The following is a 112,064-nucleotide window of genomic DNA, read 5'->3' as shown; positions in this document are numbered from 1 at the left end:
CCCAGTCGTTCGGACAGGCGCTGCGCCAACAGGCGGCCCAACGAATCGGTTGCGCCGCCCGGCGGCCAAGGCACGACGAGTTTGATGGGGCGGTCGGGGTAGGCTTGCGCCTGTACGGCCGGGGCAACGCCCGCGGCAAAGGCGGCCAGAATAAGCGCGCGGCTGGCGCGGCGCAGGAACGTGTAGGACATCAAGTCTCCAGAAGTGCCGGCCCTGTCCTTCGCGTCGGGTGATCGATGCGGGGCGGGCCATGTCGGTGTGCAATACGCGGCGGGGTGCCGCTTTTCTTGTGCGGGGACTCTACGCAATCCTGCTTTTCGATAAAAGAGATAAATATGCAACGATCTTCATTCTAAAAAGGAATGAAATGCACCGGCTTGTTGATGTGGATCCGGTTCAAAGCGCGTCGCTTGGTGTAGCCTTTGCGGTCTCTCTGCCCATCGCGCAACATCATCAATCAGGTCGTCTCGCAGCATCATGAACTACCGTCTCTTTCCCGGCCTGAACAACTTCCGAGGCATCACTCGAGACTCGGCGCGGCGCGATGTCATGGCTGGGCTGAGCGTGGCGGCCGTGGCCTTGCCGGTGGGCCTGGCCTATGCCGCGATGATGGGCGTGCCCCCCGTCGCCGGCCTGTGGGCCGCCATCGCCGGCATGCTGGGCTATGCGCTGTTTGGTTCGTCGCGCACCTTGGTCGTGGGGCCGGACACCGCCACCTGCACGCTGATCGCCGCCACCCTCACTGGCATGGCGCTGACCTCCCCCGAAGACCGGCTGGTGGCGGCCACCGGCATTGCGCTGACCGTGGGCGTGGGCTGCCTGATCGCCCGCGTGTTGCGGCTGGGCGTGCTGGCCAATCTGCTGTCGCGCCCCGTCTTGATCGGCTATATGGCCGGCGTGGCAATTACGTTGGCCGTGTCGCAAATGAGCGGGCTGACAGGCGTGGGGCTGCGTAACACCGGGCTGGTGCATCCGTTTCTGGAACTGTCCCGGCGCGTGCAGGAAATCCAGATTCCGACCCTGATCCTGGGGCTGGCCTCGTGTGCGTTGCTGTTGGGTGTCAAACACTGGCGGCCAACCTGGCCCGGCCCGATCCTGCTGGTGGTGGGGGGCTGTCTGTTGTCGTGGCTGTTTGATTTTCCCAGCCTGGGCATTGCGGTGGTGGGTGAGGTACCGGCCGGCTTGCCGGGCATCAGCCTGCCCGTGCGGCTGGAAGGCGTGGACAGCATGCTCCTGGGCGCGGCGGGGGTGTTGGTGGTCAGTTTTTCCAGCGGCATCGTTACGGCGCGCAGCTTTGCCGCCCGCACCGGCGAACATGTGGACCCCAACCGCGAACTGGTGGGCTTCGGCGCGGCCAATGTGGCGGCGGGCCTGTTCCAAGGCTTTGTCGTGACAGGCGCGGATTCGCGCACGGCGGTGGGGCTGGTGGCCGGCGGTTCGTCGCCGCTGGTCAGTGTCAGCGCGGCCGTCGCCTTGGCGATTGTCGTGGGCTTGTTGAGCGCGCCGTTGTACTGGCTGCCGCAAGCTGTGCTGTCTGCGATCTTGCTGTTGGCCGCGGCCAGCCTGTTCGACGTCAAGGCATTCATGCGCCTGGCGCGCATTTCGCGCATCGAACTGGCGTTCGGTGTGTTGGCGGCAGTGGGCGTGGTGGGCTTTGGCGTGTTGCAGGGCGTGGCGGTGTCGGTGGGCGCGACCTTGCTGTATGCCATGTATGTGTCGGGCAACCCGCGCGACGCGCTCTTGGGCCGGCTGCCGGGTGAATATGTATTGGGCAAGTTGCACCTGAACCCCGACGCGCAGCCCGTGCCGGGCGTGGTGATCTGGCTGTTCGAATCGTCGGTCTGGTTCTTCAATGCCGACGCTTTCCGTCGGCGCGCGCGCGAAGTCATGGAACAGGCGGGCGATGCCACCTGGTTCGTGTTGGACGCCGAAGCCATGACGCAGGCTGATGCCGATGCGGTGGAAGCCTTGTATGAACTGAAGCGCGAATTGGACGACCGCCATATCACCATGCTGGTGGCGGGCGGCCACGGCCAGTTCCGCATGGCGCTTGAGCGCTCGGGTCTGGTCAAGAAGATTGGCCGCGACAATATCTTCGGCAGCCCCGAGCAGGCGGTGGAAGCGATTGAGCGGCGCCGCCAGGGGCCGCCGGACACGCTGGCCTGAGCCTAATCGATGATGTGATAACCGCCGTCGATGTACAGCGTTTGTCCGGTCATGCGCCGCGCGGCGTCGGTGGCCAGCCACGCGGTGGCTTCGCCCACATCGTCGATGGACACCAGGCTGCGCGCGGGCGCCTTGGCTTGCGCGCGGTCCAGCAGCGCGTCGAATTCCGCAATGCCAGAGGCGGCGCGCGTTTTCAGCGGCCCGGGTGAAATCGCATGCACGCGGATGCCTTGCGGGCCGAGTTCAGCGGCCAGATAGCGCGTGGCGGATTCCAGCGCCGCCTTTACCGGGCCCATCATGTTGTAGTGCTCCACCACCATCTGCGAGCCGTAATAGCTCATGCAGAAGAGAGCGCCGCCCTTGGCCATCAGCGGTTCGGCCAGTTTCGCCATGCGGATGAACGACCAGCACGATACGTCCATGGCTTGCAGAAAGCCCTCGCGCGAGCAGTCCGTCACGCGGCCATGCAGGTCGTCGCGCGGGGCGAAGGCAATGGAGTGCAGCACGAAGTCCAGGTGGCCCCATTCGGCCGTGATGCGGTCGAACACGGCTTCCAGTTCGCCGTCGTTCAATAGGTTTAGCGGCATCAGCAGCGGCGCATCCACCTGCCTGGCCAGCGGCTCGACGTGGGGCAGGGCCTTGTCGTTCAGATAGGTCACCGCCAGTTCTGCACCCATCGCACGAAACGCCTTGGCGCAGCCCCAGGCGATGGAATCGGCGTTGGCGATGCCGGTCACCAGGCCGCGCTTGCCAGCCAGCGGCAACGCCGGGTTCGGGATGGGGGCGTTCATGGTTGGCGTACTCATCGTTGGCGTACCAGGGCCAGCGTGTGCTGGGCGATGATCAGTTCTTCGTTGGTGCGGACCACATACACGCCGATGCGGCTGTCGTCGCTGGAAATGCGGGGGCCTTGATGGGCATTGCGTTCGGGGTCCAGCTTGATGCCCAGCCAGCCCCAATGGTCAGCGATCATCTGGCGGATCTGGGGTGAGTTCTCGCCCACGCCGGCCGTGAACACAATGCCGTCGATGCCGTTCATGGCGCAGCCCAGGCCGATCATGCCTTCGGCCACGCGCCACGCGAAATACTTCAGCGCCAATTGCGCGGCGGGCGCATCGCTGGCCAGCAGTTCGCGCATGTCGTTGCTGATGCCCGACAGACCCTTCATGCCGCAGTCGTGATAGAGCAGATGCTCGATCTGGTCATGGTCCATGCCGCGTTCCATCATCCACAGCACCACGCCCGCGTCCAGCCGGCCGGGGCGCGTGCCCATGGGCAGGCCTTCCAGCGCGGTGAAGCCCATCGTGCTGTCCACGCTCTTGCCTTCATGGATGGCGCAGGCGGACACGCCCGACCCCAGGTGCGCGGTGATGATCTTGCCCATTGCCAGCTCGGGCAGCGCCTGCTTCAAGCGCTGCGCGATGTATTCATAGGACAGCCCATGAAAGCCGTAGCGGCGCACGCCTTCCTGGTACAGCGATTCGGGCAGCGCGTAGCGATCGGCCACGTCGGAATGGCTGCGGTGAAATGCCGTGTCGAAGCAGGCTACCTGTGGAATCCACGGGCGGCGTTCACGGATCACGCGGATGGGCGCCAGGTTGTTGGGCTGATGCAGCGGCGCAAGCGGCGTGAAGGTGTCCAGCTTGGCCAGCACGCTATCGTCGATGAGCACCGGTTCGGAAAGGTCCGGCCCGCCGTGCACCACGCGGTGTCCCACCGCCAGCGGCGCGCCGCCCAGGTGGCCGCTCAACCAGGTGCCGACCACTTCCTGGGCGTTGGGCACGTCGGGGGCGTGGCTCGGGGCAACGTCGCGTTCCAGCAAGGTCCGGCCCGCCGCATCGCGTACCCGCAGCTTCGGGTGCGAGGTGCCGATGCCTTCCAACTGGCCGCCCAGGCGTGGCGCCAGTTCCTGCTGGCCGTCGATGTCGTACAGGTAGAACTTGATGCTGGAACTGCCGGCGTTGATGACGAGGATGGTGTCGCTGGTATCACTCATGGCTCTGGAGTCCGGTAGCGGTGATGCGGATGGATCAGGCCAGGGGGCGGGCCGCCAACTGGCTGAGATGGTGCGCGTAGATGGCCGCCACCGCGCACGATGCCAGTCGCGAACGCGGGCTGTCGGCGCGGCTGGTCAAGATGATGGGCACGCGCGCGCCCAGCACAATGCCGGCCGCTTCGGCATTGGCCAGGAACGTCAGGTTCTTGGCCAGCATATTGCCCGCTTCCAGGTCGGGCACCACCAGCACCTGCGCCACACCCGCCACGGGCGAGCGTATGCCCTTGATGCGCGCGGCGTCCGGGCTGATGGCGTTGTCCAGCGCCAGCGGGCCGTCCAGCAGGCCGCCCGTGATCTGGCCACGGTCGGCCATCTTGCACAAGGCGGCCGCTTCGATGGTGCTGGGAATGTTGGGCGTGACCTGCTCCACCGCCGACAGGATCGCCACGCGCGGCTCACCCAGCCCCAGCCCTTGATGCAGGTCGATCACGTTGCGGATGATGTCGGCCTTGGTTTCCAGGTCAGGGAAGATGTTGATGGCCGCGTCCGTGATGAACAGCGGGCCGGCATAGGTGGGCACTTCCATGATGAAAACATGGCTGATGCGGCGGCTGGTGCGCAAGCCCGTCGTGCGCGCAACGACCTCGTGCATCAGTTCATCGGTGTGCAGGCTGCCTTTCATCAGCAGCGTGGCCTCGCCATTGCGCACCAGCGCCACGGCGGTTTCGGCGGCGGCGTGGCTATGCGGCGCGTCAACAATGCGTGCATCGCCCAGGTTCAGATTGAACTGGGCCGCCGTGTCGCGGATCTTCTTTTCCGGCCCCACCAGGATGGGGTGCAAGAGGCCCAGGTCGCGGGCTTCCAGCGCGGCGGACAGCGAGGGTTCGTCGCAGGGGTGGGCGATGGCGCAGAAGGCCGGTTCCAGCGTCTGCGCGCGGGCGATCAGCGTGTCGTAATGCGTGGACGTGGTCAGTGTCATGCGCGTTTGGCCTTGGCGGGTTGTTTAGCGGGTTGCGCGGCGGCTTTTGTGCTGCGCTTTGCGGCGGGCTTGGCTGCTTTCGTTGCTGCCTTGGGTGCCGCCTCCGTTGCGGTCTTCGGTACTGCCTTCGTAGTCGCCTTCGATGCCGTCCGGGTTACTGCCTTGGTTGCGGCCTTCGTCGCCACCTTCGTCGCTGACTTTGCCGCCGCCGGATGCGGCTGGGCGGTCTTGGACGGCACCTGTGCGGCCGCGTCGATCAGATTCAACGCGGGGGCGGTGGGGGCGGGCTCGGCTTCCAGTTGGGCGGGCGCATCCGCCTGGGCGCGCTTCTGGGCACGACGTTCGGCAGCTTCGAAGATGCGCTCCATTTCCGTCAGGCTGTCACGTGCCGCCGGGCTAAGCGGTTCAGCGGCTTCCAGCACGTGCTTCATCGTTTTCAGCGCGTCGCGGATCGCGGCGGCGGACGACTTCTCCAACAGGCGCGGCATGGCCTGGATGGCGGCGTCGGAATCCAGCGTCAGGATCAATGCCTGGTCGCGGATGGTGTCCTTGAATTCCTGCAAGGTCATGGCGTTGTCGGATTCGGCGCGCACTTTGCGGATCAGCGCAAAGCTGCGTTCGTCCAGGCCGCCCTCGGCCCCCGACACATACAGCAGCATGCGGATGGCCGCCACGCGCAAGCCGCCTTCTTGCAGCAACGAACGCAGATCGGCGGTGCGCTCTTCCATGAAGCGGCGGTGTTCGGGCGACACGCCGGGGTGCTTGCGCGGCGGGCCGGAACGCGCACCCAGCCCGGCCAGGTCCTGCACCAGCGGCGAACCGTATACGCCCATGAAGGTGCGTTCGTCCGCCGAATCGCGCATTTCCTGCCAGATGTTCAGGCTGGTCTCGACCCAGTTGGAAAACATTTCCTGCGCCATCAGGAACGGGTTGGACTCGGACACCGGCTGGCGGTGCGCGCGCACCTGTTCGGCAACCTTCGCGATGGGGGCGATGGCCGGGTTGCGGTCCGAGATCAACTCATACGGCAAGCGCAACGGATGCAGGCGCTGCGACCATTCCGCCGATTGCGGCGTGACCAGCGCGCGCAGCCAGGGCTGCATGAAGCTGCGGTACATGCCCAGGTTGATGTCCGAGATGCGTGCCACGGCGGCAAAGCGCTTATCGTCTTCTTCCTTGCGGTCGACAATGGTGCGCACATCGTCCAGCGTGCGCTGCTCGAACGACAGCACGTAGTTGCCAAACGCCAGGTCGGCATTGGGCGTGTCGGGCGTTTTGTCGGCGATTTCCGCCTGGTAGATGCCGGGCGGGAGCACGTCGATCATGTCGATGTTCGACGTGAATTCCTGGTGTTCCTTGCGGGCCACGCTGCCCGACACGAAGATGCCCAGGTGGCCAATGCTCTCATGCACGGCATAGACGATGGTCTGCCCGTGGGCCAGCACTTCGGCTTCGTTCTGATAAAGGTCGGGGATCCAGCCCAGCGCCTGCGGCGGGGGCGTGATGTTGTCGCCCTTGGAGCAGAACACCACGATGGGCGAACGGATATTGCGCAGGTCGATACGGATGCCGTCGGAGGTGACCAGGCCCGCGGTCGCCAGGCGGTTGCCCACGAACAGGTTGTCGACGATGTACTGGATTTCGGGGCCGTTCAGGAAAACGTGGCCGCCCCACCATTTTTCAAAGCTCAGGTAGCGGTCGGCTTCGGTGTCCACCTTGGAATACAGGTTGTACTGCTTGGACCACAAGGTGTTGGCCGGATTCAGGTTTTCGAAGTTCTGCACCAGCCAGGCGCCGTCGAATTTGCCGTTGCCCAGGTCGCTGGTCATCGCCGTCAACCAGCTGCCGCCCAACAGGCCGCCGGAATAGCGCATGGGATTCATGCCGCGCCAGCCCGCCCAGTACGACAGCGGGGCACCAGCCACGATGATGGGGCCGAACAGTTCGGGGCGCACGGCGGCGGTCATCATGATCTGCCAGCCGGCCTGGCAATTGGCCACCACCACGGGCTTGCCTTCTGCGTCGGGGTGCAGCGCGATGATCTCTTCCAGGAAGCGGGCTTCGGCCATCATCACGTCTTCGACGGTCTGTTCCGGCATGGGCTGCGGCAGGAAGGTGGCGAAGTAGCAGGGGTGTCCGGCTCGCACCGCCACGCCAATTTCGCTTTCCGGCTTGAAGCCGCCGATGCCCGGGCCGTGCCCGGCGCGCGGATCCACCACCAGGAAGGGGCGCTTGATCGGGTCGGTTTCCACGCCTTCGGGCGGCTGGATGCGCAACAGCCCGTAGTTGACGGGGCGGGGCAGCTCGCGGCCATCCATCACCAGTTCGAACTCCATGCTCAGCACGTTGGGGGCGCGCTTGGCCATGTGTTCGTGGTACTGGTTGCCGCGCTGGCGCAGCACGTCGGCGTAGAGCACGCCACGTTGCCAGGCATCCACGGCATATTCGTAGGCGGCCGTCCAGGGATTGAAGGACGGGGTGGGGACGCGATCGTTGCCGGAATCGGCCATGGCGATCTCCTGTAAGTGGCGCCCGACGGCGAAAGACCGTCGGACCGGCCCCAAGTGGAGCCGGCTAAGTTGACCTCACCATTACACCGCAACGAATGCTGCGCCGCAACATTTCAGCGATTAAAACTCGGTAATCCGGAGCGAATCAAGCCGTCCCTTTTTATTGTTTTCGACGGCCTTGCATCGGTTCGTTGTCAGTCGCGGGCGGCGGCGTTGTGTTCCAGCCATTTTTGAACTGATGGGCGCTGCCATTGGGCGTCGACATAAGCGCGCAAGGGGTCGGGCAGGTCGTCCTGGGCCAGGCGCTTCAGCATGACCGCCAAATCCAGGTCGGCGATACACCATTGTTCAAACAGATTGGCCTGGCCCGCCGGGAGCAGATGGCTGGCTACCCGGAGCAGCTTGGCCGAGGCCGCGTGCGCCGCGTCGGACAAGGGCTGGCCCGTCGCGCCGTAGAACACGGTTTCGGTGGGGCGTTCCTGGCGCAAGGCGGTCAGGTCACTGCGCAACCAGGCCTGCAATTGGCGGGCGCGGGCGCGGAAGCGGACGGCTTGCGGATACAGGGCAGCATGTCGGGGGGGCGGGAAGACCTCGTCCAGGTACTCCGTGATCACGCTGGATTCAGTCAGATTGAAGTCGTCATGCGTCAGCGCCGGCACGCGCGCGGTCAGCGCGCGGCATTGATAGGGTTGCATCCACTGTTCGCCAGCGCTCAGGTCGATGGGGCGTATTTCGAAAGGCAATTGCTTTTCGCTCAGCGCCACATACACCGACATGGCGTAGGGGCTGAGGAACTGGGAATCGACATATAGCGTAATCGGGGCGCCCACTTTAATCTCCGGTCAGGCGGGGGTCTGGCAATGCGGCAATGAATCGACATGCGGCGCCGGGCCGCATGAAGGGCAAAGCGTAACGCAACGGCAATTTTTCGTGTCGCGTGGGCGCATCAGTCAATAATGAAGAGCTTCGCGCCCGTGGCGGTGGACGAGCGGTGCGGTTCGGCCTGGTCGGCCACCTGGTAGCTCATGCCGGGAGTCAGCACGAATTGGCGGCCGTCTTCAAGCTCGGTGTGCAGCTCGCCTTCCAGACAGAAAAGGATGTGGCCCTTGGTGCACCAGTGGTCGGCCAGGTAGCCCGCCGTGTATTCCACCATGCGCACGCGCAGGTCGCCGAATTGGCGGGTGCGCCAGTACGCCATGCCGGTGTCGCCGGCGTGTTCGGTGCGTTCGACTTCGGACCAGTCCGTGGTGCCGAAGGGGATGTTGCTCATCTTCATTGTGGATCCTGCGTGGAGTGGGGCAGCGGCTATCGCTTGGCTGCCGGTAAAAAGCAGATACTACGCCACTCGGGTGACATGCCGCATCTACGGCTTGGTCTGATATTGCGCATTGATAAATCGGTTCGCAGCCCCTATCTTGTTGATATTCCAGGCCTGTGGCGGCACGACGCCACAGCGGCCGAAACCTTTAAGGTGAGCTGCATATGGAGTTCAAGGACTACTACAGCATTCTGGGGGTGGAGCGCAGCGCGTCGGAAGACGAGATCCGGCGCGCCTACCGCAAGCTCGCCCGTAAATACCACCCCGACGTCAGCAAGGAAAGCGACGCCGAAGTCCGCATGCGCGACGTCAACGAAGCCTATGACGTGCTGCGCGACCAGGAAAAACGCCTGGCCTATGACAACCTGGCGGCGGGCGTGTCGCCCGATGGCGGCTTCCAGCCGCCTCCCGGCTGGGACGAAGGCTTTGAATTCCACCGGGGCGCGGCGCCCGGCGATGAAGCGCAGTTCAGTGAATTTTTCTCGTCGCTGTTTGGCGGGCGTGGCCAACGCGGCCACCGCGCCGGCCCAGGCGGCGCCAGCCAGCAGGAATTCCGCGCGCGCGGCGACGACCATCACGCCGCCATCGAGGTTGATCTGGAAGACGCCATCCATGGCGCCACGCGCGACATCAGCCTGCGCGCCATGGAGATGGACGCGCAAGGCCGACCGCATCTGCAGACGCGCACTCTCAGCGTGCGCATTCCGGCGGGCGTGCGCGAAGGCCAGTTCATCCGGCTGTCCGGGCAGGGCATGCCCGGCTATGGCGGCGGCGAAAACGGCGACCTTTACCTTGAGGTGCGCTTCAAGCCGCATCCGCGCTATCGCGTCGAAGGGCGCGACCTGTACATGACGCTGCCGGTGGCCCCCTGGGAAGCGGCGCTGGGTTCAAAGGTGAATGCGCCCACGCCGGGCGGCACGGTTGAAGTCTCCATTCCCGCGGGATCGGGCAACGGCCGCAAGCTGCGGCTGCGCGGACGCGGCATACCGGGAGATCCGCCGGGCGACCTGTACCTGGTACTGGACCTGGTGCTGCCGCCCGCTGATAGCGATGCGGCCAAGGCGGCCTACCGCAAGCTGCAGCAGGAGGCGCCGTTCAACCCGCGACGCCACATGGGGGTCTGATCATGAGCAAACTTGTCATCACCAGCGCCACTGTCGTGGGCAAATCGCAGCCGCTCAGCGCCGACGACCTGGCGCGCGCCTGCCATGCGGAAGTGGAGTGGGTGGCCCAACTGGTTGAAGTCGGCATCGTCACTGCCAGGGGGCGTCAACCGTCGGAATGGTGCTTCTACAGCATGGACCTGCAGCGCGCCTTGCACGCGCGCCGGCTGGAGCACGACTTTGGCGCCAGCCTGGACGCGGTGGCGCTGATTCTGGACCTGAGCCAAGAGGTACGGCGCCTGAAAGCGCAGTTGCGCGCCCTGGGCGAGGCGGATCAGTAGTCATTTCGGCGGCTTTCGTCCGCGCGCGGCGCAAGGCAAAATGGTCGATGTCCAACGCAGAGGAGGCCGACCATGCTTACGCTTTACCATGCGCCGCGCTCGCGGTCGTTCAGGGTGTTGTGGCTGCTTGAGGAATTGGGCGTGCCCTACGACACCGAAATGGTGTCCATCCGCGGCACCGACAGCGCGGGGCACATGCCCGCCGATTACATCGACATCCATCCCCACCGCAAGGTGCCCGCCCTGGTGCACGACGGCGTGCCCATCTTCGAAACCCCGGCCATCGCGCTGTACCTGACCGATCTGTTCCCTGAAAAAGGGCTGGGGCCCTTGGTGGGCGATGCCCAGCGCGGCCCCTACCTGACGTGGTTGGCGTATTCCACTGGCGTGTTCGAGCCGGCCATGGTGGAGCGCGCATTCAAGCGCCCGCACCAGGACGGCGGGCCGGGTTGGGGGTCGGCCGACGAGGTCGAACAGGTGCTGACCCGGGTGCTGCAGGCCCGGCCGTATTTTCTGGGTGATAGGTTTTCGGCCGTCGACATCGTGCTGGGCGGGTCACTGCAATACATGGTGCAGGTGAAGGTGATACCCGAATCGCCCGTGTTCAACGCCTATCTGGAACGGCTGGCCGCGCGCCCGGCCATGCACCGGGCCTTGCAACGCGACGGCGACATCGAAGAGTCCTGACCAATCAGCCGCCGGCCTGAATGCGGCTGCGCAGGTCTGCCTGCCATTGCTCCGGGCGGCCCAGGTAGCGGCCGGGTTCCAACAGGGTACGGATGCCGCGCTGTTCAAGCACCAGCGTGGGGAAACCGCTGCCGCCCACCTGCGCCAGCAGTTGGCGGCTGGCCGCGATGTGCGCCGCCGTGTCCGCGCCCTGGGTGGCGTCATACGCGGCATCAAACGTGGCGCCGTCCAGACCGATCTCGCGGGCCAGCGTCTTGAGCACGGCGGAGTCGGCGATGCGGCGGCCTTCCACATAGTGCGCGTGCTGCACGCGCTTGAGCAGGTCCAGCCCGCGGCCGGCGAGTTCTTCGGCAGCCAGGATGGCGGTGGTGGGGGGCTCGGAATCAAACACCGCGTCGGTGTCGCGCAGCAGACCGTCGAAGTAGTCCTTGCCGAAGGCTTGTCCGCTCATGCTGGCGATGCGTTCGTCGTGCGCCATGACGTAGCGGCGCAGCGCATCGGTAACGGGCTGGCGGTTGCCGCCCGTCATCATGCCGCCGCCGTGGGGCGCTACGTGCAGGCCGGCAACGCCGCGGGCGGCGTCCACCAGCGGGGCGGCGCCATAGCACCAGCCGCAAAGCGGGTCGAAAATGTAATGCAGGGTCGGGATGGGGGAGGGAGTCTGGGTAGCCATGGCGCCATGGTAGACGCGGACCGCGTGCCAAGAAAAGCCCGACGCGGTCGCCACTGTGTTGCAGCGGCCGCGCGGATTGCCCCGCGGCCGTTTGTGGCCTTATCCCGAGATCTGAACGCCAAGCCAGAACAGCGCGGCCGCCAACGCCATGGACGCAGGCAGGGTCAGCACCCAGGCCAGCAGGATGTTGCGCACCGTATTGCCTTGCAGGCCGGTCTTGTTGGCGATCATCGTGCCCGCCACGCCCGAGGACAGCACGTGGGTGGTGGACACGGGCAGGCTGAACACGTTGGCCAGCCCGATGGCGGCAACCGCCGTCACCTGCGCCGACATGCCCTGCGCGTAGGTCATGCCTTGCTTGCCGATCTTTTCGCCCACCGTCAGCACCACGCGGCGCCAGCCCACCATGGTGCCCGCGCCCAGCGCCAGGGCCACGGCCACGATGACCCAGAAGGGCGCGTATTCGGTGGTGGCGGTAAGGTCGGCGCGCAGGCGTTGCAGGTCGGCGCGTTCGCGGGCGGGCAGCCCTTCAATGCTGGATACCTTCTTGGCCGTGTCGTCCAGACAGAGCAGATAGCGGCGCACGTCGATGCGCTTCTCGGGCGACAGGTCGGCATAGTTGCTGACGCCGGCCAGATCGGTTTGCAGCGCCGCAATGGTCGGCACGGTCAGCTTGGGGTCGCAGCGGAAGGTGGGCGGCAGTTCCGTCGTGGCGTCCGGGCGCTTGAGCGCCAGGAAGTCGCCCAGCATCGCTTCGTTGCGGTGGTAGAACACGTTCAGGTGATTGGCCGCGTCGCGCGTGCGTTCAATCTGGTAGGTGGTGCTGGTGGTGTCCAGCACGAAGTTGGCGGGCACGATGCCGATCAGCACCAGCATGATCAGGCCGATGCCTTTCTGGCCGTCATTCGAGCCGTGCACGAAGCTCACGCCCATGGCCGACAGCACCAGCACCAGGCGGTTCCAGAACGGCGGATGCTTTTTATTGTCGATGGCGCGGCGCTGCTCCGGCGTCTTGTGCATTTTCGACAGCGGCAGCCAGCGCTTGAGCAGCAGCAGCAGGCCGCCCGCCACCAGGAAGCCGGCGATGGGCGAGGCCACCAGCGACATGCCGATGTCGATGGCCTTGCCCCAGTTCACGCCGTCCGCCAGCGGCAGGTCGGTGATCAGGGCGTTGGCCAGGCCCACGCCCAGGATCGAGCCGATCAGCGTGTGCGAGCTGGATGCCGGAATGCCGAAGTACCAGGTGCCCAGGTTCCAGGCGATGGCGGCCGCCAGCATGGCGAACACCATGGCCAGGCCGCGGCCGGTATCCACGTTGATCAGCAGCTCCACCGGCAGCAGGTGGACGATGGCGTAGGCCACCCCCACGCCGCCCAGCAGCACGCCCAGGAAGTTGAAGATGCCGGACAGCACCACCGCAAGATGCGGCGGCATGGCCTTGGTATAGATCACCGTGGCCACGGCATTGGCCGTGTCGTGGAAACCATTGATGAATTCGAAGGCCAGGACGAATGTCAGGGCCAGCACAAGGCTGAGGCCGACCCAGAGGTCTAGGCCGTGGAAGAGGTCGAACATGGAGGCGGGGGGCGAGGTTCCGGCGTGAGGAGCCGATTATTGCAGATTTGTGACCGTGGCCTGGTTGCGTCGGAAAACCAAATTCCGCCCCTCCGACGGGCCAGGCCGTCAGAATTTCGAGTACTGAAACTCGATCTCCATCGGTTTACCCAGGTTGGCGGCGGTGTCCGCCTGGATCAGCAGCACGGCGAGCACGCCCAGATACAGCAGGCACAGCCAAAGCGTTCTTTTCATGAGGGCGTCAATTCAATGGAGGGCAGCGAAACCTGCCTTGGTGGGCCGGGGCGGGCGTCATGGGCGGAACACCTCGGCAATCTTCCGGTTCACGCGCAGCCAGCCCAGTTCACCCAGGTGCTGCACGTCGCGCAGCATGCCCACTTCGTAGGGCGCGTCATACATGTCCAGGCAGGTCATCGCGTAGCGCTGGCATAGCGCGGCGACTTCCTTTTGCACAGGGTCAAACCGATGCAGGTCCTTGAATACCATCGGGTGCAGGGGCTGCATCACAAACAGCGCATTCACGCCACGCTGATGCAGCAACGCCATCAACGCATTGAGCTCGCGCAATTCTGCGCGGCCCGTCAGGGGCTGCGGCTGAAAGGCGGTCTTGCCGCCTTCCGGGATGGTGCTCAGGTATTTGTTGAAGAAATCGTCGCGCACCGCGTAGCGGTTGCCCGCCATCAGGTCCTGCTCTGCGCGTTGGGCTTCTTCCGCCAGCGCGTCCCAGTCCACCACGCGGGCGGCGGGCGCGGGGCCTTCGCGTTCGCGCTCCGGGGGCGGCGCGGCATGCGCGGGCGCCCACAGGTCGACCAGGCGCTGGCGGAACACATAGGCCTGCTCGGCCAGCATCGACCATGCCACGCCCGCGTCGCCCTTGTCGCGTAGCCAGCGCGCCAGCTCGGCACGGGCTTCGGGCTGCTTCACCAGACGGGGCAGCAGCGGGTTGGCGTGTTCCTTGAATTCGTCGGCGCCCAGCCCGCCGTCGCCGTCGAACCAGCCGGGCGACAGCATCACCACCACGCGCGAGTCTGGCGACAAATCGTCGGCCAGCGCGGCCAGCACCAATTGCATGCCCAGGGACTGAAAGCCCGAATGGCCGTAGGCCAGCACGGGCATCTGGAGTTCTTCGGCCAGATAGCGGTAGGGGACGAAGCGCAGATCGTTGCTGGTCAGTTCGGACGAACCCAGAATCACGAGCCGGTCCCCGGTGCGCAGCGCCTGGCTCAGCCGCGACAGGTTGCGCGTCTGCTCATGCAGCGTGTTGCCCAGGTTGGGGATGTAGATGCCGGGTGCCGCGGCGGGCACGGGTTCCGTCTTCAAGGCTAAGGCGTGCCAGGCAAGCGCGGCCACGGCAGCGGCGCTCGACAAGGCCAGCGCGGCGGCCAGCGCGTGCTGGCGTAACGGTCGTTTGAACATGGAAGCCAAGAGGGGGGAAGGGGCGCGCCAGCCGGGAATATTTTTGTTAGCGAATGTTATCCAGCGCCTGTGGCGCGAACAAGCGCGGTAAATGGGGCCGCGGACCGATTTGCTTTTTTGCCACAGGGCGGAACGAGCCAGGTGGACGGGACCGGCCACCGTTCGCCTGGGAAAGAATGCGATAGCATCGACACCGCGGCTGTCTTCTGGATTTCCATGATTGACCGCGTCGCGTGCCATGCCTGGCCGCCCGGACTGCCCTTTTCCTCTCTTACGCCTACGCCATGACCACCACAACCCGAATCGCCCGCCGCCATCCCGACGACCTGATCATCGGCCTGGTGTCCGTTTCTGACCGCGCTTCAAGCGGCGCCTATCAGGATCAGGGCCTGCCCGCCTTGCGTGAATGGCTGGGCTCGGCGCTGGTATCGCCCTGGCAGGCGGTGGACCGCCTGATTCCTGACGAACCCGCGCGCATTTCCGACACCCTGATCGAGCTTGTCGACCTCTGTGGCTGCGACCTGGTGCTGACGACAGGCGGCACGGGCCCGGCCCGCCGCGACGTTACCCCCGAGGCCACCTTGGCCGTGGGGACGAAAGAAATGCCGGGTTTCGGGGAACAGATGCGCCAGATCAGCCTGCGCTTTGTGCCCACGGCCATTCTGTCCAGGCAGGTCGCCGTCATCCGCGAAACGCCTTCGCATGCCGCGCTGATCGTGAATCTGCCGGGGCAGCCGAAGTCCATCCGCGAGACCCTGGAAGGGTTGAAGGATGAAGATGGCGCCGTCATCGCACCGGGAATCTTTGCCGCCGTCCCGTATTGCATCGATCTGATCGGCGGGCCTTACGCCGAGACGCGCCCCGAGGTCATCGATGCCTTCCGCCCCAAGTCGGCCCGCCGCGCGCCCCGTTCCTGAGGCGCTGCTGCGTGATAGCGCTGCGTTATAGTTTTGGCCGCCCATCCACTTTTTGCTTGAGAGTTCGCCCGTCATGAAGGTTCGTATTGCCCTGTCCCTTACCGTCCTGGCTACCCTGTCGGCCTGCGCCAACGTCAAAGACGTGCGTGATCGCGAGCCCGTTTTTTACGGATCCACCCAGCGCACAGCCGAGGCCTACACGACCTGCGTGGCCAACGCCTGGAAGAACATGGGCGTCAACTTCGAGCAGAAGGCGGTGCGTAATGGATTTGAATTGATCCAGGCAGACAGCTTGGGCGTCGAAGCCGTGCTGACCACCACCACCTGGCAGGGCAAGACCGAAACGCGCCTGTCGACGCGCATCGCCCGCCGCGACCAAAGCATCATCGAGCCTGCGAACCTGTGTCTGTGAACGCCTTGACCTCGCGCCGCGCCGTACTGCGGCTGGGCGTTGCGACCGCGGCCGTGTTGATGGGGCTGCCCGCGCGGGCGGCTGTCCAGCAAGGCTACATTTCACGCAAGCTGAATGCCCCGGTGCCGGGCGGCGTGGCCGTCTTGGCGCTGGGCGATGCCGACATTGCGCCCGAAGTCACGTTCCAGGACCGGCGCGTGATGGTCCTGCGTGAAGAAGGCAAACAATGGATCGCCGTGGTGGGCATCCCGCTTACCGTAAAGCCGGGCGAGCAGCACGCCGTGGTGCGCGACGCCAACGGCGAACGCAAGCTGGCGTTCAAGGTGGGCGCCAAGGACTACGTGGCGCAGCACATCACCCTGAAGAATCGGCGCCAGGTGGATCCCAATCCAGACGACATGAAGCGCATCGAACGCGAGCTGGCCGAGCAGGTTGCGGCCTATCGGACGTATCGCGCCGGGGTCACGCCCAGCAATGTGCTGCTGGACCGCCCCGTGAACGGTGGCCGCCTGTCCAGCCCGTTCGGGCTGCGCCGGTTTTTCAACGGCCAGGAACGCAATCCGCATTCAGGGCTGGACTTCGCCGTGCCCGCGGGCACGCCGATCAAGGCGCCGGCGGCGGGCGTGGTGGTGCTGGTGGGGGATTATTTCTTCAACGGCAAGACCGTGTTCGTCGACCACGGCCAGGGCTTCATCAGCATGTTCTGCCATATGTCGGCCGTAGACGTGAAGGTGGGCGACGAGGTGCCGCGAGGTGGCTTGGTGGGCAAGGTGGGCGCCACGGGGCGCGCGACCGGCCCGCATTTGCACTGGAACATCAGCCTGAACGATGCGCGGGTGGACCCGGCCATTTTCATCGGGGCCTTCAAGCCCTGATTCCGCTGGTTCAATGCCGGGCCGGCGTGCCCGGCGCGCGCATCAGGCGGTGGCCGTCTGCTGCGCGATCTTGTTCAGCACGTACTGGTGCATGCGCTCGGCATAGTCCATCTGCTGGCGCACGTCGTGCTGCGCGGCCTCTTGCTCGTCCAGGCAGTTGTCGTACTTGACCTTGGCTTCGGAGTACGTCAGGCCGGTATTGCGCAGGCTGTTGATGAACGCCTCGCGCGACTGATGCAAAAGGCGCAGGCCTTCCTCCCCTTTCGCGAACTTTCTTCGCGCCAGGGAAAGCTGGTCAGCAGCGGCTTGCAATTCTTCTTTGAAATCCATCTTGCTTCATGCGTTTCCTGCCAGACATTGCGCCTGAGCAGCTTGCCATTTTTTCACGAACGGACGTTCCACGCATTACGGCATGTCGCGCCGTGGCCTTAAGGGCGGTGCGCCCAGTGGCCGGGCGACGAAAAGCCAGGGGGAGCCGGCCAACAGGCCGGCCCTGAGGCCCTGGCTTAACGGCGGTATTGCTGGGGACGGTGCGGCGCGGGAGCGCGTTCGTCCTTGTGGCGGAAATTGATGCGGCCCTTGGTCAGGTCATAAGGCGACATTTCCAGGGTGACACGGTCACCCGCCAGGATGCGGATGCGGTGCTTGCGGATACGGCCGGAGGCGTAAGCGCCGACTTCGATGCCGTTGTCCAGTTTGACGCGGTAGCGGCTATCGGGCAGCACTTCGTCAACAATGCCATCCAATTCGATGAGTTCTTCTTTAGCCATTCTCTACTCCTTGATCAATACGCGCAGCCAGGCCGGCGGCATGACGCGCCGCACGAAGCGGCATGCGCGTTGGACACAGATAACCAGGTCCAGCGGTTGAACGTAAAACGTTCGGGCAAGCGCGGGTAAAGGCCACGGCATCCGAAGCGGATGTCTGAAATGGCGGATACTCGCGCAGCGTGGGCAATGTGCGCGCGGGGCGCGGCTTGGTCGCGATGCCGTGCAATTGCACAGCTCCGGAAGAAGCGGGTTGGAGCGTTGCTGCGATACCTTGCGGCGCAGGGGTTGCGGCGCGTGGGCTGGGGTGAGATCGCTCAGTGAGGTCACTCGGTGAGGTTGCTCGGCAAGATTCCCCAGTGACGTCCAACCGGGCCATCCCGTGGTGGGTAATCCATTGGACTATCCAGTGGCTTATCTCAACCAAACCGGGAGCAGCCTGGGTATCTAGGGGCGTTGCCCGAAGGAGTACAGGTTGGCACGCAGAGTGACCGAAGCCCGGTTTTTGCGGAAAAATCACGGACTGATGTTACTGCAAAGCGCTGCGCTTAGCCAGTATTTATCCGTGGCAGCACCGTGATAGTTGCTGCTGAACGACTCTGCGCCGCGGGGGCGCAAGCCGCAGAGCCCCAGCGGGCGCGCCGCCGGGCGGCAGCGCTTCCGCTTGCTGGTTTATGTAACGGTTTGCTGGTGCGATTCGATCTCGGCGGGAAAGTTGTCGGGATACTGGGGTAAATCGTCGGTGATGTCGAACCACGGCGCCTTGCTGGCCACGTGGCAGTGCGCGGCGGGCTTGACGCCGGGGTCGTCGTCCAGGGCGCCCAGCGGCAGGCCATAGGCGTCGGGTGCGTGGTCGAAGCGGCTGAGCAGGGGCGTGCCGCAGGCTTCGCAGAAACCCCGGTAATTGCCCGGCGACGAGGCATACCACGTGATGTGGTTTTCGCCCTTGGTCCATTTGAAATCAACCGCTTGCACCGAGGCACGGCTTCGAAAAGCCGCGCCGTGCGACTTGCGGCACATGACGCAGTGGCAGTTCAGGGCATCGGTGAGGGGGCCGTCGATCTCGTAAGCCACGCGGCCGCACAGGCAGGAACCTTTGATCATGATAAGCGCCAGGCATGGGGATAACACCTCGAATATACCTGCGCCGCCGCCTGCCGCAAGCTGTCCGCAAAGCGGTTTGTGACGGCAATCTTTCAGTCGCTTACCGGCCCTGATTTTTCTCTTGCCGGTTCCGCTTGCCGGGTCATCGCACTGTCATGCCGCCAAAACAGAATGCCGCAATGACCACATCCAAGGGGATCAGGCGATGACATACGCCATCGAAGTACAGGCCTTGAGCAAAACGTTCCATGCCGGGACCAAGGCGCTGGATAACGTCAGCCTGCAAGTGGCCGACGGCGAAATGGTGGCGCTGCTGGGGGCCTCGGGCTCGGGCAAGTCCACCTTGTTGCGCCATCTGGCGGGTTTCGTGGCGGGCGATGCGGGTGAGTCGGGCACGGGCAGCGTAACGGTCAACGGCCAGCTCATCCAGCGCAATGGCCGCCTTAGCCGTGACGTGCGCGCGGCGCGCGCCGGCATCGGCTTCGTGTTCCAGCAGTTCAACCTGGTGGGCCGCCTGCCGGTCATCACCAACGTCTTGACCGGCATGTTGCCGCGCGTGCCGCTCTGGCGCAGCCTGACGCGCTGGTTCCTGCGCGATGAAGTGCGCCAGGGGCTGGAAGCGCTTGCCCAAGTTGGTATAGACGACTATGCATTTCAACGCGCGTCGACGCTGTCCGGCGGCCAGCAGCAGCGCGCCGCGATCGCACGCACGCTGGTGCAGAACGCGCGCGTGATCCTGGCCGACGAACCCATTGCATCGCTGGACCCCGAGTCGTCGCGCCGTGTGATGGACACGCTGGCCCAGATCAACCGCAGCCGCAAGGTGGCGGTGGTGGTGTCGCTGCACCAGGTGGATGTGGCCCTGCGCTACTGCCCACGCGTGGTGGCGCTGCGCCACGGCAAGGTCGTGTACGACGGCCGCGCCACTGACCTGACCCCCGAAATGCTGCGCGACCTGTATGGCTCGGAACTCAGCGAACTGCTGCCCGAGTACACGCAGCCGTCGCCGGCCCTGGCGGCGCTGCCCACGCTGGCGCAGGCCGCCTGATTGCTTTTTTTGATGCCGCCCTTGCGGCATCTTTGCCCCTTCCTACCTCGGAGCCACCCATGCTACGCAGAACCTTCGTTACCCTGATCGCCGCCGCGGCCTTGTCCACGCAAGCCCACGCGGAAGAGGCCAAGACGCTGAACTTCGGCATCATCTCGACCGAATCATCGACCAACCTGAAGTCCGTCTGGCAGCCCGTCATTGACGACATGAGCCGCGCCATCGGCGTGCCGGTCAAACCCTTCTTCGCGTCGGACTACGCCGGCATCATCGAAGGCATGCGCTTCAACAAGGTGCAGGTGGCCTGGTTCGGCAACAAGTCGGCCATCGAAGCCGTGGACCGCGCCAAGGGCGAAGTGTTCGCCTCGGTCATCGACAAGGACGGCAACCCCGGCTATTGGTCGCTCTTGATCGTCAACAAGGACAGCAACCTGAAGACGCTGGATGACGTGTTGAAGAGTCCGGGCAAACTGAGCTACGGCGCGGGCGATCCCAACTCCACGTCCGGCACCGCCGTGCCCGGCTACTACCTGTGGGCCGCCAACAAGATCGAACCCAAGACCTTCTTCAAGACCATGCGTTCCAGCAACCATGAAACCAACCTGCTGTCGGTCATCAACAAGCAGGTGGATGTGGCCGTCAACAACACCGAAGCGCTGGAACGCTATCGCCTGAACACGGGCAAGGACGCCCACGACAGCGTGCGCGTGCTGTGGAAGTCGCCGCTGATTCCGGCCGACCCGCTGGTCATGCGTTCCGACCTGCCCGCCGACCTGAAGGGCCGCATCCGCGACTTCTTCGTCAACTACGGCAAGGGCAAGGACGCCCAGCGTGAGATGGCCAACCTGAAGGCGCTGACCTATCAGGGCTTCCGCGCGTCCGACAACCAGCAACTGGTGCCGATTCGCCAGATCGAGCTGGCGCGTGAAAAAGCCAAGGTCGAATCCGACACCACGCTGAGCCAGACCGAAAAGCAACAGCAACTGGCTGACCTGGACAAGAAGCTGGCCAGCCTGGGTCAGCCGGCCGTCGCCAAGCAATAAGCGCGGCGTATCGCCGCTGCATTACCGGCGCATCGCAAGGTGCGCCGGCCCTGCCTTTTTTGAACGTCTTCAAGCGAACCGCCCACCCCATGAACCTTGCCACTCATTCCCCCCGCCTGCCCACCGCGCCGCGCTCGTCGCTGCCGGTGCTGCTTGTGTGGGCCGTCGTTCTAGCGCTGCTGGTCATGTCATGGCAGGGCGCGGACATGCGGCCCATGGACCTCTTGCGCGACTCGGGCAACATGGCCCAGTTTGCCGCGGACTTCTTTCCGCCCAATTTCCGCGACTGGCGCATGTATCTGGACGAGATGATCGTCACGGTGCAGATCGCCGTGTGGGGCACGTTCCTGGCCATCGTGTTGGCCGTGCCGCTGGGGCTGCTGTGCTCGTCGAACATGGTGCCGGCCTGGGTCTACCAGCCGATGCGGCGCCTGATGGACGCGTGCCGCGCCATCAATGAAATGGTGTTCGCCATGCTGTTCATCGTGGCCGTGGGGCTGGGGCCGTTCGCCGGCGTGCTGGCCCTGTGGGTGCACACGACGGGTGTGTTGGCGAAGCTGTTTTCGGAAGCCGTCGAAGCCATCGACCCGCGCCCCGTCGAAGGCGTGCGCGCCACCGGCGCCAACGCGTTGGAAGAAATCGTCTACGGCGTTATTCCACAAGTGCTGCCGCTGTGGATTTCGTATTCGCTGTACCGCTTTGAATCCAACGTGCGGTCGGCGTCGGTGGTGGGCATTGTGGGTGCCGGCGGCATCGGCACCGTGCTGTGGGAAATCATCCGCAGCTTCCGCTACGCCGAAACCTGCGCGGTGATGATCATCATCGTGGCCTTCGTGGTGATCATCGACATGCTGTCCTCGCGGATCCGGCGGGCGTTGATCTAGTGATCTAGCTGGCCTGCTGTCCCGCCAACAGCGCCGGCAACGCCAGCAAGCCCGCCAGGCGGGCGTTGTCGACGTCGGCGTCCGACACCTTGGGGCGCGGCATCAGGAAATTCACCGTGCCCAGGCACACGTCGTTGTATACGACGGGCACGTTGATGACCGATTGCAGGCCCAGCTTGCGAATGGCGTCGTGGTCGTTGAAGAATTCGCGGATGGCGGCTTCCCCTTCGCCCACGAACACGCGCTGTTCCAGCAAGACGTGCCGGCCCCAGGGCGTGTCGCGCTTGTCCTTGCTGCCGCCCGGTGGATAGGCCTGCGGGTTGGAGCTGTACAGGCGCACCACGCGCATGCTGGCGGCGTCAAAGCGGTTGACGGTGCACAGGGTGTGTTCCAGCGAGGCGTGGGCGTAGGCGTCGATGGCCTGCAAGGCCGCCGCCGAGTCGGCGGCGGCATAGGCCAGGGCAATCGCCTGTACGCCGGCCAACGCCGGCGTCACGGAAGTCGGCTTGCCGTTCATTCAGCGGTGATTCCCAGTTCCTTGATCAGCTTGCCGTACTTGTCGGCATCGCGCGCCAGGATCTGGCCGAACTGTTCCGGCGTGGTTTCCGTCAGCAGCACGCCCATGTCGCCCATCTTCTTGATGACCTCGGGACGCTTCAGGATCAGGTTGATCTCGCGGTTCAGGCGGGCGGTAAGTTCGGGCGGCATGCCGGCGGGGCCGAAGGCGCCGTACCAGACCGACAATTCATAGCCCGGCAGCGTTTCGCCCACCGTGGGCACCTCGGGCAGCAGCGGCGAACGCTGCTCTTCGGTGACGCCCAGCAGCGTCAGCTTGCCGGTGCGCACGTGCGGCAGGGTCTGCGTGCCGGCGCTGAACAGCACCTGCGTGCGGCCGGCCACCGTGTCCAGCACCGCGGGCGCGCCGCCACGGTAGGGGATGTGCATCATCTTCACGCCAGCGGCCTTTTCAAACAGCGCGGCGCTCAGGTGGTTGGTCGAGCCTTGTCCCGCCGACGCGTAGGCCACGGTGTCCGGGCGCTCTTTCACGTAGGCAATGAATTCCTTCACGTTCTTGGCGGGCACAGAGGGGTGCACCACCATCGTGTTCGTCACCAGGGCCAGTTCGGCGATGGGGGTGAAGTCCTTGACGCCGTCGAAGGGCATATTCGAATACAGCGCCTGGTTCATCGTGTGCGTGCTCATCGAACCCACCAGCAGCGTGTAGCCGTCGGGTTTGGCGCGCGCCACGAAGGTGGTGCCGATATTGCCGGACGCGCCCGAGCGGTTTTCCACGATGACCGGTTGGCCGAGCGATTGGGTCAGCCCTTCGGACAGCACGCGCGCCAGGATGTCGGTGGACCCGCCGGCAGCCCACGGCACGATCAAGGTGATGGGTTTTTCAGGCCAGGCCGCCTGGGACAAGGCGGGCGTGGCCAGGGCCAGGCCCAGCGCGCACACGCGCAGCAATCGTTGGAAATTCAGCTTCATGGTGTTTACCCCTGTGAAAGTGCCGGTCTGGACGCCGGCTGGATGGAAATGGTTGATAAGCAACTAGCGCCCCACGGCGTAGCCCTGCATGCCGCGCGGATTGGCGCCCGCGCGCAGCAGCAGGCCGCCGCCCGCGGCGCGTTCGCGCGTGCAGGCGCTGATGCGGCCTTCTGACCAGGCGGGTCCCACCTTGACGTCGTGACCCGCGGCGCGCAGCGCCTCTATGGTGGCCTCGGGCAAGCGCGATTCCACCGTCAGCCGGTTCAGCGTTTGCGTGCGTGGCCAGAACGAGCCCGGGAAATGATCGATGTGCCACGACGGCGCGTCGATGGCTTCTTGCAAATTCATGCCCATGGCGTGCCGCAGGAAGAACGCCACGGTCCATTGGTCTTGCTGGTCGCCGCCCGGCGTGCCGAACGCCATATAGGGTTGCCCGTCGCGCAGCACCAGGCCAGGCGACAGCGTGGTGCAGGGGCGCTTGCCGGCTTGCAGTTGGCCGGGTACGCCATCGTCCAGCCAGGTCATTTGCAGGCGCGTCGTCAGCGGGAAGCCCAGGCCGGGCACGACGGGGCTGGACGACAGCCAGCCGCCCGAGGGTGTGGCGGCCACCATGTTGCCGTCGCGGTCGATCACGTCGATCTGGCAGGTATCGCCCACGAAGATTTCGCGCGCGGCCCATTCGGCCACGGGCGGCAAGGCCGCGAACGTGGGTTCGCCCACGCCGAAGCGCGTGTCGGAGGCGGCCAGCGTGCGGTCGGCGGCGGCCAGGTCGGGCAGGCGGGGGGCAAGGCCGTCGGGGCTGCCGGGCCGAAGCACGGTGGACGCCGTGGCTTTGATGAGGGCAGCGCGTTCGCGCGCATAGGCGTCGCTCAACAGCGCGGTCAAGGGCACGGGCGTGAAGTCGGGGTCGCCATACCAGGCGGCGCGGTCCGCGAACGCCAGCTTGGCCGCTTCGGCAATGCGGTGCACGAACTCCGGCGACGTGGGGTCCAGGCCGTCCATGCCCAGATGCCGCAGCATCGCCAACTGCTGCAAATGCACCGGCCCTTGCGACCACACGCCGCACTTGGCCACGGTGTAGCGGCCGTACTGCATGGTGACGGGGGCGTCGTAGGTGGCGCGCCAGTCGGCCATGTCCGCCTTGCGCAGCAGTCCGCGATTGCGCTGGCCGGTGGTGTCACGCACCTCGGCTTCGGTGTAGTAGGTGTCGATGGCGTCGGCGACGAAACCGCGATACCAGCAGTCCAGGGCCGCGTCGATGCGGCCTAGCCGGTCGCTGCTGGCGGCATGCGCTTCATTCAGGATGCGCGTATACGTGTCGGCGATGGCGGGCGTGCGAAACAGGGAATCCGGCGCGGGCACGCGTCCATCGGGCATCCAGACATCGCGCGACGTGGTCCATTCATCACGAAACAGCGACTGCACGGCCAGCACCGCTTGAGACACACGCGGCACCAGCGGGAAACCGTGGCGGGCGTAATCGATGGCGGGGCGCAGCACGTCGGCCAGTTCCCACGTGCCGTAGTCGCGCAGCAGGGTCAGCCATGCACCGAACGCGCCGGGCACCGTGGCGGGCAAGAGGCCGATGCCGGGCACCATTTCCACGCCCAGTGCGCGGAACGCGGCTGGCGTGGCCAGCGCGGGCGCAGGGCCTTGGCCGCACAGCGCGCGCATGCGTTGTTCGTTTTCGCTCCAGAACAGTATGGGTACTTCACCGCCCGGGCCGTTCAGGTGCGGTTCCACGATCTGCAGCGTGAAGCCGCCAGCCACGGCCGCGTCATAGGCGTTGCCACCGCGTTCCAACACCCCCATGGCCACTTGCGACGCCAGCCAATGCGTAGACGACACAACACCGAAGGTGCCGCGTATTTCAGGACGGGTGGTGAAGGATGCGCTCATGGTGGCGGGGCGGCTGTGGCTAAGGGACGAGAAGAAGTATAGGGTTGTGAAATAACTGGATTCATCTTTGTTGGCATAATCCAATAACTATTTGGTTATAGAGAAAGCCATGAGCTGGGATGCCGCCCGTCTGTCCAACCGCCTGAAACACCGCCATCTGGTCTTGCTGACCAACATTGCCAAGCACGGTTCGTTGACGCGCGTGGCCGCGGCCACCGGCATCAGCCAGCCCGCCGTGACCAAGGCGCTGGCCGAGCTTGAGGATATTTTCGGCGGACCCCTGTTCCTGCGCAGCGGGCGTGGGCTGCTGCCTACGGCGCTGGGCAATCTGGCGCTGGTCCGCGCGCGGCACATGCAGAGCGACCTGGACCTGTGGGCGCGCGAAGTCGAAGCCCTGCATGCGGGCCATTCTGCGCATCTGAACGTGGGGGTTGTGCCCTATGTGTCCAGCGCCTTGCTCACCACCGCCATCAGCCGCCTGCACCAGCGTTTTGGGGTCACGCTGACGCTGCACCGCGCTACCACGGACCACCTGGTGCCCATGCTGCGCCGCCATGAACTGGACTGCATCATCAGCCGCGCCACGTCCACGGTGGCGCTGGACGACCTGATCCACAACGTGCTGTACCGTCAGCGCCCGCGCCTGATCGCGCATAGCCGACTGGCGCAACGCCTGGCGCGGCGCCGGCCCGATTGGGCCGCCGTGGCCGCCATGGACTGGGTGCTGCCGGCCGCCAACACGCCCACGCGGCAATTGATTGTCGAGCACTTCATCCGCGCCGGACTGCGTGCGCCATCGCCCGTGCTGGAAGCCTATTCCACGGATGTCATCGAAGGCATGCTGACTATGAATGAGGCGCTGATTTCAGTGGTGCCGGAAGACATCGCGCGCGAGCTTTGCCAGCGCGGCAAGCTGGGCATGCTGCCTTGGGATTTCGGTTGGGAACTGCCGCCCATCAACCTGATCCGCCGCAAGCGCGAACAGGTACTGGCGGCGGAAGAGCGCTTTTCGGAAATTCTGCTGGCGCTTTGTGTTGACGCCGGGCTGCCCGAAGGCGCGGGTTTCGGGGCGCCGGCAGCGGCCTGACCCCTGTAAACGGCTTCTTCGGGTCAGCCGCTTCAACCCGCCAACGCCCGGCGCGCAATGCCCAGCAAGGCCGCCGCCGCGACGTCGTGCGCGGCATCGTTGCTGATCCGCGTGTAGGCGCATTGCGGCGGAATGGCAAAGGCCTGCGTCGCGCGCGCCAGCCGCTCTTCGATCTGCTCCGCGCTTTCGCGGCCCCGGCCCGCCAGCCGCCGTGCCAGCACGGTCGGGTCCACGGTGATCTCCACGGCGGTCAATGCCGGGTAGCGCTGATGCGCCGCTTGCAGATGCTCTCGCGAACCGTTCACGATCACCGCCGCGCCGCAGGCCAGCCAGGTATCGATCTCGATGCCGATGCCGTATTGCAAGCCGTGGCTGGACCAACGCAGGGCGAAGCAACCCAGCGCCGCGCGTCGCGCAAACTCGTCCGGCGTCAAGGCCAGCGCGTCTTCCGTGCCGCCGCTATCGCGCGTGATGTAGCGGTGCGCCACCAACACCGGTTCTTCTGCGCGCAGGTGCGCGCGCAGCCAGCGCAGCAAGGTGTCTTTGCCGCTGCCTGATGCGCCCATCAGATAGATCAAGCGCGAGCCGTCGGCGGGCGGCAGGGGCGGCGCGGGCGTGGTCATGGCGCGGCGGGGCCTTGCAGGGCAGAAGCGCCGATGGCGTCTGACTGCGTGCCGTCGAAATGGTAGTGGCGCGCCGCGACAAAATCGGCGCCGGGTTCAGGCTGCACGAAGAGGCTGACGCCGGACACGGGCATCGCCTGGCCACGCAGCGGGTCGGCAAAGGCGGCGATGCGGCGTTGCGCCTGCTCCAGGGCGTGGCCCTCAAGCTTGCCGGTCAGGGTGATGTGAAAAGTGTAGGTATCGAACACGTAGGGGTAGCCCCAGCGCGCCAGCATCGCCTGTTGTTCGGGCGTCAGTGCATGGGGCTGGCGCCGCGCAATTTCCTCGGGCGTGGGCGGGGCGCGAAAGGCGTCCAGCGCCTGCACGGCGGCGTCCGCCAGTGCCTGGATGCGGGCCTGGCCTGAAGTGTCCGCATCCGCGATGCGCCAGGCCAGAAAGCCGCGCAGCGTTTCGCATTCCAGCGTCAAGTCAAAAGGGCTGATGCCGGCAACCAGCTTTTTTACTTCCGCGTCCAGCGCCTGCGGCGTGGCGCCGGAGGCCAGCCGGAAGGGCGGCTTCAGGGTGGCATGCAGCCCGTAATGGCGCGGCGCGTCGGTCCAGCCCCGTGAGGCATCGGGCTGGCCGGGCAAGGGCGGCAGCAGCGCGCCCGTGTCGGCGCAGCGGCCCAGCCAGCGGCTGCCGCATTCGCGCCATGGTCCACTGGGCGACAGATACAAGGCGTAGCGATGGGCAAGCGGCATGGTCAAGCGGCCATGCGTTGGCTGTGGCCGTCGCCGAACACGCGCGTGGCGTAGCGCAGTTCGCCGCCGACGATGGCCGCCACCACACGCGGCAGGCCCGCCACGTTGTCGTCCACCACGATGGTGTCGGCGATCAGGCCCGGCGCCAGCGCGCCACGGTCTTTCAGGCCAGCGGCGCGCGCGGGGTTCATCGACACCAGGTTCCAGGCCTGCGCCAGCGGCAGCACGCCGTCTTGCACCAGCCGCATCACGGCGGCCAGCGGGGCGGGGTAGTAGTAGTCGGACGTCAGGATGTCGCACAGGCCGGCCTGCACCATCTCGGTGGCGCTGGGCGCGCCGGTGTGGCTGCCGCCGCGCACCACGTTGGGCGCGCCGAAGACCACGGAATTGCCCAGGTCGCGCGCCACGCTGGCGGCTTCGCGGGTCAGCGGGAATTCGGCCACGCCGCAGCCCAGTTGGTGGTAGTAGCGGCGCGTGGCGGCGTCGGGGTCATCGTGCGAGGCCACTTTCAAGCCGGCCGCCTGCGCGCATACGGTCAGTTCGCGCATGGCGTCCGCCACGGAGTCCGCCGCCGACATCGCCGAGCGGATGCGTTGCTGGAAGGTGTCCAGGTCGCATTCCGCGCGGCTGGCGTACTGCATCAGCTTGCGGTCATCGCCCAGGCGGCGGGCCATGCCGGGCAAGTGGTCGTTGAGCGCCAGGAAGCGCACGCGGCCGTCGCGGATCCATTGCTGGGCCAGCTCCACACCGCCCACATGATGCGTTTCAAAGCGCAGGTGCACGTAGTGGCGCGCGCCCATCATCGGCTGCATGCGTTCCAGCGCGTCGAACATGCGTTCGGCATAGGCCTCGCCGCGCAGCCCGCCTTCCCAGGAGAGCGTGACACCGTGAAATTCGGTGGTGATGCCGTTGGCCAGCAGTTGGCGGTCTACGTCGAACAAGGCGCTGTCATACGGAAAGGTGACACTGGGCCGGGGCATGATCGCGCGTTCAAAGGCGTCGCCGTGCAGGTCGACGATACCGGGCAGCACCAGCAGTTGGCCGGCGTCGAACCAGGGCGCGCCGCGCGCGGGCGAGCCGCCACCGTCGTCGATAATCCCGCCATGAAAGCGCAGGCTGGCTTGTTCGACGCCGCGCGGCGTCAGGATGCGTTGGCCTGTAACACCGGCCAGGGGCGAGGGGGCGTGTGAGTTCATGGTGTGACGTTATCGATCTTGCATGACAACCAGATGTCTAGATGAGTTATGTTGCTTGTCGGCGCTGCTGTTTTTTTTACCCGGCACGTTTCCGTTCCGCGTGTTTCATCGCCGCCGCGCGATCAACGGCGGCGATGGCCGCGCGGCTTAACTGTCGTCCGCCACCATCAATTGCACCAGATCGCCCACGAAGCGGGTGATGCTGTATTGCAGCGGGGCGCCGTCCTGATCCACGTTCAAGGCTTCAATCTGCAAAATGGGCCGAGTCTTGGGCTGGCCCAGCAGGCGCGCGACTTCCGGCGTGGGCAGCACGGCGGTAATGCGCGACCACTTGCGCGTGTAGTCGCCAATGCCGTAATGCGCATACACCTTGGACACCGAGCGCAACGCGGTCAGGCGCTCGGCAAAATCCGGAAACCGCTTTTCGTCTAGGAAGTGCTCAGAGGCGCTGATGGGGCGGTTTTCCGCCTTGCCCACGATTTGCACGCGCAACAGCGGGGCTGTGCGGGCCAGCCCCAGGTGCTTGGCGATATCGGCCGCGCGCAAGCTCTGGCTGCCCAAGACTTCCTGGTGGCCCAGCATGCCCTGGCTGCGCAGGTTTTCGGAAAAGCGCGTGCGCTTGCCGATGGCGTAGTCAATGGCGTGCTCTTGCACGAACGTGCCACGGCCCTGTTCGATGCGGACCAAGCCACTTTGCTCCAGCTCGCCCATGGCGCGCCGGATGGTGTGGCGGTTGACCGAAAACTTGGCGGCCAGCTCGGGTTCGGAGGGCAACTGCTCGCCCGCCAGATAGAGCTTGTTGCGGATGTCGTCCGCCAGGGACTCACCAATTTGCCGCCAGACGGCGATGCCGGAACCTCTTTCAACCATGGGGTCTGCTCGTGCTGTCATATCAGCTTCATGAAGAATGGCTGTGATTGTGCCCGATGCGGCGCGCGCCGGATAGGCAGTGCACACGCACCGCAACTGTCATCAAAAATTCACGCCAGCCTGTTGAACTTCGATTTCCAAGCGATCATACTTCATCCAGTCGTCTAGACGTGTAGAGGAAATTATGGATCAGTCACAAACCGGGCAGCAAGCGCCCGATGCCCGGCGCGCCGCCTGGATGCGCGTGTTGTCGCTGGCCGACCCGGCCGCGCTGGAAGGGGCGTTCAGCGGCTTGGGCAGCGTGCCATCGCACCAGATGTTGCGGCCCGCCCAGACCGGCATGGCCATGGTGCGGGCGCGCAGCGGGGGCACCGGGGCGCGTTTCAACCTGGGCGAAATGACCGTGACGCGCTGCGCGGTGACGCTGGACGCAGCCGGGGCGGGCGTGGTGGGCGTGGCCTACGTGCAGGGGCGTTCACTGCGCCATGCCGAGCAGGCCGCGGTGGCGGATGCGCTGCTGCAACTGCCGGAATGGCACGACACCGTGCAGGCGCAATTGATCCAGCCGCTGGCGCGCCAGCATGCCGAAAAGGTCGATAACCAGGCGCGTGTCGCGGCGCAAACCAAGGTTGAATTCTTCACGATGGTGCGAGGCGAGGACTGATATGCAAGCACAGACAACACCCCCGGCGCCCGCCGCGCGCGGTGGTCTCATCGCCGGGTTTGCCGACCCGGTCAACGATGCGCAAACCACCTTTCGCGCCGCGCTGAAGGCCTTGGCGCACCCAGGGCGCGTACAAGACATCCTCGCCCACTGCGGCGTGCCCGCCGGCTTGTCGCCGGCCATGACGGCGCTGCTGCTGACGCTGGTGGACGGCGATACGCCGTTGTGGCTGCCCCCTGAAGTGAGTGCCGACGCGCTCGCCTTCCTGCGTTTTCATTGCGGCTGCCCCATCGTGCCATCGCCGTCGCTGGCGCGTTTTGCCGCCGTGCCGATAGGCTGCGATGCGCCCGCGCTGTCCGCCTGCCATCCGGGTGACCCGGCCTATCCCGACCTGTCCACTACCTTGCTGCTTGAGGTGGATTCCCTGGCCGACGGCCAAGCCGTCAGCCTGACCGGCCCGGGCATCCAGACGCGGCAAGCGCTGTCGGTCACGGGCTTGCCCGACGGCTTCTGGCGCGACTGGCGCTTGAATCATCAACAGTTTCCGCTGGGCGTCGACGTGTTCCTGACGCAAGACCGGTGGATGTGTGGACTGCCGCGCACGACGCGGGTGGAGAACTGACATGTACGTAGCCGTCAAAGGGGGCGAACGCGCCATCCTGAATTCCTACCGCATGCTGGACGCCTACCGGCGCGGCGACCGCGCGGTGCCCGAGCTGAGCCTGGACCAGATTCGCGAACAGATGCCGCTGGCCGTGTCACGCGTGATGGCCGAGGGCTCGCTCTACGATCCACAACTGGCCTCGCTGGCGCTCAAGCAGGCCGCGGGCGATGTGATCGAAGCGGTGTTCCTGCTGCGCGCCTATCGCACCACCTTGTCGCGTTATGGCTACACGCAGCCGATCGACACGGGCGCCATGCGCTTGCAGCGCCGTATTTCGTCCACCTTCAAGGACGTGCCGGGCGGCCAGATTCTGGGCCCCACCTACGACTACACCCAACGCCTGCTGGACTTCTCGCTGGAAGCGCAGCGCGAGGCCGATGCACTGCCCGCGGGCGGCGATGCGCTGGACAGCGCCATGCCGCGCGTGACGGATCTGCTGGCGCACGATGAATTGATCGACGCCGAACCCGTGCCCGAAGGCGACCCCGAGCCCTTCGACCTGACGCGTCAGCCGCTGGACTTTCCGGCCTCGCGCGCGGCGCGGCTACAGAACCTGGCGCGTGCCGACGAAGGATTCCTGTTGTCCATGGGCTATTCCACGCAGCGCGGCTACGGCAACACGCACCCCTTCGCAGCCGAAATCCGCTACGGCACGCTGGAAGTGGACATGTACATCGAAGAGCTGGGCTTTGCCGTCACCGTGGGCGAAATCGAAATCACCGAATGCCAGATGGTGAGCCAGTTCGCGGGCAATGCCGATGACGGCCCGAAGTTCACGCGCGGCTACGGCCTGACCTTCGGCTACGGCGAACGCAAAGCCATGTCGATGGCGCTGGTGGACCGCGCACTGAAAGCCCAGGACCTGGGCGAACGCGCCGACTCTCCCGCCAACGACCACGAATTCGTGCTGTACCACAGTGACAACGTCGAGGCGTCCGGCTTCGTCCAGCACTTGAAGCTGCCGCACTACGTGGACTTCCAGGCGAACCTGGAATTGCTGCGCCGCCTGCGCGCGGATGGGGCTGCGCAACACGCGTCAGCGCAAACCGCAGCGCAAGCCACATCGCAAACCGCGCCGCAACAGACGCCCCAAGCCGTCCCCAACGATCTCATCGACGAGGCTGTTTCCCAATGAGCGCCCAACACGCCACGGTCGAGCGCGACGACCACTACAACTTTGCGTATCTCGACGAATCCACCAAGCGCATGCTGCGCCGCGCGCTGCTCAAGGCAGTGGCCATTCCCGGCTACCAGGTGCCGTTCGGCAGCCGCGAGATGCCGCTGCCTTACGGCTGGGGCACGGGCGGCATCCAGGTCACGGCGGCCATCATCGGCCAGGACGATGTGCTGAAAGTGATCGACCAGGGCTCGGACGACACCACCAACGCCATCAACATCCGCCGTTTCTTCGGCCGTGTCACGGGCGTGGCCACGACGGAATCCACGCCGGACGCCACCATTGTGCAGACCCGCCACCGCATCCCCGAAACGCCGCTGCGCGAAGGGCAGGTGATGGTCTATCAGGTGCCGATTCCGGAACCGCTGCGCTGGCTTGAACCCAGCGAAACCGAAACGCGCACGATGCACGCGCTGGCCGAATACGGCGGCATGCACGTCAAGCTGTACGAAGACATCGCGCAGCACGGCCACATCGCCACCACCTATGACTACCCCGTCATCGTGAACGACCGCTACATGATGCGCCCGTCGCCCATCCCGAAGTTCGACAACCCCAAGCTGGACGGCAACCCCGCGCTGATGCTGTTCGGCGCGGGCCGCGAAAAGCGCGTCTATGCCGTGCCGCCGTACACCCGCGTCAAAAGCCTGGACTTCGACGACCACCCCTTCACCGTGGAAACCTGGACCGAATGCTGCGACCTGTGCGGATCGCGCGACAGCTATCTGGATGAAATCATCCTGGACGACGCGGGCACGCGCCGTTTCGTGTGCTCGGACACGGAATACTGCAACCACCGCCAAGCCGAACAACGCAACGACGAGGCCACGGCATGAGCCCGCAATCCAATACACAACCCAACACACAACCCCTGCTGTCCGTGCGCAACATGACGCGCACCTGGGATGGCGTGCATGGCTGTCGCGACGTCAGCTTTGACCTTTTTCCCGGCGAAGTGCTGTGCGTGGTCGGCGAGTCCGGCTCGGGCAAAAGCACCTTGCTGTCTGCCGTGTCGTACCAAACCCAGCCGGACGCCGGCAGCGTCTGGTACGACACGCGGGACCAGGGCTTCATCGACCTGGCCGCGCTGCCCGGCGCGCGGCTGCGCTTGTTGTCGCGCACCGATTGGGGCTTTGTGCGGCAGAACGCGCGCGACGGCTTGCGCATGCAGGTCAGCGCGGGCGCCAATATCGCCGAACGCCTGATGGCGGTGGGCGACCGGCATTACGGTGACCTGCGCGCCGTGGCGGGCAACTGGCTGCAAAAAATGGAGATCGACGCGGGCCGTCTGGACGACACGCCCGTGTCGTTTTCCGGCGGCATGCAGCAGCGCCTGCAGATTGCGCGCAACCTGGTCACGCACCCGCGCCTGGTGTTCATGGACGAGCCGACCGCATCGCTGGACGTGTCGGTGCAGGCGCGCCTGCTGGACCTGCTGCGCCAGTTGGTCACCGACCTGGGCCTGGCCGCCATCGTGGTCACGCACGACCTGGCGGTGGCGCGCCTGCTGGCGCACCGCACGCTGGTGATGCGCGGCGGCGTGGTGGTGGAAAGCGGGCTGACCGACCAGATTCTTGACGACCCCCAACACCCCTACACCCAGTTGCTGGTGTCTTCCATTCTGCAGAGCTGAACATGAACATGCGCGCAACCACTCCCATGATCGAGGTGCGAGGCCTCGGAAAAATGTTCACTTTGCATAACCAGGGCGGCATTCGCCTGCCCGTGCTGGACGCGGTGGATTTCGATGCGGCAGCCGGCGATTGCCTGGTGTTGGCCGGCCCGTCGGGCACCGGTAAAAGCACCTTGCTGCGCTGCCTGTACGGCAACTATCTGGCCACCGAAGGCAGCATCCGCGTGCGCGCCAACAACGAATGGGTTGAACTGGTGGGCGCGCCCGAGCAACGCATACTGGCGTTGCGCCGCGATGTCATCGGCTATGTCAGCCAGTTCCTGCGGGTGATTCCGCGCGTGTCGGCGCTGGACGTGGTGGCCGAGCCGCTGCGCATGGCGGGCGTGGACGCAGACGCCGCGCGCGAGCAGGCCGGCGCCTTGTTGCAACGCCTGAACGTGCCGCCGCGCCTGTGGGGCCTGGCGCCCGCCACGTTTTCGGGCGGCGAGCAGCAGCGCGTGAACATCGCGCGCGGCTTCATCGCGCGCCATCCCATCTTGCTGCTGGACGAACCCACGGCATCGCTGGACGCCGACAACCGCCGCGTGGTGATCGCCTTGATTCACGAAGCCCTGGCGGCCGGCCGCTGCCTGCTGGGCATTTTTCACGATGCCGAAGTGCGCGACGCCGTCGCCACGAAAACGCTGGCGCTGCGACCCGCGCTGGCCGAAACGGCTCCGCTGGAGTAATCATGCAAAGCACCTATCTGACCCACGCCCGCGTGGTGCTGCCCGACCGCGTGCTGGACAACAGCGCGGTGCTGATCGATGACGGCCGCATCGTCGCCATTGAACCGGATGGCGCGCGCGCGGATCGCGTGGTCGATCTGCAAGGCCAGACCTTGCTGCCTGGCCTGATCGATCTGCACTGCGACGCCATCGAAAAGGAAGCCGAGCCCCGTTCGCGCGTGCTGTTTCCTTTGGACTTCGCCGTGGCGCAGGTCGACCGCCGCAATGCCGCGGCCGGCATCACCACGCCCTACCATGCGCTGTCGTTCGCGAACAAGGATTTGGGGGTGCGCAATAACCAGACGGCGGCCGAAGTGGTGCGCACGCTGCGCGCATTCCGCCCACACAGCCTGGTGGATAACCGCGTGCACTGCCGCTACGAAGTCACGGACGAGACCTCGGTGCCGGTGCTGCGCGCGCTGATGGATGAGGGCGCGGTGGATCTGTTGTCGGTCATGGACCATTCGCCGGGGCAAGGCCAGTTCAAGACGCTGGAGTCCTACCTGCAATACATGATGGGCAATCATGCAATGAGCCGCGAGCAGGCCGAAGAGGCCGCCAACGCCAAGACGCGCGCCAAGGATGGCGCGGTGGAGCGGGTGGAAACGCTGTTGGCGCACGCAAAGTCCCTGGGCATTCCCAGCGCCAGCCACGACGACGATTCCGTTCAACGCATTGCCACGATGCGCAACCTGGGCGTGGCGATGAGCGAATTCCCGATCACGCTGGATACCGCCCGCGCGGCGGTGTCTTGCGGCCTGCCCACGATTCTGGGGGCGCCCAACGTGTTGCGCGGGCAAAGCCAAAGCGGGTCGATGCGCGCCATCGACGCCATCCGCGCGGGCGTGGCCAGTTGCCTGTGTTCCGACTACCAGCCATCCACGTTGATCGCCGCGGCGTTCGCGGTGGCGGCGCAAACCGACCTGAGCTGGCCACAGGCCATTGCCCTGGTCACGGCGAACCCGGCGGACGCCTGCGGCCTGTCGGACCGGGGCCGCATCGCCGTGGGGCAGCGGGCCGATCTGGTGGCGGTGGCGCAGGTGGGCGCCTTGCCATTGATCAGTCACACCTGGTCCGCCGGCCGACTGGTATTCTCCACGCACTATCTGCCGTCGCGCGCGCATGCGGCAGCGACTTGCGAGCCGCAATGGGTGGCGGCCTGAACCGCCGACGATGTCTTCCAGGAGAACCGCGATGAATCCGATCGTGATTGCCGTGGCGCTCAGCGCCACGCACACGTTCAGCAAGCCGGTGGTGCCGTCGATCATGTTGTTGCGTGGGCTGGGCGTTGATGGCGACGCGCATCAGGGGGTGACCGTCAAGCATCGCTCGCGCGTTCGCGCCGACCCCACGCAGCCGAACCTGCGCCAGGTGCATTTGATTCAGGCCGAGCTGCATGACGAGCTTCAACTGGCCGGTTTCAATGTGGCCGAAGGCACGATGGGCGAAAACATCACCACCCGGGGCATCGATCTGCTGGCCTTGCCGCGCGGCGCGCGCCTGCGCATCGGTGATGACGCGGTGGTCGAGATCACCGGGCTGCGCAATCCCTGCGTGCAGTTGGACCAGTATCAGAAAGGCTTGACGGCCGCCGTGCTGGGCCGCAACCCCGACGGCAGCCTGCAACGCCGCGCCGGCGTCATGGGGGTTGTGGTGGAGGGCGGGGCGGTCAGCGCCGGCGATGGCATCCGGATCGAGCTTCCCGCGCTGCCGCATTTGCCGCTGGAAAGGGTCTAGGGTCAAAAACATCGTCGCCGGTCAAAGACGGGTTGCCCGGCATCTGGTTAAATGGCGAAGGGCGTAACGGCCTAAGGCGCAGCCGGCCCTTCTCCGGCGCGCCATTCAATTTTCCGGAGCGCGCGATGGCACGATTCAATTTCAACCAAGACCCCGAAGAACCCGATCTGTGGGCGGCCGAAAACGTGCCCGTCGGCAAAGACCGACCCCCCATCCACGTCATGATTCAAACGGATGGCGAAGAGCCCGACAGCGGCGCATCCAAGGTGGTCAAGGCCATCATCGACAATCTGGACGATCACATCCTGGCGGCGGCCGAGTTCCTGCTGGATAACTATTCCTACGAGCACTGCAAGAAGCTGGGTCTGGAAGACGACCAACTGCTGCAGGAAGAAACCGCCGAAGCCATGGCCGAAAAAGCCGTGCTGCGTGCCCTGTGGCTGTTCGACGAAGACGGCGACGGCTACGAACTGTGGTTCACGCTGCCCTGGGATCCGGTCCACACCTACGACGTTGAGTTCGAAGACGGCGCGCCGGTGTCCTGCTCGGTGAACGACTGAATACTGTCGACTGAATCGGGTCGACCCGATTCAATCGACCCAACCCGTTCGACTACGCCTGGTTTTCGCTTGCGGTTGCCGACCCTGCCAGCGCGTGAGGGTCGTCCGGCTTGCCCTCCCGGTCATCTTCCAGTTTGGCGATGACCGCGGTGGCCAGGCTGTTTCCGACCACGTTGGTGGCCGTGCGGCCCATGTCGAAGAATTGGTCGATGCCCATGATCAGCAGCAGCCCGGCCTCGGGCAAATGGAACATCGGCAAGGTGGCGGCCACCACGACCAGCGACGCGCGGGCCACGCCCGCCATGCCCTTGCTGGTCACCATCAGCACCAGCAACAACGTCAACTGCTGGGCAAAGCTCATCTCGATGTTATAGGCCTGCGCGATGAACAGCACCGCGAAAGACTGGTACATCATCGAGCCATCCAGGTTGAACGAATAGCCCAGCGGCAACACGAAACCCGAGATGCGCTTGGACACGCCAAAGCGTTCCAGCGCTTCGATGGTCTTCGGGTAGGCCGATTCGCTGCTGGCGGTGGAAAACGCCAGCAAGGTCGGCTCCTTGATCAGCCCGCCCAGGCGGCGCGTGGACTTGCCCAAAAACAGAGCGCCAACGCCAAACAGAATGGCCCACAGCAGCGCCAGGCCCAGGTAGAACTCACCAATCAACTTGCCGTAGCTGACCAGCACGCCCAGGCCTTCGGTGGTGATGGCGGCGGCCATGGCGGCGAACACGCCCAGCGGCGCAAAGCGCATCACGTAATCGGTGACGCGGAACATGATCTTGGCCAGCTCGTCGATCAAGGTATAGATCGTGTTGTGACCCTTGCCACGGATGAACGACAGCGCAGCCCCGAAAAACAGCGAGAACACCAGGATCTGCAGGATCTCGTTGTTGGCCATGGCCTCGGCGATGCTCTTGGGGAACACGTGTGCAATGAAGGCCTTGAGCGTGAAGTCGCCCGTCTTCAGGCCCGAGGTGATGCCCGCGTCGGGTATCGCCAGATTCATGTGCGCGCCAGGCTGGAAGAGATTGACCAGCAGCAGGCCCAGCAGCAGCGATACGGCGGACGCGGCAATGAACCAGACCATGGCGCGCAGGCCGATGCGGCCCACGGCGTTGCCGTCGCTTATGCTGGCCAGGCCCGACACCAGGGTGGCGAACACCAGCGGGGCGATGATCATCTTGATCATGCGCAGGAAAATATCCGTGACCAGGCTGAAATACGAGGCAATGTGCGCGGCCGCTTGGGCGTCCGGCGCGGTCTTGTTGCAGAGATAGCCCACCAGGACGCCCAGCACCATGGCGATGCCGATCATGCGCGTCAGCTTTTTTGTATTCATGATCAAAATGGAAAACGTTTGCCCGCCGCGAAACAGCCGTGGGTAGGGGGCTGAGTCCGTCGGCACGGGGCGGGAAACGGGATCCGGTGACGGGTATGCCAGGGCAAAGCGCAATATGCGGGTTTTCCCTTGGGGCGCGATGTTAACGCTGCCCGCCTGACACGTAGTTGTCATGTTGGGGACGTATCCGTAACACCTTCGAGCATGCCAGAATGGGCCCGCCCGCCTTGCGGAGCACCCATAAGAACCGGCACCGACCGGAAACATAAAAGGAGATCAAGCAATGCCGAAACGCGAACTGTCCGTGCTGGCTTCCGGGTACACATATCTGGAAGGCCTGCGGTGGCACGACGACCGCTTGTGGGCGTCCGACTTCTATACCGAGCAGGTCATTGCCGTGGACCTGGCCGGCAACATCGAACAGATCTGCCGTGTGCCGCAGCAGCCGTCGGGCCTGGGCTGGCTGCCCGATGGCCGCTTGCTGATCTCATCCATGAAAGACCGCAAGGTGCTGCGCCGCGAGGCCGACGGCACGCTGGCCGTGCATGCCGACCTGTCGGCGCTTACGGGCGGCCCCATCAACGACATGGTGGTGGATGACCAGGGCCGCGCCTACGTGGGCAATTTCGGGTTTGACCTGATGGCCGGCGAGCCGGTCGCGACGACGACGCTGGTGCGCGTGGACACGGACGGCGTGGCGCAGGCGGTAGCCGAAGGGCTGTGCTTTCCCAACGGTTCGTTCATCACGCCGGACGGCAAGACGCTGATCGTCAACGAAACCTTCGGCAACCGGATCTCGGAATTCGACATCCTGCCCACCGGCGCGCTGGGCCCGCGCCGCGACTGGGCCAACTTCGGGCCATTGCCGGATAGCGACGACCTGTCGGTGTTGATTGCCGCATCGGCCATCGGCCCGGACGGCGGGGCGCTGGACGCGGAAGGCGCGCTATGGGTGGCTGACGCCATCGGCAAGCGGATTGTGCGGCTGGCGCGCGGCGGCCAGATTCTTGAGCAGATCGACACCGGCGAATTCGGCATTTTTGCAGCGGCGCTGGGCGGGCCGGATGGCCGCACGCTGTTCATGGCTGCGGCGCCGGATTTCATCGAAGCCAACCGCCGCGCCAAGCCCGAAGGCTGCATCCTGATGACCCGGGTGGACGTGCCGCACGCGGGCCGGCCTTGAGGGGAAGGCCCTGATGGGCCGGCCTTGATGCGGCTGCCCCTGATGGGCATGCCCCGATGCGGCTGCCCCAGGGGTTTGACGCCCAGGAGCCTGTCTGCGACGCCTACTGCGGCGACAGCCAGGCGTCGGCGTAACTCCCCACGGCGCCCAGCCCGGTCGTGATGGCGCCGTGCACCCGCTTGTCCAGATAGGTGGAGTAATTGGTGTCGTCTATCCAGGCCAAGGGCACGTCTTCCGCCAGAATCTTCTGGACCTCGGTGTACAGGCGTTGGCGTTCCGCGTCCGTGGGCGCGGTAGCGGCCTGGTCAAAGAGCGCGTCTACCTTGGGGTTGCGGTATTGCGAGGTATTGGTGAAGGCCAGGCCTTTCTTGATGTTGCTGCTGACGTAGGTGCGCGACACGCCGATCGCCGGGTCGCCATACTGGAACACGCCGTTGTAGGCCATGTCGAAATCCCAGTTGCCCATGCGGGTGGTCCAACCGCCCACGTCGGTGCTTTCGATGTCGATCACGATGCCGACCTTGCCCAGGCTTTGCTTGGTGTATTCGGCAATGCGGCGCTGCATTTCGCCGTAGGGGTTGGGGATCAGCCCCAGCTTTACGCGCACACCGTTGGCGTCCGGCTTCAGGCCCATTTCATCCAGCAGGGCGATGGCCTTTTTGGGGTCATACGGATACTGCTTGATGTTGGGGTCGTAAAAGCGCGTGTTGCGGTGGAACGGACCCGTGGATACGGTGCCCATGCCGAACATGATGCGCTTGGCGATGAAATCGCGGTCGATGGCGTACATGACCGCCTGCCGAAAGCGCTTGTCGTCCATGGGCTTGCGCGCGCCGTTCATTTCGATCCAGTGCAGCGTGGACCAATATTCATAGCCTTTTTGCGTCACATTGATATGCGGCAGCTTGGCCACGCGCGGCATGTCGAAGGGCTCGATGTCTTGCAGCCAGGCTTGCTGCACGGTGCGCTGTTCCAGCGCCAGGCGGCGCGAGGCCGCGTCCGGAATCACGCGGTAAATGATGCCGTCCAGATAGGGCCGGCCTTCCTTCCAGTAATGTTCGTTCTTGACCAGTTCAATATAAGAGCCGCGCTCCCAACGCTTGAACTTGAACGGGCCGGTGCCGACCGGGGCATTGTTGTGCGGGTTCTGCGCCATGGGCGTGTCGACATCGAACAGGTGCTTGGGCAGGATCACGCCGCCGCCGATGTCGAAGGCATACAGGAAAGCCGAATAACGTTCCTTCAGCTTGAACACCACGGTGTGGTCGTCCGGTGCGGTGATGTCCTGGATGTAGCGCATCAGCGCGCGCGTGCGCGGCGTGTTGGCCAGCACCTGCTTGTAGGAAAACAGTACGTCCGCCGAGGTGAAGGGCTTGCCGTCGTGCCATTGCGCGTTGGGCTGCAGGTGGAACGTATAGGTCAATTGATCGTCGGACACCTCCCAGGACTTGGCCAGGCTGGGCTGCGGCTTCAGGTCGAACGAATAGGTCAACAGGCTTTCGTAGACCTTGCCCGCCACCATCTGCGTGGTGCCCACCTGCTGCATGGCCACGTTCAGATTGGGCGGCTCGGGGTTCAGGATGGCGGTCAGCACACCGCCGTATTGCGGCTGAAGATCGGCCGAGGGCGGGGCGGCGATGGCGGTCGCGGGAGTGGCTAGTGTGGCGGTGAAGGCCGTGGCGGCCAATGCCGTGGCGGCCAGTGCCGTGTTGACAACGGCGGAGGCCAGCAGGCCTCGCGTCAGGGCGCGGCGGACGATATTGCACTTCAAGGCAAGTCTCCTTGGTTTTTAAGTATCACATATTGATACTGAGGAATCCAAGAGACTTATGGTGCAGCACTGGCCCAGGCCGCGCAAGGCGGCCAGGACTAGGGATATCCCGCGAAAGTAATAAGGCGAACGGCGCGTTCAGTTGCGGTTTGGACGACCGCTGAGCGCGCGCGCGGCCGATATAGCCAGTGAGCTGAAGCGCTGCGTGAAGGAATCCAGTGTCCATTCGGCCAGCAGGCCAGAGATATGGATGGCCGCGATGGGCCGGCCGCTGTGGTCGACGACCGCGCTGCCCAGCACGATCTCGCCCACCATGCTTTCTTCCAGGCAAATGGCGTAGCCCTGCACGCGCGCCTCGCGCACGCGCTGGCGGATCAGGTCGGGGTCGGTGATGGTCTTGGCCGTCAGCGGGCGCAAGTCGCTGCGCGCCAGGATGTCGTCGACCTCGTCATCGGCCAGATGCGACATGATGGCGCGGCCGCCCGACGACGAGAACGTCGGCATGCGGCGCCCCACCAGCGTGGCGTAGAAAGTCTGTCGCTTGCTTTGGCGGCGCAGCGCGTAAACGATGGTCAGGTCGTCGAACAGGCTCAGATCCACGCGCTCGCCGCATTCCTGCTGCAGTTGTTCCAGGATGGGGGTGGCGCGCTCCAGCAGCGGATGGCCGCGCAGGAAGTCGAAGGTTCGGTCCAGGATCTTCTTGCCCAGCACGTAGCCGCGCTGGTTGCTGCCGCGCTCCAGATAGCCCAGGGCCACCAGCGTGTGCAGCATGCGCTGGGTTGAGCTGCGGTCCAGCCCTGACAACTCTGTCAGCTCATTCAGGCTGAGCGGGCCGGGATGGTTCGAAAAAGCCTCCAGGATGCCGAAGCCTTTCGCCAAGGATTGGTTGAACCGGGTTTCGGTTGTGGCCATGTTGATCTACTCCAGTCTCTTTTCTTGTTTTCGCCGCGCGGCATCGGGCGGGCTATTCGCACGCGGATACGCACTGTAGTGGCAAATCGATTTCTGTCAGGGCTAGGGAAATTACCCATGGTTTGCGGCTTGTCCCGCAATTGTGCGAACTCTATCATGCCAAATATAGATATCTAGATATCAAATATTGATACCTACGAAATTCGCCGATTTCACATCCGACAAGGGGAAAGCAATGAGCAGCGTCGCAGCAGCCAGCCTGGACCAGGCCCGTATCGCCGAATCCGTCAGCCAGCTTCGCCAGTACATGACCGACACGCTGACCGGCTTCGTCCAGTGCCGCAGCCTGCCCGGGCAGGAAATGTCCGCCGCCGAGTTCCTGGAAGATGCCCTGGCGGATTTGGGCCTGGCGTCCGAGCGCATTGCGCTGCGTACCGAAGAACTGAAAAACCTGCCGCTGTATTCCCCGGCATGCTGCCCGGACGGTGGCCGCTACAACGTGCTGGCCCGGCACGAGCCGCGCAGCGCGGGCGGCCGGGCCGTCTTGTTCAACGGCCACCTGGATGTGGTGCCCACGGGCCCGCATGAGCTCTGGGATCCGGCGCCGTTTGACGGCGAACTACGCGATGGCTGGTTGTATGGCCGCGGCGCGGGCGACATGAAGGCCGGCATCATCTGCGCGCTGGCGGCGTTCAAGGCGCTGCGCGAGCTGGGCGTGCAACCTGCGGGTGCGGTGGGATTCAACGGCGTGCTTGAAGAAGAAAACACGGGCAACGGCACCCTGGCCACGGTGTCGGCGTTGCAAAGCGCCATCGCGGCGGCCAAGCTCAGTGCGTTCGACGCGGTGGTCATCCCCGAACCCACGCATGAACGCATGATGAGCGCGCAACTGGGCGTGTACTGGATGTACGTGGACATCGTGGGCCGCCCCGCGCACGCCGCCTACATGACCACTGGCGTCAATCCGGTCGAGACCGGCCTTCGCATCGTTGATGCCATGAAGCAGTTGGAACACGAATGGAACCTGCCGGAAAACCGGCACCCCGCCTATCGCGACCATGCACACCCCATCAACTTCAACCTGGGGCAGATCCACGCGGGCGACTGGAATTCATCGGTGCCCAGCGTATGCACGTTGGGCATGCGCATCGCCTGCTATCCGGACATGAGCATTGAAGCGGCCAAGCAATTGGTCGAGTCGCGCATCCGCGCAGTGGAAGCGGAATTGACCGACAGCGATGTACGCATCGACATACGCTACGAAGGCTTCCACGCGCCGGGCTGCGAGTACGACCTGGACGTGCCGGCCATGCAGTTGCTGGCCGACGCCCATCACCGTGTGGCCGGCGAAGCGCCGCAACCCACAGCGCTGACGGCCACCACCGACGGCCGTCACTTCCGACTGTTGATGGACGTGCCCGTGACCTGCTACGGCCCCAAGGTGCAGAACGTGCATGGCTTCAATGAATGCGTGTCGGTGGACAGCATGGTGCGCGTCGCCACTACCTTGGCGCTGTTTATCCACGATTGGTGCGGTGTGGAACCGCTGCAAGCCTGAGCCCCGGCGCGGCACGTGCCGCGGCGCCTTTCTCCGTTGTCTCTCGCGGCTGTTCACTCGCCGTTGTTCTTTCAATACGGAATCCCTGCCATGACATCCATCATCGCTCGGCGCGCCTTGGCGCGCTGCACCCTGGCCGTGGCCAGCCTCGTGCCCCTGTCCGTTCCGGTGGCGCAAGCCGCCGAAACGCCCCAGTACGGAGGCGTGCTGACCGCCATCCTGAGCCCAGAGCCACCTGCCTTGAACGTGGCGGTACAGCAAGTGGCCAGCACACAGCTGGTGGCCGGAAAGATCTACGAAAGCTTGCTGACCTACTCCTTCGACCTCAAGCCGCAGCCCGGCCTGGCCAAGTCCTGGGAGGTCTCGCCCGACCGCCTGACCTACACCTTCCATCTGCAACCCAAGGTGCAGTGGCACGACGGCAAGCCGTTCTCGTCCGACGACGTGGTGTTCACCTACACCAAGATTCTGGCCAATACGCCGCGCACTCGCACGTTGATGGCCAATGTGCAGGAGGTGTCGGCGCCGGATGCACAGACCGTCGTCTTCAAATTGAAGCAGCCGTATTCGGCGTTCCTGTATGCGTTCGACATCGGTGGCGGCGCCATCCTGCCCAAGCACCTGTATGACGTCGACACGCCCATCGGCCAGAACCCCAACAACAACGCGCCTATCGGCACAGGCCCGTTCAAGTTCAAACACTGGGAGCGCGGCTCTTACATTGAACTTGTCAAGAACGAGCATTACTGGAAAGAAGGCCGGCCCTACCTGGACGGCATCACTTATCGCGTGATTCCCGATTCCGCCTCGCGCCGCGTGGCGCTGGAACAAGGCACGGTGTTGCAAGCCTGGCTGCAGGACATCGAGCCGGTGGACGTGGCGCGCGTGGCCAAGCTGCCCACCATCACCCAGACCCACAAGGGATATGAGTACTGGTCGACCATGCAATGGATTGAACTGAACGGCGGCCGCCAGCCGTTTTCGGACAAGCGCTTCCGCCAGGCGCTGATGTACGGCATCAATCGCCAGTTCATCGTCGACAAAATCATGTTCGGTGCGGGCACCGTGGCCACCGGCCCCATCCATCACAACACGCGCTTCTATGACGCCAACGTCAAGAAGTACCCCTACGATCCCAAGAAGGCGATTGCGCTGCTGGACGAAATGGGCCTGAAGCCGGACGCCAAGGGCGTGCGCGCCACGCTTGGCCTGATCCCGCTGCCTTATGGCGAAATGCCGCGCCGCACGGCTGAATACATCAAGCAGAACCTGGCCAAGATCGGCGTGGCCGTCAGCATCGAAAACACCGATGTGGGCGGATGGGTCAGCCGCGTGGGCAATTGGGATTTCGACATGGGCGCCAACGGCGTGTTCCAGTACGGCGACCCGGCGATCGGCGTGTCGCGCACCTACGTCAGCAGCAACATCAAGAAGGGGATGATGTTCAGCAATACCTCGCAGTACAGCAACCCCAAGGTTGATGAGCTGTTCAATGCCGCCGCCACGGCGGCAACGGATGAAGAACGCCAGAAGCTGTACAGCGAAGTGCAGCGCATTCTTGTCGAGGACGTGCCAGTGCTGTGGGTGGCCGACACGAACTATTCGACGCTGCTGAACAAGCGCGTGCACAACGCGGTGACGACGGCGCTGGGCGTGGTGGATACGCAAAGCGATACCTGGCTGTCCAAAGAATGAAGAAGGTCGGCAAATTTCTGGCGAACCGGGTGGTCAAGAGCGTCCTGGTTCTGCTGATGATCGCGCTCTTCAACTTCTTCCTGGTGCGGGCGGCGCCGGGCGACCCCGCCGAAATCCTGGCGGGCCAGTCCGGCGCGGTGGATGCCGAGTTCATCGCCAAGTTGCGCCAGGAATTCGGGCTGGACAAACCCATTGCGGTGCAACTGGGGCAGTATCTGAAGAACGTGGCCACGTTCGACCTGGGCTACTCCTACCGCCAGCAAGCGCCGGTTTCCAGCTTGATCCTGCAACATCTGCCCGCCACGTTGCTGCTGACCTTGTCGGCCTTCGCGTTTGCGCTGCTGGCAGGCGTCAGCCTGGGCACGCAGGCGGCGCTGCGGGTGGGAAAGTGGGGCGACACCGTTATCACCACGCTGTCCATGCTGGCCTACGCCACGCCGTTGTTCTGGGTGGGGTTGATGCTGGTGCTGTTGTTCTCGGTCAACCTGGAATGGCTGCCTGCCTTCGGTTATGAAAGCGTGGGCGCGAACCTGACGGGGTTCGCCCGCCTGGCCGACGTGGCCAAGCATCTGCTGCTGCCGGCGCTGACCTTGGGCATGTTCTACATGGCGGTCTATGCCCGGCTGACGCGCGCGTCCATCCTGGAAATCAGCCAGCTTGATTTCGTCAAGACGGCGCGCGCCAAGGGCCTGTCCGAACGCACCGTCATCGTGCGCCACGTGCTGCGCAACGCGCTGCTGCCCGTCATCACGTACGCGGGTATCCAGGCGGGCGGCCTGATCGGCGGTTCGCTGCTGGTGGAAACCGTCTTCGCGTGGCCGGGTATCGGCCGGCTGGCGTTCGACGCCTTGATCCAGCGCGACTACAGCGTGCTGCTGGGCGTGTTCTTCGTGGCCTCGCTGATCGTGGTGGTGGTCAACCTAGTCACCGACATTTTGTACACGGTGGCGGATCCCAGGATCGAACTGAAATGAAAGCGTTCATGCAATCGTTCTGCCGCAACAAGGGCGGCATCATGGGCCTGATCGTGATCGCGCTGGTTACGCTGATGGCCATCACCGCCAGCTGGATCTTTCCGGACAGCCCCTGGGACATCATCAACGGCCCCTTCATGCCGCCGTTGTCGGACGGCGCCTTGCTGGGCACCGACACCCTGGGCCGCGACATCGCCACCGGCATCGCCTATGGGTCCCGCGTGACGCTGGTGCTGGCCGCCGTGTCCACGGCGGTGTCCATCCTGGTGGGCATCACGGTGGGCGCGCTGGCGGGCTTTTATGGCGGGCGGGTCGACCAGGCCATCGTGGGCTTCATCGAACTCTTCCAGACCATTCCCAGTTTCTTCCTGGCGGTGGTGCTGGTGGCCATCCTGACGCCCAACATGGCAACCGTGATCTTCGCGATTGCGGTGGTGTCCTGGCCGCCCCTGGCACGTCTGGTGCGGGCCGAATTCATGAGTCTTAAGAACCGCGAATTCGTGCAGGCGGCCATGCTGGCCGGCCAGTCCAACCTGCGCATCATCCTTACGCAGATCCTGCCCAACAGCCTGTCACCGGTGATCGTGTCGGGCTCGCTCATGATCGCCAGTTCGATCCTGCTGGAATCGGCGCTCAGCTTCCTGGGCCTTGGCGACCCCAACGCCATGACGTGGGGCTACATCATCGGCGCTTCACGCAGTGTGTTGCGCGACGCCTGGTGGATGAGCGTATTCCCCGGCGTGGCGATTCTGGTGACGGTGTTGTCGCTGAACCTGATCGGCGAAGCGCTGAACGACGCGCTTAATCCCAAGCTGGCGCGCAGGAGGACGACGTAATGGGTACCGACTACACGAAGGCCGCCGGGACGACTTCCAGCGCCGCCAGCGCGCTGCTGGACATCCGCGGGCTTAGCGTAACGGCTGCGCACGGCGGACCGACCGTGGTGCAGGACGTGTCTTACACCGTCAACCGCAACGAGATCCTGTGCGTGGTGGGGGAATCCGGTTCGGGCAAATCCGTGACGGCGCACGCCATCATGGGCCTGCTGCCAGCCGGCCAACTCAGCGTCACGCAGGGGCAGATCCTGTACGGCGGGCGCGACCTGGTCGGCTTGTCAGCCACCGACTGGTACGGCTTGCGCGGCAAGTCGTTCGGCATGGTGTTCCAGGAACCCATGACCGCGCTGAATCCCATCATGCGTGTGGGCCGGCAGGTGGACGAAGTGCTTGAACGTCACACCACGCTCAGCGTCGCGGCGCGCAAGCAACGCGTGCTGGAATTGTTCGAGCAGGTGTTGCTGCCGGATCCCGCCGCCATGATCGACGCCTTTCCGTTCCAGTTGTCAGGCGGGCAGCGGCAACGCGTGGTGATCGCAATGGCGCTGGCGCTGGAGCCCGACGTGCTGATCGCCGATGAACCCACGACCGCGCTGGATGTCACGACGCAGGCGCAGATTCTGGGTCTGATCAAGGACATCCAACGGCGCATGGGCATCGGCGTCATCTTCATCACTCACGATTTTGGCGTGGTGGCCGACATTGCCGACCGCATCGTCGTCATGCGCAAGGGCGCGGTGGTGGAGGCGGGCGCTGCCCAAGATATCCTGAACCGCCCACAGCATCCCTATACGCGCCAGTTGATAGCCGCCGTGCCGCACAAGCCCCAGGGCAAGGAAGAGGCCGGCGCGGCGCCCGCGCTGATGGTGGTGGACAAGCTGTGCAAGACCTTTGCCACGGGCGGGCGCCGGGTCGATGCATTGCGCGATATCTCGCTGGAGATCCGGCAGGGCGAAACGCTAGGCCTGGTGGGGGAGTCTGGTTCGGGCAAGTCCACCTTGGGCCGTACGTTGATCGGCTTGATTTCACCCGACAGCGGCAGCGTACGCATGGAGGGCCAGGAACTTGTCGGCATGAAGCCACGCGACTTCCGCCCGTATCGCCGCCAGATCCAGATGGTGTTCCAAGACCCTTACGCATCGTTGAACCCGCGCCACCGCGTGATCGAGGCGGTGGCGCAAGGCCCCATCGCCTTTGGCGCAAGCCGCAAGACCGCACTGCGCGACGCGCGTGAATTGTTGGAACTGGTGGGTTTGGGTGGAGACGCCGGCGACCGCTATCCGCATCAATTCTCTGGTGGGCAGCGTCAGCGCGTGGGCATCGCCCGCGCCCTGGCCTTGAAGCCCCGGCTGCTGGTGGCGGACGAAGCGGTGTCGGCGCTGGATGTGTCCATTCAGGCCCAGGTGCTGGACCTGCTCAAGACCGTGAGCGGGCAGTTCGACCTGTCCGTGCTGTTCATCACCCACGACCTGCGCGTGGCGGCTCAAATCTGCGACCGCATCGCCGTGATGCGCCAAGGGCAACTGGTGGAGTTGGAACGCGCGGCCACCATTTTCTATCACCCGCAACATGAATACACGCGCCGCCTGATCGAATCGGTGCCGGGCAAGGCCTGGAACAAACCCGATCTGGAAGCGCTGTCAGACCCCTCAAGGAGCAAGCAGTATGCGTGACACCGAGTATCAGGCGCTGGACGGGCTGGCGCTGGCCGACTTGTTGGCAAGGAGCGAAGTCAGCCCCGAAGACCTGATGGCCTGCGCCATCAAGCTGGCGCAAGAACGAGCGCCAGCCATGAATGCGCTCTGTTACGAGCGCTATGAAGAATCGCTGGACGTGGCGCGCGCCTGGCAAGCCCGGGGTGTGTTTGGCGCGATCCCGTTCCTGCTGAAGGATTCCGGGCTGGCGCACACGCGCTTTCCGTCCAGCCTGGGCTCCCGCCTGCTGAACGACACGCGCTATGCCCGTAACGCCACCCTGGCCGACCGCTTTGAAGCCGCCGGCCTGATTCCGTTCGCGCGCACCACCGTGCCCGAATTCTGCATGGCGCCCACCACCGAGGCCGCGCGCAACGGCGGCCCCACCCGCAACCCCTGGGACCCGACGCGCTCGACCGGCGGCTCCAGCGGCGGCGCGGCGGCGGCGGTGGCGGCGGGTATCGTGCCCTTGGCCCACGGCAGCGACGGCGGGGGTTCCATCCGGATTCCCGCCGCGGCTTGCGGCGTGTATGGGCTGAAGGTGTCGCGGGGCCGCGTGCCCATGGGGCCGCTGCGTGGCGAAGGCTGGGGCGGCCTGGCGACCGATGGCGTGCTGTCGCGTTCGGTGCGCGACACGGCGGCCGCGCTGGATGCCATCAGCGCGCCGGAGCCGGGCGCGCCCTACGCAGCGCCCGCCGCCCCGGGGTCATATCTGGACTTGCTGGCCAAGCCGCCGCGCAAGATGCGCATCGTGGTGTGGCGCAGCGCCTTCAATGGCGTGGCCGTGGCGCCCGAGTGCGTTGCCGCTGTCGAGCGGGCGGCGGCGCTGTGCCGGGAGCTGGGCCACGAGGTCGTGGACGGCACGCCACCGGACATCGAGTACGACGCCTTCGTGCAGGCCCACGCCAATGTGCTGGCCGGCAACATCGTGCTGTCGGTGGACACGCGGCTGGGCCTGACCGGCCAGTCCTTGAACGACGATGATCTGGAACCCGTGCTGCGCCAGGGCTACGAATATGGCAAATCACTGCCGGCCGCGCAGTACATCGGCAGCGTGAATCGTTTCCACGCCATCGGCCGCATCCTTGACAGCTATATGCAGGGCTACGACGCCATCCTGTCGCCCTCGCTGACGCAACTGCCGTTAAAGCTGGGCGAGTTGTCCACGGCCCACGGTTCGTTCCTGGACTTCCGCCGCAAGGTCGCCACCTATGGCACGTTCTCGGCGGCGTTCAATGCGTCGGGCCAGCCGGCCGCCAGCTTGCCGCTGGTCTGGACTGATGCGGGTCTGCCGGTGGGCGTACAGGTGGTGGGGCGCTATGGCGACGAAGCCGTGGTGCTGGCCTTGTCGGCCCAACTGGAAACGGCCCAGCCCTGGGCGGGACGCATCGCCGTGCCGGATGCTGTCTAACGGACGGCCCGGGGGATCAGCCCCCTAGGCAGGAGTTTCGCGCGTCGGGGCGGCTTTGGCCGCCCCTTGTCCATCATGCTTCCGGTCGACCCGCGCGGGGCTCGAAGCGGCCTGCCATCGGCTGAATGGACCGGATACCGCCGGTTGCAAGACCTTTCAGCGATTCCCCCGTAAAATCACCCCATTCAGCAAGGCTTCAACCATTTCAATAGACAGTACATAGGAGGACCACTCATGGCCCTAGTCTCCATGCGCCAGTTGCTCGACCACGCCGCCGAGAACGGCTACGGCATTCCGGCTTTCAACGTCAATAACCTGGAACAGGTTCAGGCCATCATGGAAGCCGCTGCGGAGACCGATAGCCCGGTGATCATGCAAGCTTCGGCCGGCGCGCGCAAATATGCGGGCGAAGGCTTCCTGAAGCACCTGATCCAGGCCGCCGTGGAATCCTATCCGCACATTCCCGTCGTCATGCACCAGGATCACGGCCAGTCGCCCAAGGTCTGCCAAGGTGCCATCGACCTCGGTTTCTCCAGCGTGATGATGGACGGTTCGCTGAAAGAAGACGGCAAGACCATTGCCGACTACGACTACAACGTCGAAGTCACCAAGAAGGTGGTGGACGTTGCCCACAAGCTGGGCGTGACGGTTGAAGGCGAACTCGGCTGCCTGGGTTCCCTGGAAACCATGGAAGGCGACAAGGAAGACGGCCACGGCGCCGACGGCAAGCTGACCATGGATCAGCTGCTGACCGATCCGGAACAAGCCGCCGACTTCGTGCGCCGCACCCAGTTGGACGCGCTGGCGATTGCCATCGGCACCAGCCACGGCGCCTACAAGTTCACGCGCAAGCCCACCGGCGACATCCTGTCGATTTCCCGCATCAAGGAAATCCACGCCCGCCTGCCCAACACCCACCTGGTGATGCACGGCAGCTCCAGCGTGCCGCAGGAACTGCTGGCCGAGATCCGTGAATTCGGCGGCAACATGAAGGAAACCTACGGCGTGCCGGTCGAGGAAATCCAGGAAGCCATCAAGTACGGCGTGCGCAAGATCAATATCGACACCGATATTCGTCTGGCCATGACCGGCGCGATTCGCCGCTTCTTCGCCGAGAACCCCGAAAAGTTCGACCCGCGCGAATACCTGAAGCCCGCCCGCGCCGCCGCCAAGGCGATCTGTGTGGCTCGCTACACGGAATTCGGCACGGCCGGCAACGCCAGCAAGATCAAGGCGCTGCCGCTGACCGAAATCGCCGCGCAGTACGCCTCGGGCAAGCTGTCGCAAGTGGTGCAGTAAACCTATCCAGCGCCGCCTTCGGGGGGCGCCGGGGTAGCAAAAAGGGGTGGGTCCGTCATGGACCCACCCCTTTGTTTTGGCCGGCTGCCAAGACGGGCGTATCGGCTGGCCGCGTCAGCCCCGCGCGTCAGGCGGGCGGCGAGTTTCGCGGGAAGTGCGGCACGCTGCGGTCCACGTGGTGCCAGGACGGCGCCGAACTGGTCCACAGGCTGGCTTTGGCGTGGAAGGCTTCGGGGTCGTCCAGCGAGCCCGCGCGCACCACTTCGTATCCCATGCCTTCCGAGCCGCCGAACAGCGGCGTGCCACAGGCGGCGCAAAAGCTGCGCATGACGGTGTGCCCGGAATCGCCCTTGTAGCGGTGTTCCTTGGCCTGGCCGCGCAGCATCGTCACCGAGCCGGCGGGGAAGATCAACGCATGGGCCGGGGCGCCGCCGCTGGAATATTGGCAGTCGCGGCAATGACAGGTGGCGGCGGTGATGGGCTCGTCGGTAACGGCGTAACGGATCGCGCCGCACTGGCAACCGCCAGTCAGGTGTACCTGCGCGTCGGCGGCGGGCGGGCGTTTGAGGGAAGCTTCCTGCATACGACTTTGTCTCCGGGCGTAAGGTCTGCGCCGTGACGCCCCAAGGCGGCCGGCGCGAATTGTGTGTCGGAAATCAGAGCCTAACCCGGCCCCCGCCGCCCGGCAAGACAGGCTTATTTGCAGTAATCTATGCGTCTTGCAGAGGCCATGCCGCCTTTTGCGCAGGTTCCGATTTCGTTCTACTTCCCGCCCTGGCGCTCGCCCGTGGCGGGAATCTTCATTTTTGCCATAGGCCATTCCCGTGACTTCTGCTTTGCATCAATCCAGCATCAAGTCCTTGCCGCTGCTGGGCCGCGGTAAGGTGCGCGATATGTACGCGGTGGGCGACGACAAGTTGCTGATCGTCGCGTCGGATCGTATCTCCGCGTTCGACGTGATCCTTGACGACCCCATTCCCGGCAAGGGACAGGTGCTGACCGAGCTGACCGAATTCTGGTTGCAGAAGCTGGCCCACATCCTGCCGAACCACTCCACGGGCGTGCAGCCCGAAGACGTGGTGGCCCCCGACGAAGTTGACCAGGTGCGCGGTCGCGCCGTCGTGGTCAAGCGCCTGAAGCCGATTCTGGTGGAAGCGGTTGCCCGCGGCTACCTGATCGGTTCCGGCTGGAAAGACTACCAGGCCACCGGCGCCGTCTGCGGCATCCAACTGCCCGCCGGCCTGCAACAGGCCAGCCAGCTGCCCGAACCCATCTTCACGCCCGCCGCCAAGGCCGAATTCGGCATGCACGACGAAAACGTGGATTTTGCGCATGTGGTCAAGGAAGTCGGCCAGGAAATGGCCGAGCGCATCCGCGACGTCACGCTCAAGCTGTACACGGAAGCCGCCAAGTTCGCGGCCACCAAGGGCATCATCATTGCCGACACCAAGTTCGAATTTGGCCTGGACGACAACGGCACACTGCACTTGATGGACGAAGTGCTGACGCCTGATTCTTCGCGTTTCTGGCCCGCCGACGGCTACCGCGTGGGCATCAGCCCCCCGTCGTTCGACAAGCAATTCGTGCGCGACTGGCTTGAAACCCAAACCTGGGACAAGACCCCGCCCGCCCCGCGCCTGCCGCAAGACGTGCTGGAAAAGACGGCAGCCAAATACCGCGAAGCGCTGGACCGCCTGATCGCCTGATCTGCCTTGCCGCATCAGGCCGTCGTGGTCGACACAACCCGCTCATGCCTATTGAGCGGGTTTTTTTATGCCCTCAAGGCATAAGCCGGCGCCGCGCGCATCAGGGCTTTCGATAGCAAGTATGTCGGATTGTTACGTTATACTCGTCGGCTGCTTAGCAGGGCGTCGCGCCGACAGGAGCCTTCCGCATGATCATGATGTTGCCCTTTCTGACCGGACTGGTCGCCGTGTGGTTCGGTGTGCTTGGCAAGCGCCGCCCCTGCGTGACCTTCTGGCTGCTGACGCTGGCGATTTTCGCCGCCTGGTGCGTGCACCACATGAACACGCCTCTGACGTTGTCGCTGTAAAGGCCGGACGATGATCTTTTCCCGCAATCCGGCGCGCGGTTCGCGCGTGTTGAACGGCCTGGCGCTACTGGGCATTACCGGCATCCTGGGCATGGCCTTCGCCTGGCAGTTCATCTATGGCGAACTGCCGTGCCCGCTATGCCTGTTGCAGCGCGTGGCGCTGATCCTTGCCGGGGTGGGCTTCTTGCTGAACATGCGCTTGGGGCCATCGCCCATGCACTACGCCATGAGCATCGCGGCGTCGCTGGGAGGCATGCTGGCCTCGGGCCGGCAAGTGTTGCTGCACATGGCGCCGGGCGACCCCGGTTATGGCTCGCCATTCCTGGGCATGCACTTCTACACCTGGGCCTTCATCGCCTTTTGCGCCATCATCGTTTTCTGCATCCTGATGCAGACGGTTGACCGCAAATGGGGCGACAGCATGCTGAAAAAACCGGTGTCGGTGCTGGGCGTGGCCGTCATGGCCCTGTTTTTCATCATGACGCTGGCCAACGTCGGCGGCACCACGCTGGAATGCGGTTTTGGGCCTTGCCCGGACAACCCCGACAGCTATCTGTGGCTATCGCCACCGGCCGCGCGCTAGCTTCGGCCGCGCGCCGGGTAAAATACCGGGTTTCGCGGACTGGCTCCGCGGTCCCTTGACATTCCGCGGGCAGGTTTCCGCGGTCTTACCTTTTCGACACCGGTTATGACAGCCAAGACTTCCGCAGCGGCAGAGGCCACCCCCGTGGTGGGCGTGATTATGGGATCTTCCAGCGATTGGGAGGTCATGAAGCACGCGGTGACCATGCTGGAGGATTTCGGCGTGGCTTACGAGGCGCGCGTGATTTCCGCGCATCGCATGCCGCAGGACATGGCCGAGTACGGCGCGGCCGCGCATGCCCGTGGCTTGCGCGGCATCATCGCTGGCGCGGGTGGCGCGGCCCACTTGCCCGGCATGATGGCGGCGTTGACCGAAGTGCCGGTGTTCGGCGTGCCGGTGCCGTCCAAATACCTGCGCGGCGAAGATTCGCTGCTGTCCATCGTGCAGATGCCCAAGGGCGTGCCCGTGGCCACATTCGCCATCGGCGAAGCCGGCGCGGCCAATGCGGCGTTGCACGTGATTGCGACGCTGGCCGGCACCGATGCGGGCTTGCATCAGAAGCTGGTGGCTTTCCGCGCGCGCCAGACGCAAGCCGCGCGCGACATGAAGGTTCCGCCCGAGGCGTCGATCGTATGAGCCAAGCTACTTCCTTCATGATTGCTCCCGGCGGCTGGCTGGGTTTGCTGGGCGGCGGCCAACTGGGCCGCATGTTCTGCCACGCGGCGCAAAGCCTGGGTTACAAGGTCGCCGTGCTGGACCCGGCCGACGAATGCCCCGCCGGCATGGTGGCCGACCTGCACATCCAGGCGGCCTACGACGACGAAGCCGGCTTGGCCCGCTTGGCCCAGACCTGTCAGGCCGTCACCACCGAATTTGAGAACGTGCCCGCCGACAGCCTGCGCACGCTGGCCACGCGCTGCCGCGTGAGCCCGGCCGCCGACGCCGTGGCCATCGTGCAGGACCGTATCGCCGAAAAGACCTTCATCGCCGCGCAAGGCATTCCCGTTGCGCCGCACGCCGCCATCCGCAGCGAAGCGGACCTGCGCGCCGCACCCGACGCCTTGTTTCCCGGCATTCTGAAAGTGGCCCGCCTGGGCTATGACGGCAAGGGCCAGGCCCGCATCAGCACGCGCGACGAAGCGCTGGCCGCCTTTGCGGAGTTCGGCGGCGTGGCTTGCGTGCTGGAAGCGTTGATGCCGCTGGATTATGAAATCTCGGTGGTGCTGGCGCGCGGTTTCGATGGCGCCAGCGTGGTGTTCCCGGTGGCGCGCAACGTGCATCGCGACGGCATCCTGGCCGTGTCGACGGCGGCGCCCGTGCAGTCGGACGCGGCCCATGCCGAACGGCAGGCCCGCGCCACCGAGGCGGCGCAGTCCATTGCGCAAGGCCTGGGCTACCACGGCGTGCTGTGCGTGGAGTTCTTTGTGTTGAAGGACGGCAGCCTGATCGTCAACGAGATCGCGCCGCGCCCGCACAATAGCGGCCACTACACGATGAACGCTTGCGTCACCAGCCAGTTCGAACAGCAGGCGCGCGCGATGGCCGGCTTGCCCTTGGGCAGCACGGCGCTGCTGGCGCCCGCCGTCATGCTGAACATTCTGGGCGACATCTGGTACGAATCGGCCACGGCCACGACCCAGCGCGAACCGGATTGGGCCGCCGCGCTGGCGGTGCCCACCGCCAAGCTGCACTTGTACGGCAAGCATGACGCGCGCCGGGGTCGCAAGATGGGTCACATCACCATCGTGGCGCCCACGTTGGATGAGGCCCGCAGCGACGCCGCCCGCGTGGCTGCCGCGCTGGGCATGCAAGCTCCCGAGTAAACCGCGATGCCTTCCTTGCCCACGCTGGATTCCGCGCCCGACGCGGACATCGCCCACGCCGCGCAGCGCCTGCTGGACGGCGAGTTGGCCGCCTTTCCGACCGAGACCGTCTACGGCCTGGGCGCGGACGCGGAAAACCCGCAGGCGGTGGCGAAGATCTACGCGGCCAAGGGCCGTCCGTCGAATCATCCGGTCATCGTGCATATCGCGCCCGGTGGCGATGTGTCGTATTGGGCGGCGGACGTGCCGCCCGAGGCGCGCTTGCTGATTGATGCGTTCTGGCCGGGTCCGCTGACGCTGATTTTGAAGCGCGCGCCGCATATCGTGGATACGGTCAGCGGCGGTCAGGACAGCATCGGCATCCGCTGCCCATCGCACCCGGTGGCGCAGGCGCTGCTGGCGGCGTTCGCGGCGGGCAAGCCGAACGGGCAGGGCGGCGTGGCCGCGCCGTCGGCCAACAAGTTTGGCCAGGTGTCACCCACGCGGGCCGAGCATGTGCGCAGCGAGTTCCCCGAGGAAGTCGCGGCGGGCATGCCGGTGCTGGAAGGCGGGGCGTCGGAAGTGGGTATCGAGTCGACCATTCTGGACCTGTCGCGCCTGGATCGCGGTGCGGGTCCGGTGCTGCTGCGCCCGGGGCATATCAGCGCGGCGCAGATTGAAGCGGTGCTGGGCGTGCAGGTGTTCGCACCGGACGCCGCCGCGCCACGGGCGTCGGGGACGTTGAAGGCGCATTACGCGCCGCGCACGCCGCTGGAACTGGCGTCGGATGATCGGCTGCAAGAGGTGGTGCAAGGACGGAGTTTGCCAGCGGGCAAGGTGGTGGTGGTGGCGTATGGGGCCAGGCCTGAAGCGTTGGATGAACGTTTGCAATGGCATCCTGTGCCCGCGGACCCGGCGCGCTATGCGCAGGCCTTGTATGGTCTGCTGCGTGATCTGGATAAGCAGGGGTATTCGCGCATCATCGTGCAGGCGCCGCCTGATAGTGATGAATGGCACGCGGTCAATGACCGGATTGGTCGCGCGGCCGCGGCGTTTTCGTTGGATATGACGGGGTTGGGGTAGGTGGGGCTGCGGGATTCTTGGGCGGTTGCTTGATGGGTTTCGCGCGAACTTGGCTTGGGTTCTTTTGTTGGGTGTCTCGCGCTGCACCCATCCTACGAATGGTGGGATGTGGTGGCTACTGAACCGGGCGGGTTGTTGCGGGCTGCGTTGAATGTGGGCGGCTGCTTGATGGGTTTCGCGCGAACTTGGCTTGGGTTCTTTTGCCGGGTGTCTCGCGCTGCACCCATCCTACGAATGGTGGGATGTGGTGGCTTCTGAACCGGGCGGGTTGTTGCGGGCTGCGTTGAATGTGGGCGGCTGCTTGATGGGTTTCGCGCGAACTTGGCTTGGGTTCTTTTGCCGGGTGTCTCGCGCTGCACCCATCCTACGAATGGTGGGATGTGGTGGCTTCTGAACCGGGCGGGTTGTTGCGGGCTGCGTTGAATATGGGCGGCTGCTTGATGGGTTTCGCGCGAACTTGGCTTGGGTTTTTTTGCTGGGTGTCTCGCGCTGCACCCATCCTACGAATGGTGGGATGTGGTGGCTTTTGAACCGGGCGGGTTGTTGCGGGCTGCGTTGAATGTGGGCGGTTGCTTGATCGGTTTCGCGCGAACTTGGCTTGGGTTCTTTTGCTGGGTGTCTCGCGCTGCACCCATCCTACGACTCGCGACTTGTAGGATGGGTGGAGCGCGGCATGGCTGTCAGCTAAGGGATGGTGCGGAACGCGCGTAACCCATCGGCCGGTGCCGCCCACGTTCTCACGCGACCAGAAATTCTCCGATTCTTTCCACTGCTTGCCGCAGCGGGGGCAAGAACTCTTCCGTCAGGCGTGTCAGCGGCACACGCGCTGCCTTGACGCTGACGTTTACGGCGCCGCAGGCCTTGCCGCTGGCGGAACGGACGGCGACTGAAATCGCGCGCACGTTCAATTCCAATTCCTGATCGACCACCGCGTAGCCCTGCTCACGAATACGCGCCAATTCCACGCGCAGTTTCGCTTCGGTGTTCAGCGTGAATTCCGTATAGGGCTGCAATTCCGTGGCGGCGAAATAGCGGGCCAGCGCGGGTTCGGGCAATTCGGCCAGCAATACCCGCCCGATCGACGTGCAGTAAGCCGGCAAGCGGCTGCCCAGGCCCATTGACGTTGCCAGCAGACGGTTCACTTCGGAACGCGCCAGATACAGCATTTCGTGGCCTTCCATGATGGCCAGCGCGCACGTTTCATTCACGGTGGCGCTTAGTTCTTCCAGCACGGGCTGGGCCAGCGACACAAAGGGCGTGGACGAGAAATACGCATAGCCTAGGCCCAGGATGCGCGGCGTCAGCACATACAGCCTGCCGTGCTGTTCGGCAATGCCCAGCAGCACCAGTGTATGCAGACAACGCTGCACCACCGCGCGCGGCAGGCCGGCGCGCCGGCTCAGTTCCGCCGCCGTTTGCGGATGACGCCGGGTGCCGAACGCGCGGATCACGTGCAGGCCGCGCGCCAGGGTCAGCATGTAGTCCGGGTCACCGCGAAACTGGTCGGGGTGGTCGTCAGCCGCCAACGGCGCGGCGTAGCCGGGCGGGGGCAGGTTGGGCAGCATCAGCCCGCGCGCAGCGGCGCGCCGGTGCGTCCTTGCAGTTCGGTCAGCGTCATGCCGTCGATCATATCCCGAACCACAAGGCCGTCCGGCATGACGTCAATGACCGCCAGATCGGTATAGATGCGGTCCACCACGCCCGCGCCCGTCAAGGGATACGTGCAGCGTTCGACGATCTTCGGATCACCGTTCTTGCTGTTGTGTTCCATCATGATGAACACGCTGCGCGCGCCCACCGCCAGGTCCATCGCGCCGCCCACGGCAGGCGCTTCGCCCGGCTTGGCCAGCGACCAGTTGGCCAAATCACCATTGGCCGCGACCTGCATGCCGCCCATGACGCAGATGTCCAGGTGGCCGCCGCGCATCATCGCAAACGAATCGGCATGGTGAAAATACGCGCCGCCCGCAAGCAGGGTCACGGGCTGCTTGCCGGCGTTGATCAAGTCCAGGTTGATGGCGTCGTCGGCGGGTGGCGGGCCCATGCCCAGGATGCCGTTTTCGCTATGCAGCACAATCTCGCGGTCATCCGGCAGATGGGCGGCCACCAGTACCGGCATGCCAATGCCCAGGTTGACGTAGCTGCCGTCGGGAATATCCAGGGCCAGGCGGCGCGCCATGGCCTCGCGGGTCAGGGGTTGGTACATGGCTGTCCTTCAACTGGAAAAGGCGGCATTGGCCACCTCGGTGACGCGCTTGACGAAGATGCCGGGCGTCACGATGGCTTCGGGCGGCAATTCGCCCAGTTCGGCCTTGGCGCGCACCTGCACGATGGTGGTCTTGGCCGCCATGCACATGATGGGCCCGAAGTTGCGCGCGCTCTTGTGATAAGTCAGGTTGCCCCAGCGGTCGCCCTGGTCGGCCTTGACCAGCGCAAAGTCGCCATGCAGCGGCGTCTCGAAGACATGGCCGCGTCCGTTGATCATGCGCGTTTCCTTGCCTTGCGCCAGTTCGGTGCCGTAGGCGGTGGGCGTGAAGAATCCGCCCAGCCCCGCGCCTGCCGCGCGCAGCCGTTCCGCGATGGTGCCCTGTGGCACGCATTCCAGCTCGATGCCGCCGCGCCGATACAGGTCGTCGAAGACCCAGGAGTGAGACGCCTTGGGAAACGAGCAGATCACTTTGCGCACGCGGCCGGCCTTGATCAGCGCGGCCAGGCCCGTTTCGTGGTTGCCCGCGTTGTTGCTGACCACGGTGAGCTCGCGCGCGCCCTGGTCGATCAGCGCATGGATCAGTTCGGTGGGCATGCCGGCGCCGCCAAAACCGCTGATCAGTATCGTGGCGCCGTCGTGGATGTCCGAGACCGCGGCCTCGGGCGTGTCGATGAACTTGTTGATCATGGTGTGGATTCCGATCAGACAGAGCAGCGGCGTTGCCGCCGCGCTCCGTCTTCGTTCAGTTCGCGGTGATGCCGACCTGCTTGACGACGTCGGCGTAGTGGGCGGACTCTTGCCGCATGAATTCGGCGAATTGCGCCGTCGTGCCCCCCACCGGCAGGAAGCCGACGTCGATGAATTTACGCCGTACTTCGGGGTCTTTCACCACTTCCGCGACCTCGCGCGCCATGCGGTCGATGATGGGCTGGGGCGTATTGGCCGGCGCCAGCAGCCCCGCCCACGAACCCGTTTCAAAACCCGGCTGGCCGGCTTCGCCCATGGTGGGAATGTTGGGCTCGTCAGGCCAGCGCTGCTTGCCGGTGAAGGCCAGCGCCTTCAGCCGGTTCTGCTTCACGTATTGCATCGGCACCAGGATCGGGTCGAACACCATCGACACGCGCCCGCCAAGCAGGTCGGTCAGAATCGGCGCGCTGCCCTTGTAGGCCACGTGCGTCATCGCAATCTGGTTCTTCGATGCGAACCGGGCGCCGGTCAGGTGCGCGTTGGAACCCGTGCCGCTGGACGCATAGGTGAGCTTGTCGGGATGCTTGCGGCCGTATTCGACCAATTCCGCCACGTTGTTGACGGGCACGTCTTCGGCCACGAACAGGAACAGGGGCAGGTCGGCCATTTGCACCACGGGCACCAGGTCCGTGGGCTTGAAGTTCAACTTGTACAGATGGAAGTTGACCAAGTAGGCCGGCAGCATGGCCAGGAAGGTGTAGCCGTCCGGGTCCGCCTTGGCGGCAATGGCCGAACCCACGCTGCTGTTGGCGCCCGGCTTGTTCTCGACAATGATCGTCTGGCCCAGGCGCGGGGCCAGCTTTTCCACCACGATGCGGGTGACGATGTCGGTAGAGCCGCCTGGGGTGTACGGCACGATGATCTTGATGGGCTTGGTGGGCCAGTCATCAGCGGCCTGGGCCGGGCCGGCGGCCAGGCCGATGGTGGCCAGGGCCGAGCACACCAGGGTTTTCAGGGCAAGGCGGCGGGGCTGCGATTTGCAAACTGTAGCCATGGATTTGTCTCCTCCATGAATCGACCGAATATCGATGCGCGCCGGGTTGTTATGGTGGCGCGCTCGGCGTTTTTTTAAGGGCTTGCGGCAATGCCGCGTATCGGACATCGACGCAAAAAAAGTATGGCATGCGGGCGCCTGGCCATAGGGGTGAAACGGCCTGATTAAGTTCGATCACCGGACAAATGCAGGTATCTATCAGACTCGTCATGCTTTAAGCAGCACTAGGGAAAGCCGCGTTGTTCACGGGATGGACATGGCGTAATCTGGCGCGGATTTCACCTTCAGGAGAAGCGCGATGAAGCGGTCAATGAAGTGGTCAATAAATCGGTCAACATGGTTGGCGGCCGGCGCTCTGGCCCTGGCTTGCGCGTCCCAGGCGGCGCTTGCCGGCCCCACGCTGGACGCGGTGAAGAAAAAGGGCTTTGTGCAGTGCGGCCTGAGCGACGGCGTCTCGGGGTTCTCGGCCACCGACAGCAAGGGCGAATGGGCGGGCATGGACGTGGACATCTGCCGCGCGGTGGCCGCGGCCGTGTTCGGTGACCCGAGCAAATTCAAAGGTACCGCGCTGTCGACCCAGCAACGCTTCACCGCCTTGCAGTCGGGCGAGGTCGATGTGCTGCTGCGCACCGTCACCCTGACCCAGACGCGCGACACGTCGCTGGGCCTGGCCGCCGTGGCCGCCAGCTTTTACGATGGCCAGGGCATTCTGGTCAGCAAGAAGCTGGGCGTGAAAAGCGCCAAGGACCTCAACGGCGCCACCATTTGCGTGCAGCCCGGCACCACCACCGAACTGAATCTGGCCGACTGGTTTCGCGCCAACGGTATTGAATTCAAGCCGGTGGTGATCGACAAGGTGACGGAAGTGGTGCGCGCTTTTGAAGCCGGCCGCTGTGATGCCTTCACCGACGATTCCTCGCAACTGGCCGCCGTGCGCGCCACGCAAGTGGCCAATCCCGACGACTACGAGATTTTGCCGGAACGTTTCTCGAAAGAACCGTTGGGCCCCATGGTGCGCCAGGGCGACGAGAACTGGTTGAGCATCGTGCGCTGGACCCTGTTCGCCTTGCTGGAAGCCGAGGAATACGGCATCACGCAGAAGAACGTTGATGACATGCTGAAAAGCAAGAACCCGAACGTCTTGCGCATCCTGGGCGTGACGCCAGGGGCGGGCAAGAACATGGGCCTGGATGAAAAATGGGCCTACAACGCCATCAAGGCCGTGGGCAACTACAGCGAAGTGTTCGAGCGCAACGTGGGCAAGGACAGCAAGCTGGGCTTGCAACGCGGCACCAATGCGCTGTGGAGCAACGGCGGCGCCATGTATCCGTGGCCGATTCGCTGACGCAGCCGCGGCGTGTGCGGCAGGCAAAGGCGGCCCGTGGCGTGGGCCGCTTTTTGTTGCCAAGGCGATGGCGAGCGTGATATTGACGCAGTCTTCCTTCAATCGCCATGCGATATAAGCAAACCGTTATGCGGTACGCTATGCGCTTTTCCCCCAAGCACGCGCCGTGCCATGACCCAGACGCCACACCCCGAGGATTCCCCGCTGTTCATCGCCGCGCTGGCGCGCGGCATTTCCGTGTTGCGGGCCTTCAGCGAAGGGCAGCCCGCCATGACCCTGCCGGAACTGGCAGAGGCCACGGGCCTGAGCAAAAGCGCGGTCCAGCGTTTTACCCATACGCTCTGGACGCTGGGTTACCTGCGCAAGGACCCGGTCAGCAAGAAGTTCTCGCTGGCGCCGTGGTCGCTGGAACTGGGCATGCACTATGTGCAGACCAGTCCGCTGGTGCTGGGCGGCAACCCGTTCCTGCACACACTGAACCGCAACAGCCAGGAAACGTGCAGCCTGGCCGAGCCGGACGGGCTGGACATGGTTTATGTGGCGCGCTTCGCCACCCACAAGGAAATGTTCGTGAACATGCCGGTCGGCATGCGCTTGCCCCTGTACTGCACGGCGGCTGGCCGCGCGGTGCTGGCCAAGCTGGACCCGGGTGTTGCGCAAGGGCTGCTGGAACGCTGTGACCGCAAGCCCTATACGGCGAACACGTTGACCAGCATGGACGCTTTGCTGGCCGAACTGGACTTCGCGCGGCGCCACGGATTTGCGTGCTCCAACGGCGAGTTCTATCCCGGTGACATCACGGTCAGTGCGGCGGTACTGGACGCCGGCGGCACCCCCTTGGGCGCCGTGAACGTGTCCGTGCCTTCCAGCCGCTGGTCTTTTGAACAGGCACAAGCCGTCTTCGGCCCGCAAGTGGTGGAAACCGCGCACGCTATCAGTGCATCGCGCACGCTGGGCCGGTCGCACCCCTTCTATCTGATGGAACCGCCAGGGGGCGCGTTGCGCGGGGCGATGCCGCCTCCCGACGACGGGGCCTGATCCTTTCCGTGTGCTTTTTTTGGTGCGGCCTTCGCACCATGGCGGGGCGCGCTCGTCTTTAATTCCTACTAAATAGATCAACTATATTTCTTGCCTCTAGGGGGAACTCCCTAATTGGCCCGGTAGGTTTTTGCTTGTTAATCTATTTATGACACGATCGTATCGCACAGCGATTCGAACGAATCTAAATAGAACCTCTTCGCCGATATCGCCGACGAGGCATGCCCAGGAGCCGCGCTGTGCCGCAGTCATCAGAAGTCAGTTTCCATCCCGTTGCCGGGTTCATGGGTTTGCCCTCGGCCCGCGAGCCCGGTGCGGGCCAGGCACGCGCCTGCGTGGTGGGCATTCCGTTCGATTGCGGCACGCATCCCTTCCGCGTCGGGTCGCGGCAGGGGCCTGACGCCATCCGCGAGCAATCTCGCTTGCTGCGTCCCGTGGACATCTTCCGCCGCCATGGCATCGACAATCCGCCTGAATTCCTGCGCGCCATCGATGTGGGCAACGTGGCCTGCCATCCCGGTGATCCGGACGCTTCCTTTCCGCTGATCGAAGCCGGCATCGGCGCCATTCTGGACGCGGGCGCCATTCCGATATCGATGGGGGGCGACGGCGCGGTGACCTTGCCGCAATTGCGTGCCGTGGCGCGCCGCCATCCGGATTTCGTCGTGCTGCATTTCGATTCGCATACCGACACCTATCCCATCCCTGGCTACAACACCGCCACCACGTTCACGCGCGCCGCCGAAGAAGGGCTGCTAGACGTGGCGTCCAGCTTCCACGTGGGCACGCGCGGCAGTTCCTTCATGCCCGGGGTGCTGGAATTCGGGCGCGAGGTCGGCTACACGATCGTGCCGTACGACGATTTCGATCAGGACCAGAAGGCCACGCTGGCGGACATCAAGCAGCGCATCGGCCAGCGTCCCGTCTATCTGTGTTTCGACATGGACATCTTCGACCCGTCCTGCGCGCCAGGCGTGTGCACGCCGGAATGGGGGGGCTTGACGGCCAAGGAGGGGCTGGCGCTGTTACGCCAGCTTGCGGGCCTGAACTTCGTGGCGTTCGACGTCAATACCGTGTCGCCGCCGCAAGACGTGCAGGGGGCCACGGCCTTCCTGGCCGCCACGGTGATGCAGGAATTCTGCGCGTTGGCGGCGGTAGCGGTGCAGCAGTACCCGCAAGGGCGCCCGGCTTGAACCGAGGCATTTGCGGCATGCTGGTTTGCGGCATTCGTGCTCGCGGCATTTATTCATCCAAGGGGAAAACGATGAAACTCAAATCCATTTTGCTGGGCCTGGCAACCGCCGGCCTGATGATTCAATCCGGCGCCCAGGCGCGCACGCTGGACGAGGTGCGTGCTGATAAAAGCCTGGCCGTCGTCACCACGGCCTCCGCGCCGCCGCACGGGTTCAAGAATCCGAAATCGAACCAGTTGGAAGGCATCATGGTGGATGTGGCGGCCGGCGTGGCCAAGCACCTGAAGGTGGCGGACAAGCTGTCCGACGTGCCGTTTTCCGGCTTGATCCCGACACTGACGTCGGGCCGTGCGGACGTCATGTCCGCGCCGCTTTTCATTACCGAAGAGCGGGCGAAGGCCATCGACTTTTCTGTGCCCGTCTACGGGTGGGGCGAGGGCGTGGTGGTCAGCGACAAGGCGACCAAAAAGTACGCCAAGTTTGAAGACATGCAGGGACAGCGCGTGGGCGTGCTGGTGGATTCGGTCCAGTTCAACATGATCAAAGACATGCCGGGCACCAAGGTCACGACCTACCAGGACTATTCGACCTTGCTGGCCGACGTGCGTGCCGGCCGCATCGACCTGGGCATCGTGGATCCGCCCAGCATCATCTACCAGATCCAGACCAAGAACATCCCGGGCGTGAAGCTCGACACCGGCTACCAGCCGCAACGCACGTGGCAGGTGGGCATGGCCGTGCAGAAGGGCAATACCACGCTGCTCGAAGCCGTCAACAAGGCGCTTGCCGAGATGAAGGCAAACGGAGAAATGGCCGCCATCGGAAAGAAGTGGGGCGTGTCCGACTTGATGAGCAAGTAAGCGCCGCAACGGCACGGATAAGGAGTACGACTTGGATCTCGCTACGCTGCGCATGTACCTGACCCCTTTGGCCGAAGGCACGGTCTGGACCCTGGCGCTGTTTTTCTGTTCGGCTTTCCTGGCGGTGGCGTTGGGCCTGGTCGTCTGCTTGTGCCGCTTGTCGCCTTCGCGCCTGTTGAGCCGCGGCGCACGGTTCTACATCGAGGTGATGCGCGGCACGCCGCTGCTGCTGCAGTTGTTCTACATCTACTACGGCTTGCCCGAGATGGGGGTGGTGATCAATGGCTTCGTCGCGGGCGTGCTGGGGCTGACCTTGAACTTCGGCGCGTATCTGGCCGAGTTGTTCAGAAGCGGCATCCAGTCGGTGGACACGGGCCAGTACGAGGCTGCGCGCGCGCTGGGCCTGCGCAAGGCGCAGCGGCTGCGCCGCATCGTGTTGCCACAAGCGCTGCGCACGGTCTTTCCGGCATTGGGCAACTACGCGCTGGTGCTGATCAAGGAAACGTCGCTGGTGGCCGTCATCAGCGTGTACGAACTGATGCGGGCGGGCGAGATGCTGGCTGGCGCGACGTTCCAGGCGCTGACGGTCTACACCATGGTGGGCGTCATCTACTTCGCCATGTGCAGCGTGCTGTCGTACCTGTTCCGGCGATCCGAGAAGCGCCTGACCGTACCGGGCTACTGGAGCGGCGCCGGTGAAAACCACGACATTTCCAAGGCTTGAAACGATGAACGCAATGACTGCCTCGGCCCCGATCATCACGATGCAGGGCGTCAGCAAATGGTATGGCGACTTCCAGGTGCTGAACGACCTGGCGCTGGACGTGTCGCCGGGAGAAAAGTTGATACTTTGCGGCCCGTCGGGCTCGGGAAAGTCCACCACCATCCGCTTGCTCAACCGGCTGGAGGACCACCAGAAAGGCCGCATCGTGGTCGACGGCATCGAGCTCAATGCAGACGTCAAGAACATCGAGCGCATCCGTGCGGAAGTGGGCATGGTGTTCCAGCATTTCAACCTGTTCCCGCATCTGACCGTGCTGGAAAACTGCACGCTGGCGCCGCTGCTGGTCAAGGGCGTGCCGGCGGACGAGGCTCGCGCGCGCGCCATGGAATATCTGGAACGGGTGCGGATTCCCCAGCACGCCGACAAATATCCCGGCCAGCTCTCGGGCGGCCAGAAGCAGCGCGTGGCGATCGCGCGCGCCTTGTGCATGCAACCCAAGATCATGCTGTTCGACGAACCCACTTCCGCCCTGGATCCCGAGATGGTCAAGGAAGTGCTGGATACCATGGTCGCGCTGGCCAAGGACGGCATGACCATGGTCTGCGTCACGCATGAAATGGGCTTTGCGCGGGAAGTGGGCGACCGGGTCGTCTTCATGGACCAGGGGGCCATCGTAGAGGCCGACACGCCGGAAAACTTTTTCAATGCCCCCCGGTCGGAGCGGGCGCAGGCGTTTCTGGGGCAGATATTGGGCTGAGCGCGGCGCGCGCGATAAGGCTAATTCCGGCTGGCGGAACCTGGTGGGCGAATTCGGAAATGGTTCCATGCCCGCAAGCGGAAATGGGTCTATCGCGTTTTTGATACGCTACCTATCATGCATATCAGGCGGGCGCGCATGCGCCCGCATCGCCATTTAAAACGACTAGGGAAAATCATGAACGGCGCTGACAGTCTCTGCGATACCTTGCTGGCCAACGATGTAGACGTGTGTTTTGCCAACCCCGGCACATCGGAAATGCACTTTGTCGCGGCCCTGGATCGCAAACCCAAGATGCGTTGCGTGCTGGGCCTGTTCGAAGGCGTGGTGACGGGCGCGGCCGACGGTTACGCGCGCATGGCCGACAAGCCGGCCGCCACCTTGCTGCACCTGGGCCCTGGCTTGGGCAATGGCCTGGCCAACCTGCACAACGCCAAGCGCGCGCGCACGCCCATGGTCAATATCGTGGGCGACCACGCCACCTATCACGTGCAATACGATGCGCCGCTGACCAGCGACGTGGAAGGCGTGGCGCGTCCGATGTCGCACTGGGTCAAGCGCACGATGACGGCCGCCGCCGTGTCGGCGGATGCCGCCGAGGCCATTGGCGTGGCGCGTCAGGCGCCCGGCAACATCGCCACCCTGATCCTGCCCGCCGACACCGCCTGGACCGATCTGCCCGACGGCGCGCCCGCGCCCGTGCAGGTAAAGGACTTACCCCTGGCGCAGACCTCCGCCGAAGCCGTGCGCGCGGCAGCCGCCGCCATCCGCTCGGGCGAGGTCACCGTGTTGATGCTGGGCGGCGCGGCGCTGCGTGAACGCGCCTTGAACGCCGCTGGCCGTATCGCTCGCGCCACCGGCGTGCGCCTGATGTCCGAAACCTCGAACCGCCGCATTGAACGCGGCGGCGCGCGCACGCCGGTTGACCGGCTGCCCTATCCCATTGACCTGGCCGTGGCCAAGCTGAAAGACGTGAAGCATCTGGTGCTGGCGGGCGCCAAGGCGCCGGTCGGCTTCTTTGCCTACCCCGGCAAGCCCAGCCTGCTGGCGCCGCCCGACAGCAACCAGGTGGTGCTGGCGTCCGCCGAACAAGATCTTGCGCACGCGCTGGAATGGCTGGCCGATGAGCTTGGCATTGCCGCCGACGCGCCGCGCCTGGCCACGCCGGCCGCGGCCTATGAAGTGCCGTCCTCCGGCAAGCTGACCGGCGCCGCCGTGAACATTCTTATCGCCCACACCTTGCCCGAGCAAGCCATTGTGTGCGATGAGTCCATCACGCAGGGCCGCGAGTTTCCTATCTACAGCGCCAGCAGCGCGCCGCACGATTGGCTGATGCTGACCGGGGGCGCCATCGGCATCGGTCTGCCACTGGCAACCGGCGCGGCGGTGGCTTGCCCGGATCGCAAGGTCATCACGCTGCAAGCCGACGGCAGCGGCATGTACACCTTGCAAGCGCTGTGGACGCAGGCGCGTGAAAACCTGGATTGCCTGACGGTCATCCTGGCCAATCGCTCTTACGCCACGCTGCATGGCGAAATGAAAAACGTGGGCGTGAAGGAACCCGGCCGCAACGCCCGCCGCATGCTGGACCTGGAAGAGCCCTATCTGGACTGGACGCATCTGGCGCGCGGCATGGGCGTGGAGGCGATCAGCGTGGATACGGTGGAAGGCTTTGCGCGCGCGCTGGCCGATGGCCTGAAGCGCCGTGGGCCGTTCCTGATCGAGGCGATCATCTAGGGCGGCGTTTTTACACGCCAAGATAGCGCGTCAGTTGTTCCGGTTGCCGGGCCAGCGACGCGCTATCGCCGTCTTCCACGATCAGCCCTTTTTCCATCACCAGGCAGCGGTCGGTGTGCTCAAGCACCGCGCGATAGTTGCGGTCCACGATCAACGTAGACATCCCGGTCGCGCGGATCTCGCGGATGATGCGCCAAATTTCCGCCACGATCAGCGGCGCGAGCCCTTCGGTGGCTTCGTCCAGAATCAGCAGGTCGGGGTTGGTCATCAGCGCGCGGCCGATGGCCAGCATCTGCTGTTCGCCGCCCGACAACTGCTGGCCGCCATGGCCCAGCCGCTCGCGCAGTCGCGGAAAGGTGTCCAGCACGCGCGCATAGGTCCAGGCCCGTTCGCCGCTGACACTGGGCCGCGCCGCCACTTGCAGGTTTTCGCGCACGTTCAGGTTGGGGAAGATGCCGCGCCCTTCAGGCACGTAAGCCACGCCCATGCGCGCAATGGCATGGGCCGGCGCGCGGGTGCAATCGCGCCCCGCCACGCGCACCTGGCCGCGCGTGCTTTTCACCTGGCCCATCAGGCTGCGTATCAGCGTGGTCTTGCCCATGCCGTTGCGGCCCACCAGGCCCACGGATTCCCCCGACCCGATATGCATGTCCACACCGCGCAGCACGTGGCTGGCGCCGTAGTACACATGCAGCCCGCCGGCTTCGATCAGTGCGTGCATGCGGGGTCTCCTGGTGTGTGGCCGGGGCGGTCGTCTTCGCCCAGGTAGGCTGTGCGCACGTCGGCGTTGGCGCGGATGGCGGCCGGTGCGCCGCTGGCGATGGCGGTGCCGTTGACCATCACGGTGATGGTTTCGGCAATGCGGAACACGGCGTCCATGTCGTGTTCCACCAGCAGAATCGCGTGGCCCGATTTCAAGCTTTGCAGCAGTTCCAGAATGCGGTCGGTTTCTTCGGGGCCCATGCCCGCCAAGGGTTCATCCAGCAGCAGCACCTGCGGCTCGCCTGCCAGGCACATGGCGATTTCAAGCTGGCGCTTGCGGCCGTGCGGCAGCAGGCCGGCGGGGCGTGTGGCGTCATCCGTCAGCCCCGTGCGTTCCAGCGCGTGATGCGCCAGTTCGGCGCTGCGCCGGCAGTCCGACGCCGAACGCCACCAATGCCAGAAGCGCTGGCGCGCTGCCTGCGCCGTCAGGCGGCAGTTCTCGAACACGCTCAGTTCGGGAAATAGTGTTGAACGCTGGTAGCTGCGGCCCAGCCCGGCGCGAGCCCGTTGCGGTTGGCGCCAGGTGGTGATGTCGCGTCCGCCCAGCATCACCTGGCCGCTGCTGGGCGCCAGTTCGCCCGATAGAATGTTGATCAGCGTGGACTTGCCCGCGCCGTTGGTGCCAATGACGGCATGCACCTGGCCGCGCGCCAGCGCAAGCGATACCCCGTTGACCGCCGTCAGTCCACCAAAGCGGCGTGTAACGTCGGTGGCGGCAAGCAGGCAATCAGACATGGCGTTCTTCCTGAATGGGCAGGCGGGGGGCGGGGCGCGCCGGGCCGGAAGGCGCCAGTGTGCTGGCGCCGGATGCGGCATGCGCGCGGGCCTCGCGCCTGTCGCGGCGCTGGCGCCATTGCGCGGGCAGGCCCGCAATGCCATTGGGCAGCAAGGCCACCAGCGCAATGATGGCAATGCCCAGCGGCAGATGCCAATGGCGCGCGTAGTCGCCAAACAGCGCCTGCGACTGAAATAACTCTTGCATCAGCACCAGCGTCACCGTGCCGATCACCGCGCCGCCCAGGCTGCCCATGCCGCCCAGAATCACCATCAGCAACACCAGGCCCGATTGTTCCCAGGCCAGCAGTTCCGGCGTGACGAAACCGTCTTTCAGCGCGAACAGAAAGCCCGCCAGGCTGGCCAGCGTGGCGCCCACCACGTAGGCGGTCAGCTTGTACGGATACGTGGAATAGCCGGCCGCGCGCATGCGTTGTTCATTGATGCGGATGCCGGCCAGCGCCGCGCCAAAGGGTGAGCGCCGCAACAGCGCCAGAAAACCCCAGCTTAGCGCCAGGCAGGCCAGCACGAAGAAGTAGAAGGTGGTGGCGTTGCCCAGGTCAAACGGCATCCAGCCGTCCACCAGAAGTTCAGGCCGGAAATACAGGTAGATGCCATCGCTGCCGCCGCCGAAGTCGGTGTCGTGAAAGACGTAGTAGGCCATCTGCGCAAAGGCCAGCGTCACCATGATGAAGTACACGCCTCGCGTGCGCAGCGCCAGTGCGCCGGTCACCAGCGCATAGGCCGCCGCCGCCAACAGGGCGGCGGGCAAGAGCCACCACAGGTTGCCTGCCTGGGATTCCGGCGACAGCAGCGCCGCCGCATACGCGCCGATGCCGAAGAAGGCGGCGTGCCCCAGGCTGACCAGCCCCGCGCCGCCCACCAGCAGCTGCAGGCTTAACGCGAAGATGGCGTAGATCATGACCTTGACGGCCAGGCCGGTGTAGTAGTCGCTGCCGCTGACGGCAAATGCGGCCAGCGCCAGCAGCGTTGCGATGGGAAGCAGTTTCTGCATGGCTAGCCCTGTTTGAACAGCCCTTCGGGCTTGCATAGAAGAATGAAGGCCATCAGCAGATACACCAGCACGCCCGCCGCCGACGGAAACAGCACCTGCCCGAAAGTTTCCACAAAGCCCACCAGCATCGCGGCCAGGAAAGCGCCGCGTATCGACCCGATGCCGCCTATCACCACCACCACGAAGCAGATGATGAGTACGCCGTTGCCCATGCCGGGATACACCGACGACACGGGCGCGGCAATGGTGCCGGCCAGTGCCGCCAAGGCCACGCCGGCCGCGAACACCAGCCGGTACAGCTTATTCACGTCGATGCCCAAAGACGCCGTCATGTCGCGATTGCTGGCGCCGGCGCGCAGCATCATGCCCAGGCGGGTGCGCGAAATCACCCAATACAGCAACAGCGCCACCGCAATGCCCACGGCCGAGATGAACAGCCGGTACACCGGATACGTCATCACGCCGCCCAGCGAGATACTGCCTTGCAGCCACGCGGGCAGTGGCACGCCGTGCACGTCGTTGCCCACCAGGATGCTGCGCAATTCCTCAAAGACCAGAATCAGCCCGTAGGTCATCAGCACCTGCTGCAAGTGGTTGCGGTGGTACAGGTAGCTGAAGAACGCCGCTTCCAGCACATAGCCCAGCACTCCGGCCAGCAGCACGCACACGGCCAGGGTGGCGATGAAGCCGCCGCCCAGCCAGCGGTCAAGCACCGGCCCCAGCGCAAACGCCATGTAGGCGCCAATCATGTAGAAGCTGCCATGGGCCAGGTTGATGATGCCCATGATGCCGAAGATCAGCGTGAGGCCGCTGGCCACCAGGAACAGCAGCAAGCCGTACTGGAATGCGTTCAGGCTTTGAATAAGCAGGATGCTGATGTCCATGGGGCGTCCTTATTGCCTGAGGGCGTCAGAGCTTGCAGCCGCGCGCGGGATCGGCCAGCTTTTTCGCGGCGACTTCGACGACCTTGTTCTCCAGGCCGTCCACCTGGCGCAGATAGATGTCCTGCACCGGGTTGCCCGCCGCCGACAGCGTGAAGGGGCCGCGCGGGCTGTCCACGGTGGCGCTGCGCATCGCCTGGCGGAAGTCCGCCTTCTTGGTGAAGTCGCCCTTCACGGCCGACAGGCCCGACTGCATCAGTTGCGCGGCGTCATAGCCCTGCACGGCGTACACATCAGGCTGCACCTTGTAGTGCTTGGCGTAGTCGGCGCGGAAGGCATTGTCGCGCGGGGTGTTCAGGCCATCGGCATAGTGCAGCGTGGTCAAGAGGCCTTGCGCCGATGCGCCTTGCGCCTGCAAGGTGCCGTCGGTGAGGAAGCCGGATCCGTACAGCGGAATCGTCTTGTCCAGGCCGGCCGCGTGATAGTCCTGCACGAACTTCACCGCGCCGCCGCCCGCGAAAAAGGTGAACACCATGTCGGGCTTGGTGGCCGCGATCTCGGTCAGGAGCGATTGGAATTCCACGTTGGGAAAGGGCAGGCTCAATTCCTTCACGACCTTGCCGCCGGCTTTCTCGAAGCCTTCCTTGAAGCCGCCGATGGCCTCGTCGCCCGCCGCGTATTTCCAGGTGATGGTGACCGCGGTCTTGTGGCCCTTGGCGTAGGCCACGGGGCCCATGGCATAGGCCGGCTGCCAGTTGGTGAACGACGTGCGGAAGATGCCGGGGCCGCACAGCGGGCCGGTAATGGCGTTGGCGCCCGCGTTGGTGACAATCAACGTGGTGTCGCTGTCTTTGGCGGCCTTGGCCAGCGCCATCGCCACGCCCGAGTGCACCGTGCCGATCAGCATGTCGACCTGATCGCGCTTGATCAGGCGATTGGCGTTTTCAGCGGCCTTGGCGGGGTTGGACTCGTCATCGACCTTGAAGTATTCGATCTCGCGTCCGCCCAGCTTGCCGCCTTGCTCGGCAACATACAGCTTGAAGCCGTTTTCAATGGCGTTGCCCAGCGCGGCGTAGGTGCCGCTATAGGGCAGCATGAAACCGACTTTGATCTTGTCGGCGGCCTGCGCGCCGCTGGCGGCGAACGTCAGGGCCGCGGCAATCGCAGCCCGGGTCAGGGCGTGGTTCATGGTTTGTCTCCGTGCTTATCATGGGCTGGCACAAGGCCGGCCGGGTTTAACCAACGCGCCGACAATGCCGGCGAGGGGGATTCATAGCGTTGCTTCTTCCAACTGACGCAGCCGGAAGCGCTGGATCTTTCCCGTGGCCGTCTTGGGCAGCTCTTCGGTGAAGTTGATCTGGCGCGGATACTTGAAGGGCGCCAGGTGCTGCTTCACATAGCTTTGCAGCGCGGCGCCGGTCTGGGCGTCGGGCTCGAAGCCGGGGCGCAGCACCACGTAGGCCTTGGTCTTGACCAGGCCGTCGTGGTCCGGCACGCCGATCACCGCGGCTTCCAGCACGGCCTCGTGCTGCACCAGCACGTTCTCGACTTCCACGGGCGACACATACTGGCCGCTGACCTTGATCATGTCGTCGCTGCGGCCGGCATAGGTGTAGTAGCCGTCGGCGTCACAGGTGTATTTGTCGCCGCTTTTCAACCAGTCGCCCAGAAAGCACTGGCGCGTCTTGTCGCGGTTGTTCCAGTACATCAGCGCGGCGCTGGGGCCTTTGATGTAGAGGTCGCCGATGGTGCCGGCCGCCACGGGCGCGCCGCTGTCGTCGCGCAACTGCACTTCGTAGCCCGGCACCGGTTTGCCGGTGGTGCCGTAGCGGATCTGTCCGCTTTGGTTCGAAATGAAGATGTGCAACATCTCGGTGGAGCCGATGCCATCCAGGATCTCGCAGCCAAAATGCCGCGTGAAGCGTTCGCCGATGTCTCGCGGCAAGGCTTCGCCGGCCGACGTGCAGACCCGCATCGCCACCTGCTCGCGCGGTGGCAAATCAGGGGATGCCAGCATGCTGGCGTACAAGGTGGGCACGCCGTAGAACACGGTGGGGCGATGTCGTGTCAGGCGCTGGAACACGGCCTGCGGCGTGGGGCGTTCGCCCATCAGGATGACGGTGGCGCCGACCGACAGCGGAAAGGTCAGGCCATTGCCCAGGCCGTAGGCAAAGAACAGCTTGGCGGCGGAAAAAACCACGTCGTCCTCGCGGATGCCCAATACGGGCTTGGCATAGAGTTCGGCCGTGTGCCAAAGGTTGCCATGCGTATGCACCACGCCCTTGGGCTTGCCGGTGGAACCCGAGGAATACAGCCAGAACGCGATTTCGTCGGACAGCGTGCGCACGGCGGGGGCCAGCGGCGCGGCGGCCAGCAGGGCGTCGAAGTCTTGAACGGCGGCGGGTAGGGCACTTGTTGGGTGCGCCGGATTCCGCTGTGCAGTATTGGGCTGTGCCGTATTTGGTTGTGCAATATTTGGCTGTGACACCACCACGTTTTCGACGTCACCGGGAGCCTGGGCCAGCGCCGCCTGCAAGGCCGGCAGCAGCGCGCCCGATACAAACGCGGCGCGCACGCGGCTGTGCGTGATGATGTAAGCGTAATCGTCGGGCGTCAGCAGGGTGTTGACGGCCACGGGCACCACGCCGGCATGCAGCGCGCCCAGAAAGGCTACGGGCCAATCCACCGTGTCCTGCATCAACAGCAGAATGCGTTCTTCGCGGCGCAATCCCAACTGCCGCAACGCGCCCGCCATGCGCGCGACCCGCTCGGCCAGTTCACCGTAGCTAAGCTGGCGGCTGTCGTCGATATAGGCGGGCTTGGCTGCGCGGGCGGCGTTCAGGGCGGCCAGATGGCTGGCGAAGTTGAGTTCGGCGGGGCAGGTGTTCACGGTTGTCTCCTGATGTCCTGGTGGGGGCGCGCCATGGCTGTGTTTTTTTGTTTGCCCTGGCGGGTTGGCGCCGGCGTCAGCCGCCGGGCCGTGTGAACGCGATGGCGCCGCCGGGCAGCAGGTACAACACCAGCGCGCGGCCCTGCGTCACGGTAGGGCTGTGTGCGCTGCCGGGGCCGTAGACCAGCCAACCGGCGCCGTGGCCATCAAAGCGCGCGTCGGTGGTCAGCGGCATGATCAGGTCTATTTCGCCATTGGGATGGGCGTGGTGGGGGCCGGCCAGGTCGTCCATGTCGACCACGTCCACCGAACAGCCGGCCAGGTCTTCCGCCGGCTTGATGACGCGCCCGTAGCGGATGCCGCCGCCTTCGCGGTTGCACATCCAGCCGTCGGCCACGCCCTGCCTACAGGCGGCGAAGATGTTCTGGTACAGCATGCTGTCGGGGCCGGCCTCGCGGTTCAGCATCGCCTGCAAGCCGTCATCCAGCGGCTGGTTCGCCACCAGGCGCGTGGCCTCGCGCATCAGGGCATGGAATTGATCTGGCGTGCTCACCGGGACTCCTCCTTTACACTGTCGGCGCCTTGGAAGCGGCATGAACTTGAATGCTGCTTTGTTGCGCGATAACGGCTTGGAACTGCTTGGAAGGAAAAATAGTGCTTCCATACGAAAGGGTCAAGCACTATAGTGCATAAAACATGGCGTATCAGGGTATTTGCGGAGTCAGCCAAACATGAATCAAGCGCTAGATGCGGCGCCAACCGAACCCAGGCGGGAAGCTTTCCTGGTGGCTTTGGGCGAGCGCGTGCGCCGCCTGCGAGCCATACGCGGCATGACCCGCAAAAGCCTGTCGCAGGTAACGGGCGTGTCGGAACGGCATTTGGCAAATCTTGAACATGGGGTGGGCAACGCGTCCATCCTGGTGCTGCTGCAGATTGCCCGCGCCTTCAATTGCGCGCTGGCTGAACTGGTGGGCGACGTCACCACCGAATCGCCCGACTGGCTGCTGATCCGCGAATTGCTCAGCGGCCGCACGGAATCCGACCTGCAACGCGCGCGCGAAGCCTTGACGCAACTGTTTGGCGTGGGCGCGGGCGCGCAGCGGCCCAACCGCACGCAGCGCGTGGCGCTGATCGGCCTGCGTGGCGCGGGCAAGTCCACGCTTGGCCAGATGCTGGCCGACGACCTGGGCTACCCCTTTGTCGAACTTAACCGCGAGATTGAGCGCGTGGCGGGGTGCAGCATCCTGGAAATCCATAACCTGTACGGCCCCAACGCCTATCGCCGCTACGAACGGCGGGCGCTGGAAGAGGCGGTGCAGATCTACCCGGAAATGGTGCTGGCCACCCCCGGCGGGCTGGTGTCCGAACCGGCCACGCTGAACCTGCTGCTGGCGCACTGCTACACGGTATGGCTGCGCGCCACGCCCGAAGAGCACATGGGCCGCGTCATGGCGCAGGGCGACTTCCGCCCCATGTCGGGCAATAACGAAGCCATGGCCGACCTGAAGCGCATCCTGGCTGGGCGCGAGGCCTTCTACGAGAAGGCTGACCTGACCTGGGTCACCAGCAACCTGGAAGTGCAGGAGAGCTTTGCGGGCCTGCGCACCCAGGTTCGCAAGGCCTGCGGCCTGCCGCTATAAAACTGCACTTTCTTGCATGTCTTGCTTGACGCGCCTTTTTGCCTGAACTAATCTGCACAATAATTCATGTGATGCAGTATTTTTCCTGTCCAGGCAGGGCGTACGAGGAGACACACGATGAGCAGCACCGCAAATGGGGCGGAAGTCCGCGGCGGCACCCGGTCTGAATCGATGACGGAAGCCCGCGTCGATTTCCGCACCCAGCCCGACCAATATCGCCATTGGCGCCTGTCGTTTGACGGCCCCGTCGCCACGCTGGCGATGGATGTGGCCGAAGACGGCGGCCTGCGCCCCGGCTACAAGCTCAAGCTGAATTCCTACGACCTGGGCGTGGACATCGAACTGCACGACGCGCTGCAACGCGTCCGCTTTGAACACCCCGAAGTGAAAAGCGTGGTCGTCACCAGCATGAAAGACCGCATCTTCTGTTCGGGCGCGAACATCTTCATGCTGGGCTTGTCGTCGCACGCCTGGAAGGTGAACTTCTGCAAGTTCACCAACGAAACCCGTAATGGCATTGAAGATTCCAGCCGCCATAGCGGCCTGAAATTCATCGCCGCGCTGAACGGCGCTTGCGCCGGGGGCGGTTACGAGCTGGCCTTGGCCTGCGACGAAATCCTGCTGGTGGACGACCGTTCGTCCTCGGTGGCGCTGCCCGAAGTGCCGCTCTTGGGCGTGCTGCCCGGCACGGGCGGGCTGACCCGCGTGACCGACAAGCGCCGTGTGCGCCATGACCATGCCGATATCTTCTGCACGCTGGTCGAAGGCGTGCGCGGCCAGCGCGCCAAGGACTGGCGGCTGGTTGACGACGTGGTCAAGCCCGCGCGCTTTGAAGCGGCCGTGCGTGAACGGGCGATGGCGCTGGCCGCAGGCAGCGACCGCCAGGCGGAAGACGCCGGCATTGCGCTGACGCCGATCGAACGCACCGAAGGCGCGGACCATTTGTCGTACCGCTATGTGGATATTCAACTGGACCGCGACAAGCGCCTGGCCACGTGGACTGTGCGCGCCCCAGAAGGCGAGGCGCCCTCCGAACTGGCGGACATCATCGCCGCGGGCGCCGCATGGTGGCCCTTGCAGATGGCGCGCGAACTGGACGACGCCATCTTGACGATGCGCACCAACGAGCTGGACATCGGCACCTGGATCTTCAAGACCGAAGGCGACGCCAATGCCGTGCTGGCCGCCGACGCCGCGTTGCAACGGCATGCCGGCCATTGGTTCGTGCGCGAAACGGCCGGCATGCTGCGTCGGACCTTGGCGCGCCTGGACGTCACGTCGCGCAGCCTGTTCGCGCTGATCGAACCGGGCTCCTGCTTCGTGGGCACCTTGCTGGAACTCGCGCTGGCGGCTGATCGCAGCTACATGCTGGATAGCGAAGCGGATGCGGATGCAGACGTTGACTCGCCTGCCGCGCGGATCGTTGTAGGTGAACGCAACTTCGGCGCCTATCCGATGGTGAACGGCCAAAGCCGCTTGCAGCGCCGCTTTTACGAAGAGACCGCACCGCTGGAAGCCGTGCGCGCCCGCGCCGGGCAAGCCCTGTCCGCCACCGACGCGCTGGACCTGGGCCTGGTGACCTATGCGCCCGACAGCATCGACTGGGACGACGAGGTGCGGATGATGCTGGAAGAGCGCCGCGCGCTGTCGCCCGACGCCTTGACCGGGCTGGAAGCCAACCTGCGCTTCGGCGGAAAAGAAACGATGGAAACGCGCATCTTCGGGCGCCTGACGGCTTGGCAGAACTGGATCTTCAACCGCCCCAACGCAGCCGGCGACAAGGGCGCGCTAAAGCTCTACGGCAAGGGCGAGCAGGCCGCGTTCGACTGGAAGCGGGTCTAAGAAATAAGTCGTAGACGCCCGGCCTGAAAACAAACAAGGAGCGAGACAATGTCTGGAATCAACTACACCGATAAGATCCCCAATAACGTCAACCTGTCCGGCGATCGCACCTTGCAACGCGCGCTGGAACACTGGCAACCCAACTATCTGCAATGGTGGCAAGACATGGGGCCTGACGGCTCGCATGGCTTCGACGTGTACCTGCGCACGGCGGTCAGCGTGGAGCCCGATGGTTGGGCCAACTTCGACCACGTGCGCATGCCGGATTACCGCTGGGGCATCTTCCTGGCGCCGCAGGACGGGCAGCGCAAGATCCACTTCGGCGAGAACATCGGCCGCGACGTGTGGCAGGACGTGCCGGGCGAACACCGCGCCAATCTGCGCCGCATCATCGTCACGCAAGGCGACACCGAGCCCGCCTCGATCGAACAGCAACGCCACCTGGGCCTGACCGCGCCGTCGCAGTACGACCTGCGCAACCTGTTCCAGATCAACGTCGAAGAAGGCCGCCACCTGTGGGCCATGGTGTATTTGCTGCATCGCTACTTTGGCCGCGATGGCCGCGAAGAGGCCGACGCGCTGTTGCAGCGCACGTCGGGCGATGCCGACAACCCGCGCATCCTGGGCGCCTTCAACGAGAAGACGCCGGACTGGCTGGCCTTCTACATGTTCACCTACTTCACCGACCGCGACGGCAAGTTTCAGTTGTGCGCGTTGGCGGAGTCCAGCTTCGACCCGCTGGCGCGCACCACCAAGTTCATGCTGACCGAAGAAGCGCACCACATGTTCGTGGGCGAATCCGGTATCTCGCGCGTGATCCAGCGCACTTGCGAAGTGATGAACCAGTTGAAGACCGACGACCCGCAAAGCGTGCGCGCGGCCGGCGTGATTGATCTGCCCACCATCCAGCGCTACCTGAATTTCCACTACAGCGTCACCATCGACCTGTTCGGCGCAGACCAATCTTCCAACGCGGCCATCTTCTATGGCTCGGGCTTGAAGGGCCGCTATGAAGAGTCCAAGCGCACCGATGATCACCAATTGAAGAACGACACCTATCGCGTGCTGAGCGTGAACAACGGCAAGCTGAACGAGGTTGAAGTCCCCATGTTGAACGCGCTGAACGAAGTGCTGCGCGATGACTTCATCCGCGATTCGGTGGCGGGTATTGGTCGCTGGAACAAGGTCATCGAAAAAAGCGGCATTCCGTTCCGCCTGCAGGTGCCGCACAAGGCGTTCAATCGGCAGATCGGCACGCTGGCCGGCATCCGCATGTCGCCCGAAGGCGAGATCGTGTCGGAAGCGCAGTGGCAGGCCAACAGCCACAAGTGGCTGCCCACGCCCGAAGACCGCGCGTTTGTCGCGTCGTTGATGGGCCGGGTGACGGAACCCGGCAAGTTCGCCAACTGGATCGCGCCGCCTGTCATGGGCGTGAATCGCCAGCCGGTGAATTTTGATTACGTCCGTTTCAACTGAAGGCGACAAGGGCGGCGCGCGCGTGCCGCCCGCCCGCGCATTGGGAAGACCGCGATGAACGCTCCCTTACCCGCACAGGTGCTCAAGCAGCACCTGATCGATCCCGAGATCTGCATCCGCTGCAACACATGCGAAGAGACCTGTCCGGTCGACGCGATCACGCACGATTCCAACAACTACGTGGTGGACCCCGACATTTGCAATGGCTGCATGGCCTGCGTGCCGCCGTGCCCGACGGGATCAATCGACAACTGGCGGCTGATGGTGCGCAGCGAAGCGTATTCGGTGCAAGAGCAATTCGGCTGGGAAGAGTTGCCCAAGGAAAAGGCGCTGCCGGTGGTGGATGATGCCGCTGCTGCAGCGCCTTCTTCGGATGAAGCGTCCGACGTGCTTGCACAACCGGCCGCGCAAACGACATTCACGCTGCCGGGCGCGTCCGTGCCGCCGTGGTCGGCCGCGCATCCCTATGTCAATCTCTACACGCATAAGGCGCCCATGACGGCGACCGTCGTTGGCAACTATCGCGTGACGGGCGCCGATACGGAAAGCGATATCCATCACATCGTGCTGGACTTTGGCGAACTGCCGTTTCCCGTGCTGGAGGGCCAGTCCATCGGTATCCTGCCGCCTGGGGTAGACGCACAAGGCCGGCCGCATCATGCGCGCCAGTATTCACTGGCGAGCCCGCGCGACGGCGAACGCGCGGGCTACAACAACCTGTCGCTGACGGTTAAGCGCGTGACCGAGGACCACGGCGGCGTGGCCGCGCATGGCGTGTGTTCAAACTATTTGTGCGATTTGGCCAAGAACGACACGGTGCAAGTCATCGGCCCCTTTGGCCATACGTTCCTGATGCCGAACCACCCGCGCGCGAATCTCATCATGATCTGCACGGGCACGGGTTCCGCGCCGATGCGCGCGATGACCGAACGCTACCGGCGGCGTATTGATACCGGCGAAAACGGCAAGCTGATGCTGTTTTTCGGCGCGCGCACCGAACGCGAACTGCCGTATTTCGGCCCGCTGATGAAGCTGCCGCGCGACTTCATTGACATCAACCTGGCGCTGTCGCGCGAACCCGGCCAGCCCAAGCGTTATGTGCAGGATTTGATCCGCGATCGGGCGGGGCAGGTGCGCGAATTGCTGGCTGACCGCAATACCTGCATCTATGTGTGCGGCCTGAAAGGCATGGAAGTCGGCGTGCTGGACGCCTTGCGGGACGTGACGATGCAAGGGGGGCAGGATTGGTCTATCCTGCACGATATGCTGCGCCGCGAAGGGCGCCTGCATTTCGAGACTTATTAGCGTCATACACAAGCGTGACATACGTGAAAAGCACGGCGCGCCTTGAGCGCGCCGATTGCTTTTTCGGGGGAAAAAACAAATGAAGTTCGCTGAGTTCAAAGACGGCATGTTGATCAAGGCCGGTCCGGTCACCATCACTGAAGCCGAGATTCTGGAGTTCGCCCGCAAGTTCGACCCGCAGTGGTTCCACACCGACCCGAAGCGCGCGGCGGAGGGCCGCTGGGGTGGCTTGATCGCCAGTGGTTGGCATACCTGCGCGCTGGCCATGCGCATGGCGGTGGACGCCGCGCTGCATGATTCGGAATCGTTCGGTTCGCCGGGCTTGGGAGAAGTGCGGTGGCGCACGCCGGTGCGCCCGGGCGATACCCTGCGATTGGAAGCACGTGTGCAGGGCGCGAGAACGTCGTCGTCACGCCCGGATCTGGGGATTATTACGTGGTCCTGGACGGTGATCAATCAGCACGACGAAGGCGTATTGGAAATGGACGCGACGAGTTTGTTTGATCTGTCGGGGGAGAATTAGGCGGGGGTGGGATGATGGGTTTGCGCGATGGCGGGTTGTGCGTTTGGCTGGTGCATCGCGCGCTGCACCCATCCTACGGCTTGCGGGGGATGTTGGGTTTGCGCGATGGCGGGTGTGATTTTGGCGGATGTGCCGCGCGCCGCACCGCGTCGTAGGATGGGTGGAGCGCGGGAATGCCGGGGCAAGGACACTGTCGGATAGCGCGCGTAACCCATCAACCGGCGCCACAAAAAAAAATCCCGCCTTCTTCACGAAAGCGGGATTTTCATTCAAGCCTGACTAGCGATCAATAGAACGCCTGGATGCCCGTTTGGGCGCGGCCCAGGATCAGCGCGTGCACGTCGTGGGTGCCTTCGTAGGTGTTGACCACTTCCAGGTTCACCAAATGGCGGGCCACGCCGAATTCGTCGGAAATGCCGTTGCCACCCAGCATGTCGCGCGCCAGGCGGGCGATGTCCAGGGCCTTGCCGCAGGAATTGCGCTTCATGATGGACGTGATTTCCACAGCGGCGGTGCCTTCGTCCTTCATGCGGCCCAAACGCAGGCAGCCTTGCAGGGCCAGCGTGATTTCGGTTTGCATGTCGGCCAGCTTCTTCTGGATCAGCTGGTTGGCAGCCAACGGGCGGCCGAATTGCTTGCGGTCCAGCGTGTACTGGCGAGCCGTATGCCAGCAGGCTTCGGCGGCGCCAACAGCACCCCAGGCGATGCCATAACGGGCGGAATTCAAGCACGTGAACGGACCCTTCAGGCCGGACACGCCGGGCATCATCTGGTCTTCGGACACTTCCACTTCGTCCATGACGATTTCGCCGGTGATCGACGCGCGCAGGCCGACCTTGCCGTGGATGGCCGGGGCCGACAGGCCCTTCATGCCCTTGTCCAGGATGAAGCCGCGGATCTTGCCGTCGAAGTCGCCGCCGACGCACTTGGCCCACACCACGAACACATCCGCGATGGGCGAATTCGTGATCCACATCTTGTTGCCGGAAATCTTGTAGCCGTCGGACGTCTTGACGGCGCGGGTTTCCATGCCGCCGGGGTCGGAACCGTGGTTGGGTTCGGTCAGGCCGAAGCAGCCGATCCATTCACCGCGAGCCAGCTTGGGCAGGTACTTCTGCTTTTGCGCTTCGCTGCCGAATTCGTTGATAGGCACCATCACCAGCGACGACTGCACGCTCATCATCGAGCGGTAGCCGGAGTCGATGCGCTCGACTTCGCGGGCGATCAGGCCGTAGCTGACATAGTTCATGCCGGCGCCGCCGTATTCTTCGGGAATGGTGGCGCCCAACAGGCCCAGTTCACCCATTTCCGAGAAGATTTCCGGATCGGTCTTCTCGTTGCGGAAGGCGTTCAGCACGCGGGGGGCAAGCTTGTCCTGCGAATAGGCATAGGCGGCGTCGCGCACCATGCGTTCTTCTTCGGTCAGTTGCTGGTCCAGCAACAGGGGATCTTGCCATTGAAAAGAAGGATTCGAGGACATGCTGGGTCTCCGCTATGGATCCGTATTCGGAATCTAGAAAGTTTAAACCTAAAATAATTCGGGCGGCAAGTTCGGGTTTGCGAGGGCGGCCCGCCTGGGCGCACCGCCATGTTTACCGGCCCGGTCGAGGGTTCAGTGCTGAGCTTTCAGCGCCGCGTCGCGGATCTTTTCCAAGGTCGTCGACGGGGTGATGGTTTCGGGGTCGATGAAGCAATGCAGGATGGCCGGCTTGCCGCTGGCCAACGCGCGTTCGAACGCCGGGCCGAACTGCTCGGTGGTTTCGACGCGCTCGCCGTGGCCGCCGAAGGCGCGCGCGTAGTCGGCAAAGTCGGGGTTCTTCAGTTCGGTTGCGGACACGCGGCCGGGGTAGTGCTTTTCCTGGTGCATGCGGATGGTGCCGTACATGCCGTTATCGACCAGCACCACGACGATGGGCAGGTCGTACTGGACGGCGGTGGCGAATTCCTGGCCATGCATCAGGAAGCAGCCGTCGCCGGCAAAGCAGACAACCGTCTTGTCGGGCCAGACGCGCTTGGCGCCCACTGCCGCGGGCAGGCCGTAACCCATCGAACCGGATGTCGGCGCCAACTGCGTGCCAAAGCGCGTGAAGCGGTGGAAGCGATGCAGCCAGGTGGCGTAGTTGCCCGCGCCGTTGGTCATGATGGCGTCGGCCGGCAGCGTCTTTTCCAGATACGCCATCACCTGGCCCATCTGCAGCGCGCCCGGCGTCGTCACGGCTTCCGGGTCGCTCCACTTCAGGTACGACTCGCGCATGGCTTGCGTGCCTTCGGCCCACACGGGCTTGGCCGGCGCCTTCAGGCTGCCCAGCGATTCGGCGAACGCGGCGGGCGACGTGTTGATGGCCAGCGTGGCGCGGTAGACGCGGCCAAGCTCGGCGGTGTCAGGATGCACGTGCACCAGCTTCTGCTTGGGCACCGGAATGTCCAGCAGCGTGTAGGCCTGGCTGGGGTTTTCGGACATGCGGCCGCCCACCAGCAGAATCAGGTCGGCATCGGCCACGCGCTTGAGCAGCGCCGGGTTGATGCCCAGGCCCACGTCACCGATGAAGCAGGGGTGATCCGCCGGGAACAGCATCTGGCGGCGGAACGACACCGCCGTGGGCAGCGCATGGCGCTGCGCGAAATCGGCAAACTGCTGCACGGCGCGGGCGTCCCAGCGGGTGCCGCCCAGGATGGCGACCGGGTTCTTGGCGTCGGCCAACAACTTTTCCAGGTCGGCCAACTGGCCGGCCGTGGGCGCGGAGTCAATCAATTCGTAGCGCGGGGCGTCGGCCACCTTGGCGGCTTCCACCAGCATGTCTTCGGGCAGCGCGATCACGACGGGGCCGGGGCGGCCGGACGTGGCGATGTGGAACGCGCGCGAGATCAGTTCGGGAATGCGTTCAACCTGATCGATCTCGGTAACCCACTTGGCCTGCGTGCCGAACACGGCGCGGTAGTCCATTTCCTGAAAGGCTTCGCGCTCGCGCATGCCGCGTTCGATCTGGCCCACGAACAGAATCAGCGGCGTGGAATCCTGCTTGGCGATGTGCACGCCGGCCAGCGCGTTGGACGCGCCCGGGCCACGGGTGACCATGCAGATACCGGGTTCACCGGTCAGCTTGCCGTGGGCGTCGGCCATCATGGCCGCGCCGCCTTCCTGGCGGCACACGGTAACTTTGATATCCGCGTCGTGCAGCCCGTCCAGCACCGCCAGATAGCTCTCGCCGGGAACGCAGAAAACGTGTTTGACGCCCTGGGCGACCAGTTGGTCGACCAGAATGTGACCGCCAAGGCGGGAATCTTGCTGAGACATGGTGGGGTGTCGTGGGTAGCCGAGGATAAGACTCTCGAGGATATGTGCCCTGGCCGCACAACGCAATTGATAAAATTGCACAATCTATTGATTCCCCGGCACGTAGTGCCCGTTGGCTTTCAGGCAGTTTTGCTCCATGAGAAACGGCATTCCCAACTTGACCGCCCTGCAGGCGTTCGAGGCATCCGCCCGGCTCGGCAGCTTTTCCCGCGCCGCAGAAGAACTGTCCCTGACGCACAGCGCCGTCTACCGGCAGGTGGCCAGCCTGGAAGCGCGGCTGGGCGTGCAGTTGTTCACCCGCGTGCGCCGCCGCATCGTGTTGACCGACCACGGCGCCGAATACGCCGGCCGGATCCGTCACCATCTGGATCAGATCGAAAAAGACACCTTTGGCCTGGTCAGCCGCACGGGCATGGGCCGCAGCATCCATATTGCGGTGGTGCCCACGCTGGCCACCACCTGGCTCATCCCGCGCCTGGCGGATTTTCAGCGGGCGCATGCCGACATCACCGTCAGCCTGTCGGTACGCACGCTGCCATTCCAGTTCAAGGACCAGCCCTTTGACGGTGCGGTGTATCACGGCGACGCCCTGTGGCCCGGCACCCAGGGCGTGCTGCTGTTTCCCGAGCGCGAATTGGTGCCCGTGTGCGCGCCTGAACTTGCCGCGCGGGCGGCCCAGGAGGCGCAGGCTGGCGTCAGCGTACTGGCCGGCATGACCCACTTGCACCTGGCGTCGCGGCCGGACGCCTGGCGCCAGTGGTATGCCGCCAACAACCATCTATATGGCCCGCAGGCGGCCGGCGGCCCGCGCTATGAACTGTTCACCATGGTGATGGCGGCGGTGCAGGCCGGCCTGGGCGTGGGGCTGATGCCGCGCTTTCTGGCCCAACCCGCGTTGGACCAGGGCACGCTGGCCATGCCGGTGCCGCAATCTCTGACGGTCAGCCAGGGCTATTACTTTGGCTATCCGCAGCGCAGCGACCGGTCGGATGCCCTCAAGCTGTTTGAAGCCTGGCTGAAGTCGGCGGCGGCGGGGGTGGGGGAACGGTGAAGGCCATGACGAAGGGAACGCCGAAGGAAACCACGAAGGGCATGACGACATCCCGCCCGCCGCTTGCTTCCCAGCCCGATATCGACGCCTTCATTGACGCCGTGTGGCTGGAAGACGGTTTGTCGGCCAACACGCTGGCCGCCTACCGCCGCGACCTGACCGGTTTCGCCCGCTGGCTGGAAGACCCGGAAGCCTACGCCCGCGAAATGGCCGACCGCCAGGGCGACGCGGCAAGCGCTCAAACGCTACCCGTGGGGCCGGCCAAACCGCTGTGCGACGCGCAAAAAGCCGACATCGAAGCCTGGTTCGCCTTCCGCCACGAAGAAACCCGCGCCACCACCGCCAATCGCCGCCTGGCCGCGCTGCGCCGCTTCTTTGCGTGGGCGCTGCGCGAACATCGCTCGGAACGCGACCCCTGCCTGACCCTGATCGCCGCCAAGCAGCCGCCACGCCTGCCCAAGACCTTGTCCGAGCAACAAGTGGACGCCTTGCTGCGCGCGCCCGACGTGACGCAGCCGCGCGGCCTGCGCGACCGCGCCATGCTGGAAACGCTGTACGCCACCGGCTTGCGCGTGTCCGAATTGGTGGGCGTGCGCGCCCTGGACGTCAGCCTGAATGAAGGCGTGGTGCGCGTGGTGCTGGGCAAGGGCGGCAAAGACCGCCTGGTGCCGCTGGGCGCCGAGGCGGCCCACTGGATAGATCAGTATCTGAAGACCGCGCGCCCCGAACTGGCCGCCGGCCGCCAGAGCGATGCGCTGTTCATCACCGGCCGCGCCGAAGCCATGTCGCGCCAGGCGTTCTGGCAGTTGGTGAAGAAGTATGCGTTGCTGGCCGACATCCACGCGCCGCTCTCGCCGCACGTCTTGCGCCACGCCTTCGCCACGCACCTGCTTAACCATGGCGCCGACCTGCGCGTGGTGCAGATGCTGCTGGGCCACGCCGACATTTCCACTACGCAGATATACACTCATGTCGCGCGCGAGCGCCTGAAGGCGCTGCATGCCGCGCACCATCCGCGCGGATAATCATCCAAGTCCGCGCTCTATTTTTTTCCGGCAACACCATGAGCAAAGCCCGCCACGTTTCCGAAACCCCCGCCACACAACTGCTCAAGCAGCACAAGGTGCCCTACACCGAACACACTTACGACTACGTAGACCATGGCGGCGCGGGCGAAGCCGCGCGCCAGTTGGGCCTGGACCCGCACGCGGTCGTGAAGACGCTGGTGATGGAAGACGAATCCGCCAAGCCGCTGATCGTCGTCATGCATGGCGACCGCGAGGTCTCCACCAAGAACCTGGCGCGCCAGGCGGGGCTGAAAAGAGTCGAACCCTGCAAGCCCGAGGTAGCGCAGCGGCATTCCGGTTACCAGGTGGGCGGCACGTCGCCCTTTGGCACCCGAAAGAAAATGCCGGTGTGGGTCGAGGCTGACGTGCTGAGCTATCCCGTGGTCTACATCAACGGCGGACGGCGGGGTTATTTGATTGGCATCGACCCCAATGCGTTGGTCACGGTGCTGGGCGCCAAGCCGGTGTCGGTGGCGCTGGAATAGGGAAGTAGCTCACGCACTGAGCCTAACCACCACCTTGCCCTTCGCTCTGCCGCTTTCGACATAGGCCAAGGCCTCGTGCGTGGCAGCCAATGGAAAAACGCGATCGATCACGGGCTGGATGGCGCCGGATTCGACTAGCCCGGTGATCTGTCGCAGCTGTTCTCCGTGTGCGCGCATGAACAAGAAGTCATAGTTGACGCCAGCCTTGGCCGCTTTCCGGCGAACGCGCCAGCTAAGAAGCCGCAATGCCTGCTTCAATCCCCACGATAGCCCTTGTTGTTCGGCGAAGGCGGGCGTCGGCGGGCCAGAGATGGAAATCAGTCGTGCTCCGGATCCGGCTTTGAGCACCTGAAACGATTTATCCAGTACGTCCGGCCCCAAGCTGTTGAGGACCACGTCGTAGTCGCGCAGCGTCGATTCGAACGCTTGTGTGCGGTAGTCGATGACAACATCGGCGCCCAAATCCCGCACCCAATCGACGTTTGGCGTGCTGGTTGTCGTAGCGACAAAAGCGCCCAGGTGCTTGGCAAGCTGGATGGCGATGGTTCCGACACCACCGGACCCGGCGTGTATCAACACCTTTTGCCCCGGCTTCACCTGCGCGGTTTCCACCAGCACCTGCCACGCGGTCAGCGCGACCAAGGGCAGCGAAGCCGCCTGTTCCATGTTCAGGTTGCGGGGTTTGAGGGCCAGCGCGTCTTCATTAACCGCAATCAACTCGGCGAAGCTGCCGATGCGATCGTCCGGCGGTCGCCCATAGACTTCGTCGCCCGGTTTGAATTGGCGCACGTTTCTGCCGACCCGCACGACGACTCCCGCCAGGTCGTTGCCAAGCACCAGGGGGAAACGATAGGGAAGGATGAGCTTGAATTCACCTTTGCGGATCTTGGCGTCCAGCGCGTTGACGCTGGCGGCATGCACCTGCACCAAGACATCGTTGTCGCCGACAGAGGGCTCGGGCAATTGGCCAAGCTTGCCAATGTCTTTGTAGCGCTCGATGAAAAATGCCTGCATGGTTGCGTAGCCTGTGGCCAGATAAAAGGCCGCGCGCACGGGGTGGCCGCGGTCAACACGAAGCCCGCGCGACGTCGAAATCCATCACGCGGGATTCATTATGATGTCGATCGTAATCTAAATGGTTTTCTGCGGCAAGCGCCGGAAACAGGGCAATGGCGCAATGCCGGGGCGGCCCGGGTTATTCCCGCGGCGGAGGGTTTCCCGCAGCCACCAGCGCCCATAGATTCTCGGCCACGGCAGCCATGTCGCTAGGTTGGCGAAACAGGCAGATGTCCAGCGGGATGTCCCATTCCTTCCCGCCTGCCCGAATCAAGCTGCCCTGTTGCAGGTCATCATGCACCAGCATGTCGGGTAGCCAGGCGATGCCTCGGCCTTGTATCGCCATGGATCGCAGCAACGTGGCGTGGGGGCCAACGAAGGCGGTCTGGATGCGTTCAGCTGGCATCGCCTTGTGCCGCAATTGGTGGCTGACGATGCGGCCCAGGCCGGAGGCCGGCCCATAGGCAAGAAAGGGCACCACGCCGTCGTCGTCGAGGCGGTGCGCCGGCGTGTCGGCAAGGCCACCGGCCGCGGGGGCGCAGACCGGCACCAGCATGTCCGTACCCAGATGCACCTTGGGGTAGGGCACTTCATCCAGTCGGCTGGCCACTTGTGGATGACGGTGGCATAGCAGGAACTGCACGCGCCGCTGCGCCATCAGGTCTTCGCAGGCTTGGAAACTGTCGGACATCATCTGGATTGCGCCCACTTCCAGCGCCGCTTCCAGCCGGGTCAGCCATTGGGGAAAGAACGTCAACGACAGCAGGTGGGTGGCCGCAAAACGCAAGCTGGCGCCTTCCTGGGCATGGGCGGCCAGCGCCTTGATGCGCGCGGCTTCGAGGTCGGCCATGACCTGCTTGAGCAGCGGCAGGAATTTTCGGCCCGCGGCGGTCAGTTCGGTGGGGTGTGTACTGCGGTCGAACAGGTCAGCGCCCACCCATTCTTCCAGCGCGCGGATGTGTCGGCTGAACGCCGGCTGCGCGATGGCGCGGGCTTCCGCCGCGCGCGAAAAACTGCCTGTCTCGGCCAGAGAGCAAAAGTCCTCAAGCCAATTCATGTCCAGGGGTCGGTTTCCAGGTCCCATGTCAGGTGTGCGCCGCGGCAAACATAATTCTATGCGTTTCGAGTATTGGACGACCCCATGGGGGTGCCGCAATCATACCTGCCATTCCCAGGCCTCATACACGGAGACAACAATGGCTTCCATCTCGAATTACCGCGGCATCATTCCGGCAATTTCCTGCCCCTTTACCGACGATCATCGTATCGACGAACCCGCGCTGCGCCGCCTGGCCTCGTGGCTGGCGGGTCATGATGGCGTTGTGGCCGTCATGACCAACGGCCATACGGGCGAAGTGTTTTCGCTGACCCCATCGGAGCGCGCGCAGGTGACGCGCATCGTGGCCGATGAGCTGCGCGGCAAGCTGCCCGTGATTTCTTCGATTGTCTGCGAAGGCATCGCCGAAGCGCAGGAACATGCACGCGCCGCGCGCGAAGCGGGCGCCGCCGCGCTGGACGTCATGCCGCCGCATCACTGGCTGCGCTTTGGCTTCACGCCAGGCCATGCGCTGGCGTATTTCCAGGCGATCCACGAGGCCGCGCCTGATCTTGATCTGGTGTGCCACGTTTACCCGGCGTGGACGCGGGCGTCCTACTCGGCCAAGCTGATGGGCGACCTGGCCCGATTGCCCTACGTGCAGGCGTTCAAGGTGGGCCAGCGCGACATGAACAAATATGCGCGCGACATCCAGGCGCTGCGTGAGGCCGATGCGTCCAAGGCCATCCTGACCTGCCACGACGAATACCTGCTGGCGTCGATGGTGCAGGGCGTGGACGGCGCGCTGGTCGGCTTCGCCACGTTCATCCCGCAACTGATCATTGACCTGTGGGATGCCGTCAAGGCAGGCGACCTGAAGCGCGCGCAGCAAGTGCAGGCCTTGATCACGCCGCTGAAAGGCGCCGTCTACGGCGGTGGAGAGCCCACCGGGGAAGCCCATGCTCGCATGAAGGCCGGCATGTATCTGGCCGGCGTGCTGGAAAGCGCGACCGTGCGCCCGCCCACCGAGGCGCCCGACGACGCCGACATGCAGGCGTTGCGCGCGGCGTTGACCGGCGCGGGCTTGCTGGCTCGCTGAAGCACTATTGCGCCTGTAACCGCACGGATGCAGCGGGGTGGCATGAGGCCAACCCCCTGCACGATGCGCTAAGTAAAAATAAATAAGAGAGGAGACACATCATGAAAAAGAGAATCGCGTTGCGCGCCATGGTCGCGTTGTGCCTGGCTATTGGTGGCGGCATGGCGCATGCGCAGGACACCTATCCATCACGGCAGGTCCGGTTTGTGATTCCGTTCCCGCCCGGCGGCACGCTGGATATGCTGGGCCGCGACCTGGCGCAGAAACTCAGCGAGCAGACCGGTCAAAGCTTCATCGTGGAAAACCGGTCGGGCGGCAACGGCATCATCGGCGCCGACGTCGTCGCCAAATCACCGGCCGATGGCTATACCTTGCTGTTCAATGCGTCGACATTCACCACGGCGCCCATGACCATGAAGGCGGTGCCCTTCGACGTGAACAAGAATTTCGTGCCGGTGGCCATGGCGGGCAAGGCGCCGCTGTCGGTATCGGTGAAGAAAGATCTGCCCGTCACCGACCTGGCCGGCTTATTGGCCTATGCCAAGAAGAACCCGGGCCAGCTTACCTTCGCCGTGGGCTCCATTGGGTCTGCCGGCCATCTGGCCACCGAGCTGTTGAAACGCCAGGGCGGCCTGGACTACATGGTCATACCCTATCGCGGCACGTCGCCCGCATTGCAGGACTTGGTTGGTGGGCGCATTGATGGCTTCATCGATCCGGTTTTGGGCGCCGTGTCGTACTACAAAAGCGGCATGCTGAAGATCCTGGCCGTGACGTCTGACGCGCGTCTGCCAAACCTGCCCGACGTGCCCACGGTCAGCGAAGTCCTGCCCGGCTATCAGTTCTACAGCTGGTACGGACTGTGGGCGCCCGCCGGCACGCCTGGGGCCATCGTCGAGAAGCTGAACGCCGAGGTCAACAAGGCCTTGGCTTCCGGCATGACGGCCAAGTACGAACAACTGGGCGTGTCGTTGACGCCGGGGTCGGCCGCGGCGTTTGCACGCTTCCAGAAAGACGACATGGCACGGTCGCGCAAAATCATCCAGGAAGGAAATATCCATGTTGAATAATCCGGCGGGCGCGCTGGCGGTGGTGACCGGCGCCACGGGCGGCATCGGCTTGGCCATTGTGCAGCGCCTGCTGGACGCGGGCTGGCAGGTGGCGGGCCTGGACATCGGGCCGGCCGTGGCGCGGCATGCGGCCTATCGCCACATCATCGTTGATCTGTGCGATGAAGCCGCTACCCGGCAGGCGTTGCAGGGCTGCAAGCACGCCGGCGCGTTGGTGCATGCCGCGGGCATCATGCGGGTGGGGCCCCTGGCGCAGTTGGACCCCGCCGACGGCGAACGCATGTGGAAGCTGCACGTGGATGTGGCGGTGCGGTTGGCCCAGGTGCTGACCCCGGGCATGGCCGAACGCGGTGACGGCCGCGTGGTGCTGGTGGGCAGCCGGACGGCCCAGGGCATGCCCGGGCGCAGCCAGTACGCGGCGTCCAAGGCCGCGCTGGTGGCGCTGGCGCGCAGTTGGGCCGCGGAACTGGCGCCCCAGGGTGTCACCGTAAACGTGGTGTCGCCGGCCGCCACGCAGACGGGCATGTTGCAGGACCCCGCCCGCGCGGGCAGCGCGCCGCGCATGCCTCCGATTGGCCGCTTGATACAGCCCGAGGAAGTGGCGGCGCTGGTGGCGTTCCTGCTGTCGCCACAGGCGGGCGCCATTACCGGCCAGGACATCGCCATCTGCGGCGGCGCGTCATTGCCGCGCTGAGCAGGCCCGCTGTGGTATCCCATTACCACCCCCTGCGTCGTCGTGGCGAGCACAATGTCTCCCAGAACATCAAGAACCGGAGCCCCTGGCGGGCGCTGAACCGGCCGCCCCTCATCCCAAGGAGACATTCATGAGCAAGAAACTATTGATGCTGGTCGGCGATTACGCCGAAGACTACGAAACCATGGTGCCCTTCCAGACGCTGCTGGCGGTGGGGCACACAGTGCACGCGGTCTGCCCGGACAAGAAGGCCGGTGACACCATCGCCACCGCCATCCACGATTTCGAAGGCGCACAGACCTACAGTGAAAAGCGCGGCCACAACTTTGCGCTGAATTTTGACTTTGACCGCGTCGAGCCCGCCTCCTACGACGGCTTGGTGATACCGGGTGGACGCGCGCCCGAATATCTGCGGCTGAACGAGAAAGTGCTGGATATCGTGCGCGACTTCGATCAGGCCGGCAAACCCATCGCCGCGGTGTGCCACGGCGCGCAATTGCTCGCCGCGGCCGGTATCTTGAAAGGGCGCACCTGCTCGGCGTACCCCGCGTGCGCGCCCGAGGTGCGGCTGGCGGGCGGCACCTATGCCGAGATCGGCATTGATCAAGCCTACACCGATGGCAACCTGGTGACGGCGCCGGCCTGGCCCGCGCACCCGGCATGGCTGTCGCAGTTTCTGGCCGTGCTGGGCACCAAGATCACGCACTGATGCGCGGACCGGTGCTGGACTGCATCAGGCAAAGTCCAGCACCACCCGGCCTTCGATCTGGCCCTGCTTCATGCGGTCGAACACGCCGTTGATGTTCTCCAGCCGATCCGTGGACACGGTGGCGCGCACCTTGCCGGCTTCGGCAAACTGCAAGGACTCTTGCAGGTCCAGCCGCGACCCCACGATAGAGCCGCGCACGGTCACGCCATTCAACACCATGTCGAAGATCGACAGCGGGAAGTCGCCCGGCGGCAAACCGTTCAGCGCCACGGTGCCGCCGCGCCGCACCATGCCCAGCGCCTGCTCAAACGCCTTGGGCGATACCGCCGTGATCAGTGCGCCATGCGCGCCGCCGATTTCGCGCTTCAGGTAGGCGGCGGGGTCGGTGGTCCTGGCGTTGACGGTAACCTCGGCGCCCAGTCGGCGGGCCAGGTCCAGCTTGGTGTCATCGATGTCAACCGCGGCCACGTTCAGGCCCATGGCCCGGGCGTATTGCACCGCCATGTGGCCCAAGCCGCCAATGCCGGATATCACCACCCAATTGCCCGGGCGCGTGTCCGTCATCTTCAGGCCCTTGTACACGGTCACGCCCGCGCACAACACGGGGGCGATGTCGACAAAGCCCAGATTCTTGGGCAGCAGCCCCACGTAGTCGGCGGCGGCCAACGCGTACTCGGCGAATCCGCCGTTGACGGAGTAGCCGGCGTTCTGTTGCTGCTCACACAGTGTTTCCCAGCCGCCCAGGCAGTGTTCGCAGTGGCCGCAGGCGGAGTACAGCCAGGGGATGCCCACGCGGTCGCCTTCCTTCACATGGGTCACGCCAGCGCCCACCGCAACCACATGGCCCACGCCTTCGTGGCCGGGAATGAAGGGGGGATTGGGCTTCACGGGCCAGTCGCCCTGCACCGCGTGCAGGTCGGTATGGCAGACACCGCAGGCTTCTATCTTGACCAGCAACTCGCCCGGGCCCGGGTGGGGCACGGCCACTTCTTCGATCACCAGGGGTTTGCCGAATGCGCGCGCCACCGCGGCTTTCATGGTCTTTTCCATCGTCTGCTCCATCTTCAGGTCAGTTTGCCTATGCTCGACCGCCTGCGTGTTCGGCACCATGACTTTTATCAACCGCGACCACATGCCAGGGGGGCGCATGCCGCGGCCCTAAGCCCCTTGGTGTGTTGCGAGCGCCGCGCCAAACGTCGTAAAGTGGTCGTCCGAGAGGCGCGCCGGGCAGGCTCGCCTGGCCCCTGGTCCGGGAGCTTATATGTGTGAAATCTTCATCCGCGCGAGCGAGCATTCCTACGCGCCCGAAACCCGTTCGCTGCGCCTGCATGGCGTGGCGACCAGCTTGCGGCTGGAGCGATTGTTCTGGCAGGTGCTGGAAGAAATCGCCGGGCGCGACGGCATGCGCGTCACGCAACTGATCGAACGGCTGTACGACGAACTGATCGAATACCGTGGCGAGGCCGCCAATTTCACGTCCTTCCTGCGTGTCTGCTGCCTGCGCTATCAGTTGTTGCAGGCCGATGGACGCATTCCGCAGGATGCCTCGGTGCCGATCCGGTCCCTGAATCCGCAAGCGGTGCTGGAAGGGCTGCCGACGTCGATGTACGACGCAGAACCGCTGCGCGCCAAGCGGCGCGTTGCCGCTTAGGCGGCTTAAAAAAACAAGGCCCGATCGGATCGGGCCTTATGCACTCGTCATGGGGCGGCCTGCCCGCAGGCGGTCAGCCACCAGGCGGTATCGATGCCGCCATTGCCACTTCGCTTTGCAGAATGCGGCGGATGCGCACGGCGTCGCCAATGCGCGACAGCTTGCCTTGCGAGTCCAGCAGCACGATGGCCAGGTCACGGCCATTGATGCGCGCCAGCATCACCAGGCATTCGCCGGCCTCGTTGATGTAGCCGGTCTTGGACACCTTGATGTCCCAGTCGGGCTTGCGCACCAGCAGATTGGTATTACGGAAGGTCTGCGTGCGGTGGTTGATTTCAACGTCGTACTCGGTATCGGTCGAGTAGCGATGGATCAGCGGGCGTTGCGAGGCCGCGCGCAGCAGACGGGCCAGATCGTGCGGCGACGACACGTTGTCGCTGGACAGGCCGGTGGGCTCGATGAAGTGCGTGCTGGTCATGCCCAGCGATTGCGCCTTGGCGTTCATGGCGGCCACGAACGCGGGCAGGCCGCCCGGGTAGTGGCGGCCCAGCGCGTTGGCCGCGCGGTTTTCGGACGACATCAACGCCAGGTGCAGCATGTCGCCGCGCGACAGCTTGGTGCCCACCCGCAACCGCGACGTGGTGTGCTTGAGGCCGTCGATGTCATCGTCGGTAATCTCCAGCATTTCGTCCATCGGCAGGTTGGCGTCCACCACCACGACGGCGGTCATCAGCTTCGAAATGGAAGCGATGGGGCGCACGACGTTCGCGTTCTTGGCGAACAGAACCGTCGACGTTTCCAGGTCTTGCACATAAGCGGTGCTGGAGCGCAGCGCGGCGGCTTCGGCTTGCACCGATGAAGCGGCCGGCGGCATGGCGGCCGAGGCCGCCACCGCCGCGGCGCGTTGCGCGCGGCCCGGCTTGTTGGGTTTGCCGTTCTTGCCCGCGGCCGCACCCTTTTTGGGCGGCGTGCCCTTGGCGGCCACTTGTCTGCCGCTTTTGGGCGGCGTTTTTTTCGCCGTGGACGAAGACTTGGGTGGGCTTTTCTTGGCGGTGGACGAAGACTTGGGCGGCGCCTTCTTGGCGCTGGAGGACGATTTGGGAGTGGCTTTGGGCGCGGCTTGCTTGCCGGCCGAGCTCTTGCCGGACGCGGCCTTCGGGGCAGGGGCCTTCTTGGCCTGTTGCGCCTTGCAAGCCGCCGATTTGGCGTTGGTCTTGCAAGGGTCGGAATTTTTCGCGGCTTGCGCGGCAGGGGGCAGGAGCGCGCACATCGCCAGCGCCATCGGCGCTACCGCGTTCGCAATTGCACGTTTCCAGGAAAATGCCATGGTTGAGCAGGCTTATCAAGCTGTGAAGAAATGTTTCTCAAGCCGGCGTGTCGTCGGTTCAGAAAAAGTCCAGATGAATTAGGGGCTTACGCGACGAATTTAAACAGTACATCAAGAGGTGTGCAAGGCGATTCGCCATGTTGTCATAAAAAAATAATAGTGACGCATACGTCATGGATGCAATTTGTCACAGTGCCGAGATGAGAAGCTAACGGCGCGGCGCGCGTGAGCGTAGCCCGGAATAACCCTCATTTGGCTGAACGTCGGGTTGCGAAGAACCGCGTCATCCATGAGGTGGTGGGGAAGATCGTTTATATCCACGTCATCTGCGACATACGTCAGGACTTCAAGACAAAGCTTGCAAGGCGGCCCGTCCGAACCGGTTAGCCACCTGGCCGGACGCGGATGCGAGCCACATTGCCCGTGTGCATCGTGCGGTCCATTTCATATTCCGCCTCGCATCGCAAGCCTGCCTTTGAAAAGCGATACAATCCCGCCCGCAGTGTGTCTCCGTAGTTCAACGGATAGAACAAGGACCTCCTAAGTCCTAGATACAGGTTCGATTCCTGTCGGAGACGCCATCTTGTCGATTTAGGATTCGTCTGAAATTGCTGTGCCGATAGCGTCGGCATGTGCTACCCGCGCCAAGGCGGCGTCATAATGCGCGCAGTGCCGACGGGACCCAACACAATTACAACCTGCGCCCGCGGCCCGACCCCTGACGCAGGAGACTTCCACCATGATGCTGGGCTGGCTTGCGCTTGCCTTGTTGACCTTTGCCCTGCTGGCGTATGCCGCCTTGAGGCACAACCCGCTACGCATGCCCGATCTGTTGGCCACGCTGGACAGCATGGATCAGGGCGTAAGCGTGGTGGATGCGCGTATGCGGCTGGTGGCGTGGAACCAGCAGTATCAGCGCCTGTTCGATTACCCCGACGGTCTGCTGCGCGTGGGCCAACCCGTGGCCGACCTCATCCGCTTCAATGCGCATCGCGGCAAGTTCGGGTCGGACCCGGGCCTGGATATCGACGCCCTGGTAGGCAAGCGCATCGCCTTGATGCAGGCTGGCGCCGTCTATCACCGGCAGCGCACCTTGCGGTCTGGGCGCGTGCTGGAATTGCGTGGCCGGCCATTGCCGCGCGGCGGTTACGTCACCAGCTATAGCGACATCACCGATTTCAAGCGCGTCGAACGTGAGCTACGAGACATCAACAACACGCTTGAGCAGCGCGTCAGTGCGCGGGCGCAAGAGGCCGAAGCGGCGCAGCAGTCTCGCACCCAGTTCCTGACCGCCGTCAGTCACGACGTGCTGCAACCCATCAACGCGGCGCGTCTGTTTGCGTCGGCGCTGAACGAGGAAGACCGGCCCGAGGCGCAACGCTATCTGGCGGGCCGCATCAACACGTCGCTGCGTGCGGCGGAAGAATTGCTTGACGGCCTGCTGGATGTCTCGCGGCTGAACGCGGGGGTGCTCAAGCCCGAACTCAGCGACTTCAACGTGGAACCCATGCTGCGCCAACTGGCCGACCAATACGGCCACGTGGCGCTGCGGGCCGGCTTGCAACTGCGCCTGCACGCCAAACCTTCGCTGCTGGTGCGCAGCGACCCGCGCCTGTTGCGCCGTATCTTGCAGAACTTTCTGGCCAATGCGCTGCGTTACACGGGGGGCGGCCGCATTCTGTTGTCAGCGCGTTCGCAAGGCGGGCAAGTACAACTGCAAGTGTGGGACACCGGGCCGGGCATTCCCCCGCATCAATTGCGCCGCATCTACGACGAGTTCCAGCGCTACGAAAAGCCGCAGAACCGGGAAGGGCGCAGCTTCGGCCTGGGGCTGTCCATCTGCCGTCGCTTTGCGTCGTTGCTGGGACATGGGCTGGACGCGCGCTCGGCGCTGGGCCGTGGCAGCGTGTTTTCGGTCAGCGTGCCCGGCGTTGCAACCCCAAGGCCCGCGCGGGCTCGCTTGAGCGGCGCGGCGTCGCGGTTGCAATGGTCGCCCGTGCATGCCTCGCTACAAGGTTTGCGGGTGCTGTGCCTGGACAACGACTCGGAAGTGCTCGGTGGCTTGCAGGCGCTGTTGGGCGGCTGGCAGGCCAGTGTGTGGTGCGCGGCCACGTTGGACGACGCCCTGGCGCTGATGCGGCATCAGCCTCATGTTCTATTGGTGGACTTCCTTCTGCGCGACCGTATGAACGGGTTGGATAGCCTGGACGCCTTGCGCGCCGGCTCGCCTGCCGCGCGAGGCGCGCTGCTGGTGGCGGATGGCGCAGATGCCTTGGCGCAGGCGGCGCGGGCGCGCGGTTATCGGGTGCTGACCAAGCCCATCAAGCCGGCCTCGCTGCGTGCCTTGCTGACGGCGAAGCTGCGCGCGCAGATGTTGACGCACCACGAGCCGGCATATCAAGGGTTGGCGGATACAGGGTTGGCGCATCAAGAATTGGCGCAGCGGAGTTCGGAGCAACATGGCTTGGCCGCATCACGCTTCACCCCTGGGGTTTGACGCGATAGCGCCATAGCGCCAGGTGCCAAGACCCAGCCGCGCGGCGATCAACACGGCTTGCGTGCGGTTCGATACCCGCAGCTTGCGCATCACAACGGTCATGTGGGCCTTGATGGTGGCTTCCGATATCTGCAATTCGTGCGCAATCTGCTTGTTCAGCAATCCCGCGCCCACCATCTGCAATACCCGGAACTGCTGCGGCGTCAGTTCGCGCACATTGGCCGCCATGGCCGGCTCGCGCGGCAGGGCGCCGCGGCTTGCGGCAATGATGGCGCCGCCGGTATCGGGCTCCCAGGTGCCGCCGTCCATCACATGCAGCAAGGCCGCGCCCAGCGTATCGGCGTCTGATGATTTCGGGATGAAGCCCATCGCACCGTGATCCAGCGCGCGGCGTATCAATAGCGCGTCTTCATGCGCCGACACAATCACGATGGGCAACTGCGGATGCTGGTTGCGCAAATGGCCAAGCGGCCCCAGGCCGAAAGAACCCGGCATGTCCAGGTCCAGCAACAGCAGGTCGGCGTTGGGGCAGGAGTCGACCAGATCGTAGAGCACGGGGATCTGGTCGGCTTCGTGTATGACGGCGTCCGGGAACACACGGCCGATCACCCCTCGCAAGGCTTCGCGAAACAGCGGGTGGTCGTCGGCGATCAGCAGGACAGGCATCGTCCGATCATGCCACACGGCGCTCGCGCACCAGCGTCTGGACCACGGCGGGATCGGCCAGCGTGGTGATGTCGCCCAGGTCGTCGATGGTGTTCTCGGCAATCTTGCGCAGAATGCGGCGCATGATCTTGCCCGAGCGCGTCTTGGGCAGACTGGGCGCCCACTGCAGGTGGTCGGGCGTTGCAATCGGGCCGATCTCGCGGCGTACATGCGCCACCAGTTCCTGGCGCAGCGTGTCGGACTGCTGCGCGCCGGCTTTCAGCGTGACGTAGACGTAGATGCCCTGGCCCTTGATGTCGTGCGCGAAGCCCACCGCGGCGGCTTCGGCCACCTTGGGGTGCGACACCAAGGCGCTTTCCAGTTCGGCGGTGCCTAAGCGGTGTCCGCTGACGTTGAGCACGTCGTCCACCCGCCCGGTGATCCAGTAGTCGCCGTCTTCGTCGCGGCGGCAACTGTCGCCCGTGAAGTACATACCCGGATAGTCCTTGAAGCAGCCCTGGATGTAGCGCTGTTCATCGCCGTACACCGAACGCGCCTGACCGGGCCAGGAATCGCGGATGAACAGGTTGCCTTCGCCGGGGCCCTGGATGATGGCGCCGGTTGTCACATCGACCAGTTCCGGCCGGATGCCATAAAAGGGTGTGCTTGCCGCGCCCGGCTTGCCGGCCCGCGCGCCGGGCAGCGGCGAAATCAGGATGCCGCCCGTTTCGGTTTGCCACCAGGTGTCCACGATGGGGCAGCGGCCCGCGCCCACCACGTCGTGATACCAGCGCCAGGCTTCGGGGTTGATGGGTTCGCCCACCGACCCCAGCAGTCGCAAGGACTTGCGTGACGTGCGCAGCACGGGCTCGGGCCCTTCGCGCATCAACGCGCGAATCGCGGTGGGGGCGGTGTAGAAGATGGTGACGGCGTGTTTGTCGATGACCTGCCAGAAGCGCGAGGCGTCGGGGTAGCTGGGCACGCCTTCGAACATGAGGGTGGTGGCGCCGTTGGCCAAGGGGCCATAGACCAGGTAGCTGTGGCCGGTGATCCAGCCCACGTCGGCCGTGCACCAGAAGACGTCGCTGTCGCGAAGGTCGAACAGGGTGGCGTGCGTGTAGGCGGCATAGACCAGGTAGCCGCCCGTGGTGTGCAGCATGCCCTTGGGCTTGCCGGTGCTGCCCGAGGTGTAAAGAATGAACAGCGGGTCTTCGGCATTCATGCGTTCAGGCGGGCAGTCGTCCGGCTCGCGTTCCATCAGGCGGTCCAGCCAGTAGTCGCGTTCAGCGGTCATGTTGACGGGTTCGCCCGTGTGCGGCACCACCAGCACGGTGCGCACGCCTTCCATGCCGGGCATGTCCAGCGCGGCGTCCACGTTGGCTTTCAGCGCAACGCCGCGGCCCGCACGGCGGCCGCCGTCTGCGGTGATGATGGCGCGCGCGCCGCAGTTGCGCACGCGGTCGGCAATGGACGCCGGCGCAAAGCCGCCGAACACCACGTTATGCACCGCGCCGATGCGCGCGCACGCCAGCAGCGCCACCACGGTGTCGACGATCATCGGCAGATAGATCGTCACGCGGTCGCCGCGCCCGATGCCCTGGCGGCGCAGTGCATTGCCCATCCTGCAGACCCTGGCGTGCAGCTCGCGGTAGGTAAGCCGTTGCGAAGGAATGGCGGGGTCGTCGGATTCCCAGATCAGCGCGGTCTTGTCGCCGCGCGTTTCCAGGTGCCGGTCCAGGCAGTTGACGCTGACGTTGAGTTCGCCGTCGGCATACCAGCGGATATGGAAGTTGTCGGGCAGCAGGTTGACGTCACGGATCTGGGTGGGTTCGCGATACCACTGCAGGCGCTTGGCCACGTCCGCCCAGAACGCGTCGGGGTCGCGCAACGAGGCCGCGTAGCTGGCGTCGTACTGCTCCTGCGTGACGGTGTGGGGTCCGGCAAACCCCTGGGGGACGGGGTAGCGCTCGCGTATGGGTTCCATGACGGCTCCTGAGTGCGGTTAATGGGCGACTGCGGTGGTGGCGCCTATGCCCGTCTGGCTGCGGACGGTCAAGGCGTCGAAGGCCAGGGCTTCTTCCCGCGCCCTGGCACTGTTGTCCAGCGTGGAGAACAGCCAGATCGAAAAAAAGGCCAGCGGAATGGACAGGATGCCCGGGTTGGGAAACGGCGTGATGGGCGTGGCAAAGCCAAACACATCCACCCATACCGTGTCGCTCAGCACCACCCAGATCGTGGCTGAGGCCAGCCCGAGAAAGCCGCCGATGGTGGCGCCCAGCGTGGTGCAGCCGCGCCAGGAAATCGACAGCACCAGCACCGGGAAGTTGGCGCTGGCCGCAATCGCGAATGCCAGGCCCACCATGAACGCCACGTTCTGGTTTTCAAACACGATGCCCAGCAGGATGGCCATGACGCCCAGCGCAATGGTGGACAACCGAGAGATGCGCATCTGCTGGGCTTCGGTGGCGCGGCCCCGCGCGATGACGTTGGCGTAGAGGTCATGCGAAATGGCCGCCGCGCCCGCCAGCGCCAGGCCCGCCACCACCGCGACGATGGTGGCGAAGGTAACGGCCGCCAGGAAGCCCAGCAGCAGGTTGCCGCCCACTGCATTGGCCAGGTGCACGGCCACCATGTTGGTGCCGCCGATCAGGCTTTTCAGCATGTCGAACTGGCCGTCCGCGCCCGTCAGGTAATACTCGGGATGGCGCACCAGCAGCGCCACCGCGCCAAAGCCGATGATGAAGGTAAGCAGGTAGAAGTAGCCGATGAACGAACTGGCGTAGATGACCGACTTGCGCGCTTCCTTGGCGTTGGACACCGTGAAGAATCGCATCAGGATGTGCGGCAGCCCGGCGGTGCCGAACGCCAACGCAATACCCAGCGACAAGGCGTTCAAGGGGTTGCTGCTGACCTGCGCGCCCGGCGCCAGCAGTTCCATGCCGGATGGGTGCACGCGCGTGGCCTCCGCCAGCAAGGCATCGGGGCTGTAGTTGAACGCGGCCATCACCAGCACCGTCATCAGCGTGGCGCCCAGCAGCATCAGCACCGCCTTGATGATCTGCACCCAGGTGGTGGCGGTCATGCCGCCGAAGGCCACGTAGATCATCATCAGCGACCCGACGATCACCACGGCAACGTTGTAGTCCAGCCCGAACAGCAGCACGATGAGCTTGCCCGCGCCCACCATCTGCGCAATCAGGTACAGCGCGATGATCAGCAGCGACGCGCTGGCCGCCAGCACGCGCATCGGCGTCTGTGCCAGGCGAAACGAGGTGACGTCGGCGAAGTTGTAGCGCCCCAGGTTGCGCAGCCGTTCGGCGATCAGGAACATGACCACGGGCCAGCCGAACAGAAAGCCGATGGCGTAGATCATGCCGTCGAAACCGCTGACATAGACCATGCCCGCAATGCCCAGGAACGACGCGGCCGACAGGTAGTCGCCCGCAATGGCCAGGCCGTTCTGAAAGCCCGACAGCCCGCCGCCCGCCGTGTAGAAGTCGGACGTGGTGCGGGTGCGCTTGGCGGCCCAGTAGGTGATGCCCATGGTGCCGGCGATGAACGCCAGGAACATCACGATGGCGGACATGCTTGCCTGCCCGCCGGTAGCGGCGCGCGCCGCGCCCGCCAGCCCGCAGCCCAGGATGAAGATCAATGCGGCGCCGAATTTCTTGTTTTTCATGACACGTCCTTGATGATGGCGGCCAGCAGCGGGTCGAACACGGAATTGGAGATATGCACGTAAGCGGAAATCAGCACCACGGCGCTGCACACGACCAGCGTGCCGGTCAGCACGCCGATGCTCATCGTCATGCCCGGCACGGGGCTGCCGAAAAACACGGGGTCAAACGCCAGCGTCAGGATGAAGCCGGCGTAGATCACTCCCGTGATGGCAAAGAACAACAAACTGGCGCGGCTGCGGCGGCGTAGCAGTTCCTGGTATTTGGGATGCCGCATGACGGCGGCGACTCTGCTTTCGGGTTCGGGTACTAGGGGGGAGGGGGGCACTCGGGGGGAGGTCACGTGGGGTGAAGGCACGTGTTTGGGGGTGGGCACGATAGGGCTCCTTGTTGTTATTGCCGGGCGCCGTCAGCGCAGCCGGATCGGCTCGTTTGGCGATGCCTCGCGGGCCTCTGCCCAATATAGAGACGCATCACGTACCCGAACACACGACCTTAGTCGTAAGGGGTAGGCCCTAGTGACAAGGCGGCGCAATGCGCGATTCGTCAGCAGGGCTATTACCGTCGCCAAGGCGCCGACTTGTATATGATGTTGGCCGGGTCCCGAGGAGGGGACGCAAACCCAAACAACAACCAGACACGGGTTTCATGTCTAGCCAAACCGATACGATTTCCACGCGCACCCTCATCCTGGGTACTTTGGTGGTGCTGCTTGCCATGGGCGTGCGCGCCACTTTTGGCCTCTTCATGCAGCCGATGGGCCTGGCCCACGGCTGGGGGCGCGACGTGTTCTCGATGGCGTTCGCGCTGCAGAACCTGGTCTGGGGCGTGGCCTGTATCTTCATGGGCATGCTGGCCGACCGCTACGGCTCCGGCCGCACGATCGCGCTGGGCGCGGTGCTCTACATGTTGGGCATGATCGGCACCCGTTTCGCCACCGACGAAACCACGCTGTACCTGACGGCGGGCGTCCTGGTCGGGCTGGGCCAGGCGGGCACCACGTTCCCAGTGATCTTGCCGGTGGTGGCGCGCGCGGTGCCGCCTGCCTACCGCAGCACGGCCATGGGCATCGCCAGCGCGGGCGGCTCGTTGGGCCAGTTCGCGGTGGTGCCGACCGGGCAGGCGCTGATCACGGGCATGGACTGGCCGGGCGCCTTGTGGGTGTTGTCGCTGTTCGTGGCTTGCGCCGCGCCGCTGGCGTACTTCCTGCGCGGCCGCCCGCAAGCGCAGTCCGGGCCGCAGCAGTCGCTGGCCGCCGCCGTGCGCCAGGCCGTGCGCCACCCCTCGTTCCATTTCCTGTTCCTGAGCTACTTCGTCTGTGGCTTTCACACTGCCTTCATCACGCTGCACTTGCCCGCCTACGTGACCGACGGCGGCTTGACGGCCGGGCAGGGCGCGACCGCGGTGGCGCTGATTGGCCTGTTCAATGTGGTGGGCTCTTTCTATGCCGGCAAGCTGGGCGGCAAATACAGCAAGAAGCGCCTGTTGGCCCTGGTGTATTTCATGCGCGCCTTCGGCATCGTGCTGCTGTTGGCGATGCCGCTGTCGGCCTGGGTGCTGTATGCGTTCGCGGCGTGGATGGGCTTGTTCTGGCTGGGCACCGTGCCGCTCACGCAAGGGCTGATCGGGCAAATCTACGGTCTGCGCTACGCCGCCACGCTGTCGGGCATTGTCTTCCTGGGGCACCAGTTGGGCAGCTTCATTGGTGTCTGGCTGGGCGGGTATGCTTACGCCAAGACCGGCAATTACGATATGGTCTGGTGGCTGGGCTTGGCGCTTGCCGTCATTGCCGCGCTGCTATGCCTGCCGGTGCGCGAGCAACCGGTGAATGTCGCCGAACCCCGACCCGTGGCCACCTGATATCTGGAACCCTGACCATGCCGCACGCCAACAACCCTGCCGTCCGCCGCCATCGAGGCTGGCGCGCCGTGGGCGTGTTGGCGCTGGCGGTGGTGCTGGGCTTGGCGTTCTGGGGCTACACCACGCCCGACATGCAGCTGCATTGGGAAAACCTGGCCGCCCTGTGCGGCTTCTAGCCGCTTCTTTTTCGGATGCCCATGCAGGACGCGCCGTTTTCCCCTCCCTTGCTTTCCTCATCCTTGCTGTCCCTGCCGGACATCGGCGCCATGCCCGCCGCCCACACGCTGGTGCTGACGGTGAACAACCGCCTGTCGCGCCGGCTGACGCTGGAACTGGCCGGCTTGTTGCGCCAGGAACGCCAGGTCAGCGAGCTGCCGCGCATCCTACCCCTGTCCGCCTGGCTTGCCGAATCCGCCAACGAACTGGCGTTTGAAGCCGACGAAGACGTGCCCGCCTACCGGCTGGACAGTTTCGCTACGCAATTGGTCTGGACCGAAGCCATCCGCGCCGAAGAAGCCGAGCGCGTGCTGCTGGACGCCAGCCAGGCAGCCAAGCTGTCCATGGATGCCGACCTGTTGATGGACGAATGGGACTTGCAGGTGCCCTCGGGCGCCGATACCGACGAATATCGCGGCTTTGCCAAGTGGCGCGTGCGCTACCGGCAAGTGTTGGCGGGTATCGATGCCGAGGACGCCAACCAGGGCTACGCGCGTGTGCTGCGCGCCTTGGAAGACGGGCGCTTGCCTATTCCCCGGCAACTGGTGCTGGCTGGCTTCACCGACGTATCGCCACGCTTTCGCCGTCTGCTGCGCGCCTTTGAAGATCAGGGCTGCCAGGTGGCGCAATGGCGCGATGAACAGCGCGTTGAAACCGTGGCCCGCCGCTTCGAAGCCGCGGATCAGGGCGCGGAATGGCGCGCGGCGGCGGCTTGGGCCGCCAGCCAGTTGCGGGCGCATCCGCAGGGGCGGTTTGCCATCGTGTCGCCGCAGTTGGAAGCCGAATCCCCGTTTGCGCGGCGTGTCTTGAGCCAGGCTTTGGCCGGCCGCGACGGTGCGCCCGCTCATGCTTTCAACGTGGCCGTGGGCCGGCCGCTGAATGACTGGCCGATGGCGCGCGCCGCGTTGGCGTGGCTGCGCGCGTTGGCCGAATGCGCGGGCGGCAAGGGCTGCGGCGTGGACGTGCTGGGCGCGGCGCTACTGGCCGGGCATTGCGCGGGCGACGTGCGCGACCGCGCGCGCCTGGCCGCCATCGACGCGCGTTGGCGCCGTCAGGCCGTGCAGCGCGTCAGCCCGAACGATTGGAAGAAGCTGCTGGCCGACACGCCCGCCTTGGCGCAGGCCTGGAACCAGGCCTTGGACATCTGGACCCAGGGCGGCCGCCAGGCCACGTGCGACGTCTGGATGCTGCGCATGAAGGCGGCGTTGACGGCGCTGGGCTTTCCGGGTGAAGGCGCGCTGGACAGCGTGGCGTATCAGGTCATGGGCGCCTTGGGCGATGCGCTGAGCAGCTTTTCGGCGCTGGCGCCAGCTGCCGGCCGGCTGGGCGGCGTGGCGGCGGTCAACCTGCTGCAAAGCGTGGCGCGATCGGCCTCGTTCCAGCCGCAGCGCGATCCCACCGCGCGCTTGGACGTGCTGGGCTTGCTGGAGGCCGAAGGCGGCTACTGGGACGGCGTGTGGATGCTGGGGCTGACCGATGACGTGCTGCCCGCGTCGCCCAAGCCCAACCCCTTGTTGCCCTTGGCCGTGCTGCGCCAGGCCAAGGCCCCGCGCGCCACGCCGGAACGCGAACGCGAATGGGCCGAAGGCATGTATGCCGCGTTGTGCCGCTGCGCGCCCGACATCATCGTCAGCCATGCCCATATGGAAGGCGAACGCGAGCTGCGGCCATCGCCGTTGATTGCCGGCGCCGCCTTGACCGATTGGACGCCGCCGCAGGCTGAAGCCACCGCGGCGCTGCCGCAGGAATCATTGGACGACAGGCAGGGTCCGCCCTTGGCGGCGGGCAACCGGGGCGGTGGCGGGCTGGACGTGCTGGACACGCAGGCGCGCAATCCGCTTTGGGCCTTCGTGCGGCACCGCCTGGGTGGGCGCGAGTTGGCGCCTTATGCCGATAGCGCCACGGTGAACGTGCGCGGCCAGTTCCTGCACAAGGCGCTGGAATTGGTGTGGGGCATGATGCCCGACCAGGACACGCTGCACGACGTCATCGCCACCCAGCGGCTGGCCGCCTTGGTGGAACAAGCCGTGGCCCAGGCCGCCGAGGAAGAACTCAAGGACTATGCGCCCGCATTGAAAGCGCTGGAATGCCAGCGCGCGCAGACGGTGCTGGCGTCGTGGCTGCACATGGAGGCGCAGCGTTTGCCGTTCGCTGTTGCCCAGGTCGAAAAGAGCCATCAGTGGCAGCGGGGCGCGTTGACCCTGAAGCTGCGCCTGGACCGCATCGACAGCCTGGCCGATGGCCGCAACGTCATCGTCGACTACAAGACCGGCGTGGCCGCCGCCAAGCCCGAACCCGATTGGTCGCGCAGCCGTCCCGTGAACGTGCAGTTGCCGTTCTATGCGTCGGTGCTGGCGGATGCCGCGGGCGGCGAGGTAGCGGGCCTGGTGCTGGCGCAGATCCATGCGCGCCAGGTGGCCGCGCAAGGCCTGGCCGACGAAGACCTGGGCGTGCCCGGCGTTACCTTGGCCAGCGACAGCAAGTTCTTCGACGGCCTGACCTGGCCGGAAATCCGGCAGCGTTGGCGCGTGGCGATCGAAGCGCTGGCCGATGAATACGTGGCGGGCGTGGCCAGCAATGTGGCCTACCGCCGTGACGACCTGAAATACTGCGATGCATTGCCGTTCTTGCGTCTGCATCTTGACGACGAGGACGCCTGAGCCATGGCCGACACAGAACGCCTGCCACAGGACCACGCCGCGCGCACCGACGCGCTGGACCCCACCCGCTCATTCCTGGTGCAAGCCCCGGCCGGCTCCGGCAAGACCGAGCTGCTGACCGACCGCATCCTGGCCTTGCTGGCCACCGTGAACCGGCCCGAGGAAATCGTCGCCATCACCTTCACCCGCAAGGCTGCGTCCGAAATGCATGCGCGCGTGTTGAGCAAGCTGCGGCGCGGGCTGGATGGGCCGCCCGAGGCCATGCATGAACGCCGCAGTTGGGAACTGGCGCGCGCCGCGCTGGCTCGCAACGCCGAGCAAGGCTGGCATCTGCTGGACCACCCGGCGCGCCTGGCCATCCGCACCATCGACTCGTTCTGCGCGGGGCTGGTGCGCAGCATGCCGTGGCTGTCTGAACTGGGCGGCATGCCCGACATCACCGACGATGCGCGCGCCCATTACGAAGCGGCGGCTCGCGCCACGCTGGACCTGGCCGACGACTACGACGCCGTGCGCATTCTGTTGCAGCATCTGGATGTAGATGTGCAGGCTGCCAAGGACGCCATCGCCGACATGCTGGGCCAGCGCGACCAATGGCTGCCGCTGCTGCGCCACGGTTCCGATCGCGCCCGCATGCAAGCCATGCTGGCCGAAGCCATCGGCGAAGACCTGGACGCGCTTTGCGAGGCCATGCCTTATGGTTGGGCCGACGCGCTGTGCGGCCCGGCCCGGTTGGCCGCGGCTCATTTGCAAGACGGCGAAGACGACAACAAGCTGCTGGCGCTGTTGGACTGGACGGAAGAGCTGCCGCCCGATGCGGACATGCTGGACCAGTGGCGCGCCGTGGCCCATCTGCTGCTGACGGGCACCGGCAGCCTGCGCAAGACCGTCAACAAAAACCTGGGCTTTCCGGCCAAATGCGCGCACAAGGAACCCTTTGTCGCGTGGCTGGAAGCCGCGGACGACAAGGCCGCCTGGGTGCGCCGCCTGCATGCTGTGCGCGACATCCCCAACCCGCATTTCACGGACGCGCAATGGGAAGTGCTGGGCGCGCAGTTGATGACTCTGGCGTTGGCCGTGGCGCAACTGCGCCTGCGCTTCGCCGACCAGGGCGAGGTGGACTTCATTGAAATCGCGCAACGCGCGGCCGCCGCTCTGGGTAGCGCAGACGACCCGGGTGAACTGCTGCTGAAACTGGACGCGTCGATCCGCCACCTGCTGATCGACGAATTCCAGGACACCAGCCAGACGCAGCTTGACCTGTTGCGCACCTTGACGTCGGGCTGGCAGGCGGGCGATGGCCGCAGCCTGTTCCTGGTGGGCGATCCGATGCAATCCATCTACCGCTTCCGCAAGGCGGAGGTGGGCCTGTTCCTGGAAGTGGCCGACATCGGCGTGGGCGAATTGACGCCCGACTTCCTGAATCTGACCGACAATTTCCGCTCGCAGGCGGGCATCGTGGAATGGGTGAACCAGTCGTTCGCGGGCCTGCTGCCCAAGCGCAGCGACGCCGCCGCGGGCGCCATCGCCTACAGCCCGTCCACGGCATTCCACGAGGCGCTGCCTGAAGCGGCGGTGCGCTTTCATCCCGCCTGGTCGCGCGCAGGTGGAACACCGGCGGAAGAACAGGCCGAGGAAATCGCGCTGGGCCTGGTGCGCCAGGCCTTGGTCGACCACAAGGGCGCCAAGCACCCGGTGGCGGTGCTGGTGCGCGCGCGCAGCCATTTGGGCAACCTGACGCGGCGACTTGCGCAGGAAGGCATCCGCTGCCGCGCCGTGGACCTGGTGCCGCTGGCCTTGCGTCCGGTGGTGGCCGATCTGGTGCAATTGGTGCGCGCGCTGTCGCATCCGGCCGACCGGCTGGCGTGGCTGTCGGTCTTGCGCGCGCCGTACTGCGGCTTGACGCTGACGTCGCTACAGCGTCTTTTTGGCGACGACCACATCACGCCCGTTCCCGTGCTGCTGGAGCGCGCGCTGCGCATGACGCCGCCAACGGCGCCGGTGGTTGTGCCCCAGGCCAACAGTGCCGAGCCGCAGGGTTCCTTGTTCGACGCGGCGCCAGCGGCGTCCGAAGCAAGCGAAGCGCTGGAATCTCCCGCCGCGCAAGCGGTGTTGAGCGCCGACGAGTTCGAACGCCTGCGTCAGGTGGCCGCCATTTTGCTGGACAAGCGCAATGCCTCCGGCGCAATGCCCTTCGCGGCCTGGGTCGAGTCCTTATGGCGGCGTCTGGGCGGCCCGGCGCTGTACGCTGGCCTGTCGGTGTCCAACGACGCCGAAAGCCTGTTCCAGTTGCTGGAGCGGCTGGCGCCGCACGGCGGCATTGATCCGGCAGCGCTGGACGCCGGCATCTCGCGCCTGTTCGCCGCGCCTGATGCGGCGGACGAGGATGACGGCGCGGTCGAAATCATGACCATGCACAAGTCCAAGGGACTGCAATTTGAAACGGTCATCCTGTATGGCTTGCACCGCGCGCCCCGAGGGGATCAGGCGCCACTGGTGCGGTTTGAACAAAGCGGCGGCCGGGTGCTGTTCGGCCCGGTCAAGCCGCGTGCCGAGGTCGAGGCTGACCCGATCTCACGCTATCTAGGTGCCCGCGAGGCCCGTCGCGCGTCCTACGAAATTGATCGTTTGTTGTACGTAGCGGCGACCCGGGCGCGCAAGCGCCTGCATCTGGTGGGCCATGTCGCGGTCGACGAGGCCACGGGCCAAGCCAAGACTCCGCCGTCCGCCAGTTTGCTGGGCCGTCTATGGCCGTGCCTGGCCGCGCCCGTGCCTCCGGTGCAGGAGAACGAGGCGGAGTCCGACGCGGTGGACGGCCCCGAATGGCAAGGCGAGCCGCTGCGCCGCGTGGCCGGTGACGGTCTGGCGCAATTGGCGCGGCTGTCCAATGTCGTCATCAGCCCCGGCTTTGGCGCAGCGGAACGCGGCGCCTGGGGTGACGGCAGCGAACATCCCGCCTGGCAACTTGAAGCCGGCTACGACGCCGCCATCGGCACGCTGGCGCACGCCTGGCTTGCCCGCATCGGCCAAGACGGCGTCCACGCCTGGCCTGCCAACGCCCTGGCCGACCGCCTTCCCGCCATGCGCCGCCAGTTGACCCGCGCCGGCATCCCCGCCAGCCAGGCCGACGCCGCCGCCGAGGCCGTCCTGGAAACGCTGCAAGCCACGTTGGCGGACGAACGCGGCCTGTGGCTGCTATCCCAATCCGGCGCCCGCCGCGAATGGCCGCTGATCGACGCCGCCGGCAGGGTATCGGTGATCGACCTGGCGCTAAGCACCGAAGACGGCTGGCTGATCGTCGACTACAAAACCGGCCGCCCCCATCCGGGGGAACCTTCGGCGGTGTTTGCGGCAAGGATGCGTCAAAGGCACGGCGATCAGTTGCTGCGGTATTGCGCGCAGGTCACATCGCTGGACGGCCGCAAGGCCAAGGCCGCGTTGTATTTTCCCAGGGCGAAGGCGTGGATTGATTTGCAGGGGTGAGGGGTGTGGTGGATGTGAGGGTGGTGTGAAGTATGCGGGAGATGGGTTGCGCGCGTAGACGATCAATTTTCTTCTGACGGCCAACCCGCGCTTCACCCATCCTACGAAAGAGTGCGCCGCCAAGAGTCCCGCCAATTGAATGGCGGCAAAGCGTCGGGCAAAGCGAAGCGAGCCACAGAGAGCCCGACCAATCGAACGGCGACAAAGAACCGGGCAAAGCGAAGCGAGCCGCAGAAAGCCGAGCAAAGCGAAGCGAGCGTGCACAAGCAAGGCAAAGCGAAGCGAGCCAAAAATGGCAAGCGAAGCAAAGCCATCACCCCCTCCCCCTCGGGGGGAGGGCCGGGGAGGGGGCAACATACCGCCCCACAGGGGCCCGCCAACCGGAAGGCTGCAAGCAAGCGAAGCGCAGCTCTGCTAGAATTCCGGTTGGCGGGCCCCTCCGCATGGTTCGACGGTGAACCTGGTCAGGTCGGGAACGAAGCAGCCATAGTCGTTTAGGGTCAGTGCCGGAGTAAGGCTCGCCAACCGGATTCTTCAAAGCAAAGGGTCATGATTTCAGTTCATGGCCCTTCGCTTTCAAGGGGGACGGGGTTATTTTCCAGGGATTCGTTCCACGGGAATAAGCCCGTCCCCTTTGCATTTCAGCCAGCACGCGAAAC

105 protein-coding genes, 1 tRNA gene and 1 other RNA gene (1 of these 107 running past the window's edge) are annotated in these 112,064 nt (G+C 64.9%); 61 read left to right on the top strand and 46 right to left on the bottom strand.

What is annotated here, in order from left to right; translation table 11 throughout:
- Positions 1-191: the 5' portion of a Bug family tripartite tricarboxylate transporter substrate binding protein gene (locus WBR68_RS15370; protein WP_230694657.1), read on the bottom strand. The gene continues 793 nt to the left of window position 1, outside the view; only the first 191 of its 984 coding nucleotides appear in the window; its start codon is at positions 189-191; its stop codon lies off the left edge, out of view.
- Positions 192-477: 286 nt separating this feature from the next.
- Between WBR68_RS15370 and WBR68_RS15365 the strand changes: the two genes are divergently transcribed.
- Positions 478-2,166 carry a SulP family inorganic anion transporter gene (locus tag WBR68_RS15365; RefSeq protein ID WP_230694656.1) on the top strand — a complete coding sequence of 563 codons (1,689 nt, stop codon included), beginning with the start codon at positions 478-480 and terminating at the stop codon, positions 2,164-2,166.
- A 2-nt stretch (positions 2,167-2,168) separates the two neighbouring features.
- Here WBR68_RS15365 and fabI read toward each other — a convergent pair whose 3' ends face one another.
- The 6 genes from fabI to WBR68_RS15335 all read right to left on the bottom strand — a co-directional run bounded on the left by fabI (position 2,169) and on the right by WBR68_RS15335 (position 8,927).
- On the bottom strand, positions 2,169-2,957 hold the full coding sequence (gene fabI, locus WBR68_RS15360; RefSeq protein WP_050448786.1) for an enoyl-ACP reductase FabI: 789 nt from the start codon (positions 2,955-2,957) through the stop codon (positions 2,169-2,171).
- Positions 2,958-2,968: 11 nt separating this feature from the next.
- Positions 2,969-4,162, bottom strand: a complete 1,194-nt coding sequence (locus WBR68_RS15355) for an acetate/propionate family kinase (protein WP_050448787.1) — start codon at positions 4,160-4,162, stop codon at positions 2,969-2,971.
- A gap of 34 nt (positions 4,163-4,196) precedes the next feature.
- On the bottom strand, positions 4,197-5,141 hold the full coding sequence (locus tag WBR68_RS15350; RefSeq protein WP_050448788.1) for a phosphate acetyltransferase: 945 nt from the start codon (positions 5,139-5,141) through the stop codon (positions 4,197-4,199).
- The gene (locus WBR68_RS15345; protein ID WP_230694655.1) at positions 5,138-7,651 is read right to left on the bottom strand and encodes a DUF3141 domain-containing protein; all 2,514 of its coding nucleotides are present in this window, start codon (positions 7,649-7,651) and stop codon (positions 5,138-5,140) included. Before WBR68_RS15345 ends, WBR68_RS15350 begins: the two co-directional genes overlap by 4 nt.
- Positions 7,652-7,845: 194 nt before the next feature.
- A complete protein-coding gene (yfcF, locus tag WBR68_RS15340; RefSeq protein ID WP_127185507.1) occupies positions 7,846-8,481 on the bottom strand; it encodes a glutathione transferase in 636 nt (211 codons plus the stop codon).
- Between the two features lie 116 nt (positions 8,482-8,597).
- Positions 8,598-8,927, bottom strand: a complete 330-nt coding sequence (locus tag WBR68_RS15335; protein WP_230694654.1) for a DHCW motif cupin fold protein — start codon at positions 8,925-8,927, stop codon at positions 8,598-8,600.
- A 206-nt stretch (positions 8,928-9,133) separates the two neighbouring features.
- On the opposite strand from WBR68_RS15335, the gene WBR68_RS15330 reads away from it, so the two are divergent.
- The 3 genes from WBR68_RS15330 to WBR68_RS15320 all read left to right on the top strand — a co-directional run bounded on the left by WBR68_RS15330 (position 9,134) and on the right by WBR68_RS15320 (position 11,100).
- Positions 9,134-10,093 carry a DnaJ C-terminal domain-containing protein gene (locus tag WBR68_RS15330; RefSeq protein WP_127185506.1) on the top strand — a complete coding sequence of 320 codons (960 nt, stop codon included), beginning with the start codon at positions 9,134-9,136 and terminating at the stop codon, positions 10,091-10,093.
- 2 nt (positions 10,094-10,095) lie between these two features.
- Positions 10,096-10,413, top strand: coding sequence for a chaperone modulator CbpM (locus tag WBR68_RS15325; protein ID WP_050448793.1), 318 nt, complete (start codon positions 10,096-10,098; stop codon positions 10,411-10,413).
- A gap of 72 nt (positions 10,414-10,485) precedes the next feature.
- A complete protein-coding gene (locus WBR68_RS15320) occupies positions 10,486-11,100 on the top strand; it encodes a glutathione S-transferase family protein (RefSeq protein WP_050448794.1) in 615 nt (204 codons plus the stop codon).
- Between the two features lie 4 nt (positions 11,101-11,104).
- Here WBR68_RS15320 and WBR68_RS15315 read toward each other — a convergent pair whose 3' ends face one another.
- The 4 genes from WBR68_RS15315 to WBR68_RS15300 all read right to left on the bottom strand — a co-directional run bounded on the left by WBR68_RS15315 (position 11,105) and on the right by WBR68_RS15300 (position 14,764).
- Positions 11,105-11,773, bottom strand: coding sequence for a DsbA family protein (locus WBR68_RS15315; protein WP_230694653.1), 669 nt, complete (start codon positions 11,771-11,773; stop codon positions 11,105-11,107).
- A 99-nt stretch (positions 11,774-11,872) separates the two neighbouring features.
- Positions 11,873-13,348 (bottom strand): inorganic phosphate transporter, encoded by a 1,476-nt coding sequence (locus WBR68_RS15310; RefSeq protein WP_050448795.1) that lies wholly within the window; start codon positions 13,346-13,348, stop codon positions 11,873-11,875.
- Positions 13,349-13,456: 108 nt separating this feature from the next.
- On the bottom strand, positions 13,457-13,582 hold the full coding sequence (locus WBR68_RS15305) for a hypothetical protein (RefSeq protein WP_255696068.1): 126 nt from the start codon (positions 13,580-13,582) through the stop codon (positions 13,457-13,459).
- A 57-nt stretch (positions 13,583-13,639) separates the two neighbouring features.
- The gene (locus tag WBR68_RS15300) at positions 13,640-14,764 is read right to left on the bottom strand and encodes a D-alanyl-lipoteichoic acid biosynthesis protein DltD (RefSeq protein ID WP_230694652.1); all 1,125 of its coding nucleotides are present in this window, start codon (positions 14,762-14,764) and stop codon (positions 13,640-13,642) included.
- 284 nt (positions 14,765-15,048) lie between these two features.
- Here WBR68_RS15300 and mog point away from each other — a divergent pair, with 284 nt between their 5' ends.
- The 3 genes from mog to WBR68_RS15285 all read left to right on the top strand — a co-directional run bounded on the left by mog (position 15,049) and on the right by WBR68_RS15285 (position 16,968).
- Positions 15,049-15,681, top strand: a complete 633-nt coding sequence (gene mog, locus WBR68_RS15295) for a molybdopterin adenylyltransferase (protein ID WP_050448797.1) — start codon at positions 15,049-15,051, stop codon at positions 15,679-15,681.
- 73 nt (positions 15,682-15,754) lie between these two features.
- Positions 15,755-16,093: a hypothetical protein gene (locus WBR68_RS15290; RefSeq protein WP_050448798.1), complete on the top strand. Its 339-nt coding sequence runs from the start codon at positions 15,755-15,757 to the stop codon at positions 16,091-16,093.
- Positions 16,094-16,152: 59 nt separating this feature from the next.
- Positions 16,153-16,968: a peptidoglycan DD-metalloendopeptidase family protein gene (locus tag WBR68_RS15285; protein ID WP_230694668.1), complete on the top strand. Its 816-nt coding sequence runs from the start codon at positions 16,153-16,155 to the stop codon at positions 16,966-16,968.
- 42 nt (positions 16,969-17,010) lie between these two features.
- On the opposite strand, the gene WBR68_RS15280 is transcribed toward WBR68_RS15285, so the two are convergent.
- The 3 genes from WBR68_RS15280 to WBR68_RS15270 all read right to left on the bottom strand — a co-directional run bounded on the left by WBR68_RS15280 (position 17,011) and on the right by WBR68_RS15270 (position 18,839).
- On the bottom strand, positions 17,011-17,298 hold the full coding sequence (locus WBR68_RS15280) for a hypothetical protein (RefSeq protein WP_050448799.1): 288 nt from the start codon (positions 17,296-17,298) through the stop codon (positions 17,011-17,013).
- Positions 17,299-17,474: 176 nt separating this feature from the next.
- A complete protein-coding gene (gene infA / locus WBR68_RS15275; RefSeq protein ID WP_006221179.1) occupies positions 17,475-17,738 on the bottom strand; it encodes a translation initiation factor IF-1 in 264 nt (87 codons plus the stop codon).
- A 669-nt stretch (positions 17,739-18,407) separates the two neighbouring features.
- Positions 18,408-18,839, bottom strand: coding sequence for a GFA family protein (locus tag WBR68_RS15270; protein WP_050448800.1), 432 nt, complete (start codon positions 18,837-18,839; stop codon positions 18,408-18,410).
- Positions 18,840-19,044: 205 nt separating this feature from the next.
- Here WBR68_RS15270 and phnC point away from each other — a divergent pair, with 205 nt between their 5' ends.
- The 3 genes from phnC (at position 19,045) to phnE (ending at position 21,814) form a co-directional block, all read left to right on the top strand.
- Entirely contained in the window at positions 19,045-19,887 is an 843-nt protein-coding gene (phnC, locus tag WBR68_RS15265) for a phosphonate ABC transporter ATP-binding protein (RefSeq protein ID WP_127185503.1), read from the top strand.
- Between the two features lie 59 nt (positions 19,888-19,946).
- Complete coding sequence (phnD, locus tag WBR68_RS15260) at positions 19,947-20,930, top strand: phosphonate ABC transporter substrate-binding protein (RefSeq protein WP_050448802.1); 984 nt, start codon at positions 19,947-19,949, stop codon at positions 20,928-20,930.
- Positions 20,931-21,019: 89 nt separating this feature from the next.
- Positions 21,020-21,814, top strand: coding sequence for a phosphonate ABC transporter, permease protein PhnE (gene phnE, locus WBR68_RS15255; RefSeq protein ID WP_050448803.1), 795 nt, complete (start codon positions 21,020-21,022; stop codon positions 21,812-21,814).
- A 4-nt stretch (positions 21,815-21,818) separates the two neighbouring features.
- Here phnE and WBR68_RS15250 read toward each other — a convergent pair whose 3' ends face one another.
- The 3 genes from WBR68_RS15250 to WBR68_RS15240 form a co-directional block, all read right to left on the bottom strand.
- On the bottom strand, positions 21,819-22,331 hold the full coding sequence (locus WBR68_RS15250; RefSeq protein WP_230694651.1) for a GAF domain-containing protein: 513 nt from the start codon (positions 22,329-22,331) through the stop codon (positions 21,819-21,821).
- The gene (locus WBR68_RS15245; RefSeq protein WP_050448805.1) at positions 22,328-23,302 is read right to left on the bottom strand and encodes a Bug family tripartite tricarboxylate transporter substrate binding protein; all 975 of its coding nucleotides are present in this window, start codon (positions 23,300-23,302) and stop codon (positions 22,328-22,330) included. The genes WBR68_RS15250 and WBR68_RS15245 overlap by 4 nt, the downstream gene beginning before the upstream one ends.
- A gap of 63 nt (positions 23,303-23,365) precedes the next feature.
- Positions 23,366-25,201 (bottom strand): gamma-glutamyltransferase family protein, encoded by a 1,836-nt coding sequence (locus WBR68_RS15240; protein ID WP_230694650.1) that lies wholly within the window; start codon positions 25,199-25,201, stop codon positions 23,366-23,368.
- Positions 25,202-25,310: 109 nt separating this feature from the next.
- Between WBR68_RS15240 and WBR68_RS15235 the strand changes: the two genes are divergently transcribed.
- Positions 25,311-26,288 (top strand): LysR family transcriptional regulator, encoded by a 978-nt coding sequence (locus WBR68_RS15235; RefSeq protein ID WP_230694649.1) that lies wholly within the window; start codon positions 25,311-25,313, stop codon positions 26,286-26,288.
- Between the two features lie 32 nt (positions 26,289-26,320).
- Here the strand turns inward: WBR68_RS15235 and phnN are convergent, their stop codons facing one another.
- The 4 genes from phnN to phnF form a co-directional block, all read right to left on the bottom strand.
- Entirely contained in the window at positions 26,321-26,911 is a 591-nt protein-coding gene (gene phnN, locus WBR68_RS15230) for a phosphonate metabolism protein/1,5-bisphosphokinase (PRPP-forming) PhnN (protein ID WP_230694648.1), read from the bottom strand.
- Positions 26,908-27,651 carry a DUF1045 domain-containing protein gene (locus WBR68_RS15225; protein WP_230694647.1) on the bottom strand — a complete coding sequence of 248 codons (744 nt, stop codon included), beginning with the start codon at positions 27,649-27,651 and terminating at the stop codon, positions 26,908-26,910. Before WBR68_RS15225 ends, phnN begins: the two co-directional genes overlap by 4 nt.
- Before the next feature lie 2 nt (positions 27,652-27,653).
- The gene (locus WBR68_RS15220) at positions 27,654-28,847 is read right to left on the bottom strand and encodes an alpha-D-ribose 1-methylphosphonate 5-triphosphate diphosphatase (protein ID WP_230694646.1); all 1,194 of its coding nucleotides are present in this window, start codon (positions 28,845-28,847) and stop codon (positions 27,654-27,656) included.
- 147 nt (positions 28,848-28,994) lie between these two features.
- The gene (gene phnF, locus WBR68_RS15215; protein ID WP_050448811.1) at positions 28,995-29,717 is read right to left on the bottom strand and encodes a phosphonate metabolism transcriptional regulator PhnF; all 723 of its coding nucleotides are present in this window, start codon (positions 29,715-29,717) and stop codon (positions 28,995-28,997) included.
- 184 nt (positions 29,718-29,901) lie between these two features.
- Between phnF and phnG the strand changes: the two genes are divergently transcribed.
- The 9 genes from phnG (at position 29,902) to WBR68_RS15170 (ending at position 36,919) form a co-directional block, all read left to right on the top strand.
- Positions 29,902-30,381, top strand: a complete 480-nt coding sequence (phnG, locus tag WBR68_RS15210) for a phosphonate C-P lyase system protein PhnG (protein ID WP_050448812.1) — start codon at positions 29,902-29,904, stop codon at positions 30,379-30,381.
- Position 30,382: 1 nt separating this feature from the next.
- Entirely contained in the window at positions 30,383-31,003 is a 621-nt protein-coding gene (gene phnH, locus WBR68_RS15205) for a phosphonate C-P lyase system protein PhnH (RefSeq protein ID WP_230694645.1), read from the top strand.
- A gap of 1 nt (position 31,004) precedes the next feature.
- Positions 31,005-32,180, top strand: coding sequence for a carbon-phosphorus lyase complex subunit PhnI (locus WBR68_RS15200; RefSeq protein WP_230694644.1), 1,176 nt, complete (start codon positions 31,005-31,007; stop codon positions 32,178-32,180).
- Positions 32,177-33,058 (top strand): alpha-D-ribose 1-methylphosphonate 5-phosphate C-P-lyase PhnJ, encoded by an 882-nt coding sequence (locus WBR68_RS15195; RefSeq protein ID WP_050448815.1) that lies wholly within the window; start codon positions 32,177-32,179, stop codon positions 33,056-33,058. Before WBR68_RS15200 ends, WBR68_RS15195 begins: the two co-directional genes overlap by 4 nt.
- The gene (gene phnK, locus WBR68_RS15190) at positions 33,055-33,855 is read left to right on the top strand and encodes a phosphonate C-P lyase system protein PhnK (RefSeq protein ID WP_050448816.1); all 801 of its coding nucleotides are present in this window, start codon (positions 33,055-33,057) and stop codon (positions 33,853-33,855) included. Before WBR68_RS15195 ends, phnK begins: the two co-directional genes overlap by 4 nt.
- 8 nt (positions 33,856-33,863) lie before the next feature.
- The gene (phnL, locus tag WBR68_RS15185; RefSeq protein ID WP_050448847.1) at positions 33,864-34,583 is read left to right on the top strand and encodes a phosphonate C-P lyase system protein PhnL; all 720 of its coding nucleotides are present in this window, start codon (positions 33,864-33,866) and stop codon (positions 34,581-34,583) included.
- 2 nt (positions 34,584-34,585) lie between these two features.
- Positions 34,586-35,785, top strand: coding sequence for an alpha-D-ribose 1-methylphosphonate 5-triphosphate diphosphatase (locus WBR68_RS15180; RefSeq protein WP_127185494.1), 1,200 nt, complete (start codon positions 34,586-34,588; stop codon positions 35,783-35,785).
- A 31-nt stretch (positions 35,786-35,816) separates the two neighbouring features.
- On the top strand, positions 35,817-36,359 hold the full coding sequence (locus WBR68_RS15175; protein ID WP_050448818.1) for an MOSC domain-containing protein: 543 nt from the start codon (positions 35,817-35,819) through the stop codon (positions 36,357-36,359).
- A gap of 125 nt (positions 36,360-36,484) precedes the next feature.
- Positions 36,485-36,919, top strand: coding sequence for a hypothetical protein (locus WBR68_RS15170; protein ID WP_050448819.1), 435 nt, complete (start codon positions 36,485-36,487; stop codon positions 36,917-36,919).
- A gap of 52 nt (positions 36,920-36,971) precedes the next feature.
- Here the strand turns inward: WBR68_RS15170 and WBR68_RS15165 are convergent, their stop codons facing one another.
- Positions 36,972-38,261: a dicarboxylate/amino acid:cation symporter gene (locus WBR68_RS15165; protein WP_230694643.1), complete on the bottom strand. Its 1,290-nt coding sequence runs from the start codon at positions 38,259-38,261 to the stop codon at positions 36,972-36,974.
- 283 nt (positions 38,262-38,544) lie between these two features.
- Between WBR68_RS15165 and WBR68_RS15160 the strand changes: the two genes are divergently transcribed.
- Positions 38,545-39,444: an SMP-30/gluconolactonase/LRE family protein gene (locus WBR68_RS15160; protein ID WP_230694642.1), complete on the top strand. Its 900-nt coding sequence runs from the start codon at positions 38,545-38,547 to the stop codon at positions 39,442-39,444.
- A gap of 103 nt (positions 39,445-39,547) precedes the next feature.
- Here WBR68_RS15160 and WBR68_RS15155 read toward each other — a convergent pair whose 3' ends face one another.
- The gene (locus tag WBR68_RS15155; protein ID WP_230694641.1) at positions 39,548-41,215 is read right to left on the bottom strand and encodes an ABC transporter substrate-binding protein; all 1,668 of its coding nucleotides are present in this window, start codon (positions 41,213-41,215) and stop codon (positions 39,548-39,550) included.
- A 138-nt stretch (positions 41,216-41,353) separates the two neighbouring features.
- On the bottom strand, positions 41,354-42,127 hold the full coding sequence (locus WBR68_RS15150) for an IclR family transcriptional regulator (protein WP_050448823.1): 774 nt from the start codon (positions 42,125-42,127) through the stop codon (positions 41,354-41,356).
- A 235-nt stretch (positions 42,128-42,362) separates the two neighbouring features.
- Between WBR68_RS15150 and WBR68_RS15145 the strand changes: the two genes are divergently transcribed.
- The 7 genes from WBR68_RS15145 (at position 42,363) to fba (ending at position 51,594) form a co-directional block, all read left to right on the top strand.
- Complete coding sequence (locus WBR68_RS15145; RefSeq protein WP_230694640.1) at positions 42,363-43,685, top strand: ArgE/DapE family deacylase; 1,323 nt, start codon at positions 42,363-42,365, stop codon at positions 43,683-43,685.
- A gap of 90 nt (positions 43,686-43,775) precedes the next feature.
- Positions 43,776-45,380: an ABC transporter substrate-binding protein gene (locus WBR68_RS15140; protein WP_050448825.1), complete on the top strand. Its 1,605-nt coding sequence runs from the start codon at positions 43,776-43,778 to the stop codon at positions 45,378-45,380.
- On the top strand, positions 45,377-46,354 hold the full coding sequence (locus WBR68_RS15135) for an ABC transporter permease (RefSeq protein ID WP_050448826.1): 978 nt from the start codon (positions 45,377-45,379) through the stop codon (positions 46,352-46,354). Before WBR68_RS15140 ends, WBR68_RS15135 begins: the two co-directional genes overlap by 4 nt.
- Entirely contained in the window at positions 46,351-47,190 is an 840-nt protein-coding gene (locus WBR68_RS15130; protein ID WP_050448827.1) for an ABC transporter permease, read from the top strand. The genes WBR68_RS15135 and WBR68_RS15130 overlap by 4 nt, the downstream gene beginning before the upstream one ends.
- Positions 47,190-48,863 carry an ABC transporter ATP-binding protein gene (locus tag WBR68_RS15125; protein WP_230694639.1) on the top strand — a complete coding sequence of 558 codons (1,674 nt, stop codon included), beginning with the start codon at positions 47,190-47,192 and terminating at the stop codon, positions 48,861-48,863. The genes WBR68_RS15130 and WBR68_RS15125 overlap by 1 nt, the downstream gene beginning before the upstream one ends.
- On the top strand, positions 48,856-50,295 hold the full coding sequence (locus tag WBR68_RS15120; RefSeq protein ID WP_230694638.1) for an amidase: 1,440 nt from the start codon (positions 48,856-48,858) through the stop codon (positions 50,293-50,295). Before WBR68_RS15125 ends, WBR68_RS15120 begins: the two co-directional genes overlap by 8 nt.
- A 234-nt stretch (positions 50,296-50,529) precedes the next feature.
- A complete protein-coding gene (fba, locus tag WBR68_RS15115) occupies positions 50,530-51,594 on the top strand; it encodes a class II fructose-bisphosphate aldolase (protein ID WP_050448830.1) in 1,065 nt (354 codons plus the stop codon).
- A gap of 127 nt (positions 51,595-51,721) precedes the next feature.
- On the opposite strand, the gene WBR68_RS15110 is transcribed toward fba, so the two are convergent.
- Complete coding sequence (locus tag WBR68_RS15110) at positions 51,722-52,177, bottom strand: GFA family protein (RefSeq protein ID WP_050448831.1); 456 nt, start codon at positions 52,175-52,177, stop codon at positions 51,722-51,724.
- A gap of 241 nt (positions 52,178-52,418) precedes the next feature.
- Here WBR68_RS15110 and WBR68_RS15105 point away from each other — a divergent pair, with 241 nt between their 5' ends.
- From WBR68_RS15105 to WBR68_RS15080, 6 genes are all read left to right on the top strand, one after another.
- Positions 52,419-53,300, top strand: a complete 882-nt coding sequence (locus WBR68_RS15105; protein ID WP_230694637.1) for a phosphoribosylaminoimidazolesuccinocarboxamide synthase — start codon at positions 52,419-52,421, stop codon at positions 53,298-53,300.
- A gap of 188 nt (positions 53,301-53,488) precedes the next feature.
- Positions 53,489-53,647, top strand: a complete 159-nt coding sequence (locus tag WBR68_RS15100; RefSeq protein ID WP_164741289.1) for a DUF5993 family protein — start codon at positions 53,489-53,491, stop codon at positions 53,645-53,647.
- A 10-nt stretch (positions 53,648-53,657) separates the two neighbouring features.
- Positions 53,658-54,230 (top strand): disulfide bond formation protein B, encoded by a 573-nt coding sequence (locus tag WBR68_RS15095; protein WP_230694636.1) that lies wholly within the window; start codon positions 53,658-53,660, stop codon positions 54,228-54,230.
- 105 nt (positions 54,231-54,335) lie between these two features.
- On the top strand, positions 54,336-54,866 hold the full coding sequence (gene purE, locus WBR68_RS15090) for a 5-(carboxyamino)imidazole ribonucleotide mutase (protein ID WP_050448834.1): 531 nt from the start codon (positions 54,336-54,338) through the stop codon (positions 54,864-54,866).
- Positions 54,863-56,053, top strand: a complete 1,191-nt coding sequence (locus tag WBR68_RS15085; protein WP_230694635.1) for a 5-(carboxyamino)imidazole ribonucleotide synthase — start codon at positions 54,863-54,865, stop codon at positions 56,051-56,053. Before purE ends, WBR68_RS15085 begins: the two co-directional genes overlap by 4 nt.
- Before the next feature lie 6 nt (positions 56,054-56,059).
- Positions 56,060-57,115, top strand: a complete 1,056-nt coding sequence (locus WBR68_RS15080; RefSeq protein ID WP_127185484.1) for an L-threonylcarbamoyladenylate synthase — start codon at positions 56,060-56,062, stop codon at positions 57,113-57,115.
- Positions 57,116-57,852: 737 nt separating this feature from the next.
- On the opposite strand, the gene WBR68_RS15075 is transcribed toward WBR68_RS15080, so the two are convergent.
- From WBR68_RS15075 to WBR68_RS15060, 4 genes are read right to left on the bottom strand one after another with little or no spacing between them, the layout of a single operon-like run.
- Positions 57,853-58,680: an IclR family transcriptional regulator domain-containing protein gene (locus WBR68_RS15075; RefSeq protein WP_050448837.1), complete on the bottom strand. Its 828-nt coding sequence runs from the start codon at positions 58,678-58,680 to the stop codon at positions 57,853-57,855.
- Complete coding sequence (locus WBR68_RS15070) at positions 58,680-59,321, bottom strand: 3-oxoacid CoA-transferase subunit B (protein ID WP_230694634.1); 642 nt, start codon at positions 59,319-59,321, stop codon at positions 58,680-58,682. The genes WBR68_RS15075 and WBR68_RS15070 overlap by 1 nt, the downstream gene beginning before the upstream one ends.
- A 9-nt stretch (positions 59,322-59,330) precedes the next feature.
- On the bottom strand, positions 59,331-60,011 hold the full coding sequence (locus tag WBR68_RS15065; protein WP_127185482.1) for a 3-oxoacid CoA-transferase subunit A: 681 nt from the start codon (positions 60,009-60,011) through the stop codon (positions 59,331-59,333).
- A gap of 55 nt (positions 60,012-60,066) precedes the next feature.
- Positions 60,067-61,065: a Bug family tripartite tricarboxylate transporter substrate binding protein gene (locus WBR68_RS15060; protein WP_230694633.1), complete on the bottom strand. Its 999-nt coding sequence runs from the start codon at positions 61,063-61,065 to the stop codon at positions 60,067-60,069.
- Between the two features lie 310 nt (positions 61,066-61,375).
- Here WBR68_RS15060 and WBR68_RS15055 point away from each other — a divergent pair, with 310 nt between their 5' ends.
- The 7 genes from WBR68_RS15055 to WBR68_RS15025 all read left to right on the top strand — a co-directional run bounded on the left by WBR68_RS15055 (position 61,376) and on the right by WBR68_RS15025 (position 68,719).
- The gene (locus tag WBR68_RS15055; protein ID WP_127186439.1) at positions 61,376-62,410 is read left to right on the top strand and encodes an amino acid ABC transporter substrate-binding protein; all 1,035 of its coding nucleotides are present in this window, start codon (positions 61,376-61,378) and stop codon (positions 62,408-62,410) included.
- 171 nt (positions 62,411-62,581) lie between these two features.
- The gene (locus WBR68_RS15050; RefSeq protein ID WP_230694632.1) at positions 62,582-63,448 is read left to right on the top strand and encodes an IclR family transcriptional regulator; all 867 of its coding nucleotides are present in this window, start codon (positions 62,582-62,584) and stop codon (positions 63,446-63,448) included.
- 284 nt (positions 63,449-63,732) lie between these two features.
- Entirely contained in the window at positions 63,733-64,641 is a 909-nt protein-coding gene (locus tag WBR68_RS15045; RefSeq protein WP_230694667.1) for an arginase family protein, read from the top strand.
- 71 nt (positions 64,642-64,712) lie between these two features.
- Entirely contained in the window at positions 64,713-65,501 is a 789-nt protein-coding gene (locus tag WBR68_RS15040; RefSeq protein ID WP_230694631.1) for an ABC transporter substrate-binding protein, read from the top strand.
- A 31-nt stretch (positions 65,502-65,532) separates the two neighbouring features.
- The gene (locus WBR68_RS15035) at positions 65,533-66,225 is read left to right on the top strand and encodes an amino acid ABC transporter permease (protein WP_230694630.1); all 693 of its coding nucleotides are present in this window, start codon (positions 65,533-65,535) and stop codon (positions 66,223-66,225) included.
- A 4-nt stretch (positions 66,226-66,229) separates the two neighbouring features.
- Positions 66,230-66,982: an amino acid ABC transporter ATP-binding protein gene (locus WBR68_RS15030; RefSeq protein ID WP_275067064.1), complete on the top strand. Its 753-nt coding sequence runs from the start codon at positions 66,230-66,232 to the stop codon at positions 66,980-66,982.
- A gap of 177 nt (positions 66,983-67,159) precedes the next feature.
- The gene (locus tag WBR68_RS15025; protein WP_230694629.1) at positions 67,160-68,719 is read left to right on the top strand and encodes an acetolactate synthase large subunit; all 1,560 of its coding nucleotides are present in this window, start codon (positions 67,160-67,162) and stop codon (positions 68,717-68,719) included.
- Between the two features lie 10 nt (positions 68,720-68,729).
- On the opposite strand, the gene WBR68_RS15020 is transcribed toward WBR68_RS15025, so the two are convergent.
- The 7 genes from WBR68_RS15020 to WBR68_RS14990 form a co-directional block, all read right to left on the bottom strand.
- A complete protein-coding gene (locus WBR68_RS15020) occupies positions 68,730-69,440 on the bottom strand; it encodes an ABC transporter ATP-binding protein (RefSeq protein ID WP_050448842.1) in 711 nt (236 codons plus the stop codon).
- Positions 69,428-70,216 carry an ABC transporter ATP-binding protein gene (locus WBR68_RS15015; RefSeq protein ID WP_050448843.1) on the bottom strand — a complete coding sequence of 263 codons (789 nt, stop codon included), beginning with the start codon at positions 70,214-70,216 and terminating at the stop codon, positions 69,428-69,430. The genes WBR68_RS15020 and WBR68_RS15015 overlap by 13 nt, the downstream gene beginning before the upstream one ends.
- Complete coding sequence (locus WBR68_RS15010) at positions 70,209-71,270, bottom strand: branched-chain amino acid ABC transporter permease (protein WP_230694628.1); 1,062 nt, start codon at positions 71,268-71,270, stop codon at positions 70,209-70,211. The genes WBR68_RS15015 and WBR68_RS15010 overlap by 8 nt, the downstream gene beginning before the upstream one ends.
- A 2-nt stretch (positions 71,271-71,272) precedes the next feature.
- Positions 71,273-72,154, bottom strand: coding sequence for a branched-chain amino acid ABC transporter permease (locus WBR68_RS15005; RefSeq protein ID WP_230694627.1), 882 nt, complete (start codon positions 72,152-72,154; stop codon positions 71,273-71,275).
- A 25-nt stretch (positions 72,155-72,179) separates the two neighbouring features.
- On the bottom strand, positions 72,180-73,340 hold the full coding sequence (locus WBR68_RS15000) for an ABC transporter substrate-binding protein (RefSeq protein WP_050449750.1): 1,161 nt from the start codon (positions 73,338-73,340) through the stop codon (positions 72,180-72,182).
- Between the two features lie 81 nt (positions 73,341-73,421).
- Entirely contained in the window at positions 73,422-75,041 is a 1,620-nt protein-coding gene (locus tag WBR68_RS14995) for a benzoate-CoA ligase family protein (RefSeq protein ID WP_230694626.1), read from the bottom strand.
- Between the two features lie 76 nt (positions 75,042-75,117).
- Complete coding sequence (locus WBR68_RS14990; protein WP_230694625.1) at positions 75,118-75,594, bottom strand: DUF4863 family protein; 477 nt, start codon at positions 75,592-75,594, stop codon at positions 75,118-75,120.
- A gap of 178 nt (positions 75,595-75,772) precedes the next feature.
- Here WBR68_RS14990 and WBR68_RS14985 point away from each other — a divergent pair, with 178 nt between their 5' ends.
- The 5 genes from WBR68_RS14985 to WBR68_RS14965 all read left to right on the top strand — a co-directional run bounded on the left by WBR68_RS14985 (position 75,773) and on the right by WBR68_RS14965 (position 81,827).
- A complete protein-coding gene (locus WBR68_RS14985; protein ID WP_050449754.1) occupies positions 75,773-76,681 on the top strand; it encodes a helix-turn-helix transcriptional regulator in 909 nt (302 codons plus the stop codon).
- A 171-nt stretch (positions 76,682-76,852) separates the two neighbouring features.
- Positions 76,853-78,523: a 2,3-epoxybenzoyl-CoA dihydrolase gene (gene boxC / locus WBR68_RS14980; RefSeq protein ID WP_230694665.1), complete on the top strand. Its 1,671-nt coding sequence runs from the start codon at positions 76,853-76,855 to the stop codon at positions 78,521-78,523.
- Between the two features lie 48 nt (positions 78,524-78,571).
- Positions 78,572-79,999, top strand: a complete 1,428-nt coding sequence (gene boxB / locus WBR68_RS14975) for a benzoyl-CoA 2,3-epoxidase subunit BoxB (RefSeq protein ID WP_050449755.1) — start codon at positions 78,572-78,574, stop codon at positions 79,997-79,999.
- Positions 80,000-80,053: 54 nt separating this feature from the next.
- Positions 80,054-81,304: a benzoyl-CoA 2,3-epoxidase subunit BoxA gene (gene boxA / locus WBR68_RS14970; protein WP_230694624.1), complete on the top strand. Its 1,251-nt coding sequence runs from the start codon at positions 80,054-80,056 to the stop codon at positions 81,302-81,304.
- 79 nt (positions 81,305-81,383) lie between these two features.
- Positions 81,384-81,827 carry a MaoC family dehydratase gene (locus tag WBR68_RS14965; protein ID WP_050449757.1) on the top strand — a complete coding sequence of 148 codons (444 nt, stop codon included), beginning with the start codon at positions 81,384-81,386 and terminating at the stop codon, positions 81,825-81,827.
- 286 nt (positions 81,828-82,113) lie between these two features.
- On the opposite strand, the gene WBR68_RS14960 is transcribed toward WBR68_RS14965, so the two are convergent.
- Both WBR68_RS14960 and WBR68_RS14955 read right to left on the bottom strand, forming a co-directional pair.
- Positions 82,114-83,307, bottom strand: a complete 1,194-nt coding sequence (locus tag WBR68_RS14960) for an acyl-CoA dehydrogenase (protein ID WP_050449758.1) — start codon at positions 83,305-83,307, stop codon at positions 82,114-82,116.
- A gap of 132 nt (positions 83,308-83,439) precedes the next feature.
- Complete coding sequence (locus WBR68_RS14955; protein ID WP_050449759.1) at positions 83,440-85,122, bottom strand: thiamine pyrophosphate-binding protein; 1,683 nt, start codon at positions 85,120-85,122, stop codon at positions 83,440-83,442.
- Between the two features lie 136 nt (positions 85,123-85,258).
- Between WBR68_RS14955 and WBR68_RS14950 the strand changes: the two genes are divergently transcribed.
- From WBR68_RS14950 to ybaK, 3 genes are read left to right on the top strand one after another with little or no spacing between them, the layout of a single operon-like run.
- Complete coding sequence (locus tag WBR68_RS14950) at positions 85,259-86,173, top strand: LysR substrate-binding domain-containing protein (protein WP_050449760.1); 915 nt, start codon at positions 85,259-85,261, stop codon at positions 86,171-86,173.
- Positions 86,174-86,214: 41 nt separating this feature from the next.
- A complete protein-coding gene (gene xerD, locus WBR68_RS14945; protein ID WP_230694623.1) occupies positions 86,215-87,198 on the top strand; it encodes a site-specific tyrosine recombinase XerD in 984 nt (327 codons plus the stop codon).
- A gap of 38 nt (positions 87,199-87,236) precedes the next feature.
- The gene (gene ybaK, locus WBR68_RS14940; protein WP_050449761.1) at positions 87,237-87,725 is read left to right on the top strand and encodes a Cys-tRNA(Pro) deacylase; all 489 of its coding nucleotides are present in this window, start codon (positions 87,237-87,239) and stop codon (positions 87,723-87,725) included.
- Between the two features lie 9 nt (positions 87,726-87,734).
- Here ybaK and WBR68_RS14935 read toward each other — a convergent pair whose 3' ends face one another.
- Positions 87,735-88,739: an NADP-dependent oxidoreductase gene (locus WBR68_RS14935; RefSeq protein ID WP_230694622.1), complete on the bottom strand. Its 1,005-nt coding sequence runs from the start codon at positions 88,737-88,739 to the stop codon at positions 87,735-87,737.
- A 181-nt stretch (positions 88,740-88,920) separates the two neighbouring features.
- Positions 88,921-89,838, bottom strand: a complete 918-nt coding sequence (locus WBR68_RS14930) for a LysR family transcriptional regulator (RefSeq protein WP_230694621.1) — start codon at positions 89,836-89,838, stop codon at positions 88,921-88,923.
- Between the two features lie 139 nt (positions 89,839-89,977).
- Here WBR68_RS14930 and WBR68_RS14925 point away from each other — a divergent pair, with 139 nt between their 5' ends.
- The 4 genes from WBR68_RS14925 to WBR68_RS14910 all read left to right on the top strand — a co-directional run bounded on the left by WBR68_RS14925 (position 89,978) and on the right by WBR68_RS14910 (position 93,389).
- Positions 89,978-90,916 carry a dihydrodipicolinate synthase family protein gene (locus WBR68_RS14925; protein WP_230694620.1) on the top strand — a complete coding sequence of 313 codons (939 nt, stop codon included), beginning with the start codon at positions 89,978-89,980 and terminating at the stop codon, positions 90,914-90,916.
- A gap of 101 nt (positions 90,917-91,017) precedes the next feature.
- Positions 91,018-91,986, top strand: coding sequence for a Bug family tripartite tricarboxylate transporter substrate binding protein (locus tag WBR68_RS14920; RefSeq protein ID WP_127185472.1), 969 nt, complete (start codon positions 91,018-91,020; stop codon positions 91,984-91,986).
- Entirely contained in the window at positions 91,976-92,680 is a 705-nt protein-coding gene (locus WBR68_RS14915) for an SDR family NAD(P)-dependent oxidoreductase (protein ID WP_230694619.1), read from the top strand. Before WBR68_RS14920 ends, WBR68_RS14915 begins: the two co-directional genes overlap by 11 nt.
- Positions 92,681-92,810: 130 nt before the next feature.
- Positions 92,811-93,389, top strand: a complete 579-nt coding sequence (locus tag WBR68_RS14910) for a DJ-1/PfpI family protein (protein WP_050449768.1) — start codon at positions 92,811-92,813, stop codon at positions 93,387-93,389.
- 24 nt (positions 93,390-93,413) lie between these two features.
- On the opposite strand, the gene adhP is transcribed toward WBR68_RS14910, so the two are convergent.
- On the bottom strand, positions 93,414-94,439 hold the full coding sequence (gene adhP, locus WBR68_RS14905) for an alcohol dehydrogenase AdhP (protein ID WP_230694618.1): 1,026 nt from the start codon (positions 94,437-94,439) through the stop codon (positions 93,414-93,416).
- Between the two features lie 211 nt (positions 94,440-94,650).
- Between adhP and WBR68_RS14900 the strand changes: the two genes are divergently transcribed.
- Entirely contained in the window at positions 94,651-95,040 is a 390-nt protein-coding gene (locus tag WBR68_RS14900) for a ribbon-helix-helix domain-containing protein (protein WP_230694617.1), read from the top strand.
- A gap of 73 nt (positions 95,041-95,113) precedes the next feature.
- Here the strand turns inward: WBR68_RS14900 and pbpG are convergent, their stop codons facing one another.
- Complete coding sequence (pbpG, locus tag WBR68_RS14895; RefSeq protein ID WP_050449770.1) at positions 95,114-96,367, bottom strand: D-alanyl-D-alanine endopeptidase; 1,254 nt, start codon at positions 96,365-96,367, stop codon at positions 95,114-95,116.
- A 506-nt stretch (positions 96,368-96,873) separates the two neighbouring features.
- On the opposite strand from pbpG, the gene WBR68_RS14890 reads away from it, so the two are divergent.
- Positions 96,874-96,948: transfer RNA gene (locus WBR68_RS14890), tRNA-Arg, on the top strand.
- A gap of 158 nt (positions 96,949-97,106) precedes the next feature.
- Positions 97,107-98,864 carry a PAS-domain containing protein gene (locus WBR68_RS14885; RefSeq protein ID WP_230694616.1) on the top strand — a complete coding sequence of 586 codons (1,758 nt, stop codon included), beginning with the start codon at positions 97,107-97,109 and terminating at the stop codon, positions 98,862-98,864.
- Here WBR68_RS14885 and WBR68_RS14880 read toward each other — a convergent pair.
- From WBR68_RS14880 to WBR68_RS14865, 4 genes are read right to left on the bottom strand one after another with little or no spacing between them, the layout of a single operon-like run.
- Positions 98,841-99,530, bottom strand: a complete 690-nt coding sequence (locus WBR68_RS14880; protein ID WP_230694615.1) for a response regulator transcription factor — start codon at positions 99,528-99,530, stop codon at positions 98,841-98,843. The genes WBR68_RS14885 and WBR68_RS14880 overlap by 24 nt on opposite strands.
- 7 nt (positions 99,531-99,537) lie before the next feature.
- Positions 99,538-101,493 carry an acetate--CoA ligase gene (gene acs, locus WBR68_RS14875; RefSeq protein WP_127185466.1) on the bottom strand — a complete coding sequence of 652 codons (1,956 nt, stop codon included), beginning with the start codon at positions 101,491-101,493 and terminating at the stop codon, positions 99,538-99,540.
- An 18-nt stretch (positions 101,494-101,511) separates the two neighbouring features.
- On the bottom strand, positions 101,512-103,188 hold the full coding sequence (gene actP / locus WBR68_RS14870) for a cation/acetate symporter ActP (protein WP_127185465.1): 1,677 nt from the start codon (positions 103,186-103,188) through the stop codon (positions 101,512-101,514).
- The gene (locus tag WBR68_RS14865; RefSeq protein WP_050449774.1) at positions 103,185-103,463 is read right to left on the bottom strand and encodes a DUF485 domain-containing protein; all 279 of its coding nucleotides are present in this window, start codon (positions 103,461-103,463) and stop codon (positions 103,185-103,187) included. Before WBR68_RS14865 ends, actP begins: the two co-directional genes overlap by 4 nt.
- A gap of 371 nt (positions 103,464-103,834) precedes the next feature.
- On the opposite strand from WBR68_RS14865, the gene WBR68_RS14860 reads away from it, so the two are divergent.
- The 5 genes from WBR68_RS14860 to ffs all read left to right on the top strand — a co-directional run bounded on the left by WBR68_RS14860 (position 103,835) and on the right by ffs (position 111,931).
- Positions 103,835-105,046 carry an MFS transporter gene (locus tag WBR68_RS14860; RefSeq protein ID WP_050449775.1) on the top strand — a complete coding sequence of 404 codons (1,212 nt, stop codon included), beginning with the start codon at positions 103,835-103,837 and terminating at the stop codon, positions 105,044-105,046.
- Between the two features lie 17 nt (positions 105,047-105,063).
- Positions 105,064-105,222 carry a hypothetical protein gene (locus WBR68_RS14855; protein WP_164741288.1) on the top strand — a complete coding sequence of 53 codons (159 nt, stop codon included), beginning with the start codon at positions 105,064-105,066 and terminating at the stop codon, positions 105,220-105,222.
- 21 nt (positions 105,223-105,243) lie between these two features.
- Positions 105,244-107,922 (top strand): PD-(D/E)XK nuclease family protein, encoded by a 2,679-nt coding sequence (locus WBR68_RS14850; protein WP_230694614.1) that lies wholly within the window; start codon positions 105,244-105,246, stop codon positions 107,920-107,922.
- 3 nt (positions 107,923-107,925) lie between these two features.
- On the top strand, positions 107,926-111,405 hold the full coding sequence (locus WBR68_RS14845) for a UvrD-helicase domain-containing protein (RefSeq protein ID WP_230694613.1): 3,480 nt from the start codon (positions 107,926-107,928) through the stop codon (positions 111,403-111,405).
- A gap of 428 nt (positions 111,406-111,833) precedes the next feature.
- Positions 111,834-111,931: signal recognition particle sRNA small type (ffs, locus tag WBR68_RS14840), an RNA gene on the top strand.
- Positions 111,932-112,064 lie beyond the last annotated feature (133 nt).

Source organism: Achromobacter sp. JD-1, assembly GCF_038594925.1.
Classification (GTDB): Bacteria; Pseudomonadota; Gammaproteobacteria; order Burkholderiales; family Burkholderiaceae_B; genus Achromobacter; species Achromobacter spanius_C.
Note: the sequence above shows the minus strand (reverse complement) of the source record. Positions and strands in the feature narration are given on the sequence as shown.

Coding starts and splice junctions, on each gene's coding strand:
- WBR68_RS15365 (WP_230694656.1), top strand. CDS start 478: ATGAACTACCGTCTCTTTCCCGGCCTGAACAACTTCCGAGGCATCACT.
- fabI (WP_050448786.1), bottom strand. CDS start 2,957: ATGAACGCCCCCATCCCGAACCCGGCGTTGCCGCTGGCTGGCAAGCGC.
- WBR68_RS15355 (WP_050448787.1), bottom strand. CDS start 4,162: ATGAGTGATACCAGCGACACCATCCTCGTCATCAACGCCGGCAGTTCC.
- WBR68_RS15350 (WP_050448788.1), bottom strand. CDS start 5,141: ATGACACTGACCACGTCCACGCATTACGACACGCTGATCGCCCGCGCG.
- WBR68_RS15345 (WP_230694655.1), bottom strand. CDS start 7,651: ATGGCCGATTCCGGCAACGATCGCGTCCCCACCCCGTCCTTCAATCCC.
- WBR68_RS15335 (WP_230694654.1), bottom strand. CDS start 8,927: ATGAAGATGAGCAACATCCCCTTCGGCACCACGGACTGGTCCGAAGTC.
- WBR68_RS15330 (WP_127185506.1), top strand. CDS start 9,134: ATGGAGTTCAAGGACTACTACAGCATTCTGGGGGTGGAGCGCAGCGCG.
- WBR68_RS15325 (WP_050448793.1), top strand. CDS start 10,096: ATGAGCAAACTTGTCATCACCAGCGCCACTGTCGTGGGCAAATCGCAG.
- WBR68_RS15320 (WP_050448794.1), top strand. CDS start 10,486: ATGCTTACGCTTTACCATGCGCCGCGCTCGCGGTCGTTCAGGGTGTTG.
- WBR68_RS15315 (WP_230694653.1), bottom strand. CDS start 11,773: ATGGCTACCCAGACTCCCTCCCCCATCCCGACCCTGCATTACATTTTC.
- WBR68_RS15310 (WP_050448795.1), bottom strand. CDS start 13,348: ATGTTCGACCTCTTCCACGGCCTAGACCTCTGGGTCGGCCTCAGCCTT.
- WBR68_RS15305 (WP_255696068.1), bottom strand. CDS start 13,582: ATGAAAAGAACGCTTTGGCTGTGCCTGCTGTATCTGGGCGTGCTCGCC.
- WBR68_RS15300 (WP_230694652.1), bottom strand. CDS start 14,764: ATGTTCAAACGACCGTTACGCCAGCACGCGCTGGCCGCCGCGCTGGCC.
- mog (WP_050448797.1), top strand. CDS start 15,049: ATGACCACCACAACCCGAATCGCCCGCCGCCATCCCGACGACCTGATC.
- WBR68_RS15290 (WP_050448798.1), top strand. CDS start 15,755: ATGAAGGTTCGTATTGCCCTGTCCCTTACCGTCCTGGCTACCCTGTCG.
- WBR68_RS15285 (WP_230694668.1), top strand. CDS start 16,153: ATGGGGCTGCCCGCGCGGGCGGCTGTCCAGCAAGGCTACATTTCACGC.
- WBR68_RS15280 (WP_050448799.1), bottom strand. CDS start 17,298: ATGGATTTCAAAGAAGAATTGCAAGCCGCTGCTGACCAGCTTTCCCTG.
- infA (WP_006221179.1), bottom strand. CDS start 17,738: ATGGCTAAAGAAGAACTCATCGAATTGGATGGCATTGTTGACGAAGTG.
- WBR68_RS15270 (WP_050448800.1), bottom strand. CDS start 18,839: ATGATCAAAGGTTCCTGCCTGTGCGGCCGCGTGGCTTACGAGATCGAC.
- phnC (WP_127185503.1), top strand. CDS start 19,045: ATGACATACGCCATCGAAGTACAGGCCTTGAGCAAAACGTTCCATGCC.
- phnD (WP_050448802.1), top strand. CDS start 19,947: ATGCTACGCAGAACCTTCGTTACCCTGATCGCCGCCGCGGCCTTGTCC.
- phnE (WP_050448803.1), top strand. CDS start 21,020: ATGAACCTTGCCACTCATTCCCCCCGCCTGCCCACCGCGCCGCGCTCG.
- WBR68_RS15250 (WP_230694651.1), bottom strand. CDS start 22,331: ATGAACGGCAAGCCGACTTCCGTGACGCCGGCGTTGGCCGGCGTACAG.
- WBR68_RS15245 (WP_050448805.1), bottom strand. CDS start 23,302: ATGAAGCTGAATTTCCAACGATTGCTGCGCGTGTGCGCGCTGGGCCTG.
- WBR68_RS15240 (WP_230694650.1), bottom strand. CDS start 25,201: ATGAGCGCATCCTTCACCACCCGTCCTGAAATACGCGGCACCTTCGGT.
- WBR68_RS15235 (WP_230694649.1), top strand. CDS start 25,311: ATGAGCTGGGATGCCGCCCGTCTGTCCAACCGCCTGAAACACCGCCAT.
- phnN (WP_230694648.1), bottom strand. CDS start 26,911: ATGACCACGCCCGCGCCGCCCCTGCCGCCCGCCGACGGCTCGCGCTTG.
- WBR68_RS15225 (WP_230694647.1), bottom strand. CDS start 27,651: ATGCCGCTTGCCCATCGCTACGCCTTGTATCTGTCGCCCAGTGGACCA.
- WBR68_RS15220 (WP_230694646.1), bottom strand. CDS start 28,847: ATGAACTCACACGCCCCCTCGCCCCTGGCCGGTGTTACAGGCCAACGC.
- phnF (WP_050448811.1), bottom strand. CDS start 29,717: ATGGTTGAAAGAGGTTCCGGCATCGCCGTCTGGCGGCAAATTGGTGAG.
- phnG (WP_050448812.1), top strand. CDS start 29,902: ATGGATCAGTCACAAACCGGGCAGCAAGCGCCCGATGCCCGGCGCGCC.
- phnH (WP_230694645.1), top strand. CDS start 30,383: ATGCAAGCACAGACAACACCCCCGGCGCCCGCCGCGCGCGGTGGTCTC.
- WBR68_RS15200 (WP_230694644.1), top strand. CDS start 31,005: ATGTACGTAGCCGTCAAAGGGGGCGAACGCGCCATCCTGAATTCCTAC.
- WBR68_RS15195 (WP_050448815.1), top strand. CDS start 32,177: ATGAGCGCCCAACACGCCACGGTCGAGCGCGACGACCACTACAACTTT.
- phnK (WP_050448816.1), top strand. CDS start 33,055: ATGAGCCCGCAATCCAATACACAACCCAACACACAACCCCTGCTGTCC.
- phnL (WP_050448847.1), top strand. CDS start 33,864: ATGCGCGCAACCACTCCCATGATCGAGGTGCGAGGCCTCGGAAAAATG.
- WBR68_RS15180 (WP_127185494.1), top strand. CDS start 34,586: ATGCAAAGCACCTATCTGACCCACGCCCGCGTGGTGCTGCCCGACCGC.
- WBR68_RS15175 (WP_050448818.1), top strand. CDS start 35,817: ATGAATCCGATCGTGATTGCCGTGGCGCTCAGCGCCACGCACACGTTC.
- WBR68_RS15170 (WP_050448819.1), top strand. CDS start 36,485: ATGGCACGATTCAATTTCAACCAAGACCCCGAAGAACCCGATCTGTGG.
- WBR68_RS15165 (WP_230694643.1), bottom strand. CDS start 38,261: ATGAATACAAAAAAGCTGACGCGCATGATCGGCATCGCCATGGTGCTG.
- WBR68_RS15160 (WP_230694642.1), top strand. CDS start 38,545: ATGCCGAAACGCGAACTGTCCGTGCTGGCTTCCGGGTACACATATCTG.
- WBR68_RS15150 (WP_050448823.1), bottom strand. CDS start 42,127: ATGGCCACAACCGAAACCCGGTTCAACCAATCCTTGGCGAAAGGCTTC.
- WBR68_RS15145 (WP_230694640.1), top strand. CDS start 42,363: ATGAGCAGCGTCGCAGCAGCCAGCCTGGACCAGGCCCGTATCGCCGAA.
- WBR68_RS15140 (WP_050448825.1), top strand. CDS start 43,776: ATGACATCCATCATCGCTCGGCGCGCCTTGGCGCGCTGCACCCTGGCC.
- WBR68_RS15135 (WP_050448826.1), top strand. CDS start 45,377: ATGAAGAAGGTCGGCAAATTTCTGGCGAACCGGGTGGTCAAGAGCGTC.
- WBR68_RS15130 (WP_050448827.1), top strand. CDS start 46,351: ATGAAAGCGTTCATGCAATCGTTCTGCCGCAACAAGGGCGGCATCATG.
- WBR68_RS15125 (WP_230694639.1), top strand. CDS start 47,190: ATGGGTACCGACTACACGAAGGCCGCCGGGACGACTTCCAGCGCCGCC.
- WBR68_RS15120 (WP_230694638.1), top strand. CDS start 48,856: ATGCGTGACACCGAGTATCAGGCGCTGGACGGGCTGGCGCTGGCCGAC.
- fba (WP_050448830.1), top strand. CDS start 50,530: ATGGCCCTAGTCTCCATGCGCCAGTTGCTCGACCACGCCGCCGAGAAC.
- WBR68_RS15110 (WP_050448831.1), bottom strand. CDS start 52,177: ATGCAGGAAGCTTCCCTCAAACGCCCGCCCGCCGCCGACGCGCAGGTA.
- WBR68_RS15100 (WP_164741289.1), top strand. CDS start 53,489: ATGATCATGATGTTGCCCTTTCTGACCGGACTGGTCGCCGTGTGGTTC.
- WBR68_RS15095 (WP_230694636.1), top strand. CDS start 53,658: ATGATCTTTTCCCGCAATCCGGCGCGCGGTTCGCGCGTGTTGAACGGC.
- purE (WP_050448834.1), top strand. CDS start 54,336: ATGACAGCCAAGACTTCCGCAGCGGCAGAGGCCACCCCCGTGGTGGGC.
- WBR68_RS15085 (WP_230694635.1), top strand. CDS start 54,863: ATGAGCCAAGCTACTTCCTTCATGATTGCTCCCGGCGGCTGGCTGGGT.
- WBR68_RS15080 (WP_127185484.1), top strand. CDS start 56,060: ATGCCTTCCTTGCCCACGCTGGATTCCGCGCCCGACGCGGACATCGCC.
- WBR68_RS15075 (WP_050448837.1), bottom strand. CDS start 58,680: ATGCTGCCCAACCTGCCCCCGCCCGGCTACGCCGCGCCGTTGGCGGCT.
- WBR68_RS15070 (WP_230694634.1), bottom strand. CDS start 59,321: ATGTACCAACCCCTGACCCGCGAGGCCATGGCGCGCCGCCTGGCCCTG.
- WBR68_RS15065 (WP_127185482.1), bottom strand. CDS start 60,011: ATGATCAACAAGTTCATCGACACGCCCGAGGCCGCGGTCTCGGACATC.
- WBR68_RS15060 (WP_230694633.1), bottom strand. CDS start 61,065: ATGGCTACAGTTTGCAAATCGCAGCCCCGCCGCCTTGCCCTGAAAACC.
- WBR68_RS15055 (WP_127186439.1), top strand. CDS start 61,376: ATGAAGTGGTCAATAAATCGGTCAACATGGTTGGCGGCCGGCGCTCTG.
- WBR68_RS15050 (WP_230694632.1), top strand. CDS start 62,582: ATGACCCAGACGCCACACCCCGAGGATTCCCCGCTGTTCATCGCCGCG.
- WBR68_RS15045 (WP_230694667.1), top strand. CDS start 63,733: ATGGGTTTGCCCTCGGCCCGCGAGCCCGGTGCGGGCCAGGCACGCGCC.
- WBR68_RS15040 (WP_230694631.1), top strand. CDS start 64,713: ATGAAACTCAAATCCATTTTGCTGGGCCTGGCAACCGCCGGCCTGATG.
- WBR68_RS15030 (WP_275067064.1), top strand. CDS start 66,230: ATGAACGCAATGACTGCCTCGGCCCCGATCATCACGATGCAGGGCGTC.
- WBR68_RS15025 (WP_230694629.1), top strand. CDS start 67,160: ATGAACGGCGCTGACAGTCTCTGCGATACCTTGCTGGCCAACGATGTA.
- WBR68_RS15020 (WP_050448842.1), bottom strand. CDS start 69,440: ATGCACGCACTGATCGAAGCCGGCGGGCTGCATGTGTACTACGGCGCC.
- WBR68_RS15015 (WP_050448843.1), bottom strand. CDS start 70,216: ATGTCTGATTGCCTGCTTGCCGCCACCGACGTTACACGCCGCTTTGGT.
- WBR68_RS15010 (WP_230694628.1), bottom strand. CDS start 71,270: ATGCAGAAACTGCTTCCCATCGCAACGCTGCTGGCGCTGGCCGCATTT.
- WBR68_RS15005 (WP_230694627.1), bottom strand. CDS start 72,154: ATGGACATCAGCATCCTGCTTATTCAAAGCCTGAACGCATTCCAGTAC.
- WBR68_RS15000 (WP_050449750.1), bottom strand. CDS start 73,340: ATGAACCACGCCCTGACCCGGGCTGCGATTGCCGCGGCCCTGACGTTC.
- WBR68_RS14985 (WP_050449754.1), top strand. CDS start 75,773: ATGAATCAAGCGCTAGATGCGGCGCCAACCGAACCCAGGCGGGAAGCT.
- boxC (WP_230694665.1), top strand. CDS start 76,853: ATGACGGAAGCCCGCGTCGATTTCCGCACCCAGCCCGACCAATATCGC.
- boxB (WP_050449755.1), top strand. CDS start 78,572: ATGTCTGGAATCAACTACACCGATAAGATCCCCAATAACGTCAACCTG.
- boxA (WP_230694624.1), top strand. CDS start 80,054: ATGAACGCTCCCTTACCCGCACAGGTGCTCAAGCAGCACCTGATCGAT.
- WBR68_RS14965 (WP_050449757.1), top strand. CDS start 81,384: ATGAAGTTCGCTGAGTTCAAAGACGGCATGTTGATCAAGGCCGGTCCG.
- WBR68_RS14960 (WP_050449758.1), bottom strand. CDS start 83,307: ATGTCCTCGAATCCTTCTTTTCAATGGCAAGATCCCCTGTTGCTGGAC.
- WBR68_RS14955 (WP_050449759.1), bottom strand. CDS start 85,122: ATGTCTCAGCAAGATTCCCGCCTTGGCGGTCACATTCTGGTCGACCAA.
- WBR68_RS14950 (WP_050449760.1), top strand. CDS start 85,259: ATGAGAAACGGCATTCCCAACTTGACCGCCCTGCAGGCGTTCGAGGCA.
- xerD (WP_230694623.1), top strand. CDS start 86,215: ATGACGACATCCCGCCCGCCGCTTGCTTCCCAGCCCGATATCGACGCC.
- ybaK (WP_050449761.1), top strand. CDS start 87,237: ATGAGCAAAGCCCGCCACGTTTCCGAAACCCCCGCCACACAACTGCTC.
- WBR68_RS14935 (WP_230694622.1), bottom strand. CDS start 88,739: ATGCAGGCATTTTTCATCGAGCGCTACAAAGACATTGGCAAGCTTGGC.
- WBR68_RS14930 (WP_230694621.1), bottom strand. CDS start 89,838: ATGAATTGGCTTGAGGACTTTTGCTCTCTGGCCGAGACAGGCAGTTTT.
- WBR68_RS14925 (WP_230694620.1), top strand. CDS start 89,978: ATGGCTTCCATCTCGAATTACCGCGGCATCATTCCGGCAATTTCCTGC.
- WBR68_RS14920 (WP_127185472.1), top strand. CDS start 91,018: ATGAAAAAGAGAATCGCGTTGCGCGCCATGGTCGCGTTGTGCCTGGCT.
- WBR68_RS14915 (WP_230694619.1), top strand. CDS start 91,976: ATGTTGAATAATCCGGCGGGCGCGCTGGCGGTGGTGACCGGCGCCACG.
- WBR68_RS14910 (WP_050449768.1), top strand. CDS start 92,811: ATGAGCAAGAAACTATTGATGCTGGTCGGCGATTACGCCGAAGACTAC.
- adhP (WP_230694618.1), bottom strand. CDS start 94,439: ATGGAAAAGACCATGAAAGCCGCGGTGGCGCGCGCATTCGGCAAACCC.
- WBR68_RS14900 (WP_230694617.1), top strand. CDS start 94,651: ATGTGTGAAATCTTCATCCGCGCGAGCGAGCATTCCTACGCGCCCGAA.
- pbpG (WP_050449770.1), bottom strand. CDS start 96,367: ATGGCATTTTCCTGGAAACGTGCAATTGCGAACGCGGTAGCGCCGATG.
- WBR68_RS14885 (WP_230694616.1), top strand. CDS start 97,107: ATGATGCTGGGCTGGCTTGCGCTTGCCTTGTTGACCTTTGCCCTGCTG.
- WBR68_RS14880 (WP_230694615.1), bottom strand. CDS start 99,530: ATGCCTGTCCTGCTGATCGCCGACGACCACCCGCTGTTTCGCGAAGCC.
- acs (WP_127185466.1), bottom strand. CDS start 101,493: ATGGAACCCATACGCGAGCGCTACCCCGTCCCCCAGGGGTTTGCCGGA.
- actP (WP_127185465.1), bottom strand. CDS start 103,188: ATGAAAAACAAGAAATTCGGCGCCGCATTGATCTTCATCCTGGGCTGC.
- WBR68_RS14865 (WP_050449774.1), bottom strand. CDS start 103,463: ATGCGGCATCCCAAATACCAGGAACTGCTACGCCGCCGCAGCCGCGCC.
- WBR68_RS14860 (WP_050449775.1), top strand. CDS start 103,835: ATGTCTAGCCAAACCGATACGATTTCCACGCGCACCCTCATCCTGGGT.
- WBR68_RS14855 (WP_164741288.1), top strand. CDS start 105,064: ATGCCGCACGCCAACAACCCTGCCGTCCGCCGCCATCGAGGCTGGCGC.
- WBR68_RS14850 (WP_230694614.1), top strand. CDS start 105,244: ATGCAGGACGCGCCGTTTTCCCCTCCCTTGCTTTCCTCATCCTTGCTG.
- WBR68_RS14845 (WP_230694613.1), top strand. CDS start 107,926: ATGGCCGACACAGAACGCCTGCCACAGGACCACGCCGCGCGCACCGAC.